This window comes from Bradyrhizobium sp. 482_C4_N1_8, assembly GCF_052075965.1.
Taxonomy (GTDB): domain Bacteria; phylum Pseudomonadota; class Alphaproteobacteria; order Rhizobiales; family Xanthobacteraceae; genus Bradyrhizobium; species Bradyrhizobium barranii.
Genome location: NZ_CP197231.1, coordinates 172069 through 284851 on the forward strand (window position 1 = coordinate 172069; position 112783 = coordinate 284851).

General features: G+C 64.7%; 106 protein-coding genes and 3 pseudogenes (2 of these 109 running past the window's edge). 52 read left to right on the forward strand and 57 right to left on the reverse strand.

Annotated elements, in window-relative coordinates; genetic code table 11:
• Both AB7Z56_RS00755 and AB7Z56_RS00760 read right to left on the reverse strand, forming a co-directional pair.
• Positions 1 to 951, reverse strand: partial view of an FAD-binding oxidoreductase gene (locus tag AB7Z56_RS00755; protein WP_063980218.1) — the 5' portion only. The gene continues 375 nt to the left of window position 1, outside the view; only the first 951 of its 1326 coding nucleotides appear in the window; it begins with the start codon at positions 949 to 951; the stop codon falls past the left edge of the window.
• Positions 952 to 1050: 99 nt separating this feature from the next.
• Entirely contained in the window at positions 1051 to 1857 is an 807-nt protein-coding gene (locus AB7Z56_RS00760; RefSeq protein WP_063980219.1) for an undecaprenyl-diphosphate phosphatase, read from the reverse strand.
• A gap of 169 nt (positions 1858 to 2026) precedes the next feature.
• Here AB7Z56_RS00760 and AB7Z56_RS00765 point away from each other — a divergent pair, with 169 nt between their 5' ends.
• The 3 genes from AB7Z56_RS00765 (at position 2027) to AB7Z56_RS00775 (ending at position 4842) form a co-directional block, all read left to right on the forward strand.
• On the forward strand, positions 2027 to 2719 hold the full coding sequence (locus tag AB7Z56_RS00765; protein WP_063980220.1) for a glutathione S-transferase family protein: 693 nt from the start codon (positions 2027 to 2029) through the stop codon (positions 2717 to 2719).
• Positions 2668 to 3843: a tRNA epoxyqueuosine(34) reductase QueG gene (gene queG, locus AB7Z56_RS00770; protein WP_063980221.1), complete on the forward strand. Its 1176-nt coding sequence runs from the start codon at positions 2668 to 2670 to the stop codon at positions 3841 to 3843. Before AB7Z56_RS00765 ends, queG begins: the two co-directional genes overlap by 52 nt.
• Positions 3844 to 4044: 201 nt before the next feature.
• Positions 4045 to 4842 (forward strand): acyl-CoA thioesterase domain-containing protein, encoded by a 798-nt coding sequence (locus tag AB7Z56_RS00775; RefSeq protein ID WP_028169709.1) that lies wholly within the window; start codon positions 4045 to 4047, stop codon positions 4840 to 4842.
• A 71-nt stretch (positions 4843 to 4913) separates the two neighbouring features.
• Here AB7Z56_RS00775 and AB7Z56_RS00780 read toward each other — a convergent pair whose 3' ends face one another.
• Together AB7Z56_RS00780 and AB7Z56_RS00785 are read right to left on the reverse strand one after the other, a co-directional pair.
• A complete protein-coding gene (locus tag AB7Z56_RS00780) occupies positions 4914 to 5381 on the reverse strand; it encodes a nuclear transport factor 2 family protein (RefSeq protein WP_014490871.1) in 468 nt (155 codons plus the stop codon).
• Between the two features lie 150 nt (positions 5382 to 5531).
• Positions 5532 to 6320 carry an alpha/beta hydrolase gene (locus tag AB7Z56_RS00785; protein WP_063980222.1) on the reverse strand — a complete coding sequence of 263 codons (789 nt, stop codon included), beginning with the start codon at positions 6318 to 6320 and terminating at the stop codon, positions 5532 to 5534.
• A gap of 248 nt (positions 6321 to 6568) precedes the next feature.
• Here AB7Z56_RS00785 and infC point away from each other — a divergent pair, with 248 nt between their 5' ends.
• A complete protein-coding gene (gene infC, locus AB7Z56_RS00790; RefSeq protein ID WP_071917037.1) occupies positions 6569 to 7108 on the forward strand; it encodes a translation initiation factor IF-3 in 540 nt (179 codons plus the stop codon).
• 63 nt (positions 7109 to 7171) lie between these two features.
• Here infC and AB7Z56_RS00795 read toward each other — a convergent pair whose 3' ends face one another.
• Positions 7172 to 7576, reverse strand: coding sequence for a hypothetical protein (locus AB7Z56_RS00795; protein ID WP_063980224.1), 405 nt, complete (start codon positions 7574 to 7576; stop codon positions 7172 to 7174).
• Positions 7577 to 7847: 271 nt separating this feature from the next.
• Between AB7Z56_RS00795 and rpmI the strand changes: the two genes are divergently transcribed.
• Complete coding sequence (gene rpmI, locus AB7Z56_RS00800) at positions 7848 to 8048, forward strand: 50S ribosomal protein L35 (RefSeq protein ID WP_008539890.1); 201 nt, start codon at positions 7848 to 7850, stop codon at positions 8046 to 8048.
• Positions 8049 to 8136: 88 nt separating this feature from the next.
• Positions 8137 to 8496 carry a 50S ribosomal protein L20 gene (gene rplT / locus AB7Z56_RS00805; RefSeq protein ID WP_014490867.1) on the forward strand — a complete coding sequence of 120 codons (360 nt, stop codon included), beginning with the start codon at positions 8137 to 8139 and terminating at the stop codon, positions 8494 to 8496.
• A gap of 26 nt (positions 8497 to 8522) precedes the next feature.
• Here the strand turns inward: rplT and AB7Z56_RS00810 are convergent, their stop codons facing one another.
• Complete coding sequence (locus AB7Z56_RS00810) at positions 8523 to 8930, reverse strand: hypothetical protein (protein WP_063985967.1); 408 nt, start codon at positions 8928 to 8930, stop codon at positions 8523 to 8525.
• 136 nt (positions 8931 to 9066) lie between these two features.
• Between AB7Z56_RS00810 and pheS the strand changes: the two genes are divergently transcribed.
• The 3 genes from pheS to AB7Z56_RS00825 are packed head-to-tail and all read left to right on the forward strand — an operon-like array spanning position 9067 to position 13321.
• Positions 9067 to 10149, forward strand: coding sequence for a phenylalanine--tRNA ligase subunit alpha (gene pheS / locus AB7Z56_RS00815; protein WP_063980225.1), 1083 nt, complete (start codon positions 9067 to 9069; stop codon positions 10147 to 10149).
• Complete coding sequence (gene pheT, locus AB7Z56_RS00820; protein ID WP_063980226.1) at positions 10146 to 12554, forward strand: phenylalanine--tRNA ligase subunit beta; 2409 nt, start codon at positions 10146 to 10148, stop codon at positions 12552 to 12554. Before pheS ends, pheT begins: the two co-directional genes overlap by 4 nt.
• Positions 12551 to 13321: a sulfite exporter TauE/SafE family protein gene (locus AB7Z56_RS00825; RefSeq protein WP_231143742.1), complete on the forward strand. Its 771-nt coding sequence runs from the start codon at positions 12551 to 12553 to the stop codon at positions 13319 to 13321. Before pheT ends, AB7Z56_RS00825 begins: the two co-directional genes overlap by 4 nt.
• Positions 13322 to 13500: 179 nt before the next feature.
• Here AB7Z56_RS00825 and AB7Z56_RS00830 read toward each other — a convergent pair whose 3' ends face one another.
• On the reverse strand, positions 13501 to 14889 hold the full coding sequence (locus AB7Z56_RS00830; protein ID WP_063980227.1) for a flavin monoamine oxidase family protein: 1389 nt from the start codon (positions 14887 to 14889) through the stop codon (positions 13501 to 13503).
• Positions 14890 to 15081: 192 nt separating this feature from the next.
• On the opposite strand from AB7Z56_RS00830, the gene AB7Z56_RS00835 reads away from it, so the two are divergent.
• Positions 15082 to 16053 carry a YiiX/YebB-like N1pC/P60 family cysteine hydrolase gene (locus AB7Z56_RS00835; RefSeq protein WP_063980228.1) on the forward strand — a complete coding sequence of 324 codons (972 nt, stop codon included), beginning with the start codon at positions 15082 to 15084 and terminating at the stop codon, positions 16051 to 16053.
• 157 nt (positions 16054 to 16210) lie between these two features.
• On the opposite strand, the gene AB7Z56_RS00840 is transcribed toward AB7Z56_RS00835, so the two are convergent.
• Positions 16211 to 16486, reverse strand: a complete 276-nt coding sequence (locus AB7Z56_RS00840) for a metal-sensitive transcriptional regulator (RefSeq protein WP_007598521.1) — start codon at positions 16484 to 16486, stop codon at positions 16211 to 16213.
• A gap of 50 nt (positions 16487 to 16536) precedes the next feature.
• Between AB7Z56_RS00840 and AB7Z56_RS00845 the strand changes: the two genes are divergently transcribed.
• Positions 16537 to 19014 (forward strand): heavy metal translocating P-type ATPase, encoded by a 2478-nt coding sequence (locus AB7Z56_RS00845; protein WP_063980229.1) that lies wholly within the window; start codon positions 16537 to 16539, stop codon positions 19012 to 19014.
• A 178-nt stretch (positions 19015 to 19192) separates the two neighbouring features.
• A complete protein-coding gene (gene nikR, locus AB7Z56_RS00850) occupies positions 19193 to 19639 on the forward strand; it encodes a nickel-responsive transcriptional regulator NikR (RefSeq protein ID WP_063980230.1) in 447 nt (148 codons plus the stop codon).
• A 160-nt stretch (positions 19640 to 19799) separates the two neighbouring features.
• Here nikR and AB7Z56_RS00855 read toward each other — a convergent pair whose 3' ends face one another.
• Positions 19800 to 21443 carry a S53 family peptidase gene (locus tag AB7Z56_RS00855; protein ID WP_283017899.1) on the reverse strand — a complete coding sequence of 548 codons (1644 nt, stop codon included), beginning with the start codon at positions 21441 to 21443 and terminating at the stop codon, positions 19800 to 19802.
• A gap of 287 nt (positions 21444 to 21730) precedes the next feature.
• On the opposite strand from AB7Z56_RS00855, the gene AB7Z56_RS00860 reads away from it, so the two are divergent.
• From AB7Z56_RS00860 to AB7Z56_RS00870, 3 genes are all read left to right on the forward strand, one after another.
• On the forward strand, positions 21731 to 22903 hold the full coding sequence (locus AB7Z56_RS00860) for a phosphorylase family protein (RefSeq protein ID WP_063980232.1): 1173 nt from the start codon (positions 21731 to 21733) through the stop codon (positions 22901 to 22903).
• 63 nt (positions 22904 to 22966) lie between these two features.
• Positions 22967 to 24994, forward strand: coding sequence for a S8 family serine peptidase (locus AB7Z56_RS00865; RefSeq protein WP_231143743.1), 2028 nt, complete (start codon positions 22967 to 22969; stop codon positions 24992 to 24994).
• A 191-nt stretch (positions 24995 to 25185) separates the two neighbouring features.
• On the forward strand, positions 25186 to 25926 hold the full coding sequence (locus AB7Z56_RS00870; RefSeq protein WP_063980234.1) for a sulfate transporter family protein: 741 nt from the start codon (positions 25186 to 25188) through the stop codon (positions 25924 to 25926).
• 6 nt (positions 25927 to 25932) lie between these two features.
• On the opposite strand, the gene AB7Z56_RS00875 is transcribed toward AB7Z56_RS00870, so the two are convergent.
• Genes AB7Z56_RS00875 through nth form a run of 3 tightly spaced genes read right to left on the reverse strand, consistent with a single transcriptional unit; the run spans position 25933 to position 29545 of the window.
• The gene (locus AB7Z56_RS00875; protein ID WP_063980235.1) at positions 25933 to 27561 is read right to left on the reverse strand and encodes an MFS transporter; all 1629 of its coding nucleotides are present in this window, start codon (positions 27559 to 27561) and stop codon (positions 25933 to 25935) included.
• The gene (locus tag AB7Z56_RS00880) at positions 27548 to 28720 is read right to left on the reverse strand and encodes an HlyD family secretion protein (RefSeq protein WP_441256137.1); all 1173 of its coding nucleotides are present in this window, start codon (positions 28718 to 28720) and stop codon (positions 27548 to 27550) included. The genes AB7Z56_RS00875 and AB7Z56_RS00880 overlap by 14 nt, the downstream gene beginning before the upstream one ends.
• A 57-nt stretch (positions 28721 to 28777) precedes the next feature.
• Positions 28778 to 29545, reverse strand: coding sequence for an endonuclease III (gene nth / locus AB7Z56_RS00885; RefSeq protein ID WP_063980237.1), 768 nt, complete (start codon positions 29543 to 29545; stop codon positions 28778 to 28780).
• A gap of 22 nt (positions 29546 to 29567) precedes the next feature.
• Between nth and AB7Z56_RS00890 the strand changes: the two genes are divergently transcribed.
• Positions 29568 to 30101, forward strand: coding sequence for a DUF2244 domain-containing protein (locus AB7Z56_RS00890; RefSeq protein WP_063980238.1), 534 nt, complete (start codon positions 29568 to 29570; stop codon positions 30099 to 30101).
• 55 nt (positions 30102 to 30156) lie between these two features.
• Positions 30157 to 31053, forward strand: a complete 897-nt coding sequence (locus tag AB7Z56_RS00895) for a methylated-DNA--[protein]-cysteine S-methyltransferase (protein WP_063980239.1) — start codon at positions 30157 to 30159, stop codon at positions 31051 to 31053.
• Between the two features lie 123 nt (positions 31054 to 31176).
• Here AB7Z56_RS00895 and AB7Z56_RS00900 read toward each other — a convergent pair whose 3' ends face one another.
• The 13 genes from AB7Z56_RS00900 to dnaK all read right to left on the reverse strand — a co-directional run bounded on the left by AB7Z56_RS00900 (position 31177) and on the right by dnaK (position 45716).
• Complete coding sequence (locus tag AB7Z56_RS00900; RefSeq protein WP_014490847.1) at positions 31177 to 31800, reverse strand: 2,3-bisphosphoglycerate-dependent phosphoglycerate mutase; 624 nt, start codon at positions 31798 to 31800, stop codon at positions 31177 to 31179.
• Between the two features lie 106 nt (positions 31801 to 31906).
• Positions 31907 to 32722 (reverse strand): 4-hydroxy-tetrahydrodipicolinate reductase, encoded by an 816-nt coding sequence (gene dapB, locus AB7Z56_RS00905; protein ID WP_028148808.1) that lies wholly within the window; start codon positions 32720 to 32722, stop codon positions 31907 to 31909.
• 103 nt (positions 32723 to 32825) lie between these two features.
• On the reverse strand, positions 32826 to 33824 hold the full coding sequence (locus AB7Z56_RS00910; RefSeq protein ID WP_283017901.1) for a M23 family metallopeptidase: 999 nt from the start codon (positions 33822 to 33824) through the stop codon (positions 32826 to 32828).
• Between the two features lie 29 nt (positions 33825 to 33853).
• Positions 33854 to 34936: a helix-turn-helix transcriptional regulator gene (locus AB7Z56_RS00915; RefSeq protein ID WP_283017902.1), complete on the reverse strand. Its 1083-nt coding sequence runs from the start codon at positions 34934 to 34936 to the stop codon at positions 33854 to 33856.
• 178 nt (positions 34937 to 35114) lie between these two features.
• Positions 35115 to 36476, reverse strand: a complete 1362-nt coding sequence (locus tag AB7Z56_RS00920) for an HlyD family type I secretion periplasmic adaptor subunit (protein WP_354124757.1) — start codon at positions 36474 to 36476, stop codon at positions 35115 to 35117.
• Complete coding sequence (locus AB7Z56_RS00925; protein ID WP_231145447.1) at positions 36473 to 38188, reverse strand: type I secretion system permease/ATPase; 1716 nt, start codon at positions 38186 to 38188, stop codon at positions 36473 to 36475. Before AB7Z56_RS00925 ends, AB7Z56_RS00920 begins: the two co-directional genes overlap by 4 nt.
• 122 nt (positions 38189 to 38310) lie before the next feature.
• The gene (locus AB7Z56_RS00930) at positions 38311 to 39612 is read right to left on the reverse strand and encodes a calcium-binding protein (RefSeq protein ID WP_231143746.1); all 1302 of its coding nucleotides are present in this window, start codon (positions 39610 to 39612) and stop codon (positions 38311 to 38313) included.
• Positions 39613 to 40021: 409 nt separating this feature from the next.
• Positions 40022 to 40324 carry a DUF1330 domain-containing protein gene (locus AB7Z56_RS00935; protein ID WP_063980243.1) on the reverse strand — a complete coding sequence of 101 codons (303 nt, stop codon included), beginning with the start codon at positions 40322 to 40324 and terminating at the stop codon, positions 40022 to 40024.
• A gap of 73 nt (positions 40325 to 40397) precedes the next feature.
• Positions 40398 to 41111: an orotidine-5'-phosphate decarboxylase gene (pyrF, locus tag AB7Z56_RS00940; RefSeq protein WP_063980244.1), complete on the reverse strand. Its 714-nt coding sequence runs from the start codon at positions 41109 to 41111 to the stop codon at positions 40398 to 40400.
• A 6-nt stretch (positions 41112 to 41117) separates the two neighbouring features.
• Entirely contained in the window at positions 41118 to 41696 is a 579-nt protein-coding gene (locus tag AB7Z56_RS00945; protein ID WP_063985970.1) for an NADPH-dependent FMN reductase, read from the reverse strand.
• Between the two features lie 57 nt (positions 41697 to 41753).
• The gene (locus tag AB7Z56_RS00950; RefSeq protein ID WP_028148799.1) at positions 41754 to 42353 is read right to left on the reverse strand and encodes a class I SAM-dependent methyltransferase; all 600 of its coding nucleotides are present in this window, start codon (positions 42351 to 42353) and stop codon (positions 41754 to 41756) included.
• Positions 42354 to 42441: 88 nt separating this feature from the next.
• A complete protein-coding gene (gene dnaJ / locus AB7Z56_RS00955; protein ID WP_063980245.1) occupies positions 42442 to 43569 on the reverse strand; it encodes a molecular chaperone DnaJ in 1128 nt (375 codons plus the stop codon).
• A gap of 245 nt (positions 43570 to 43814) precedes the next feature.
• Complete coding sequence (gene dnaK / locus AB7Z56_RS00960; protein ID WP_028148797.1) at positions 43815 to 45716, reverse strand: molecular chaperone DnaK; 1902 nt, start codon at positions 45714 to 45716, stop codon at positions 43815 to 43817.
• Between the two features lie 394 nt (positions 45717 to 46110).
• Between dnaK and AB7Z56_RS00965 the strand changes: the two genes are divergently transcribed.
• Positions 46111 to 47052, forward strand: coding sequence for a hypothetical protein (locus tag AB7Z56_RS00965; protein ID WP_063980246.1), 942 nt, complete (start codon positions 46111 to 46113; stop codon positions 47050 to 47052).
• A 125-nt stretch (positions 47053 to 47177) separates the two neighbouring features.
• Positions 47178 to 47900, forward strand: coding sequence for a bifunctional nicotinamidase/pyrazinamidase (gene pncA, locus AB7Z56_RS00970; RefSeq protein WP_028155509.1), 723 nt, complete (start codon positions 47178 to 47180; stop codon positions 47898 to 47900).
• A 152-nt stretch (positions 47901 to 48052) separates the two neighbouring features.
• Here pncA and grpE read toward each other — a convergent pair whose 3' ends face one another.
• Entirely contained in the window at positions 48053 to 48658 is a 606-nt protein-coding gene (gene grpE, locus AB7Z56_RS00975) for a nucleotide exchange factor GrpE (RefSeq protein WP_063980247.1), read from the reverse strand.
• A gap of 96 nt (positions 48659 to 48754) precedes the next feature.
• Complete coding sequence (gene hrcA, locus AB7Z56_RS00980; protein WP_063980248.1) at positions 48755 to 49843, reverse strand: heat-inducible transcriptional repressor HrcA; 1089 nt, start codon at positions 49841 to 49843, stop codon at positions 48755 to 48757.
• Positions 49844 to 50011: 168 nt separating this feature from the next.
• Between hrcA and rph the strand changes: the two genes are divergently transcribed.
• The 3 genes from rph to hemW are packed head-to-tail and all read left to right on the forward strand — an operon-like array spanning position 50012 to position 52513.
• Entirely contained in the window at positions 50012 to 50725 is a 714-nt protein-coding gene (gene rph, locus AB7Z56_RS00985; protein ID WP_014490830.1) for a ribonuclease PH, read from the forward strand.
• 11 nt (positions 50726 to 50736) lie between these two features.
• Positions 50737 to 51372, forward strand: a complete 636-nt coding sequence (rdgB, locus tag AB7Z56_RS00990; RefSeq protein ID WP_063980249.1) for an RdgB/HAM1 family non-canonical purine NTP pyrophosphatase — start codon at positions 50737 to 50739, stop codon at positions 51370 to 51372.
• Positions 51359 to 52513 carry a radical SAM family heme chaperone HemW gene (gene hemW, locus AB7Z56_RS00995; RefSeq protein ID WP_063980250.1) on the forward strand — a complete coding sequence of 385 codons (1155 nt, stop codon included), beginning with the start codon at positions 51359 to 51361 and terminating at the stop codon, positions 52511 to 52513. Before rdgB ends, hemW begins: the two co-directional genes overlap by 14 nt.
• A gap of 101 nt (positions 52514 to 52614) precedes the next feature.
• Here hemW and AB7Z56_RS01000 read toward each other — a convergent pair whose 3' ends face one another.
• Positions 52615 to 53850 carry a penicillin-binding protein activator gene (locus AB7Z56_RS01000; protein ID WP_063980251.1) on the reverse strand — a complete coding sequence of 412 codons (1236 nt, stop codon included), beginning with the start codon at positions 53848 to 53850 and terminating at the stop codon, positions 52615 to 52617.
• A gap of 339 nt (positions 53851 to 54189) precedes the next feature.
• On the opposite strand from AB7Z56_RS01000, the gene rsmI reads away from it, so the two are divergent.
• The 7 genes from rsmI (at position 54190) to AB7Z56_RS01035 (ending at position 61318) form a co-directional block, all read left to right on the forward strand.
• Entirely contained in the window at positions 54190 to 55140 is a 951-nt protein-coding gene (rsmI, locus tag AB7Z56_RS01005) for a 16S rRNA (cytidine(1402)-2'-O)-methyltransferase (protein ID WP_063980252.1), read from the forward strand.
• Entirely contained in the window at positions 55127 to 55525 is a 399-nt protein-coding gene (locus tag AB7Z56_RS01010; RefSeq protein WP_063980253.1) for a YraN family protein, read from the forward strand. The genes rsmI and AB7Z56_RS01010 overlap by 14 nt, the downstream gene beginning before the upstream one ends.
• A gap of 10 nt (positions 55526 to 55535) precedes the next feature.
• Positions 55536 to 56480: a glutathione synthase gene (gshB, locus tag AB7Z56_RS01015; protein ID WP_063980254.1), complete on the forward strand. Its 945-nt coding sequence runs from the start codon at positions 55536 to 55538 to the stop codon at positions 56478 to 56480.
• A 415-nt stretch (positions 56481 to 56895) separates the two neighbouring features.
• Positions 56896 to 57711, forward strand: a complete 816-nt coding sequence (gene cpaB / locus AB7Z56_RS01020) for a Flp pilus assembly protein CpaB (RefSeq protein ID WP_063980255.1) — start codon at positions 56896 to 56898, stop codon at positions 57709 to 57711.
• A gap of 13 nt (positions 57712 to 57724) precedes the next feature.
• Positions 57725 to 59242, forward strand: coding sequence for a type II and III secretion system protein family protein (locus AB7Z56_RS01025; protein ID WP_063980256.1), 1518 nt, complete (start codon positions 57725 to 57727; stop codon positions 59240 to 59242).
• 52 nt (positions 59243 to 59294) lie between these two features.
• The gene (locus AB7Z56_RS01030; RefSeq protein WP_063980257.1) at positions 59295 to 60029 is read left to right on the forward strand and encodes a CpaD family pilus assembly protein; all 735 of its coding nucleotides are present in this window, start codon (positions 59295 to 59297) and stop codon (positions 60027 to 60029) included.
• Positions 60026 to 61318 carry an AAA family ATPase gene (locus AB7Z56_RS01035; RefSeq protein WP_063980258.1) on the forward strand — a complete coding sequence of 431 codons (1293 nt, stop codon included), beginning with the start codon at positions 60026 to 60028 and terminating at the stop codon, positions 61316 to 61318. The genes AB7Z56_RS01030 and AB7Z56_RS01035 overlap by 4 nt, the downstream gene beginning before the upstream one ends.
• A gap of 30 nt (positions 61319 to 61348) precedes the next feature.
• Here the strand turns inward: AB7Z56_RS01035 and AB7Z56_RS01040 are convergent, their stop codons facing one another.
• A complete protein-coding gene (locus AB7Z56_RS01040) occupies positions 61349 to 62122 on the reverse strand; it encodes a tetratricopeptide repeat protein (protein ID WP_063980259.1) in 774 nt (257 codons plus the stop codon).
• A gap of 79 nt (positions 62123 to 62201) precedes the next feature.
• Positions 62202 to 62447: a PilZ domain-containing protein gene (locus AB7Z56_RS01045; RefSeq protein ID WP_027534981.1), complete on the reverse strand. Its 246-nt coding sequence runs from the start codon at positions 62445 to 62447 to the stop codon at positions 62202 to 62204.
• A 226-nt stretch (positions 62448 to 62673) separates the two neighbouring features.
• Here AB7Z56_RS01045 and AB7Z56_RS01050 point away from each other — a divergent pair.
• Positions 62674 to 62772: pseudogene (locus AB7Z56_RS01050) on the forward strand (ATP-binding protein); the annotation flags it as partial.
• A gap of 61 nt (positions 62773 to 62833) precedes the next feature.
• On the opposite strand, the gene AB7Z56_RS01055 reads toward AB7Z56_RS01050, so the two are convergent.
• The gene (locus tag AB7Z56_RS01055; RefSeq protein WP_354266075.1) at positions 62834 to 64207 is read right to left on the reverse strand and encodes an IS30 family transposase; all 1374 of its coding nucleotides are present in this window, start codon (positions 64205 to 64207) and stop codon (positions 62834 to 62836) included.
• 77 nt (positions 64208 to 64284) lie between these two features.
• Here AB7Z56_RS01055 and AB7Z56_RS01060 point away from each other — a divergent pair, with 77 nt between their 5' ends.
• The 5 genes and pseudogenes from AB7Z56_RS01060 to AB7Z56_RS01080 all read left to right on the forward strand — a co-directional run bounded on the left by AB7Z56_RS01060 (position 64285) and on the right by AB7Z56_RS01080 (position 68985).
• Entirely contained in the window at positions 64285 to 64479 is a 195-nt protein-coding gene (locus AB7Z56_RS01060; RefSeq protein WP_283017904.1) for a hypothetical protein, read from the forward strand.
• 169 nt (positions 64480 to 64648) lie between these two features.
• Positions 64649 to 65125: a hypothetical protein gene (locus AB7Z56_RS01065; RefSeq protein ID WP_346283396.1), complete on the forward strand. Its 477-nt coding sequence runs from the start codon at positions 64649 to 64651 to the stop codon at positions 65123 to 65125.
• A gap of 25 nt (positions 65126 to 65150) precedes the next feature.
• Positions 65151 to 66047: pseudogene (locus AB7Z56_RS01070) on the forward strand (YifB family Mg chelatase-like AAA ATPase); the annotation flags it as partial.
• 110 nt (positions 66048 to 66157) lie between these two features.
• Positions 66158 to 66631, forward strand: coding sequence for a hypothetical protein (locus tag AB7Z56_RS01075; protein ID WP_063980265.1), 474 nt, complete (start codon positions 66158 to 66160; stop codon positions 66629 to 66631).
• 119 nt (positions 66632 to 66750) lie between these two features.
• Positions 66751 to 68985, forward strand: a complete 2235-nt coding sequence (locus tag AB7Z56_RS01080) for an ATP-binding protein (RefSeq protein WP_084794914.1) — start codon at positions 66751 to 66753, stop codon at positions 68983 to 68985.
• 273 nt (positions 68986 to 69258) lie between these two features.
• On the opposite strand, the gene coaA is transcribed toward AB7Z56_RS01080, so the two are convergent.
• From coaA to hisB, 7 genes are all read right to left on the reverse strand, one after another.
• Positions 69259 to 70215, reverse strand: coding sequence for a type I pantothenate kinase (gene coaA / locus AB7Z56_RS01085; protein WP_441256138.1), 957 nt, complete (start codon positions 70213 to 70215; stop codon positions 69259 to 69261).
• Between the two features lie 25 nt (positions 70216 to 70240).
• Positions 70241 to 70561 (reverse strand): phosphoribosyl-ATP diphosphatase, encoded by a 321-nt coding sequence (locus tag AB7Z56_RS01090; protein WP_028150153.1) that lies wholly within the window; start codon positions 70559 to 70561, stop codon positions 70241 to 70243.
• Between the two features lie 79 nt (positions 70562 to 70640).
• Positions 70641 to 71414: an imidazole glycerol phosphate synthase subunit HisF gene (hisF, locus tag AB7Z56_RS01095; RefSeq protein WP_063980266.1), complete on the reverse strand. Its 774-nt coding sequence runs from the start codon at positions 71412 to 71414 to the stop codon at positions 70641 to 70643.
• A gap of 10 nt (positions 71415 to 71424) precedes the next feature.
• Positions 71425 to 72162, reverse strand: a complete 738-nt coding sequence (gene hisA, locus AB7Z56_RS01100) for a 1-(5-phosphoribosyl)-5-[(5-phosphoribosylamino)methylideneamino]imidazole-4-carboxamide isomerase (RefSeq protein WP_063985972.1) — start codon at positions 72160 to 72162, stop codon at positions 71425 to 71427.
• Complete coding sequence (gene hisH, locus AB7Z56_RS01105; RefSeq protein WP_063980267.1) at positions 72159 to 72809, reverse strand: imidazole glycerol phosphate synthase subunit HisH; 651 nt, start codon at positions 72807 to 72809, stop codon at positions 72159 to 72161. The genes hisA and hisH overlap by 4 nt, the downstream gene beginning before the upstream one ends.
• Positions 72806 to 73336, reverse strand: a complete 531-nt coding sequence (locus tag AB7Z56_RS01110) for a DUF2628 domain-containing protein (RefSeq protein WP_063980268.1) — start codon at positions 73334 to 73336, stop codon at positions 72806 to 72808. The genes hisH and AB7Z56_RS01110 overlap by 4 nt, the downstream gene beginning before the upstream one ends.
• Positions 73337 to 73401: 65 nt before the next feature.
• Entirely contained in the window at positions 73402 to 73995 is a 594-nt protein-coding gene (gene hisB, locus AB7Z56_RS01115) for an imidazoleglycerol-phosphate dehydratase HisB (protein WP_028150158.1), read from the reverse strand.
• 190 nt (positions 73996 to 74185) lie between these two features.
• Between hisB and hslV the strand changes: the two genes are divergently transcribed.
• From hslV to AB7Z56_RS01140, 5 genes are all read left to right on the forward strand, one after another.
• Positions 74186 to 74746, forward strand: coding sequence for an ATP-dependent protease subunit HslV (gene hslV, locus AB7Z56_RS01120; RefSeq protein ID WP_028150159.1), 561 nt, complete (start codon positions 74186 to 74188; stop codon positions 74744 to 74746).
• Positions 74747 to 74763: 17 nt separating this feature from the next.
• Positions 74764 to 75249 (forward strand): GNAT family N-acetyltransferase, encoded by a 486-nt coding sequence (locus tag AB7Z56_RS01125; RefSeq protein ID WP_063980269.1) that lies wholly within the window; start codon positions 74764 to 74766, stop codon positions 75247 to 75249.
• The gene (locus AB7Z56_RS01130; RefSeq protein ID WP_063980270.1) at positions 75246 to 75863 is read left to right on the forward strand and encodes a DUF2585 domain-containing protein; all 618 of its coding nucleotides are present in this window, start codon (positions 75246 to 75248) and stop codon (positions 75861 to 75863) included. The genes AB7Z56_RS01125 and AB7Z56_RS01130 overlap by 4 nt, the downstream gene beginning before the upstream one ends.
• 49 nt (positions 75864 to 75912) lie before the next feature.
• Positions 75913 to 77217, forward strand: coding sequence for an ATP-dependent protease ATPase subunit HslU (gene hslU / locus AB7Z56_RS01135; RefSeq protein ID WP_063980271.1), 1305 nt, complete (start codon positions 75913 to 75915; stop codon positions 77215 to 77217).
• Between the two features lie 203 nt (positions 77218 to 77420).
• On the forward strand, positions 77421 to 78545 hold the full coding sequence (locus AB7Z56_RS01140; protein ID WP_063980272.1) for a hypothetical protein: 1125 nt from the start codon (positions 77421 to 77423) through the stop codon (positions 78543 to 78545).
• Here AB7Z56_RS01140 and AB7Z56_RS01145 read toward each other — a convergent pair.
• The 3 genes from AB7Z56_RS01145 to AB7Z56_RS01155 are packed head-to-tail and all read right to left on the reverse strand — an operon-like array spanning position 78542 to position 81367.
• On the reverse strand, positions 78542 to 79132 hold the full coding sequence (locus AB7Z56_RS01145; RefSeq protein WP_063980273.1) for a Smr/MutS family protein: 591 nt from the start codon (positions 79130 to 79132) through the stop codon (positions 78542 to 78544). The genes AB7Z56_RS01140 and AB7Z56_RS01145 overlap by 4 nt on opposite strands.
• Positions 79129 to 80682 (reverse strand): murein transglycosylase A, encoded by a 1554-nt coding sequence (gene mltA / locus AB7Z56_RS01150; protein ID WP_063980274.1) that lies wholly within the window; start codon positions 80680 to 80682, stop codon positions 79129 to 79131. The genes AB7Z56_RS01145 and mltA overlap by 4 nt, the downstream gene beginning before the upstream one ends.
• Positions 80660 to 81367 (reverse strand): Tim44/TimA family putative adaptor protein, encoded by a 708-nt coding sequence (locus AB7Z56_RS01155; protein WP_063980275.1) that lies wholly within the window; start codon positions 81365 to 81367, stop codon positions 80660 to 80662. Before AB7Z56_RS01155 ends, mltA begins: the two co-directional genes overlap by 23 nt.
• Positions 81368 to 81780: 413 nt before the next feature.
• Between AB7Z56_RS01155 and secB the strand changes: the two genes are divergently transcribed.
• Positions 81781 to 82266: a protein-export chaperone SecB gene (gene secB, locus AB7Z56_RS01160; protein ID WP_028150166.1), complete on the forward strand. Its 486-nt coding sequence runs from the start codon at positions 81781 to 81783 to the stop codon at positions 82264 to 82266.
• Here the strand turns inward: secB and dnaQ are convergent.
• The 4 genes from dnaQ to AB7Z56_RS01180 are packed head-to-tail and all read right to left on the reverse strand — an operon-like array spanning position 82263 to position 85086.
• Positions 82263 to 82979 (reverse strand): DNA polymerase III subunit epsilon, encoded by a 717-nt coding sequence (gene dnaQ, locus AB7Z56_RS01165; RefSeq protein ID WP_063985973.1) that lies wholly within the window; start codon positions 82977 to 82979, stop codon positions 82263 to 82265. The genes secB and dnaQ overlap by 4 nt on opposite strands.
• A gap of 27 nt (positions 82980 to 83006) precedes the next feature.
• Entirely contained in the window at positions 83007 to 83606 is a 600-nt protein-coding gene (coaE, locus tag AB7Z56_RS01170; RefSeq protein ID WP_063985974.1) for a dephospho-CoA kinase, read from the reverse strand.
• Between the two features lie 23 nt (positions 83607 to 83629).
• Entirely contained in the window at positions 83630 to 84238 is a 609-nt protein-coding gene (locus AB7Z56_RS01175; protein WP_063980276.1) for a Maf family protein, read from the reverse strand.
• An 8-nt stretch (positions 84239 to 84246) separates the two neighbouring features.
• Positions 84247 to 85086, reverse strand: coding sequence for a pyruvate, water dikinase regulatory protein (locus AB7Z56_RS01180; protein ID WP_028150170.1), 840 nt, complete (start codon positions 85084 to 85086; stop codon positions 84247 to 84249).
• A gap of 459 nt (positions 85087 to 85545) precedes the next feature.
• On the opposite strand from AB7Z56_RS01180, the gene hemJ reads away from it, so the two are divergent.
• From hemJ to AB7Z56_RS01215, 7 genes are all read left to right on the forward strand, one after another.
• Complete coding sequence (gene hemJ, locus AB7Z56_RS01185; protein WP_028150172.1) at positions 85546 to 85980, forward strand: protoporphyrinogen oxidase HemJ; 435 nt, start codon at positions 85546 to 85548, stop codon at positions 85978 to 85980.
• A gap of 247 nt (positions 85981 to 86227) precedes the next feature.
• Entirely contained in the window at positions 86228 to 87493 is a 1266-nt protein-coding gene (rho, locus tag AB7Z56_RS01190) for a transcription termination factor Rho (RefSeq protein WP_045004625.1), read from the forward strand.
• A gap of 318 nt (positions 87494 to 87811) precedes the next feature.
• The gene (gene mnmE, locus AB7Z56_RS01195; RefSeq protein WP_063980279.1) at positions 87812 to 89170 is read left to right on the forward strand and encodes a tRNA uridine-5-carboxymethylaminomethyl(34) synthesis GTPase MnmE; all 1359 of its coding nucleotides are present in this window, start codon (positions 87812 to 87814) and stop codon (positions 89168 to 89170) included.
• Positions 89171 to 89873: 703 nt separating this feature from the next.
• Positions 89874 to 91754: a tRNA uridine-5-carboxymethylaminomethyl(34) synthesis enzyme MnmG gene (gene mnmG / locus AB7Z56_RS01200; protein ID WP_063980280.1), complete on the forward strand. Its 1881-nt coding sequence runs from the start codon at positions 89874 to 89876 to the stop codon at positions 91752 to 91754.
• A gap of 9 nt (positions 91755 to 91763) precedes the next feature.
• Positions 91764 to 92534 (forward strand): 16S rRNA (guanine(527)-N(7))-methyltransferase RsmG, encoded by a 771-nt coding sequence (gene rsmG, locus AB7Z56_RS01205; protein ID WP_063980281.1) that lies wholly within the window; start codon positions 91764 to 91766, stop codon positions 92532 to 92534.
• A 30-nt stretch (positions 92535 to 92564) separates the two neighbouring features.
• Positions 92565 to 93419 carry a ParA family protein gene (locus AB7Z56_RS01210; RefSeq protein WP_063980282.1) on the forward strand — a complete coding sequence of 285 codons (855 nt, stop codon included), beginning with the start codon at positions 92565 to 92567 and terminating at the stop codon, positions 93417 to 93419.
• Positions 93420 to 93556: 137 nt separating this feature from the next.
• Positions 93557 to 94444 (forward strand): ParB/RepB/Spo0J family partition protein, encoded by an 888-nt coding sequence (locus tag AB7Z56_RS01215; RefSeq protein WP_063980283.1) that lies wholly within the window; start codon positions 93557 to 93559, stop codon positions 94442 to 94444.
• A gap of 265 nt (positions 94445 to 94709) precedes the next feature.
• On the opposite strand, the gene holA is transcribed toward AB7Z56_RS01215, so the two are convergent.
• The 3 genes from holA to leuS all read right to left on the reverse strand — a co-directional run bounded on the left by holA (position 94710) and on the right by leuS (position 99031).
• Positions 94710 to 95738, reverse strand: a complete 1029-nt coding sequence (gene holA, locus AB7Z56_RS01220; RefSeq protein ID WP_063980284.1) for a DNA polymerase III subunit delta — start codon at positions 95736 to 95738, stop codon at positions 94710 to 94712.
• Between the two features lie 130 nt (positions 95739 to 95868).
• On the reverse strand, positions 95869 to 96420 hold the full coding sequence (gene lptE / locus AB7Z56_RS01225) for an LPS assembly lipoprotein LptE (RefSeq protein ID WP_028150179.1): 552 nt from the start codon (positions 96418 to 96420) through the stop codon (positions 95869 to 95871).
• Positions 96407 to 99031, reverse strand: a complete 2625-nt coding sequence (gene leuS, locus AB7Z56_RS01230; protein WP_063980285.1) for a leucine--tRNA ligase — start codon at positions 99029 to 99031, stop codon at positions 96407 to 96409. Before leuS ends, lptE begins: the two co-directional genes overlap by 14 nt.
• Before the next feature lie 191 nt (positions 99032 to 99222).
• Here leuS and AB7Z56_RS01235 point away from each other — a divergent pair.
• Positions 99223 to 100270: pseudogene (locus AB7Z56_RS01235) on the forward strand (GGDEF domain-containing protein).
• Here AB7Z56_RS01235 and AB7Z56_RS01240 read toward each other — a convergent pair.
• Positions 100267 to 101970 carry a diguanylate cyclase domain-containing protein gene (locus AB7Z56_RS01240; protein WP_063980286.1) on the reverse strand — a complete coding sequence of 568 codons (1704 nt, stop codon included), beginning with the start codon at positions 101968 to 101970 and terminating at the stop codon, positions 100267 to 100269. The pseudogene AB7Z56_RS01235 and the gene AB7Z56_RS01240 overlap by 4 nt on opposite strands.
• Positions 101971 to 102079: 109 nt before the next feature.
• Here AB7Z56_RS01240 and AB7Z56_RS01245 point away from each other — a divergent pair, with 109 nt between their 5' ends.
• Entirely contained in the window at positions 102080 to 102769 is a 690-nt protein-coding gene (locus AB7Z56_RS01245) for a YggS family pyridoxal phosphate-dependent enzyme (RefSeq protein ID WP_063980287.1), read from the forward strand.
• 182 nt (positions 102770 to 102951) lie between these two features.
• Here the strand turns inward: AB7Z56_RS01245 and AB7Z56_RS01250 are convergent, their stop codons facing one another.
• Positions 102952 to 103737, reverse strand: coding sequence for a 2-keto-4-pentenoate hydratase (locus AB7Z56_RS01250; protein WP_063980288.1), 786 nt, complete (start codon positions 103735 to 103737; stop codon positions 102952 to 102954).
• Positions 103738 to 103743: 6 nt separating this feature from the next.
• A complete protein-coding gene (locus tag AB7Z56_RS01255; RefSeq protein WP_063985976.1) occupies positions 103744 to 104313 on the reverse strand; it encodes a L,D-transpeptidase family protein in 570 nt (189 codons plus the stop codon).
• A 204-nt stretch (positions 104314 to 104517) separates the two neighbouring features.
• On the opposite strand from AB7Z56_RS01255, the gene AB7Z56_RS01260 reads away from it, so the two are divergent.
• Both AB7Z56_RS01260 and AB7Z56_RS01265 read left to right on the forward strand, forming a co-directional pair.
• Positions 104518 to 105204 (forward strand): response regulator transcription factor, encoded by a 687-nt coding sequence (locus tag AB7Z56_RS01260; protein WP_007598630.1) that lies wholly within the window; start codon positions 104518 to 104520, stop codon positions 105202 to 105204.
• Between the two features lie 59 nt (positions 105205 to 105263).
• A complete protein-coding gene (locus AB7Z56_RS01265; RefSeq protein WP_063980289.1) occupies positions 105264 to 105710 on the forward strand; it encodes a cyclic nucleotide-binding domain-containing protein in 447 nt (148 codons plus the stop codon).
• Between the two features lie 14 nt (positions 105711 to 105724).
• On the opposite strand, the gene xth is transcribed toward AB7Z56_RS01265, so the two are convergent.
• From xth to AB7Z56_RS01295, 6 genes are all read right to left on the reverse strand, one after another.
• A complete protein-coding gene (gene xth / locus AB7Z56_RS01270; protein ID WP_014490778.1) occupies positions 105725 to 106540 on the reverse strand; it encodes an exodeoxyribonuclease III in 816 nt (271 codons plus the stop codon).
• 202 nt (positions 106541 to 106742) lie between these two features.
• Entirely contained in the window at positions 106743 to 107495 is a 753-nt protein-coding gene (locus tag AB7Z56_RS01275; RefSeq protein ID WP_063980290.1) for an outer membrane lipoprotein carrier protein LolA, read from the reverse strand.
• A gap of 150 nt (positions 107496 to 107645) precedes the next feature.
• Positions 107646 to 110126, reverse strand: coding sequence for a DNA translocase FtsK (locus AB7Z56_RS01280; RefSeq protein ID WP_063980291.1), 2481 nt, complete (start codon positions 110124 to 110126; stop codon positions 107646 to 107648).
• A gap of 9 nt (positions 110127 to 110135) precedes the next feature.
• Positions 110136 to 111350 carry an aminotransferase class I/II-fold pyridoxal phosphate-dependent enzyme gene (locus tag AB7Z56_RS01285; protein ID WP_441256139.1) on the reverse strand — a complete coding sequence of 405 codons (1215 nt, stop codon included), beginning with the start codon at positions 111348 to 111350 and terminating at the stop codon, positions 110136 to 110138.
• Positions 111351 to 111712: 362 nt separating this feature from the next.
• Positions 111713 to 112117, reverse strand: a complete 405-nt coding sequence (locus tag AB7Z56_RS01290) for a GFA family protein (protein ID WP_063980293.1) — start codon at positions 112115 to 112117, stop codon at positions 111713 to 111715.
• 216 nt (positions 112118 to 112333) lie between these two features.
• Positions 112334 to 112783, reverse strand: partial view of an ammonium transporter gene (locus tag AB7Z56_RS01295; protein ID WP_063980294.1) — the 3' portion only. The gene runs 999 nt beyond the window's last position; only the last 450 of its 1449 coding nucleotides appear in the window; its start codon lies beyond the right edge, outside the window; the stop codon is at positions 112334 to 112336.

Genomic DNA, 112783 nt, shown 5'->3' on the forward strand with positions numbered 1-112783 from the left:
CACGCATTGATGCTGGAGAAAACCGCGCCGGCCGTAGATGCGGTTCCAGTCACTGATGCTGTCGAGCGGGAAGAAATACGGATAGAGCGAGACCACATGGCTGGCGCCGGCGCGCCGCGCGCCCATGCGGTAGTAGAGCTCGTTGAAGGCGCGGATGCTGTAGCGGTTCAGCGTCATCGACGGCAGGTCGACGGGCACCGCGAGGCCGGGATTTTTGCCGGCGGGAAATGCACCGGCGCCGTCGGCAATCTCGCCCGTCCTTGCGTGCTCGCCGAGATAGATCAGCGAGCGGCCGAGATCGCTGCCGCGTGCGGCACAATCGATCCAGGCCACCGAATAGGTCGCGGAATCGCCCGCATCGAGCGCGCGCATCGCGGCATCGAGATCGGATGCGGAGATCACCCGCTCGCGGATCCACCCCGTTTCGACCGGTCGTAGCCGCATCGTCGCCTCGAGGATCACCCCGGTGAGGCCCATTCCGCCGACGGTCGCGAAGAAGGCATCGGAATTCTGTTCGCGCGAGGCCTCGATGGTCTCGCCCTGCCCGGTGCGCAGCAGGATGCTGTCGACATAGCGGCCGAAACCACCCTCACAATGATGGTTCTTGCCGTGGACATCGGCGGCAATGGCGCCGCCAACCGAGACGAAGCGCGTACCCGGCACGACGAAGGGCAGGAAGCCGCGCGGGCCAAAAGTGTCGATCAGGTCCGACAGCAGCACGCCGGCTTCGAGCCGGATGCGTCCGGTCACGGGATCGAACGACCGGACCCGGTCGAACCCCGTCATCGCGATGGTCCTTGCGGCGCCGATCGCGGCATCGCCATAGGCGCGGCCGTTGCCCCTGGCCACGGAGCCCGTCACCACGGCTTCGCCCACGGCCTCGAACGACCGCGGCCGCAGCAGCTCGCTATCGACGACCGGGAAACGCCCCCAGCCGCTGACGAGGGTCATAGTTCAGCTCCTGTGCCGGGCGCGCCGCCCTGCTCTGGAAACTGCCTACCGATCAAAAGCTTATATTGCGTTGAGGCGCGTCAGTGAGTTTTCGAGAGGTTAACGGCCGAGCGCCAGCGCGATCAGGCCGAGCGTGCCGACGATCACGCGCCACCAGGCAAACACCGCGAAGCCGTGGCGGGTGACGTAGCTCAAGAAAGTCTTCACGACGATGATCGCGGTGATGAACGACACCACGAAACCGATCGCGACGATGCCCATGTGGTCCATCGTCATCTCGGAGCGGTTCTTGTAGAAATCGTAGGCGAACGCGCCGATCATGGTGGGGATGGCGAGGAAGAACGAGAACTCCGCCGCCGCGCGCTTGTCGGCGCCCAGAAACATCGCGGCGACGATGCTGGCGCCGGAGCGCGACACGCCCGGGATCATCGCGATGCACTGCGCGATGCCGATATAGAGATACATCAGCAGCGGAAAGCGGGTGGCGTCATGCTCGCGCGCCTTGAGATCGAGCCGATCGACCCACAGCAGGATGGCGCCGCCGACGATCAGCGAGAAGCACACGACCCACGGATTGAACAGCAGGCTCTTGATGTATTTGCCGGCGACGAGACCGACGATGACCGCGGGCAGGAACGCCACCAGCACGCCGATCACGAAGCGGCGCGCATAGGCGTCGCCGGTGAACATACCGATCGCGACGTCCCACAATTTCTTGAAGTACAGCACGACGATCGCGAGGATCGCACCAAGCTGGATCAGAACGGTAAACGAATCCCAGAAGGCGCCTTCGCCGAGATGGAAGAAGCGCTCCGCGAGCAGAAGGTGGCCGGTCGAGGACACGGGAAGGAACTCGGTCACACCCTCGATGATGCCGAGGATCACTGCCCGTATTGCGTCTGACATATTTACGGTCCATTTCCGCTGGAAAAGCGGGGCTCTTCTCGCCTATTCGTCCTGCTCTCGCAATCGCAAAATGCGACGTCACGCCCTTGCCTCGCGGTTTTGAAGGACTAGTGTGGCGCCGCACAAACATTGATGGATTCTTAATCACCATCAAATAGTCAAAGGCTTCATGTTTACGCTGTTTCATCATCCGTTCTGCCCGCATTCGCGTTTCATCCGCCTGATCGCGGGAGAATACGGGCTCGAATTGCGGCTGGTCGAAGAACGCAGCTGGGAGCGGCGCGAGGCATTTCTGCTGCTCAATGCGGCCGGCACCACGCCCGTCCTGGTGGACAAGGAACAATCGCCCATACCGGGCGCCGCGATCATCGCCGAATATGTCGATGAGGCCTACGGCGCCGACATGGGACCGAAGCGCCTGATGCCGGAAACGGTCGCCGAGCGCGTCGAGGTGCGCCGGCTGATGGCCTGGTTCAACGAAAAATTCTTCGAGGAGGTCTCGCATCCTCTGGTCACCGAGCGCATCTACAAGCGCTTCATGAGCGAGGAGAACGGCGGCGGCGCACCCTCGGCCGACGTGATGCGAGCCGCCAAGGCCAACGTGCGCTATCATCTGGCCTATATCGGCTGGCTGGCGCAGACGCGGAACTTCCTCGCCGGCGACCGGCTCACCTACGCGGACCTCGCCGCCGCGGCGCATCTCTCGGCGATCGACTATCTGGGCGACGTGCCATGGAGCGAGGACGACGCAGCAAAGGCGTGGTACGCACGGGTGAAATCCCGCCCGTCGTTCCGTCCGCTGCTGAGCGAATGGCTGGCGGGCGTGCCGGCATCGCGGACCTACGTGGACCTCGACTTCTGAACTCGGATCCGACCGAATTGAAGGCGGCGCTTGCAAACGAGGCACGCGCGCTCGGCTTCGACTGCATCGGCATCACCGCATCCGGCACGATCGAAAACGCCGGAAAGCATTTTCTCGAATTCATCGCCTCGGGCGGCCATGGCGACATGGACTGGCTTGCAGCACACCCCGAGCGCCGCGTCGATCCACGCGGGCTATGGCAGGACGTGCGCAGCGTCATCATGCTCGGCGTCAATTACGGGCCCGACCAGGATCCGCTCGCGATCCTGCAGCAGCGCACGCGCGCGGCGATCTCGGTCTATGCGCAGGGCGACGACTACCACGATCTCATCAAGAAGCGCCTGAAGGCGCTGGCGCGCTGGCTGGTCGCGACCGCGCCATCGGACGTAAAGGTGTTCGTCGACACCGCGGCGGTGATGGAGAAGCCGTTGGCGCAAGCCGCGCATCTGGGCTGGCAGGGCAAGCACACCAATCTCGTCTCGCGCGAGTTCGGCTCCTGGCTATTCCTCGGCGCGATCTACACGACGCTCGAGCTGCCGCGCGACGACGCCGAGATCGATCATTGCGGCTCATGCCAGGCGTGCCTCGACATCTGCCCGACGTCGGCGTTTCCGGCGCCCTACAAGCTCGATGCGCGGCGCTGCATCTCGTATCTGACCATCGAGAACAAGGGACCGATCCCGCGCGAGTTTCGCAAGGCCATCGGCAACCGCATCTATGGCTGCGACGATTGCCTTGCAGCGTGTCCCTGGAACAAGTTCGCGCAGGAGGGACGCGAGGCAAAGCTCGCCGCGCGCGACGAATTGCGCGCGCCGTCGCTCGCCGAACTCGCACGGCTCGACGATGCATCGTTTCGCGCGCTGTTCACGAAGTCGCCGGTGAAGCGCATCGGCCGCGACCGGTTTTTGCGGAACGTGCTGATCGCGATTGGTAACTCCGGTGAGGCGATGCTGGCGGAGGAGGCGCGGCGATTGCTCGGCGATGAGAGCGCTTTGGTGCGTGGCGCTGCGGTGTGGGCGCTGGAGCAGCTGGTGTCGCGCGGAGAGTTTGAGGCGATGAGGTTTGCCACGGCGAGCAACGAGCACGACGACAGCGTGCGTGAAGAGTGGCAGGCCGCTTCCTAATTCTCGGTGTCATGCCCCGGCTTGACCGGGGCATCCAGTACGCCGCGGCCTCTCGATTGAACCACAATCGTCTCGGAGTACTGGATCGCCCGGTCAAGCCGGGCGATGACACCGTTGTTGTGATGAGAGCGCTTCGCGCCTCCTCACCCTGAGGATTGGGGGACCTTGATTTCCTCACGCGTTTCCTCAAAGTCGCGCGTCATGACAAACATGCCTTTCTTCACCCGCGACGGCGATACATTCCATCCGACGGAAGTGGCCAACGGTCCCTGGGATCCGAAATCGCTGCACGGACGCGTCATCGTCGGCCTGCTCGGCTTCGCCATCGAGGAGCGCCATTCCGGCCCGGAATTCGTCCCGGCGCGGCTCACGGTCGACATGTTTCGGCTGCCGACCATCGACAAGCCGATCGAGGTGACGACGCGGCTGGTGCGCGACGGACTACGCATTCGCGTGGTCGAGGCCGAATTTGTCTCCGGCGGCGTCAGCATGGCGCGTGCCTCGTGCCAGCTGCTGCGCAAAACGCAGAATCCGGACGGCAACGTCTGGTCGCCGCCGAACTGGGACGTGCCGAAGCCGGACGACATTCCCAAGCCCACCGATCCCAGGCTCGGCATGAACGGCAAATGGACGACGCGGCCGATCGTCGGCCATATGGGCTCGCTCGGTCCGCGCCGGCTCTGGATGAGCGAGGTGCGCGAGCTCGTGGCCGGCGTGCCGATGACGCCGTTCGTCCATGTCGCTGTCGGCGCCGATTTCGCCAGCCCCTTTGCCAACGCCGGCGACAAGGGGCTCGGCTACATCAACAGCGACGTCACGATCTATCTGCATCGGCTGCCAGTGACGAACTGGATCGGCTTCGACGTGGTCAATCACCAGGCGACCGATGGTGTCGCGATCGGCGAATGCTGGCTCTACGACGAGCAAGGCCCGATCGGCACCGCCACGGTCGCAGCACTGGCGCAGCGCAAGCCGATGGCGAATCCGTCGAAGCGGTAGTCGTTACTGTCATTCCGGGGCGCGCGCCAAGTGGCACGCCCCGGAATGACAAGAGGAGAGGGGCCGCGCGGCTACGCCAGATGCCGCTTCATCTCCGGCCGCGCTTTCAGCTCAGCACCCTGCTTGCCGACGATCTTCGCAATCCGTTCCGGCGCAAACTTCAGATCGACGAACGCCGGCGCGGTGTTGGCGACCTCGTGATAGCTCACGATCCTGCCGTCGCGCAGCGTCATGATCGCGACGCCCTCGAACATCGCCCGCGCGCCGTTCGCTTCGGCCAAGGTCGAGCGATAGCTGAAGGTGTAGCGCGCATAGAGCGTGGTGCCGTCGGTGACGGGATCATGCATGTCCCAGCGGAAATCGGTCGCCGTGCGATAGAACCAGTCGTCGACCATCGCTGCGATCTTTTCGCGGCCTTCGAAGGCGCCGTAGAAGACGTCGTGATAGACGCCGTCCTCGGTGAAGAGATCCGCGAAGGCTTTTCCGTTACGCTGTTCGACGGCGTCGCAAAAGGTGCGCAGCATGGCAGTGGCGGTCATTGGCATTTCTCCCATTCTCGCTCTTCGTCATGCCCCGGCTTGACCGGGGCATCCAGTACGCCGCGGCTTCTCGGCTAAAGCACGATGGCCTCTGGAATACTGGATCGCCCGATCAAGTCGGGCGATGACACCGAATGTTGGGCGGCAGTCTCACCCGATCTCGGCCACCGCGGCAAGAATGCGGGCGATATCTTGCGGACGGGAGAGGCGGTGATCGCCGTCCTGGATCATGGTGAGCACGACGTCGTCGGCCGGCAGGCGATGCGTCAGCGCGAATGCGTGCTGCCAGGGCACATCCGGATCCTGCGCGCCCTGGAGGATGCGGACGGGACAGCCGAGATCGATGGCGCTGCCGAGCAGCAAATGATTGCGGCCCTCCTCGATCAGATTCCGCGTGATCGGATAGGGCGAGCCATCGCCATAGTCCGACGGCCGCAGCCAGAAGCCCTTGGTCTCGATTTCTTTCTTCACCGCAGGCGAAAAATTCTTCCACATCAGCTCCTCGGTGAAGTCGGGCGCCGGCGCGATCAGCACCAGGCCCGCAAGCGACGCTTTACTGGCCCGCTTCCTGATCTCGCGCGCGAGCAGCAGCGCCATCCAGCCGCCCATGGAGGAACCGATCAGAACCTGCGGGCCGTCGCAGAACCGCTCGAACACCGCCACGCTGTCCTCGAGCCAGCTTCCGATGGTTCCATCGGCGAACTCGCCGCCGGATTCGCCATGGCCGGAGTAGTCGAACCGGACCGCGGCGCGGCCGTGGTCCGCGGCCCAGGCATCCAGCGCCACGGCCTTGCTGCCCTGCATGTCCGACTTGAACCCGCCGAGCCAGACCAGTCCGGGTCCGCGACCGGCGCGGCTGCGCACCGCGATCCTGCGTGCGGACGGTCCCTCGCCCACATCGATGAAGCCGAGCACGGCTTCGGGAATTGCATTGCTCATGGAACGTTTACTCTGGTTGTTCGGTTTGAGCTGTCTGGATGCGTTCCGAGGCCCAGCCCAGCATCGCTATTGCCCTTTGGGACGCTTGCGGAACAGAAGCAAGGTGTCTATGTCCTGCAGCGTGCCCATGGGCGTGACCAAAATGCCTCGCATTTGAGGCTTTTTCGCCTCCCGCACGCGACTTGCTTGCCGGCAAACGCATCTTCCTTCAGACTAGCCGCCTCTTTCACAATTTTGGAGAACCACCCATTCGCCGTCCCAATAAAGCCCCGCCCGTTGCCAGCAAAGACGGGCCGCGCATCAATGATGATATTCGCAATGCGCAAATCCAGCTGATCGATCAGACCGGTGACAACAAGGGCACGGTCGAAACCGTCATGGCCATCCGTATGGCCCAGGAAGCTGGCATGGATCTGGTCGAGATTTCGCCGAATGTCAGCCCTCCCGTCTGCAAGATCATGGACTACGGGAAGTACAAGTATTCCGCCCAGAAAAAGGCCGCCGAAGCCCGCAAGCGGCAGAAGATCGTCGAGATCAAGGAGATCAAGCTCCGCCCGATGATCGACGACCACGATTACGACGTGAAGATGCGCGCGATGCAGCGGTTCTTCGAAGAAGGCGACAAGGTCAAGATCACGCTGCGCTATCGCGGCCGCGAAATGGCGCACCAGGAGATCGGCACCAAGCTTCTGGACAAGATCAAGAACGACGTCGCCGAGCTCGCCAAGGTCGAGCAGGATGCCAGGTTCGAGGGCCGTCAGGTCGTCATGGTGCTGGCGCCGCGCTGACGTCCGTTTTTCAGGACTGAGAGTTCAACGGCCCGTCCGGATTTCCGGCGGGCCGTTTGTGTATCAGGACCGGGTCGCATGCCAGATGCCGCTGCACCGGTCGCCGGAAATGATGCCGTTCCAGGAGCCTGCACCGGCCACCCCGCCGAGCCGGCCGCCTCCACTGGCGTGGGACGCGCCGACCGAGACCTGGACCGCGACGGCGCCGCCGCGACGAACCGTGCCGGAGACCCGGCCGCCGCCGGCGGATGACACCCGGCCGCCGGTGACGGTGAAGGGGACGCTGTAACCGGAACTGCAATTGCCCCGCGTGGTGGCGAAAGTGACATTCCAGATGCCGTCATAGCTGCCGATACGGGCGTCGGCGGTCGAGGGCAGCACGGCCGTGGCCAGCACGGCAAGCAGCGCCAGGCGGCGCGGGCGGGCGAGGTCCGTCAAGGACGAAAGCGATCGGGGAAAATGGGCCATTTTGGTCTTGCTCCAGGCGACATGGCTTGGACATATGGGTGGTAACTTCGAATAGTCGCCGGGCAGGTTTCGGCGGTTCAGCGTTGCCATTTGGCTTGTCCTCTGTCATAAGCCCAGCCTTCATCGCCCGGCTGATTAAGGGCTGCCGTGGCGGTGTCCGTGCGGGTTTCGCGCTTGTTCGTAAAACCTGAGCACAATCAACGCTCTAACGAGCATTTTTGACGGCCAGCCGCCTTCGCGGGCGGGTTTCTGTGGCCATTAGGAGAGCCAAATGCCCAAGCTGAAGACCAAATCGGGCGCTAAAAAGCGCTTCAAGGTGACTGCCACCGGCAAAGTGATGCACGCCCAGCGCGGCAAGCGTCACGGCATGATCAAGCGGACGAAGAAGCAGATCCGTCAGCTGCGCGGCACTCGCGTGCTGTTCAAGACCGACGGCGACAACGTCAAGAAGTACTTCTTGCCGAACGCCTGATCGCGTCCAAGATCGTCGAAGATCATTGCCACCTCCGCCGCGCTCGCGCGGCGATCCGAAAACCAAGTCATCTCTGAAGGATTTTGTCATGTCTCGCGTCAAACGCGGTGTGACCGCCCACGCCAAGCACAAGAAAGTCTACAAGGCCGCCAAGGGTTTCTATGGCCGCCGCAAGAACACCATCCGCGCCGCCAAGCCGGCCGTAGAAAAGGCCCAGCAGTACGCGTTCCGTGATCGCAAGCGCAAGAAGCGGACTTTCCGCGCGCTCTGGATCCAGCGTCTCAACGCCGCTGTGCGTCCGTTCGGCCTGACCTACAGCCGATTTATCGACGGTCTCGCCAAGTCGGGCATCACCGTGGACCGCAAGGTGCTGTCGGATCTCGCGATCCACGAGCCTGCGTCGTTCCAGGCGATCGCCGAGAAGGCCAAGGCTGCGCTGGCCGCCTAAGCGGCTGCTTCAGAGCAAGCCCAGCACTAATGGCCGGCTCCGCCGGCCTTCAGCGCACGTCGCGAGTAACGCTGGGCGACCTCCGCCCGGCAGAAGGCCGTGGCCGAGATATACATGGTGCCGGACTTGTTCCGGTACTTCCGGTCGCAGACCCGCAACTCGCGCTGATAGCTGAGCTTCTGCGGCGTTCTCAGCCGGCCGACAAAATCGGCCTCGCACTTCTTCTCGACCGCTTCGCCGAATTGCACGTCGCCGCTGGCGCCGTATGCGCAAGCATCGAACAGCGTCATGGCACGGTCGCAGCTCGGCGCCGCGTTCAGGACCGCGATGATGTCATCCATCGACGTCGATTTGGCCGGGCATTCCTCCGCGGCGTGAGCCGCGCTCCCCAAAAGAACCAAGCTCAAGCCGACCACCCAGGATCGTAAACGCATCGTCTTCTCCCTCGACTTCAGGTTGGTGCCAGCCATGCCTATAGGGTTCAAATGCCCTGCATTTACGACGGCTATACGGCTTGACGTTCCGGCCCGGCTGCGGCCACAACCGGCAGCGTTTTGAAAGGATCCGACCGTGTCCGACCTCGCCAGTCTCGTCCAATCCATCCTCGCGCAGATCAGTGCTGCCGGGGACGAAGCCGCCCTCGAAGCCGTCCGCGTCGCGTCCCTCGGCAAGAAGGGCTCGATCTCCGCCTTGCTTGCGACGCTCGGCAAGATGTCGCCGGACGAGCGCAAGACGCAAGGCGCCGCGATCAACCAGGCCAAGGACGAGGTCACCCAGGCCCTCGCCGCGCGGCGCGACGTGCTGAAGTCGGCGGCGCTCGATGCGCGGCTCGCATCCGAGACCATCGACGTCACCCTGCCGCTGCGCGATGCGCCGACTGAAGCCGGCCGCATCCATCCGCTGAGCCAGGTCTGGGACGAGTTGACGACGATCTTCGCCGACATGGGATTCTCGGTCGCGGAAGGCCCCGACATCGAGACCGACGACTACAACTTCACCAAGCTGAATTTCCCGGAAGGCCATCCCGCCCGCGAGATGCACGACACCTTCTTCTTCCATCCGAAGGAGGACGGCTCGCGCATGCTGCTGCGAACCCACACCTCGCCGGTGCAGGTGCGCACCATGCTGAGCCAGAAGCCGCCGATCCGCGTGATCTGCCCGGGCCGCACCTACCGCATCGATTCGGACGCGACCCACACGCCGCAATTCCACCAGGTCGAAGGCCTCGTCATCGACAAGCACTCGCATCTCGGCCACCTCAAATGGATCCTGCACGAGTTCTGCAAGGCGTTCTTCGAGGTCGATCACATCAACATGCGCTTCCGGCCGTCGTTCTTCCCGTTCACCGAGCCGTCGCTGGAAGTCGACATCCAGTGCCGCCGCGACAAGGGCGAGATCCGCTTCGGCGAGGGCGAGGACTGGCTCGAGATTCTCGGCTGCGGCATGGTGCATCCGAACGTGCTACGCGCCTGCGGCATCGATCCCGACGAGTACCAGGGCTTTGCCTGGGGCATGGGTATCGACCGCATCGCCATGCTGAAATACGGCATCGCCGATTTGCGCCAGCTGTTCGACAGCGACGTCCGCTGGCTGTCCCATTACGGCTTCAAGCCGCTCGAACTGCCGACGCTTGCGGGAGGACTGAGCTCGTGAAATTCACCCTCTCCTGGCTGAAGGATCATCTCGACACCGACGAGCCCCTGGAAAAGCTCGCCGACAAGCTCACTATGATCGGGCTCGAGGTCGAGAACATCGAGGACAAGGCGAAGGCGCTGAAGCCGTTCACCATCGCGAAGGTGATCTCGGCCGAGCAGCATCCGAATGCAGATCGCCTGCGCGTCTGCATGGTCGACACCGGCGATGGTGGCGCACCGGTGCAGGTCGTGTGCGGCGCGCCGAATGCGCGCACGGGCCTGGTCAGCGTGTTCTCGCCTCCGGGCACCTACATTCCCGGCAAGGACATCACGCTCGGTGTCGGCACCATCCGCGGCGTCGAGAGCCGCGGCATGCTGTGCTCGGCGGCCGAACTCCAGATCTCCAACGACCATGACGGCATCATGGAGCTGCCGGCGGATGCGCCGATCGGCGCGGCATACGCCGCATGGGCGGGCCTCGGCGATCCCGTGGTCGAGATCAATCTGACGCCGAACCGACAGGACTGCACCGGCGTGCACGGCATCGCCCGCGATCTTGCCGCGGCCGACATGGGCAAGTTCAAGGACCCCACGATCAAGCCGATCAAGGGTGAATTCCCGTGCCCCGTGAAGGTCGCGGTCGAGGACGCCACGCTGTGTCCGGGCTTCGCGTTGCGCCTGGTGCGCGGGGTGAAGAACGGGCCGTCGCCGGAATGGCTGCAGAAGCGGCTGACCGCGATCGGGCTGCGTCCGATCAATGCGCTGGTCGACATCACCAACTTCATGACCTACGACCGCGCGCGCCCGCTGCACGTGTTCGACGCCAAGAAGGTGAAGGGCAATCTCGTGGTGCGCCGCGCCCGCGACGGCGAGACGCTGCTGGCGCTCGACGGCCGCACCTACAATCTCGATCCCGCCATCTGCGTGATCGCGGACGAGCACGGCGTCGAATCGCTCGCCGGCATCATGGGCGGCGAAGCCTCGGGCTGCGACGAGAACACCACCGACGTGCTGATCGAATCGGCGCTGTGGAACGAGATCAACATCGCCCAGACCGGGCGCAAGCTCGGCATCAATTCGGACGCGCGCTACCGCTTCGAGCGCGGCGTCGATCCGGCCTTCATGGTGCCGGGACTGGAGCTCGCCACCAAGCTCGTGATGGAAATATGCGGCGGCGCGCCGTCCGAGAACGTCGTGGTCGGAAAGGCCTTCGGCGACGACCGGGTGATCGATTTTCCTGTTACCGAGGTCAAGCGGCTCTCCGGCATCGAGGTGCCGCAGCCGGAGATGAAGCGCATCCTGACCCATCTCGGCTTCATGATGGCCGGCCCGGGTCCGGTGGTGAAGATCGCGGTGCCCTCGTGGCGCACCGATGTGCATGGCAAGGCCGACATCGTCGAAGAGATCGTGCGCATCTACGGCGTCGACAAGGTGCCGATGACGCCGTTCGAGCGCGGCGAGGACGCGCGCAAGCCGGTGCTGACGCCGCTGCAGCTCCGCACCCGTCGCGCCAGGCGCGCACTCGCGAGCCGCGGCATCATCGAAGCGGTGACCTGGTCCTTCATCACGAAGTCTGCGGCAACCCTGTTCGGCGGCGGCCAGCGCGAGCTCGAAGTGGCCAACCCGATCGCCTCGGATCTCTCCGACATGCGGCCGACCCTGTTGGCGGGCCTGATCGCGGCGGCGCAGGCCAACGCCGATCGCGGCTTCGGCGATGTCGCGCTGTTCGAGGTCGGCCAGCTGTTCAAGGGCGACCGCCCGCAGGATCAGTTCATGGCGGCCAGCGGCGTTCGGCGCGGCTTTGCTTCGTCCGAAGGTCTGGGACGGCACTGGTCGGGTTCGGCGCAGGCCGAATTGTTCGACGCCAAGGCCGACGCGCTCGCGGTGCTTGCCGTTGCCGGTGCACCGATGCAGGCGCTGCAGATCGTCGCGGGCGGACCAGCCTGGTTGCATCCGGGGCGTTCCGGCACGATCCAGATCGGCCCGCAGAACGTGCTCGGCTATTTCGGCGAGATGCATCCGAGCGCGCTCGAGGCGCTCGGCGCCGACGGCCCGCTGATGGTGTTCGAGGTGATCCTCGACCGCATCCCCGAGGCGAAGAAGAAGCCGACCCGCGCCAAGCCCGTGATCGAGCTGTCGGCCTTCCAGCCGGTGTCGCGCGATTTCGCCTTCATCGTCGACCGCACCATCAAGGCCGGCGACATCGTTCGCGCCGCGCAAGGCGTCGACAAGAAGCTGATCACCGGCGTGAATGTCTTCGACGTCTACGAGGGCAAGGGCATCGATGACGGCAAGAAGTCGATCGCGATCGCCGTGACGATCCAGCCGCGCGAGAAGACGCTGACCGATCAGGAGATCGAGGCCGTCGCCGGGAAGATCGTGGCGGAAGTCACGAAGAAGACCGGCGGCGTCTTGCGCGGATGACCCTTGCGGATGTTCTTCCGAAGGACGTCAGCCTCACCGTTGCGATGGCGCTCTGCGCCGTCGCTTTCGTTTCGGGCACCGCGCGCGGCTTCTCCGGCTTCGGCTCGGCGCTGATCTTCATGCCGCTGGCGAGCAGCATCGCGGCGCCGCGTCTCGTTGCCGCGCTGCTCCTGGTGATCGATTTCGTCGCGGCCCTGCCGCTGCTGCCCGACGCGTGGCGGAAGGCGGACCGCAAGGCCACCGCGGTAATCGTGCTGGGCGCGCTGGTCGGCGTGCCGGTGGGCACCTATTTCCTCAGCGTGCTCGAGCCCGTCACCACGCGCTGGATCATCTCCTGCTTCGTCGCTGCGCTGTTGCTGCTGCTGCTGTCCGGCTGGCGCTATCGCGGCAAGGACCACGCCTGGCTCTCGGTCGGCATCGGCGGCCTCTCGGGCTTCTGTAGCGGTCTGGCGCAGACCGGCGGCCCGCCGATCGTCGGCTACTGGCTCGGCCGCCCCATCGCGCCGATCGTCGCGCGCGCCAATATCGTGCTGTTCTTCGGCGCGTCGGATTTCTTCTCGATGGTCAGCTACGCGACGACCGGCCTGATCTCACGCGAATCGCTGGTGCTGTCGCTGATCGTCGGCCCGGTCTATGCGATCGGCGTCGCGTTCGGTGCGTCGCTGTTCGGCCGCGCCAGCGAAAAAGTGTTTCGCGCGATTTGCTACGGTCTGATCGCGATGGCGGTGATCGCGGGGCTGCCGGTGCTGGACGGGATTTTGCGGTAACAATCTCCGCGGTCGTCCCTGCGAAAGCAGGGACCCATACCGTGTGATTTGTCGATAAGCGCAGGTGGCAGTACCGACCAAGGACCCCTAACTGCTAGCTTTCGCCAAACCACTCCCTGTGGTTATGGGTCCCCTGCGTTCGCAGGGACGACAGCGGAGTGTTTGGCGACTTAATTGTCCTACTGTCGAGGCGCGCGGCGCTTCTTCGTCGACTGCGTCGGCACGTCGGCCGACTCGTCCTTGAGCGCGCCGATCTTGCGCAAGGCCGCATCGGCTGCGCGCTCACCGCTTTCCCAGGCGCCGTCGACGGTGCCCCACAGCGTCTCGTGCGTGGCTTCGCCGGCGAGAAACATGTTGCCGATCGGCTCGGTCAGGATTTTTCGCGAGAGCTGCCCGCCGGGCGAGGCCGCCGACATCGCGCCCATCACGAAGGGCGAGGCGTTCCAGCGCGTCGCGGTGGTCTTCTGCACGGCGGCCGCCGCCTCGCTGCCGAACAGCTTCGTGATCCATTCCCTGGCGAAGGCGACCATCGCCTTCTCGCCCTGCTCGGAGAGATCGCGGCCGAACGAGCCGCCGACATCGATCGAACACAGTGAAGAGCCGCCGATATTGGCGAGCATCAGCGCCGTGCGCGTCGAATTGCTCTGCTCGATGAGGATGTCGTCGCGCGAGAGCCCCAGCGGATTACCCGGCAGTTGCAGCACAATGCGATCGTAGCTGCCGAGCGTGAGCTTCGACGCCGCATCGAGCGTGCGCTTGGGAATATCAGGCCCGAACTTGATCGCGCCCGACGTCAGCACGTTGGTCGAGACCGTGACGATGGCGGCGCGTGCGGCGATCCTGCCGGATGGCGTCTCCACGCTGACATCGCGATTGCTCCAGACAATCCTGCTCACCGGCGTCGCCAGCGCCACCGGCGCCTGTTCGCCGAGCCTGGTGATCAGGGTCCCCAGGCCCTGGCGGCAGGCGATCGCGGTGTTGCGGTCCTGCGCACGCGCCTTGTCGATCGCCGACAGCTCCTTGAGGTCTTTGCCCGCAAAGCTCGCACCGAGCACGAATTCGGCCGCACCGGCCCAGTCACCGAGATCCTTCGGCAGCACCGAGGCGCAGGCCGTATCGAGCTTGCCGCGTCCGGCCTCGTCGATGGCGCGGTTGGCGCGCACCAGCGCCGCCAGGAACTGTTCGGTCTCGCCCGCGCGCGCATTGCGGCGGCCGATACGCATCTTCTGGCCAGTCGGTGCCGGCAGGACGTCGAGCCCGGCACTGCGCGCCAGCCGGATCATCGGATTGGTCTCGGGATTGTGCATCCAGCGCGCGCCGCGATCGAACGGCACGTCGAAGGTCGTGCTGTCCGTGACGCAGCGGCCGCCGATCTGGGATGCCGCTTCCACGACCACGACCTTGCGGTTGGCCGCCATGATGCGCCGCGCCGCGGCAATTCCGGCCGCTCCCGCACCGATCACGACGATGTCGGCCTCGCGCGGCAGGGGTGCGGCAGTCGCGCGCAGGACCGGCATCGCGGCAAGAGCCGCCGACGCCGATAGGAAGCTGCGGCGCGTGATTGTCATGTCATGGTTTCCGGGAACTTGCGGCGAACGGGAACAGCCCGCGAACCTTGCTGCATCTGGTGTCGCACGGCAACCATCATGGTGAATCAATCGTGCTTGATCTCACAGAGTGATGAACCGAATTGCAACACGTTTCGACCATGATAGAGAAGGGAAAAAGACGGCCGGAAAAGGCCGTGGGGGGAGTTTGAAATGGGGACGGTTCTGGACTCAGTCGGCAAGTTGATTGCCGCGTACCTCTCGAAGGAGGTGCCGGGCTACGAGCCGTTCACGCCGAGCGACCCGGAGCACCTGCGCGGCGTCATCGAGCCCGGCGACGTGCTGCTAGTCGAGGGCAACAACCGCATCTCCGGCATCATCAAATATCTGACGCAATCGACCTGGTCCCATGCCGCGCTCTATGTTGGTCCGGTCGAGGGCGCCACGGAGCCCAATGGCGAGCCGCATGTGCTGATCGAGGCCAATATCGGCGAGGGCGTCACCTCGGCGCCGCTGTCGAAATATTTCCCGTATCACACCCGTGTCTGCCGCCCGGTCGGGCTGTCCTATGAGGACCGCACCACGGTCTGCCGCTATGCGATCAACCGCATCGGCTTCGGCTACGACACCAAGAACATCGTCGACCTGATGCGCTTCCTGTTCCCGCTGCCGATCCCGCAACGCTGGCGGCGGCGCATGATCTCGATCGGCTCGGGCGATCCGACAAAAATCATCTGCTCGGCGCTGATCGCGCAGGCCTTCGATGCCGTGCGCTATCCGATCCTGCCGAAGATCACCAAGGCCGGCAGCCGCGCCGCCCGCCGCGAGATCCTGCACATCCGCGATTCCTCGCTCTACATGCCCCGCGACTTCGACATCTCGCCCTATTTCGAAGTCGTCAAACCCACCATCGTGCACGGCTTCGACTACACCGCGCTGCACTGGGCCGACAAGCAGAAGCCGCTCGAGGAGGTAGCGGGCACATTCAGTGTGTTTCCAGAAACGCTCAGTGCGCCGCCGCTCGTTCCTGAGACGGTTGACGAAGAAGCGCCGACTGAAGTTCCGGCTGAAGAAGTGAGCGCGCAGCCCGCGGAGATGGGCGCCATCTGCTCCGAGCATTTTGTGCTGCTGAACGAACTGGCGATGTACCGCGCGCGGGGACGCGCGCAGGAGATGGCGGCGTAAGCATCGCGCCTGCCGTCGTTCCGGCAAAGGCCAGGAGAGACGTTGCACCGCTCTTTCCACCGTCATTGCGAGCGTAGCGAAGCAATCCAGAGTCCCTCGGCGGAGGCAATCTGGATTGCTTCGTCGCTGCGCTCCTCGCAATGACGATGGTGAGAGCCTACCGTTCCGCCCGCCCGATCACCGCCATCAGCTCCGCGATCTTCTCGCGCTGATCGGCCTTGTCGCCGCTCGCGATCGCGTGCTCGACGCAATGGGCGACGTGATCCTTCAGAACCTCTTCCTCGACCCGGCGCAGCGCGGCACGCACGGCCGAAATCTGCGTCACGATGTCGATGCAATAGCGGTCCTCCTCGACCATCTTCGAGAGGCCGCGAACCTGACCCTCGATCCGGCCAAGACGTTTTCCGACGGATGCCTTGATGTCCTTGCGCATGCGCTCTATATACCCCCCTAGGGTATATGTTGCAAGGCCGGAGCATGGCAATGAACGACGCCGAAAACGGGCACCATCACACGTCGGAAACATCGTCCGGATGCGGCTGTTCCGCCAAGGCTGCTCCCGAGGCCGCCCCCACGGGTGCTCCGCCAGCCGACAAGCCCGCGGCGTCCTCCTGCTGCGGCGGGCACGGCGATCATGCCCAGCACCACGCGCATGACCATGGCGCCGCCGCGACCACAGTCCTCGACCCCGTCTGCGGCATGACGGTCGATCCCGCCACCTCGAAGCATCACCACACACATCACGGCGAGACCTTCCATTTCTGCTCGGCCGGCTGCCGCACCAAATTCGCCGCCGATCCCGCAAAGTATCTCGTCAGAGAGAAGGCGCCCGAACCCGAGATGCCCGCGGGCACGATCTACACCTGCCCGATGCATCCGGAGATCCGCCAGGTCGGACCCGGCAGCTGCCCGATCTGCGGCATGGCGCTGGAGCCGGAGGTCGCGAGCCTGGAGACGGGACCCAATCCCGAGCTTGCCGACATGACGCGGCGGTTCTGGATCGGTGGCGCGCTGGCGCTGCCGGCGGTGGTGCTGGAGATGGGCGGCCATCTCGCCGGACCACACGACTGGATCGATCCGGCGCTGTCGAACTGGATCCAGCTCGTCGTCACCACGCCCGCCGTGCTGTGGGCCGGCTGGCCGTTCTTCGTCCGCGGCTGGCAGTCTCTGGTCACCCGCAACCTCAACATGTTCACGCTGATCGCGATGGGCACGGGCGTCGCCTATCTCTACAGCATCGTCGCGACTGTCGTGCCGCAGATCTTCCCGGCGGCCTTCCGCAGTCATGATGGTGCCGTTGCCGTCTATTTCGAGCCCGCCGCTGTGATCACCGTGCTGGTGCTGCTCGGCCAGGTGCTGGAGCTGCGCGCCCGTGACGCGACGTCGGGTGCGATCAAGGCGCTGTTGCAGCTTGCGCCAAAAACCGCGCGCCGCGTCGATGCCGATGGCGGCGAGCACGAGGTCGAGATCGATGCGCTCCACGCCGGCGACCATTTGCGCGTCCGCCCAGGCGAGAAGGTGCCGGTCGACGGAATTATCCTCGAGGGACGCTCCGCGCTCGACGAATCCCTCGTCACCGGCGAATCCATGCCGGTCACCAAGGAGCCAGGTGCAAAAGTGATCGCCGGGACGCTCAACCAATCGGGCGGCTTCATCATGCGCGCCGACAAGGTCGGGCGCGAGACGCTGCTGTCGCAGATCGTGCAGATGGTCGCCGACGCGCAGCGCTCGCGCGCGCCGATCCAGCGGCTGGCCGACCAGGTCGCTGGCTGGTTCGTGCCGACCGTGATCGCCGTCGCCATCGCCGCCTTTGCCGCCTGGGCCTGGTTCGGACCGGAGCCGCGGCTGGCGTTCGGCCTCGTTGCCGCCGTCAGCGTGCTGATCATCGCCTGCCCCTGTGCGCTCGGCCTGGCGACCCCGATGTCGATCATGGTCGGCGTCGGCCGCGGCGCGCAGGCGGGCGTGCTGATCAAGAACGCCGAGGCGCTGGAGCGGATGGAGAAGATCGACACGCTGGTGGTCGACAAGACCGGCACGCTGACCGAGGGCAAGCCCAAGGTGGTCGCGATCGTCCCGGCTGCCGGCTTTGCGGAGGACGACATCCTCCGCATTGCGGCCAGCGTCGAGCGCGCCAGCGAGCATCCTTTGGCCGACGCCATCATGCGCGCCGCGAAAGAGAAGCAACTCACCCTCGCTCAGGTCGAACAGTTCGACTCGCCGACGGGCAAGGGCGCGACCGGAATAATCGACGGCAGGAGCATCGTGCTCGGCAACGCAAGATATCTGGTGTCGATCGGCATCGACACCAGGGCGCTCGATGCCGAGGCCGAACGCATGCGCCAGGACGGCGCCACCGTGATCAACATGGCCGTCGACGGCAAGCTGGCCGGCCTGTTCGCGATCGCCGATCCGGTCAAGGCCTCGACCCCGGAAGCGCTGAAAGCGCTGGCCGATGAAGGCATCAAGGTCATCATGCTGACCGGCGACAATCGCACGACGGCGGAAGCGGTGGCGCGCCGGCTCGGTATCGCCGAGGTCGAGGCCGAGGTTCTGCCCGACCAGAAGAGCGCGGTGGTGACGAAGCTGCAAAAGGCCGGGCGCAGCGTCGCGATGGCGGGCGACGGCGTCAACGACGCGCCCGCACTGGCCGCCGCCGAGGTCGGCATCGCCATGGGCACCGGCACGGACGTGGCGATGGAGAGCGCCGGCGTCACCCTGCTGGGCGGTGATCTCACCGGCATCGTGCGTGCGCGAAGACTGTCGCAGGCAACCATGAGCAACATCCGGCAAAACCTGTTCTTCGCCTTCATCTACAACGCCGCCGGCATTCCGATCGCGGCCGGCATCCTCTATCCCGCGTTCGGCATCCTGCTGTCCCCGATCATCGCCGCGGCGGCGATGGCGCTGTCCTCGGTGAGCGTGGTCGGGAATGCGCTGCGGCTGCGCGGGACCCGGCTGTGAGGATGACGGTGCGCTCCCTCGCCCCGTTCTTACGGGGTGAGGGGCCGCTTCCGCGACCACGGTGACAATTGGACTCGTGGAGAGTCCCCCTCACCCGGAATTCAAGCTACGCTTGAACTCCGACCTCTCCCCGCAAGCGGGGCGAGGTAACAAGAGCGGTACGCGCGGAGAGGACCTGATGCAGCGGATTACGATCACGATCGAGGACGATTTGTTGGCGGAGATCGACGCGGCAGCGGAAGCGCGCGGCTACCAGAACCGCTCCGAGATCATCCGCGATCTCGCGCGTGCCGGCCTGCAACAGAGCGCCGAGGACACCGCGCAGACCGGCCCCTGCGTCGCCGGCCTCGTCTACGTCTACGACCACGCCGCGCGCGATCTCTCGAAACGCCTGGTGCAGGAATTCCACGGCCACCACGACCTCGCGCTGGCCACCCTGCATGTCCATCTCGACGATAACAATTGCATGGAGATGACGGCGCTGCGCGGCGACGCCTCCGAGGTCAAGCATTTCGCCGACCACATCATCGCCGAGCGCGGCGTCCGCTACGGCCGCGTGGTGATGATCCCGACGGGTGAAGGGAAGCAGGCGAAGGCGCGCAAGCACGGGCACCGGCACGAGTAGTTCTTCTCCCTCGCCCCGCTTGCGGGGAGAGGGTCGGGGTGAGGGGGAGCCTCCGCGGGGGCGGTACCAGTTGGACTCGCGGAGACTCCCCCTCACCCGGATCGCATCTTTCGATGCGATCCGGCCTCTCCCCGCACGCGGGGAGAGGCGACGACAAACCTCACGCCGAGAGTAAATTCTGCAGCGCTTCGCCGTTGGGGACGCCGAGGCCTGAGCAGGCGTCCCAGCCGGGGCCGGCCTTGTACATGCCGTGCAAATCGCCGGTGATGTCATTGTTGCCGACCGTGATGTCGCGGAACACGCCTTGCGTGTGCGCGGCGTAGATCAGCGGGTTGATGAAGCCGACGGTCTTGCCGAATTTCTTCGTCGTCGCCTCGTTGATGCGGGCGATCAACCCCGCCATCAGCGGCGCCACGGCACTTGTGCCGCCGATGGTGGTGCCGACGCCGTTGAGGAAGATCTGGTAGCCGGTCGCGGGATCGGCATCGCCGGCAACATCGGGCACCCCGCGGCCGTTGTGATGCGTCGGTGATTTCGGCACATGGGCCTGGGCCTGGTATTGCGGCCGCGGGAACACGACGCTGACACCGCCGCCGCCTGCGCCGCCCTGCGGCCCGCCGTTCCAGACCACTTCGTTGATATCGCCGTTCGGCGCCTTCAGATTGGTGCCGCCGCAGGCGAGTGCAAACGGGCTCGAGGCCGGGAAATCTGCATGTGGCTTGCCGTCCCAGTCCGCGCCCATGTCAGCCGAACCATTGTCGCCGGAGGCAACGCAGACGGTGACGCCCATCGCGGCGGCGTCGCGGATCGCCTCGTTCAGGCCGTCGACGAATTGCTGCGAGCCTTCCTGGTCTTCCGGCCCGCCCCAGCTGATCGAGATCACCGAAGGTTTTCGCGCGGTGTCGTGGACGGCGGCCTTGACCGCATCGATGAAGCCGTTGGTGGTGTTGGGCGCGAAATAGACCACGATCCTGGCGCCGGGCGCGATCGCACTGGCCACCTCGATGTCGAGCACGACCTCGCCGTCGGCGTCCGAATGGCCGGGCTTGTTGGCGCCGCCGTCGACGCTCGCGGGTGCGATCTTCGGCATCGGGATGCCCGCCTTCTTGAAGAAGGTGCGCAGGTCTGACGTTTTGTAGCCGGCGCCCGTGGGATGGCCCTTCTGGTCGATGTCGTTGAGCTCGATGATGGCGATGCACTGGCCGGCGCCGGTCTCGCCGCCGGGGAAATTGTAGAGCTGGGCGATCTGATCGACCGAGAAGCTGCCGCCCTGCGCGGCGCGTGCGGCTGCGCCCTTCTGCGGCAGCTTGCGGCGGAAGTGGGGTTGCGCCACCGGCCGGTTGTCCAGGCCGTGCACGCCGACCACGATACCTGCGAGCTCGGCCGGGATCTGCACGCTGCCTTTACGCATGCGATGGGTCGCGCCCTCGTATCTGACCTTGTTGAGCTTGACGCCGAAGGCTGCGCTCATGGCCTTCACCGTCCCGGTCAGCTTCACGGTGCGGGACGCCAGATGCACGCTCTTGACGTTGAGATCGTGGTGATGCGCGAAATCGTCGATCTTGGCGACGTCGGCGGTATCCGCGCCCATCTCTGCGCCGAACTCGGCACGCGAGAGATACTGCCGCTCGCGCGGCGGTTGCGCGCCGAGCGTCATCACCTGCTCATCGTCGGCACGCTTCGCGCGCAGGCGAACGCTGATCTCGATTTCCTGCTTGGGATCGGCCGCGCCGACGAGCTTGGCCCCCTTCGGCAATTTCCGTGCGCTGTTCGCCAGCGTCACGCGCGTGGTCGAGCTTGCCATGACTTCCTCCGTTTGTGATTGGAAGGCAGATTGTCGCACCTCAACTATAGGTGTAATCTCAAACCCAAATTGGTTCAGGCATTTGAACGATATTTTTTCAGAAAACCTCTTGTTTGGCAGGGGCAACATCCGACTGGCTCAGATCGGCACGGAATCGGTCAATATTCACGACCATTCGACGACAAGGATTTCGATTTAAAATTGCAACCGTTGGCTTGTCTGGCCGACCAACGGAAGACGTTTGTCGAAATCAGACGTCTGGAAATCAATTTGGCGGAGACAATGCGATGCGTGCTGACCGCAAATGGGTTGAGAGAAATCTCGGTTTCGATCCGATCACGACGCCGCCCCCGCCCGACACCTTCGCGGTGAAACGCGTGGCCAAGGGCGCGGTGAAGAAATCCGCGAAGGTCACGACCGAAGACTTTCGGCGCGAGATCATCGATTTCGATTCCGAGTCGAGCGAGGGCCGCGAGTTCATGGCCTTCTCGACCTCGACCGGGCTGTCGCGCTTCACCGACATTGCCTGGCCGAAGGGGCTGGCGCCGCAAACCGGGCCGAAGCCGAAGGGCAACGGCAAGGGACCGCTACCGCGCGCCGACGTGCTGGTCGTGACCTGGACCGTCGACGAGGGCCACGCCCTCAGCCGCGTGCTGACGCCGGGCAAGGACTCCCGCAACGATTACGTACCCTATACGCATAATTACGCGGCCATCTCCAAGAAGATGCGCAACGGCTGTCCGGCCAAGGAGCTGAAACGGCTCGGCACCTACTGGACCACCACGATCGGCAAGAAGAAGGTCGTCATCTTCAAATCCGATTCGCACATGTCGCAGGACGGCCCGCAGCTGCCGAACATCGACGTCTGGCGCCAGATCATCACCGAGGTGCAGCCGAGTCTCGTGATCACCACCGGTACGGCGGGCGGCATCGGCAAGGAATTCGAGGTCGGCGACGTCGTCGTCAGTCCGATCGTTCGCTTCGACTGCCTATCGAAGTTCAAGAAGCAGCCATTCGCGCAGGAGCATTTTTCCAGCCGATCCGCCGTGACGAAGAAGTTCGCGCAGGCCAAGACGCTGTTCAAGGCCAATGCCGGGCAATTGCCGAAGGACAATACAAGGGCGCCGAAGATCTTCGTCGTGAAGCCGAGCGGCCTGTCCTCCTCCGTGGTCACCACCGACTTCTTCGGCTTCGACACCTCGGACGACCACTTCCATCTCCAGGGGCTCGGCGACGTCTCCGAGATGGGCGATGCCATCCTTGGCCTAGTCGCGCAGGAGATGGGCGAGAAGGCACCGCGCTGGCTCGCGATCCGCAACGTCTCCGATCCGCAGATCAAGGCCGAAGGCACCCTGCAGCAGCAGGAGCAGATCGCGGCCCAGATCTACAAGGGGTTCGGCCGCTGGAGCACGGTCTGTAGCGCCATCACCTGCTGGGCCAGCATCGCGGCGGAGCCGTAGCGAGCGATCCGGCCAGCACAGACGACAAAGGACGGGCGATCAATCAGGGAAAGTGGAACGGCCATGGCGCAGATCACGATCAACGGCATCACGATCGATCCTTCGGCTCCGCACGCGGAACGCGCCGCGCTGTCGCTGGATCATGCGAATGCGAAGGAATCCGACTACATCATCGTGCAGACCAACCAGCCGCTCAACGCCGAGCGCAGAGGGCAGCTCGCCAAGGCCGGCGCCGAGATCCTGGAAGCCGTCCCGGGCAGCGCCGTCATCTGTCACTTTCCGGCGGCCGGGCTCGACAAGGTGCGGAAACTTCCGTTCGTGACATGGGCAGACCTCTACCCGGGCATCGTGAAGATCGCGCCGGCGCTGCGCAACCTGGACACCCAACCCGGAGGCGTCGCCGCGGCGCGCGCGCTTGCGGCAAAGCCGGCGGCGCTCGACCGCACCAGCGTGACCGTCGACGTCATGCTCCACCGCAATGTCGGCGTGAAGGCCGCCGCAAAGAAGATTGCGGAAGCGGCGCATGTGCAGCTCGACGACGTCGTCCCGGGCACGGCCAAGGTGCGTGTGACGCTGAAGATGCGCCGTCTTGCCGACGTCGCGGCGCTCGACGAGGTGCGCAGCGTCGAGAAGGTCTTTCCCCGCAAGCTGCTCAACAACATCGCGCGGGGCATTCTTCGCGTTCCCGCGGCGACGCCGAGCAATGGCGGCGAAGGCGCGGGCGAGATCATCGCGATCGCCGATACCGGTTTCGACAAGGGATCGACCACGAACACGCACCCGGCTTTCAAGGGGCGCGTCAAGAAGCTCTACGCGCTCGGCCGGCCCGGGCGCAAAGACGATCCTGATGGTCACGGCACCCATGTCGCGGGTTCCGCTCTCGGCGACGGCGTATCGAAAAGCGACGGCCCGATCCGCGGCACGGCTCCCGGTGCCAAGCTGGTTCTGCAATCCGTGCTCGACAGCGACGGCAATCTCGGCGGCCTGCCCGACAGCCTCGATGCGCTGTTCGGCCCGCCCTACAAGACGGACAAGGCGCGAATCCATTCCAACTCCTGGGGCAGCGTCGGAAATTTCGGCGTGTATGACTCCCAGGCCAACGAGCTCGACACGTTCGTCTACGCGCACCGCGACATGCTGATCTGCTTCGCCGCCGGAAATGAGGGTAGCGACAAGGATGGCAATGGCCAGGTCGACCCCAACTCCGTGACGCCGCCGGGTACGGCCAAGAACTGCCTCACCATCGGCGCCTGCGAGAACAATCGTCCCAGCGAGGCCATGACCTACGGCAGGGCATGGCCAGACGATTTTCCGGCCACGCCGATCAGCTCCGATCGTGTGGCCAACAATCCCGAAGGGATGGTGGCGTTCAGCAGCCGCGGACCCACCAACGACGAACGCATCAAGCCCGACGTCGTGGCGCCGGGATCCTTCATTCTGTCAACCCGATCCCGCGCCACGAAATCGAAGGGATGGAAGCTCTCGCAAGATCCGCTCTACATGTTCGAAGGCGGCACCAGCATGGCGACGCCGCTGGTGGCCGGGTCCGTCGCGGTGATCCGGGCGTTCCTGAGGAAAAGCCAGGGACTGAAGTCTCCGAGCGCCGCACTGCTCAAGGCGCTCATCATCAACGGAGCGCGCAGTCTCGCCGGACAATACCATCCGTCGGAGGCGGGGTCCGTCGCGAGCAACAGCCAGGGCTTCGGCCGGGTCGACGTTCAAGCGGTGGTCGGCCCCCATGCCACGAGCGAAGAGCTGCAGTTCTTCGACGAGAAGAAGAAGCTGGACGCCGGCGACCGCGAAGACCGCACGGTCACGATACCGGCGGGAAGCAGCCGCCTGAAGGTCACGCTGGTCTGGACCGATCCGCCCGGCGAAGGCCTGCAAAGCGACCTCGATCTCGTCGTGGTGGCCAACAAGCAGGAACGCCATGGCAACATGCCGGCCGGCTCGAAGGACTTCGACCGCCGGAACAATGTGGAGCAGGTCATCTTCGAAAATCTGCCGGCCGGCGAAGCGGTGATATCGGTCATCGCTCATTCCATCGCCGTCGCGCCGCAGAACTATGCCCTCGTCATCAGGGTGAGCTAGAGCGTCTTCAAGCGAAGTGGCTGCCGGTTCGCGCGAAGAAAACGCGTCAAAACAAGCGCCTTGAGCTTCCGTTCTGATTCACTCAGAACCCAAGCTCCAGGCGCGGCAATCTGTCCCGGAAAGCTCGACCTCTTGTCGAACCTTCCGCGCATGTCTACCTCTCGCGGGTGGTTTTGCTGAGAGGTACTCCGATGCTGGATGCCGCCGTAAAGGCGCTGTCGCAATTGATCTCGCCGCCGATGCGCTCGATCCTGTGGCGATCGATCGGGCTTGCACTGGTCCTGATCATCGTGCTGGCGATCGGCTTGCAGCGGCTGCTGAGCTGGTTTGCGACCTATGGTGAGGTCTGGCTGGAAGGCCTGCTCGGGCCGAGCTGGCATTCCTCGCTCGAGGTCCTCGCCTGGATCGTCTCGATCACGGCGGGCCTCGGCGTCGTGTTCGGCGGTGTGTTCCTGATGCCTGCGATCACCTCGCTGGTGGCGAGCCTGTTCGTCGACGACGTCGCCGACATCGTCGAGCGCGAGCACTATCCCGCCGAGCGGCCGGGCGCTGCGCTGCCGTTCAGCCAGGCGATCTACGAGGGCGTCAAGACCGCGCTGCTGACGATCGTGGTCTATCTGGTGGCGTTGCCGCTGGTCCTGTTCGCTGGTGCCGGATTCCTGATCTTCTTCGTCGCCGCCGCCTGGCTGCTCGGGCGCGAATATTTCGAGCTCGCCGCGATGCGCTTCCGTTCGCCGGAGGAGGCCAGGGCGATGCGGCGCGACAACGCCGCGACCATCTTCACCGCCGGCCTTTTCATTGCGGCCTTCGTCTCGATCCCGATCGTCAATCTGGCGACGCCGATCTTCGGCATGGCGTTCATGGTCCACATGCACAAGCGCCTGTCGGGGCCGCGGCCCGAGCTGATCGAGCCGGCGCGGCAGATGCGGTGAGGCCTCTCAGTTCACTTGCACCCCGCATTTGCGCAGCAGCATCTTGGCGAAACCGAACGGCGCCGGCGTGAACGGGCCCGGTGGCGCCCGGGTGATCAGCGCGACGACGCCGAGCGCGACCATCGCTAGCCAGAAGCACAGCCAGAAGCCGTCGATATAGGCGAGCACATTGGCCTCGCGCTGCACCAGGCCCGCGAGCGTGCCGACCGCGCGCGCCTGCGCCATTCCGGTGCCATGGGCCGCGAAGTAATCGGCGAGCTGCTTGAGCCTACCCACCACGTCGGCATTGCCGACCACAAGGTCCTGGCCGAGATAGAAGGAATGGACCTGCTCGCGCACGCGCAGCCACGTTCCCATCAGCGCGATGCCGATCTCCGCGCCGCCGAGCCGCATGATCTGGATGTAGGCGGCAAAGGAGGTGGCGCGGCTCGGATCGGCGTTCGACAGCAGCGTGATGATGATCGGCAGCAGGAGCAGCGACTGCCCGATCGCCTGGAGCAGCACGATGCCGACAAAATCCTCGCGCGCCCAGACATGGCTGAGCTGCGTGCCCCAGAGATTGGCCGCGGCAAAGCAGGCAAAGCCCAGCACCACGACAAGCCGCGTATCGAAATGCCGCAGCAGCCAGATCGAGATCGGCACCAGCACGAACATCGGCAGCGCGCCATAGGTGAGCAGCAACATCCCGCTCTGCTCCGGCCTGAGCAGAACGACATTGCCGAGGAAGTTCGGCACCAGCGACGAGTTGGAGAGGCTGGTCAGCGTGTAGAGCAGGATCAAGATCAGCCCCAACCCGACATTGCGCGAGAACAGCACGTTGACATGCGCCCAGGGCTGTCGCACCAGCGACTCGTTGACGAGGAAGCCTGCGAACAGCACCACACCGCTGACGAGCAGCGCCATCACCGTCCCCGAGCCGAGCCAGTCCAGGCGATTGCCCTGGTCGAGGCCGGCATAGATCATCGAGACCGCGGCGCCGAGCAGCAGCATGCCGCCCCAATCGGCCTCGCGCAGCAGCGTGCGGTTCACCGGCTCGCTCGGCGTGCCCAGATAAACCATCAGGCCCATCAAGGGCGCGATCACGACGCTCTGCCAGTACATCCATTGCCAGCCGAGATGGTCGACATAGAAGCCGACCAGGGAGCTCGACGTATCCAGCGCAAAGCCGACCCGGATCGAATAGAGCGAGATCGCCGGCACCCACCATCGGATCGGCAGGTTTCGTAACACGATCATGAGCGTCGCAGGCACGAAGGTGCCGAGCAGCAGGCCATGAACGACGCTGAGCGCGAGCAGCGTCGGATAATCGTGCACGAAGGGAATGATCAGCGACACCGCGGCGTAGACGAGGCTCGGGATGCCGAGCACGCGGCGCAGGCCGAACACCGTCGCGAGCCACGCCACCGCCGGCGCAATCAGGATCTGCGAGCCGATGCCAGCGGTCGAAAGCCAGGCGCCCTCGTCAAACGAGAGCGAGAACGCACCGCGCAGGTCCGGCAGACCGACCGTGGTCAGCCGGCTGTCGAAATTGGCGAGGAACGAGCCGAGCAGCACCGCCGCCACGGCAAACAACGGCTGTGGCGCGATGCCGCCGCGCGAGAGAGGCCCGCGGCCGGCATCGTCATTTTCCGCCATTCGCGGCCTTCGTGTCGATGCTGGTGACGACCGACATGCCCGGCACCAGCCGCGCCAGCAGCGGCTGGTTGTCGTCGAACTGGATGCGCACGGGAATGCGCTGCACGACTTTGGTGAAATTGCCGGTCGCATTGTCCGGCGGCAGCAGGGCCACCTGCGCGCCGGTCGCGGGGGCAATGCGCTCGACCTTGCCGCGCAGCTTCTCGCGCGGGAAGCCATCGACGGTGATCTCGACCGGCTGGCCCGGCGCGACATGCGTGAGCTGGGTCTCCTTGTAATTCGCGATCACGTAGACCTTCGGCAGCGGCACCACATTGATGAGGTTGGTGCCGATGTTGACGTAGTCGCCGGGCTGCACCTGGCGCTCGCCGACGACGCCGTCGAACGGCGCGGTGATCCTGGTATAGCCGAGCTTCAGCTTCGCGCTCGCCAGCGTCGCCTTGGCCGCCGCGACATCGGCGGCGCGCTGCTTCTTGGTGCCCTGCAGAACTTCGAGTTGATGCTGCTGCGCGGCGATGACGGCGCGACTGGCACGCACGTCGGCCTGCGCCTTCGCGTAGCCCGCGACGGCCTGTTCCAGCCGCTGCCGCGTGCCGGCTTCCGTCTGCGTCAGGGATTTCTGGCGATCCTGCTCCTGCCGGGCCTCGACCTCCAACGCTTCCGCTGACAGCTGCGCGGCCTGCGCCTGCGCGATGGTCGCATATTGCAGCTCGACCTGGTTGCTCAGATTGTCGAGCACGGCCTGCGCGGCGGCGACAGCGGCCTCGGACTGCGCGACCTGGGCCTGGTAGTCGGCGGGATCGATCTGGATCAGGAGATCGCCGGCCTTGACGCGCTGGAAGTCGGAGACCCCGACGGTCAGCACTTCGCCGGAGACGCGGCTTGCAAGCCGCGTCAGATCGGCGCGCACATAGGCGTCGTTGGTGGTCTGGACCACGGCGTTGCCGACCCATTCGTCGAAGCGCAGCGTCGCCAGTGCCACGAAGGCGAGCGCGACGATCACGGCGAACAGGGGGATCGCGAGCCGGCCCCAGAGCGAGCTCGCCGGCCGCTGCGTCGGCTTCGGCGGCGGAGCCGGTGCCGCGGCCGGCGGTGGCGGTGGCGATGGCGATGGCAATGGCGATGGCAATGGCGATGAGATTTGTTCTTGCTGACTCACGACATGCCCCCAAAACCGGCTTGCTTCACATCGCCCCCCCGAAACGACGGCGCCACCTCAGACCGTCTTCTCCGGCCATCGGCAGAGATCGTTGATCAGACACACCTCACAGCGCGGCTTGCGGGCGAGGCAAGTATAGCGGCCATGCAGGATCAGCCAATGATGGGCGTGCAACATGAACTCGGCCGGGATCACCTTTTCGAGACCAAGCTCGACTTCGAGCGGCGTCTTGCCGGGCGCCATCCCGGTGCGGTTGCCGACGCGAAACACATGCGTGTCCACCGCCATGGTGTGCTCGCCGAAGGCCATGTTGAGCACCACGTTGGCGGTCTTGCGCCCGGCGCCTGGCAGGGATTCGATCCCGGCGCGCGTGCGCGGCACCTCGCCGCCGAATTCGCTGAGCACCTTTGCCGATAGCGCAATCACGTTCCTGGCCTTGGTGCGATAGAGGCCGATGGTCTTGATGTATTCGCGCAAGCGTTCCTCGCCGACGTCGAGCATCTTCTGCGGCGTGTCGGCGATCTCGAACAAGGCGCGCGTCGCCTTGTTGACCCCGGCATCGGTGGCCTGCGCCGACAGCACCACGGCGACCAGCAGCGTGAAGGGATTGACGTGCTCGAGCTCGCCTTTCGGCTCCGAATTGGCCTTGCGGAAACGGCTGAAGACCTCGTGGATCTCGGCCGGCGTCCAAGGTTTGGTAGAATTGGGTCTTGCGGCCTTGAGCGATTTCCTGGCGGGAGCCCTCGGCTTCGCAACTATCGCCTTTGCCTTTTTCTTCGGCACGGACGCTTTGCGCGGGGCCGGCTTGCGGGTGATTTTCGCCATGATCCGGATATACTGAGGGACGATGAGCACAGGCAACGAAATTGAGCGCGGGCGATCTGAAAGCGAGACGGACCCTCAGATCTTCTCCGCGCTCCTGACGCCGCACCGCTCGCTGAACCGCACCGGCTTCCTCGCCGTGATGCTGTTCCTGAGCGTGGTGAGCTTTGCCACCGGCCTCGCCTTCCTGATGATGGGTGCGTGGCCGGTGTTCGGCTTCTTCGGCCTCGACGTGCTGGTGATCTGGTGGGCCTTCAAGGCCAATTTCCGCAGCGCGCGGGCGCGCGAGGAGATTTCGGTCACGGCGTCCGAACTGCGGGTGCGGCGCGTCAGTCATCGCGGCCAGGTCGCCGAATGGACGTTCAATCCGCTCTGGGTCCGCCTCGATATGGAGGTCGACGAGGATTTTGGCATCGAGCATCTCTATTTGATCTCGCGCGGCCATCAGATCCAGATCGCCCGCTTCCTCGGCCCGGACGAAAAGGCAAGTTTTTACAAAGGCTTGGTTGAGGCCCTGAACGCCGCCAAGCGCGGCCCGACCTACAACCCGGTCTCCTGACTCCGAATCGGAAATCGGGTGGTTTCGGCCCGGCGCCACGCCTACATTTCCAGTCATGATGACACTCGCCATAAATGACCAGCGCCTGGCCAAGCCGGGCTCCCAGAACGCCGCGTTGCGCGATTACGACTCCGTGCGCCGGGCGATCGCGTTCATCTCGGAGAACTGGCGCACCCAGCCGGCCATCGAAGCGATGGCCGATGCGGCGGGCGTCACGCCGGATGAGCTGCACCATCTGTTCCGCCGCTGGGCCTCGATCACGCCGAAGGCGTTCATGCAGGCGCTGACGCTCGATCACGCCAAGGGACTGTTGCGGGACTCCGCGAGCATCCTCGATGCCGCGCTCGATTCAGGTCTTTCAGGACCGGGCCGGCTGCACGATCTCTTCGTCACCCATGAAGCGATGTCGCCCGGCGAATGGAAGAACGGCGGCGCGGGCCTGACGCTGCGCTACGGCTTCCATCCCTCGCCGTTCGGCACGGCGATCGTGATCGCCACCGACCGCGGCCTGTCAGGCCTTGCGTTCGCCGATCCCGGTGAGGAGAAGGTCGCGCTCGCCGACATGACGCGGCGATGGCGCAACGCAACTTACGTCGAGGATCACGAAGGCACCGCACCGCTCGCACAGCGCATCTTCGACACCAGGCTGTGGCGGCCGGACCAGCCGTTGCGCGTGGTGATGATCGGCACCGATTTCGAGGTACGGGTGTGGGAGACGCTGCTGAAGATCCCGATGGGTCGCGCGGTGTCCTATTCCGACATCGCCTGCAACATCAACAGCCCGAAGGCCTCACGCGCCGTCGGCGCTGCGGTCGGCAAGAACCCGGTCTCGTTCGTTGTGCCCTGCCACCGCGCGCTCGGCAAGAGCGGCACGCTCACCGGCTATCACTGGGGCATCACCCGCAAGCAGGCGATGCTGGGCTGGGAGGCCGGGCAGCTGGGGATGCAGTAGGCCCCGCTTCCGTAGGGTGGGCAAAGGCGCATAGCGCCGTGCCCACCATTCTTCCGCGATCGCTGACACATGGTGGGCACGCTACGCTTTGCCCACCCTACGACTCCGCGCTTGTGGCGAAGCTCAGCCCGCCAGATCCAGCTTCGAGGCCACCGTCGAATCCGCGTTGAGCCGGTAGATGATCGGCACACCGGTCGCGAGCTCGCGCTTCAAAATGCCTTCGGGCGAGAGCTTTTCCAGCACCATGATCAGCGCGCGCAGCGAGTTGCCGTGGGCGGCGACCAGCGTGCGCTTGCCGTTGAGCACGCCGGGCAGGATCTCCTGCACGTAGTAGGGCAGCGCGCGCGCCAGCGTATCCTTCAGGCTTTCGCCGCCGGGCGGCGGCACATCGTATGAGCGGCGCCAGATCAGCACCTGGTCCTCGCCCCATTTCTTGCGGGCGTCGTCCTTGTTGAGGCCGGAGAGATCGCCATAGTCGCGCTCGTTCAGCGCGAGGTCTTTGGAGGTCGGCAGGCCCTTCTGGTCGAGCTCGCCGAGAATGAGATCGAGCGTGTGCTGCGCGCGCGTCAAGACCGAGGTGTAGGCGACGTCGAACACGAGGCCCTGCGCCTTCAGCTTGCGGCCGGCTTCCGTGGCTTCCTTCACGCCGAGCTCGGTGAGATCAGGATCCTTCCAGCCCGTGAACAGGTTCTTCAGATTCCACTCGCTCTGACCGTGGCGCACGAGCACGAGGAGACGTTCGCTCATTGACTGCTTTCCATTCAGGTTATTGTTGAGGAATGATCTTGGCGGAAAGCCGCTTCACGTCTTGCGCTAACGCGGCCCTTCGGGTCCGGTTCATGCTCCGGCTCGCTCAGATGTCTGCGAGACCGAGCACGTCGGCCATGGAGTAGTGCCCCGGCTTCTTGCCATGCGCCCACAGCGCCGCCTTGAGCGCGCCGTGTGCGAACAGCATGCGGTCTTCGGCGAGATGCGACAGCGTCAGGCGTTCGAACGGACCAAGAAAGGTCACGCTGTGCTCGCCGGCAACGGTGCCGCCGCGCAAGGAGGCAAAGCCGATGTCGCCCGGCTTGCGCGCGCCGGTGATGCCGTCGCGGCCGCGATCCGAATGCTCATCGAGCGAGATGCCGCGGCCGGCGGCGGCGGCCTGGCCCAGCATCAGCGCAGTGCCCGAGGGCGCATCGATCTTCATGCGGTGGTGGGTTTCCACGACCTCGATGTCGAAGCTCTCGTCGAGTGCCTTGGCGACGCGCTTGACCACCGCGGCGAGCAGATTGACGCCCAGGCTCATATTGCCCGACTGCACCACGACCGCACGGTTGGTGACGCTCTTGATCACGGCGTTGTCGGAGGCCGACAGTCCGGTGGTGCCGATGACGTGCACGATGCCGCGCTCGGCAGCGATCGCGACATTGGCGATGGTCGCGGCCGGCACGGTGAAATCCAGGATGCCGTCGGCATCTTTCGACATCGCCCAGAGGTCGGCCGAGAGTTTGACGCCGTTGGCAGGCAGGCCCGCGAGTACGCCGGCATCCTTGCCGAGCAGCTCCGAGCCGGGCGCCTCCAGGGCTCCCGCCAGCACCGCGCCTTCAGTGTCGGCAATGGCTCGTGCCAGCGCCCGGCCCATCCGGCCGCCTGCCCCGGCAACAATCAAACGCATATCGGACATAGTTCACCCTCTCCACGCCCTATAGCGGGAGCGGGCCGTTCCGGCAACCGATCAGGCCTTCAAAAGGCCCGTGGCGCGGGTCTCCCCAAGCACAGATGCAACGCTAGAGCATGAGCTCCAGGTCTTTCCTGAGCACGACCTGGCCATCGCGCTCTACAACATAAGTGGCCTTGTAGGAGCCGCGTTCCCACCCCCCGGGAGGTCGCTTCTTCCCCGCAAAGAGCATGAATTGCGCCTTGTTGGCCTGAAGTGGTGCAGACCGATTTTCCGCGATGACGTTGTCGAGGGGATCCTTGATGAGCAGCCATTGCGCGTCGCCCGCCTTCAGCCCGATAGCCCGCACGAACGCGACGATCGCCATCGAACCGACGGACGGCTTTTGGCTCTCGGCACTGCCGTCCTCGATGAGTTCCATCGTGACCGGCCCCGTCGTAAAGCCCGCATTGAGGATGGCTCGTTCCTGGTACTCGAGTTTCGGGCGGAGGGCAGCAAGCCAGAGCGATTGACCGCCCTCGCAAGACTCGGGGCGAACGCCGTACGCAAAGGGATCGACCACCGCGCCATTGTGCCTCACGGTGAAATGCAGGTGAGGATACTCCGTGAGGCCGGAGAGACCGACACGGCCGAGCGGCTGTCCTAGGTCGACCTTGTCTCCAGGCTTGACCGACACACTGCCGGCGGCGAGGTGGCAGTACTGGGTTTCCCACTGCTCCGGATGTTCGATGACGACGCCATTGCCACATTCGGCCTCGCGCACCGCTTCGCGTCCCGATTTTGTGAAAGCGCCGTCCGGCGCGTCATTGCGTGTACGAAGAATACGGCCGCCTGCCGCCGCGCGCACGTCCACGCCGGCCCTTTGCACCGGCAGTGAGGGCAAACGAAAATCGGTGCCGTTGTGGTCGTCATAAGTCAGCGTGCCGCATTTGTAATCTCGCGCCGACCGCGACGGATCGAGATCCGTGTAATTCTGGATGTAGCAGGTGCGGCCAGGCTCGCAGGCAATCGGCAGCGCCAATTGAATGCTCTGGGCATGGGCAGGGAAGCCGGCCCCGGCCAATGCCAGGGCAGCGAACATCCGGTAGAGGAAACCTGCGCTGCCCATGCGCCTCGACATCGCGGAGAACCCCGTACTCATTCAGGCGAATGCTTGCCGGCCGTCCGCAATCTCATCGGACCCTCTTCGTCCAATCGACAATCGGAGGCCGACCGGCTCACCCAGTTCTCGCGCCTGCCAGCGCCAAAAGGCGATTGGGTGAGATGATACAGAAGAAAGAACTCCGACTGTCGGTTGATCCCCAGTTTGAGCATGATCCTCTTGGTGTAGGTTCGCACCGTTGCCTCGGTCAGCCCAAGCTCGGCTCCAATATCGCGAGGGCACTGGAATTGAAGAATCCGGGCGACGATTCTTTCCTCAGCCCAGTTCAAGCCAAAGGCAGATGCGATGCAGTGCGCGCCCTGCACGTCATCGAATTGCGGCACGACGATGAGGGCCTGTCCCAGCTTGTCATGCGTTGGAACAGCGCCGATCTTGGCGAAGGCGAACTGCTGACGATCCGTCGAAAGCGGTACCGTAGTGTTGAACCATCCATGAGTCCCGCTCTCGATGAGCACTTTCCCGATTGCCCCCCGCAAGCTCTCGGTCACGGAAGCGCATGAGCCAGCAAGCCTGCCTCCTTCCATCCTGAGCAACTCGCGCTTGGCAAGCAGCACGCGTCCACCACGATTGACTGCGTAAATGTGCAGGCCCTGGTCCACGACGATGGCGGGAAAGGTCAGCTCTTCGAGCCAGAGTTGCGCATCGACCTGCCCCGGCGCTTGCCGGGCAAGTGAATGAGCAGCCTTCCATAACGGGCGCACGGTATGCGCCAAGCCCGGAATCTCCGATGCCGCAAGCGCGGCCGGTCGCCATCCGGCCACGAACACGACCGTGGTTCGCTCATCGGAAGCAAACCTGCCAATGACTGAATGACTCTTTACCGGGGGTTCCGCGCCGATCAACTTGCGGACGAAGGAGGTCCGGGAATTGATCGGCTCGAGCGAGGCGACGTCCTCGGCTGTACCCTTGCGCGCAAATCGCTCAACCATCGCCGCGCATGACGGATCGGCAGGAGCATCTCCGATCCTGGCTTCTTCCAGCCCGGAGGCGGATAGCATGGCTACGTAGCAGCTCCGGCAGCCGAGCAATTCCGCCATGGCCTTTGCGAAATATTCCATTGCGGCCTGTTGCGGGCGTGGCTCCGGACAAGACCCAGACGGACCGCATCCGTCATTGCCTTGCTTCGAGGCGCGCTCGACGCAATCGGAACGAAAATCATCCTGTGCGGAAGGTAGTGCCTTACTGCACTCATGCACGGTCGCCTCCCTCATAGGCCGGCCCACCCCTTACCAGCGCTTAATTCTCCCTGAACGCACGGTTGATCCGTAACGTCATCGGCTGCAAAAGATATTCCGCAAAGGTTCGTTCCCCCGTCTCGACAAATATCTCGACAGGCATTCCAGGCATCAATGTGGAGATGTAGGAGGCCGTCGGCGCGTTGGGGTCCAGCTCAACCTCGGCCAAATAGGAGCTGTCGCCGGAATGGGTGTCGGTCAGTGCGTCTGCCGCAACGCCGACGACCCTTGCCTCGAGCATCGGCCGGCGGCGAATGTTCAGCGCGTGAACTCGCACACGCGCCATCTGTCCGACATAGACCTCTTCCCGATCGGCAGGCTTCAATGTCGCCTCGATGACAAGCCGATCTTGCATCGGAACGATTTCCAAAAGGGTTTCCCGAGGTCCAAGCACGGCATTAAGGTCCCTGCTGTTGAGGCCGACGATCCTTCCACTTTCCGGGGCACGCAATTCAGACCGGACAAGCTGGGCACGCAACGCGGCAATTCGATGTCTGAGGTCGCCGATCTCCTCGCTCGTCGCATGCCGCTGCTTGGCGATATCCTGATTTTGGTTGAACCCCAGTTGCCTGCGTCTGTCCTGCAACTCCGCGATCTTGCCCTGCATCTCCGAGATTGACGCGGCATTGCGATCGACCTGTCCGGTGGCCTCGGCTTCGGCCCGTTGCAAGGCCAGCAAACGTGGTTTCCGGGCGAGGCCCTTTGCGAGGAGATAACTCGTGTCGGCGATCTCTTCCCGCAACAGCTTGAGTTGCTGTTCAAGTCCTTGGGTGTTGCTCTGCAGGCCGCGGATGGTGTCCGCGTTTTGCAGCATCTGCTGATCGATCACCTTGCGCTCGTTCTCAATCGCGGCCAGTCGCGCGGCAAATTCGGCCTCCTGGGTTTGAATGGCGATACGTGCGGAGAGACGCGTTGCACTTTCCCGCAATTCGTCCGGAAACCGGATTGACTTCGCACCGTCTTGCTCCGCCGCCAGCCGGGCCTCCATCGCCAGATCAGCAAAGAACTTGGTTTCGAGGGAACCAAGGCTCCCTTCGATCTGCGCGGTGTCGAGCCGTGCAATGAGTTGACCGGCTTCGACGTGATCGTTCTCCCGGACATAGATCGATTTGATGATTCCGCCTTCCAGATGTTGCACCGCCTTGCGCTTCGAATGGACCTTGATGAATCCTGGTGCCACGACGGCGCCGCGGAGCGGAACCGTGGTTGCCCACAAGCCGAAGCCGCAAAATTGCAGGACGAGCAATACACAGCCCCATGCGATGATCCGTCGCATGTCGGATCGCGGTTGCTCCGTCGGCCAGGTCTTCGACGGACCTGCAACAGGCGCGGACATCGCGGAGGCATGACCGGTCTGCGTCATGGAATGACCCTCCTGCCTGGCAACCTCTGAGGTTCGACATTGCGCGGGAGCCCTGCCGAACCCGGTACCGGTGCCGGCCGCTGGGCGCGAAGTACGTCATATGGCGGTCCGAAGGCGACCTGGTTGCCGTCCCTCAACAGCAGCACGGCATCGGCGATGGTCAACAGCCGCGGCCGGTGGGTGACGATCACCGACGCCGCGCCGCGCGCTTTGGCCGATTGAATGGCGGAGCACAACGCTTCTTCGCCGTCCGGGTCGAGATTGGCATTGGGCTCATCCAGCAGGATCAATTTGCGATCGCCGAAGAAGGCGCGGGCAAGACCAATGCGCTGACGCTGGCCACCGGATAGCCTGCAGCCGTCGCGGCCGATCTCGGTCTGGTAGCCGGCCGGAAGGGACAGGATCATCTCATGCGCCTGCGCGAGCATGGCCGCGGCGACGATGGCCTCGTCCCGTGCGTATTCATCAAACCCGGCAATGGCTTCGGCCACCGTTCCTTCCAGGAGCTGCACGTCCTGGGGGAGATAGCCGACGAATTGCCCAAGCTGGTCGGGATCCCAGGTATGGAGTGCTGCGTGGTCCAACCGGATCGTACCGCTGGTCGGCCGATCGAGGCCTGCCATCAAGCGCAGCAATGTGGATTTTCCGGCGCCGGTCGGCCCGATCACGACGACAAGCTCGGACGGCCGGCATTGAAAGGATATGCCCGCGAGAATGGGACGCTGCGTCCCGCCAATCCGGAATGTCACCCGCTCTACCTTGAGCATGCCGGCTGGCGGCGGAAGCAACGTCTTCCGCGGACGCGCAAGCACCGGCATCGCGGCGTTGCAGACTTGCGTCCACGCGTCCTGCGCAGATGCCAACGCGCGCCAGGCCGAGACCAACCCTTCCATGGGCTGCAACGTGCGCGCTATCAGGATCGAGCTCGCGATCAGACTGCCGGACAGCACCTCGTTCTGGAGCACGAGCCAGGCACCGCAGCCGATCGCGGCAATCTGCAGGATGGTCCTGACCATTCGCGCGGCGGCGCTAATCGTGTAGATGCGTTCGCTGGCCCGCACCACCGGAGACAGGGCTTCGTCATTGAGGCTCATGAACGCGCGGATGGCGCCCCGGGTCCAGCCCATCGCCCGCACCACGCTGGAGTGCCGGACGATTCCATCGAGCAACGCCTGCGTCTTCAACGCCGCTTGCGAAGCCTGCGCAATTTCCCCGCGCGCGATCCAGTGGCTTGCAACACCCATCGCCAGCAGGACCCCCACCCCGATCAGGGCTATGACGCCATACCAGGGGTGCAGGAAGAACAGGATGAGAATAAACACCGGGAGGAACGGAGCATCTATCAGCGATGTGACCGTTCCGCTCGACAGGAAAGTTCTCAACTCGCGAAGCTTGACCAGATCGTGCTGCCGGCCGTCGCCCGGCGCCGCGCCGGTGATGCTGCCTTCAAGGATGATCGGAGCGAGGCAGTGCTCGAACCCGACCGCGAACCGGCTCAACAGGCGGTTACGAAACGTGTCGAAGGCGGCGCTGAAGGCGAGAGCGCCGACGGCGATGACGGTGAGGCCGACAAGCGTCTCGACGCTTCCGCTGCTGAGCACGCGGTCGAACACTTCGATTGAATAGAAAGGTACGACCAGCAGCAGCAGGTTTACGGACACGCTGAAACAAACGATCCACACCAATGCGAATCGTCCCGGAATCAAGGCCACCAGCAATCTCTGACCAGATGCTGGGATCACACCACGGTTACGCGAATACATAACTTGCCGGCACTATCACTGACTGAAATGAGGGCGGGGCGGCCTGACAGCCGCCCCGCTACTAGTCGGCGCTAGACAACGTCAACGGCCGTATAACCGGCGGCAGTGTTGATTTCGGCGATCGACTCGAACGGTGTCGCGCCGCCCGTGATGCCATCGAGCTGAATGGCGCCGAAGCCGAAATCCAGCACGGTGTTGGTGCCGTCGTCGTCCACTACCACTGTAGCCGGGTCAAAGCCTGGCGGAGCGTCGACAACAACGGCATCGCCATCGGCAAAGCTGAGATCGGTGACTTCATCGTTGCCGAAGTTCGTAGCTGTGTTGTCGCCGAAATTGTGCGTATCGGTACCAGCACCGCCCGTCAGCACATCATCGCCGAGTCCACCGTTGAGGACGTCGGCGCCATTGCCGCCGGACAACTCGTCATCGCCGTTACCGCCGTTCAGGGTGTCATTGCCGGCGCCGCCCGACAGGATGTCAGCCCCAGCCCCGCCGTTCAGGACATCGGTGCCGTCGCCGCCATCGAGCGTGTCATCTCCGGCGTCGCCGTCGAGCGTGTCGTTGCCGGTTCCGCCGCTCATTTCGTCATCACCGGCGCCGCCGCTCATGGCATCGTTGCCCGCGCCGCCGGCCATCTCGTCGTCTCCGGCATCGCCGAACATCGTATCGTTACCGGCGCCGCCGTCCATGATGTCGTCGCCCGCGTCGCCGTGCATGGTGTCGTTGCCATCGCCACCGTTGAGCGTATCGGCGCCCAAACCGCCGTTCAGGATGTCGTCACCGGTACCGCCGTTCAGCAGGTCATTGCCAAGTCCGCCGTTCAGCGTGTCGTTGCCGGCATCGCCATTCAGAGTGTCATCTCCGAATCCACCGTTGAGTAGGTCGTTACCGTCGCCGCCATTCAAGACGTCATTGCCGGCGTCGCCGCTCAACGTATCGTCGCCGGCGTCGCCCCACAGGGTGTCGGCACCCGCGCCGCCATGAATGTCATCATTGCCGTCGCCGCCGTGGATGCCGTCGTCGCCGGCGTCACCAAAGAGCTGATCAGCGCCGGTTCCGCCATCGATGGTGTCGTTGCCCTGGTCGCCGTGGATGATGTCGGCGCCGGCATTTCCGTTCAGCGTGTCGTCGCCCGCGCCGCCGTTGATCGTGTCGTCGCCGGCGCCACCGGTGATCGTATCGATACCGGCATTTCCATCAAGGATGTCGTTGCCGGCACCACCATCGATGGAATCATTGCCCGCGCCGCCGCTTACGTCATCATTGCCGTCCAGGCCAGTAATGGTGTCGTTGCCTTGAAGGCCAAAGATCTGATCGTCTACATTCGTGCCAGGCAACACATCGTCGCCTGCTGTTCCGATGATCAGTGCCATGATCTTCACTCCCTTTGCATGGAAATGCGCGATGCGGGTCGCCTTGCGGCCCGTCACGGACGTCGCAGATTTCGGGTTGGCTTGATGCCCATCACCGATCGATGTGGGCTCCGATCAAGCAACCTTGGATGAAACGAGAGCGATCCAGCAATCCCCATTTGGGGACAAAAGAATACGGCAAGCTGGTGGACCCAATGACGGCCACGGTCTTCGTCTCAGGCGCGAACGACCCTCAGGCGTTCAAGCGAATGAGTCCGTCAAGGTGATGCAAGATGATGTCGACGTGAGTGCGAGCGGAGATGTCCGCGACGCTCTCCTGATCGCGTGCGATGATCGCACGCGCGTGCTGTCCGCGAGAGCCGGATGATGCTCGCGTCAATCCAGGATAGGTTCTCGCGACGATCCGTCTTCAGGGCTGCGGGCCGTCATAGCCCTCGATGATGATGAGGTCGGCGATGGAGTGCGGCTGGCGCACCTTGATGTTGGCCTGGTATTCCGGCGAGTTGTAGCAGGCGATCGCGGTCTCGTAGTCGGGAAATTCAATCACGACGTTGCGCGAGCGGCTGGCGCCTTCGACGGTGGTGAACTTGCCGGCCCGAACGACGAAGCGGCCACCCCATTTCTTGAAGATCGGACCGTTGGCGACGGCATAGGGCTTGTAGCCCTCGTCGCTGCTCACATCCACGCGCCCGATCCAGTAGCCCTTTGCCATTGTTCTTCTCCCTGTTTGTCGGTCTCTATCTAAGCATGATCCGACCGGAAAACCGCTGCGCGGTTTTTCCGAATCATGCGCCGAGCGCCTGCGCGATCTCGGCCTGGATGGCTTCAGCGATCGCCTTGGGGTCGGCGGCTTCCACCACCGGCCGTCCGACGACGAGATAATCGGCGCCCGCGGCAATTGCGCGGCCGGGCGTCATGATGCGTTTCTGGTCGCCGCTCGCAGAACCCGCCGGCCGGATGCCGGGGGTGACGAGGCTCATCTGGTGGCCGACGATCTTGCGCAAGGCGCCGACCTCCTCGGGCGAGGACACCAGCCCGTCGACGCCGAGCACCTGCGCCTGCTGCGCGCGCGCTTCGACCAGCTCGGAGACGCTGAGCCGATAGCCGGCCGCATGCAGATCGTCGTCGTTGTAGGACGTCAGCACCGTGACGGCGAGAATCTTCAGGCTCGCGCTACCGCGGCCTTCGACCGCGCCCTTCATGGTCTGCGGATAGGCGTGCACGGTGACGAAGGTAGCACCCAGCTTGGCCACGCTCTCCACACCACGCGTGACGGTGTTGCCGATGTCGTGCATCTTGAGGTCGGCGAACACCTTCTTGCCCTTGTCGGCGAGCTTGCCGATCAGCGGCAGGCCGCCGGCATAAGCGAGCTGATAGCCGATCTTGTAGAAGGTGACGCTGTCGCCGAGCCTTGCGATCATCGCCTCCGCGGCGTCAACGCTGGGAAGGTCGAGCGCAACGATCAGGCGGTCCTTCGGGGCGATCTCGGCTGGCGTCATGTCACCTCACATCATGCGTTGGGAAATGTCGATCAATTGCCGCGCCAGCTCCTTCAACGCGGCGATGTCGCCCTCGTTCTTGAGCCTGTCCATATCGTCATAGGCCTGGTCGGCAAAGGCGAGCGTGAGCTGGCTGGCAATCACGTTGGCGTGGCAGGAGGTCAGGATCAGCCGCAACGCCTGGAGCGCACGGGCCGCACCGAGCCGGCTCTGCGAGGCGCCGGCGAGCGCGAAGGCGCGGTTGCGAAACACGTCGCCGCGCGTCTCGTGCAGCTCATGTACGCGGCTGACCCAGTCGATCGCGTTCTTCAGCAGCGGCGGCACCGAGGCGTTGTATTCGGGCGAAACGATCAGCACGCCATGATGCGCGCCGATCATGCGCTTGAGATTGATCGCGTGCTTGGGCACGCCGGACTTGGCCTGGAGATCGCCGTCGTAGATCGGCAGCGGAAAATCGGCGAGCGAGATACGGGTGACGTCGACGCCGGCCTGGGCGAATTCATAGGCGGCGACCGCCGCCAGCTTCGCATTGTGCGAGCCGGTGCGCAGCGAGCCGGGAATGACCAGGATTTTGGGTGCGGACATCCACTTCCATGCGTTCGGCGAAACGAGTCCGCCGCGCAAAAGGGAATGCCGACGGAATTAGTCCTTGCGATACACCCAGACGCGGGCCGGCGGAAGGTTCATCCAGATCCGTTCCGAGGCCTCTGTGGACACGCCGGGCAGCGATTTCGGGATCGGCGGCACCACCGCATAGGTGAACTGCACGAAGGGCGCGCCCGGGGTCAGCGCCGCGAAGGCGTCGCGGACCAGCCGGAGCCGCGTCAGCATCGGTTTTGTCACGAGCGGCAGGCCGGAGACGACGGCGGAGGCCGGCGCGCTGAGCACGTTCCAGAGCGTGTCGCGCAGGCGATAGGCATCGCCCTGCACCACCTTGGCTTGCGGATAGCGGTCGCGCAGCAAGGCGCAGAAGCCGGGATTGTATTCGACGAGGACGAGGCGCTTCTGGTCGACGCCGCGCTCGACCAGGGCCGAGGTGATGGCGCCGGTGCCGGGCCCGAGCTCGACCACGGGTGCGTCTGAGTTGACGTCGACGTAATGCGCCATGGTCCGGGCGAGCAGCTTGCCCGAAGGCATCACTGCACCCATGTGCAGCGGCTTTTCGATCCACGACCTTAGAAAGCGCACCTCGTCGTCGAGACGGGGCTTCTTCAACGCACGCGCGGACGATGGCAATGGCATGTCGGGACCGGACGGGACCGCGGGACCGCGGCGTGTCAGAAAATGGTCATAAACAGGTATAGGCCGAAGGCGATACGGTCAAGACGAGTCAGGTCGCCCGATTACTGAATAGATCCTTGACCTTGGCGAAGAAGCCGACGGATTCAGGCTGGGTATTGCCAGAGGAGAGCTTTTCGAATTCCGCCAGCAATTCCTGCTGCTTCTTGGTGAGATTCTGCGGGGTCTCGACGGCAACCTGAACGTACATGTCGCCCATCTGGCGCGAGCGCAGCACCGGCATGCCTTTTGATGCAATGCGGAATCGGCGGCCCGACTGGGTTCCGGCCGGCACCTTCACCTTGGTTTTGCCGCTGTCGATGGTCGGCACCTCGAATTCGCCGCCGAGGGCGGCCGTCACCATCGAGATCGGCACCCGGCAGTGCAAATCGGCGCCGTCGCGCTGGAAGAGCTGGTGCTGGGCCAGCGACAGGAAGATGTAGAGGTCGCCGGGCGGGCCGCCGCGAACCCCGGCCTCGCCTTCGCCGGCGAGCCTGATCCGGGTGCCGTCCTCGACCCCCGGGGGAATGTTGACCGACAGCGTCCGCTCGCGGGTGACCCGGCCCTGGCCGGAACAGGACGGGCAGGCATCCTCGATCATCTGGCCGCGGCCCTGGCAGCTCGGACAGGTGCGCTCCAGCGTGAAGAAGCCCTGCGACTGCCGCACACGGCCGGCGCCGCCGCAGCTCGAGCAGGTCTTCGGCTTGGTGCCGGCCTTGGCGCCGATGCCCGAGCAGGCCTCGCAGGTGACCGAGACCGGAATCTCGATCTGCGCGGTCTTGCCGCCAAAGGCTTCCTCGAGCGTGATTTCCATGTTGTAGCGCAGGTCGGCGCCACGCTCGCGGCCGCCGCGGCCGCGCTGCCCGGCCATGCCGAACAGGTCTTCGAAGATGTCGGAGAAGGAGGAGGCGAAGCCCGCACCGAAACCGGCGCCGCCGCCGCCCTGCTCGAAGGCCGCATGGCCGAAGCGATCATAGGCCGCGCGCTTGTCCTTGTCCTTGAGGACCTCGTAGGCCTCGTTGATTTCCTTGAACTTGACTTCGCTGGTGTCGTCCCCGGGGTTGCGGTCCGGGTGGAATTTCATCGCAAGCTTGCGGAAGGACGATTTCAGGACGGAATCGTCGGCAGTGCGTTCGACTTCGAGCGTTTCGTAATAGCAGCGCTTGGTGGACGTGGACATGTTGAACTCGGTCTATCCAATCGCGATTCAAGTCGGAGCGGAACAACGTCGCCAGGAGACGATATAGGCAGCCCTTTGCTTCGCGGCAGAGGGCGGCACGGCGACGTTCATCATAACGGCCGGGAATTGATCGATCGTAACGGGGACACACCCCGCCGAGCCCGACACGACGGCCTCCCCCGTGAGGGGGGAGGCCGGTAGCGCGTGTGGGGTCCAAGCCGTCCGCATCATCACCCTCTTGGGGATCAGGCGGACTTCTTGTTGTTCTTGTCGTCGTCGACTTCGGTGAATTCCGCGTCGACGACGTCGTCCTTGGCCGCATCCTTCTTGGCGTCGGCCTCGGCCTGCTGCTTGTACATGGCCTCGCCGAGCTTCATCGAAGCCTGGGCCAGCGTCTGGGTCTTGGCCTTGATCGCCTCGGCATCGTCGCCCTTCAGCGCTTCCTTGAGGTCGCTGACGGCATCCTCGATGGCGCGGCGCTCGGGCTCGGCGACCTTCGAACCGTGCTCGGCGAGAGCCTTTTCGGTCGAGTGCACCAGGCCATCCGCCTCGTTCTTGGCGGTGACGGCCTCGCGGCGCTTCTTGTCCGCCTCGGCGTTGGCCTCGGCGTCCTTGACCATCTTCTCGATGTCGGCTTCCGACAGGCCGCCGGAGGCCTGGATGCGGATCTGCTGCTCCTTGGCCGTGGCCTTGTCCTTGGCCGAGACGTTGACGATGCCGTTGGCGTCGATGTCGAAGGTCACCTCGATCTGCGGCATGCCGCGCGGAGCCGGCGGAATGCCCATCAGGTCGAACTGGCCGAGCATCTTGTTGTCGGCCGCCATTTCACGCTCGCCCTGGAAGACGCGGATGGTGACCGCGTTCTGGTTGTCCTCGGCAGTCGAGAACACCTGGCTCTTCTTGGTCGGGATCGTGGTGTTGCGGTCGATGATGCGGGTGAACACGCCGCCCAGCGTCTCGATGCCCAGCGACAGCGGGGTCACGTCGAGCAGCAGCACGTCCTTGACGTCGCCCTGGAGCACGCCGGCCTGGATCGCGGCACCGATCGCCACGACTTCGTCCGGGTTGACGCCCTTGTGCGGCTCCTTGCCGAACAGCTGCTTCACGACTTCCTGGACCTTCGGCATGCGCGACATGCCGCCGACCAGAACGACTTCGCCGATCTCACCGGCGGTGACGCCGGCATCCTTCAGCGCCTTGCGGCAGGGCTCGACCGTCTTCTGGACGAGGTCGTCGACCAGCGCCTCGAACTTGGCGCGGGTGAGCTTCATCGTCAGATGCTTGGGGCCGGTCTGGTCCGCGGTGATGAAGGGCAGGTTGATCTCGGTCTGCGTCGTCGACGACAGCTCGATCTTGGCCTTTTCAGCGGCTTCCTTCAGGCGCTGCAACGCGAGCTTGTCGTTGCGCAGGTTGATGCCCTGCTCCTTCTGGAACTCGTCGGCCAGATAACCCACGAGGCGCATGTCGAAGTCTTCGCCGCCGAGGAAGGTGTCGCCGTTGGTCGACTTCACCTCGAACACGCCGTCGCCGATTTCGAGAATGGAGATATCGAACGTGCCGCCGCCGAGATCGTACACGGCGATCGTGCCGGTCTTGGTCTTGTCCAGACCATAGGCGAGCGCGGCCGCGGTCGGCTCGTTGATGATGCGCAGCACTTCAAGGCCCGCGATCTTGCCGGCGTCCTTGGTCGCCTGGCGCTGGGCGTCGTTGAAGTAAGCGGGAACGGTGATGACGGCCTGGTCGACCTTCTGGCCGAGATGGGCTTCCGCGGTCTCCTTCATCTTCTGCAGGATGAACGCAGACACCTGCGAGGGCGAGTAGGTCTGGCCGTCGGCCTCGACCCAGGCGTCGCCGTTGGAAGCCTTCACGATCTTGTACGGAACGAGCTTCTTGTCCTTCTCGACCATCGGGTCGTCGTAGCGGCGGCCGATGAGGCGCTTCACTGCGAAGAACGTACGCTCGGGATTGGTAACGGCCTGGCGCTTGGCAGGCTGGCCGACGAGGCGCTCACCGTCGTCCGTCACGGCGACGATCGAAGGCGTCGTGCGCATGCCTTCAGAATTCTCGATGACTTTGGCGTTCTTGCCATCCATCACGGCGACGCACGAATTCGTGGTGCCGAGGTCGATCCCAATGACCTTTCCCATGGTCCTGATATCCTTGTTTTTGCGGCAGGTTGGCTGGGCCCAAGAGGCACCCGCTCCAAACCCCCTAAGATCAAACATCCGCGATATTGCGATGGTTGACGCTCATATAGGAGGGGGGGAGGGGCCCGCAAGGACCGAACGCAAGTTTCGGCCATGAAAACATTGGGTTTTGGAAGATCATATCCGGGCTCAACCGCCCTTGCGGGTGATGAATTATTAACAGGTTCAGGCGTCAGCCGGCCCCCGCCACCGTGATCTGCCCGCCCTGTTACCGGCGGGCCAAACCCGTTAAAAGGCGGGCGGCCGGACCGCCGCCATCAAGGCGGCTTTGCGCGACAAAGCGGCCCAATGGCCGACCATCGAACGGCCTCAATGTGAACCAATCAGAGTGCCCATGAAGCTCATTCGCCCCCTCGCCGCGCTCGCCGTCCTCGTCGCCACAGCGCTTCCGGCCTTTGCGGCCGATGCCGTTTTCCCGCCCGGCCTGCGCCTCGGCATGGTGCCGCTGGTCGGCCTGAGCACGGCCAAGACGTTTCCGGGCTTCGAGAGCGAGGACGGCAGCGTCAAGGTGCTGATCACCGAGCTGCCGCCGGCGGCCTATGGGGAGGTCGTGAGCGCCTTCAATTCCAATCCCGGCGGCACCGCCGGCGTCAAGCAGGACAAGATCGAGACCCCCGCGGGTCTTGCCTATTTCACCATGGAAAGCGGCAAGGCCGGCGAGACGCCGGTGAAGCGCTACTCGATGATCGTGCCGGGCGCCGGTTTCTCCGGCTATGTCGCGGTGCAGATCCCGGAGAACGCAACCAAGATCTACACCGACGAGGCGGTGCGGCAGATGTTTGCGAGCGCCGTCACCCGCAAGCAGGTCTCGGCCGAAGAGCAGATCGGGCTGATGCCGTTCAAGATCACCGATCTCGCCGATTTCAAGGACATCCGCACCCTGGCGCCGGGCTCCAGCATCATCCTGGCCGACGGCAATGAGAGTTCGGGCTATGAATCCAAGCCGTTCATGATCCTCGGCCTGATCGGCGCCACCCCGCAGCAGGCCGACGACCGCGCCCGCTTTGCCCAGGAGGCCGCGCTCCAGATCCCCGGCGTGCGCGAATCCCGCGTCACCATGTCGGAGCCGATCCGCATCAACGGCCAGCAGGGTTTCGAGACCCGGATCGACGGCGTCAGCGGCAAGGACAAGACGCCCGTGACCGTGGTGCAGTGGATCCGCTTCTCGAGCGGCGGCGCCTCGCTGCGCATCATCGCCAGCGCCCCGCGCGACCAGTGGTCGGCCGCCTTCACCCGCTTCCGCGCTGTGCGCGACGGCATCCAGCCCAAGGGTTAGTCTCAAGGGTTAGTCCAAGGGTTAGCCCAAGCGCTGGACAGAGCCGGCTGCATTTTCGGGCTTCTGTTCGTATACGAACGGAACTAGGCTTCCTTCCATTGGATCATCCTGGAGGGAGGCGAACGATGCTTGATCGACGACAAATCCTCGCGGCGCTTGGGACAAGCGCTCTCGTAGCCCTTGCTCCAACCGCGCTCCTTGCGGCCGCATCGATCAAGCCGGACGATGCCTCCGCGCTGCTCGTGATCGACGTGCAAAACTGCTTCCTGCCCGGCGGCAGCCTCGCCGTGAAGGAAGGCGAGCAGGTCGTTCCCGTCATCAACAAGATGGCGAAAGCCTTTGCGAACGTGGTGATGACCCAGGACTGGCACACGCCAGGCCACATTTCATTTGCGTCGGTGCACTCCGGCAAGAAGCCGTTCGAGACCGTCGATCTCCCCTACGGCAAGCAGGTGCTGTGGCCCGACCATTGCGTGCAGGGCACCGACGGCGCCGCGCTGTCGAAGGATCTTGCGATTCCGCATGCCGAGCTCATCATCCGCAAGGGTTTTCACAAGGACGTCGACAGCTATTCGGCCTTCCTCGAAGCCGACGGCAAGACCTCGACGGGCCTCGCCGGTTACCTGAAGGGCCGCAAGATCAAGCGCGTCTTCGTCGCCGGCCTCGCGACAGACTTCTGCGTCGCCTGGACCGCGCTCGATGCGCGCAAGGCGGGCTTCGAGGTCTATGTGGTGGAGGACGCCTGCCGCGGCATCGACACGCAGGGTTCGCTCGCAAAAGCCTGGGCCGACATGGCCAAGGCCGGCGTGAAGCGGATTCAGTCCGCGGATATCGCGGTGAGCGCGTAAGCGGCGCGAAAAGCTGCCAAACCCTCATCCTGAGGAGCGTGCTCCTTAGCACGCGTCTCGAAGGATGAAGGCCGAGCTGCAACAGCCGGGCCTGCATGGTTCGAGACGGCGCTGACGCGCCTCCTCACCATGAGGATCAACCAGTGCGCCGCTCAGTTCACTTCGTTGCTGTTCGCAGCCGGTGCAGCCTTCGTGCCGCCCTTGGCGACACCGACCAGCGCCGGGCGCAGCACGCGCTCGCCGATGGTGTAGCCGGCCTGCATGACCTGCACGACGGTGCCCGCAGGCACCGACGCATCCGGCACCTCGTACATCGCCTGCTGGAAGTTCGGGTCGAACTTCTGGCCCTGCGGATCGAACTTCTTGACGCCGTGCTTTTCCAGCGCATTGAGCAGCGAGCGCTCGGTGAGCTCGACGCCCTCGATCAGCGAGGTCAGGCCGGGATCGGCCGCGGCACGGGCCTCGGCCGGAACGGCATCGAGCGCACGCTGGAGATTGTCGGCGATGTCGAGCACGTCGCGGGCAAAGCCGGTGATGCCGTAGAGGCGGGCGTCGGCGACCTCCTTGGTGGTGCGCTTGCGCAGATTTTCCATCTCGGCCAGCGTCCGCAGCATGCGGTCACGCGCCTCGGCGGCTTCCTTCTGCAACAGCTCGACCGAGCCGGGCTCCGGATCGTCGGGCATGATGTAGGGTTTTGACACCACGGGCTCGTCGGTCGGTGGGGTAGTGTCGTCGGGCTGCCGGTCTCGATCGGTCATCGGCTCTCTTCTCGAACTCGTCTCAAGGGATTGTTGGCCCGGATATCGTGCCTAAGCTCACGAAAATCAAGCGCCCGTGATCGGAGGAAACGCCGGTCAGCCCCCCAGGAGGCGGCTGACGATGCGCGCGGCGTAGTCCACGGTCGGGATTACGCGGGCATAATTCAGCCGCGTCGGCCCGATCACGCCCAAAACGCCGACGATGTGGCCGGCGGCATCCCGATAGGGTGAGATGATGGTGGAGGAGCCTGACAAGGAAAACAGTTTGTTCTCCGAGCCGATGAAGATCCGCACGCCCTCGGCGGTCTCGGCGCGTCCCAGAAGGTCGATCACGCCGCGCTTGGTCTCGAGATCGTCGAACAGCAGGCGAACGCGCTCCAGATCCTCCAGCGCGTGCAGATCCTCGAGCAGGTTGGCGTGGCCGCGAACGATCAGCTGGCGGTCCTCGTTCTCGCCGCCGGACCAGCTCGCAATACCGGCCGAAATCACCTTCTGCGTCAGTTGGTCGAGTTCGGCGCGGGCTTCGCCGAGCGCGGTTTCGAGCTCGAGCCGCGCCTCGGCCAGCGTGCGGCCGCGAATCCGCGCATTGAGGAAATTACCGGCTTCCGTGAGCGCCGAGGAGGGAACTCCCGGCGGCAGCGACAACACGCGGTTTTCGACCTGACCGTCCTCGCCGACCAGGATCACCAGCGCCTTTTCGGGTTCCAGCCGGACGAATTCGATGTGTTTCAGCCGCGCATTGGATTTCGGGGTCAACACGACCGCTGCGGCGCGGGTGAGACCGGACAGCCGCGTCAGCGCCTCCGACAGCGCCGCCTCGACCGATTGGGCGTGACCCACCGACGTCAACTGGCTCTGGATCGACTGCCGCTCGGCGTCATTGAGGTCGCCGACCTGCATCAGGGCGTCGACGAAGAAGCGTAAGCCCAGTTCCGTCGGCAATCGGCCGGCGGAGGTGTGGGGCGCATAGATCAGGCCGAGCTGTTCCAGGTCGGCCATGACGTTGCGGACCGAGGCCGGCGACAGCGGCATCGCGATCAGCCGCGAAATATTGCGCGACCCGACCGGCTCGCCGGTCGCGAGATAGCTTTCGACAATTTGACGAAAGATGTCGCGGGAACGCTCGTTGAGCTGGGCGAGGCCTGCGCGCGGCGCGATCAGATGGATCGGATCGTGATGGGCCACGGACGGTAACTCCTCTCAGACGCTTATAATTTGTCCATCCCGGAGGGTTCTGACAAGCGTGGCGTTTGCGGGGTGGAAAACTGGGGGTGAAAAAGCCTTGCCGCCCACCCTCACCCCACCTACAAGCACCGCGAATAGCCCTTTTCCGAGAGTTTTGGAGGATTTCCCATGCGGCCAAGCCGCCGTGCGCCCGACGAATTGCGCCCCGTGACGCTGGAGCGCGGCGTGGTCAAATATGCGGAAGGCTCCTGCCTGGTGAAATTCGGCGACACCCATGTGCTGGTCACCGCCACGCTGGAAGACCGCCTGCCGCCGTGGCTGAAGGGCCAAGGCCGCGGCTGGGTCACCGCCGAATACGGCATGCTACCACGCGCGACCTCCGAACGCACCCGCCGCGAGGCCTCCGCGGGTAAACAAAGCGGCCGTACCGTCGAGATTCAGCGCCTGATCGGCCGCTCGCTTCGTACCATCGTCGATCTCGAAGCGCTCGGTGAGCGCCAGATCACGGTCGATTGCGACGTGCTCCAGGCCGACGGCGGCACGCGCACGGCCTCGATCACCGGTGCCTGGGTCGCGCTCGCCGATTGCATCAACTGGATGAAGGCGCGCAACATGATCAAGGCCAAGGTGCTGCGCGACAACGTCGCCGCGATCTCCTGCGGCATCTACAACGGCACGCCCGTGCTCGACCTCGACTATGCCGAGGATTCGGAAGCCCAGACCGACGCCAATTTCGTCCTGACCGGCGATGGCCGCATCATCGAGGTGCAGGGCACCGCGGAACGCGAACCGTTCACACAAGACGAATTCCTCGCGCTGATGGCGCTGGCCCAGAAGGGCATTGCCCGTCTCGTGGACTTGCAGAAACTGGCCGTCGCGTAGTCAATAGGCCCATGCACCGCCGAATCACCGAAAAGCTCGTCATCGCGACCCACAATCCCGGCAAGCTCGCCGAGATGAAGGAGCTGCTCGCGCCTCACGGCATCGAGGCGGTGTCGGCCGGTGAGCTCGGCCTGCCCGAGCCCGACGAGACCGGCAACGATTTCCGCAGCAATGCCGCGATCAAGGCGATCGCGGCGGCGCAGGCGACCAAGCTTCCCTCCTTCGCCGACGATTCCGGCATAGTGGTCGACGCGCTCGATGGCGCGCCCGGCATCTACAGCGCGCGCTGGGCCGGTCCAGCAAAGGATTTTACCGCCGCGATGGCGCAGATCGAGCGCCTGTTGCAGGAGCGCGGCGCCACCACGCCCGACAAGCGCACCGCGCATTTCGTATCCGCGCTCTGCGTCGCCTGGCCCGACGATCATCTCGAAGAGGTCGAGGCGCGCGTCGACGGCACCTTGGCCTGGCCGCCGCGCGGCACCGCCGGCTTCGGCTATGATCCGATGTTCCTGCCCAATGGCCACGATCGCACGTTCGGCGAGATGACCAGTATCGAGAAGCACGGCCTGCCGCCGCTTGGCCTCGGCCTGTCGCATCGCGCCCGCGCCTTCGTGAAACTGGCGGAGATCTGCCTTGAGCCGCGCTAAGCAAGCTTTCGGCGTCTATGTACACTGGCCGTTCTGCCTGTCGAAGTGCCCCTATTGCGACTTCAACAGCCACGTCCGCCACGCCGCGATCGACGAGACGCGCTTCGCTTCAGCTTTCGCGCGCGAAATCGAAACGACCGCACAGCGTGCGCCCGGGCGTGAAGTCACCTCGATCTTCCTCGGCGGCGGCACGCCTTCACTGATGCAGCCCGCGACCGTCGGCGCGGTGCTCGATGCCATCGGCAAGCACTGGCACGTCGCCAGCGATGTCGAGGTCACGCTCGAGGCAAACCCGACCAGCGTCGAAGCCACGCGTTTTGCCGGCTATCGCGCCGCCGGCGTCAACCGCGTCTCGCTCGGCGTGCAGGCACTCGACGATGCCTCGCTGAAAGCGCTGGGCCGGATGCACAGCGCCCGCGAAGCGCTCGACGCTGTCGCCATCGCGCGCCGCTCGTTCGACCGCTACTCCTTCGACCTGATCTACGCACGCCCCGACCAGACACCGGCGATGTGGGCCGACGAGCTGCGTCTCGCGATCGATGAAGCCGCGGAGCATCTGTCGCTCTATCAATTGACGATCGAGGAAGGCACGCCGTTCTTCGGCCTGCACCAGGCCGGCAAATTGAAGACGCCGGACGAAGCCGTCGCGCGCGCGCTCTATGACGTCACGCAGGAGACCTGCGACAAGCTCGGCCTGCCCGCTTACGAGATTTCAAATCACGCGCGGCGCGGCGCCGAGTGCCGGCACAATCTGGTGTATTGGCGCGGCGATGAATATGCCGGCATCGGCCCCGGTGCCCATGGCCGCCTCGACATCGACGGGATCAGGCACGCCACCGCCACCGAGAAGCGCCCCGAAGCCTGGCTGATGCGGGTCGAAACCAACGGCCACGGCAACGTCACCGACGATCTCCTCAACAGCGAGGAGCGCGCCGACGAATTTCTGCTGATGGGGCTCCGCCTCGCCGAGGGCATCGACCCCGAGCGCTACAGCGCGCTGTCGGGCCGCCCGCTTGATCCCAAGCGCATCGCGCTGTTGCGCGAGGAGGGCGCGATCATCGTGGATGCGACGGGGCGCTTGCGGGTCACGAGCAGCGGATTTCCGGTGCTTGATGCAGTGGTCGCGGATCTGGCGGCATAGCGAGCTGCCGTAGCCCGGATGGAGCGCAGCGTAATCCGGGACGCTTTCGCCACTCGGATAGAACCCGGATTGCGCTGCGCTCCATCCGGACTACGAAGCCATCAAGCCCCAAAACTCTTCGGCGAGCCCGCGACCGCCACGCCACCACCTGTCGTCACCTTCATCACCGCTAACCCACGCTCATTCGTGCCATCGGCGCGGAAGCGGAACAGGCCGTCGATGCCGGCGAAGCCGGAAGGGTTGGTGAGCACATCCGGCGAGAAGCGCGTCGGGCCCTGCGTGCGCGCGAGCGCGGCGACGAGGGCGACCGCGTCATAGGCGAGCGTCGCGGTGCGGATCGGCTCGGCACCGTATTTGGTGCGATAGCGGCCGGAGAAGGCGCGGAAGCCGGCCGGGTCCGGCGCGGCGTAGAGACCGCCTTGCAAGTTTGCATTGGCATAGACGCGCGGATTGTCCCACAGGCCGGTGCCGAGCAGCTGGATGTTGCGCAAATTCGCGCCTGCGGCCGTCATCGCATCGGCCACCGCGACGACGGCATCGCCGTCATCGGCGATGAACAGCGCATCCGCGCTGCCGAGCTGCTGCGCCACGGTGCGTGCCGGCGTCGCGCGATCGGCGCCGTATTTCTCGAAGGCGACAATGCGGCCGCCGCGCCGCGGCACCGCCGCCTTCACCGCGGCCTCGACGACATTGCCATAGGCATTGTCGGGCACGAGCACGGCGACGGAACGTTTTCCGATGCTGGCGGAATATTCGACTATGCGGTTGACGTCGGACTCCGGCAGGAAGCTCAGCAGAAAGACGCCGCGGCCGGCGATGCTGGAATCGGTCGAGAACGCGATCACCGAGATGCCGCGCGTACGCGCGACCTGCGCCACCGCCGGCACCGACTGCGCGAACAGCGGGCCCAGGATGATCTCGGCGCCCTCGTCGACCGCCTGCTGCGCGCCCGCCTGGGCGCCTTGCGGGCTGCCGTTGTCGTCCTTGATCAGGAGCTGGATGTTGGGATTCTGGAACTCGGCCAGCGCCATCTCGGCGGCGTTGCGCATCGACTGCGCGGCAAGGCCGGCATTGCCGGCGGCCGAGAGCGGCAGGATCACGGCAACCTTCACCCCGCCGCTGCCGGCGGTGGTGGCCTGTTGCGGCGGTCCGGCCGGCTGAGCCGGGGCCGGGGAGGAGCTGCTGAACGGGTTGGAGAACTGGCTGAGACTCTGCTGCACGCCGGCGCAGGCCGACAGCAAGGGGGCGCCGAGTAACAGGCCGAGTGCGCTCCGCCGGGTCGCCCCCGATAATCGGGAGCCCTGAACGGGAGATTTAGGATCGCGCGGGCCCAGCATCACAACTTCTCTTCTGACCGACCGTCGGCCGGCCGGTCACAACATTCTTTCCACGACACAAGCCGCGGATTCAGGCATATTGTCGGCAAATAGTTAACTAAAACAAAAGGATAATGACCACTTAACGCGGCCACACCTCAAGCCCTGGCTAGCTGTCCACCATCCGTCACCCGCATCAAGGCGGCGTTTCCGCCGCGAATGTGGCGCCGACGCTTCATTCCCTCTGCAATGTGATGCCGGATGGATCACATTCCAGTCCTTCCTCACCCCTGACCTGGCGCGATCTTTTTCCGAGGACCGGTTCCCAGCCCCCGGGATCATGCCTAAGTTCGATTCATTATGCGCGTAAAGCCGAGCCCGATAAATACACCTGAAGCGACGGATCCCGCCTCGCGCGGTTTCTCCATCGACGCCCATCGGCTGACGGCGCCGAAGGCGGCGCCGGGCCTCCATCTGGTCGCCACCCCCATCGGCAATCTCGGCGACATCACGCTGCGCGCGCTTCAGACGCTCGCCGGCGTCGACGTCATCGCCTGCGAGGACACCCGCATCACGCGGCGCCTGACCGAGCGCTACGCGATCACGGCGCAGCTCAAGCAATATCACGAGCACAACGCGGAAGCGGCGCGTCCGAGGATCCTGGAGGCGCTGGGGCAGGGCGGCTCGATCGCGCTGGTGTCGGATGCCGGCACGCCGCTGATCTCCGACCCCGGTTTCAAGCTGGTGCGCGAGGTCTGCGCAGCCGGCCATGCGGTCTACGCGCTGCCCGGCCCGTCCTCGGTGCTGGCCGCGCTGTCGGTCGCCGCATTGCCGACCGACCGCTTCTTCTTCGAGGGCTTTCTGCCGGCGAAATCCGCCGCGCGAAAGTCGCGCCTTGCAGAGCTCGCCCGCATCGATGCGACGCTCGTGATGTTCGACTCCGGCAACCGCGTCCAGGACACGCTCGCCGAGCTTGCCGAGATCATGGGGACGCGCGAAGCCGCGATCTGCCGCGAATTGACGAAACTGCACGAGGAAATTTCGCGCGCCCCGCTGCAGGAGCTGGCACGCGGAGCGGACACGCTGGAGACGCGCGGCGAATTCGTGCTGGTGATCGCGCCGCCTGCGGCGGACGCGGAGCTGCTGACCTCGGATGCGCTCGACGGCCTGCTGCGCGAGCAGCTCGCCGCGCACAGCGTCAAGGATGCCGTCGCGCATGCGGTCGCGCTCTCGGGCCGACCGCGCCGCGAGGTCTATGCCCGCGCGCTCGAGCTCGCAAAGGACCTGAGGGACGGCGATGGCGAAGACTAAGGGCGCGGAACCGAAGGTCGCCTCGCCCGAGCGCGTCGCCGCGTTCCGCACCGGCATCTCCGCGGAGAGCCGCGCCGCCGCCTATCTCATGGCCAAGGGCTACCGCATCCTCGCCAGGCGCTACCGCACCCCACATGGCGAGATCGACATCGTGGCGCGCCGCCGCAACCTGATCGCCTTCGTCGAGGTCAAGGCCCGCGCGACGCTAGATGACGCCGCCTTCGCCGTGACCCCGCGCCAACAGCAGCGCATCATCGACGCCGCGCAAGGCTGGCTCGTGGCGCATCCCGAGCATGCCGAATTCGAACTGCGATTCGACGCCATGCTGATTGCGCCGCGCTCACTTCCGCGCCATGTGTTGGCGGCATTCGACGCCTCGACCTGAAAGGCAGACCATGAAACTGAACGTCGCCGTCCAGATGGACCCCATCGCCCGTATCAACATCAAGGGCGATTCCACCTTTGCACTGCTCCTGGAGGCGCAGAAGCGCGGCCACGGCCTGTCCTATTACACGCCCGACAAGCTCTCGATGGTCGGCGAGGAGATCGTCGCGCCCATCCAGCTCCTGACCGTGCGCGACGAGCCCGGCAATCACTTCACGCTGGGCGAGCCCAGGCGCGAAGCGCTCAACGGCTTCGACGTCGTGCTGCTGCGCCAGGATCCGCCGTTCGATCTCGCCTACATCACCTCGACGCATTTCCTGGAGCGCATCCATCCGAAGACGCTGGTCGTCAACAACCCCGCCTCAGTGCGCAACGCGCCGGAAAAACTGTTCGTGATGAACTTTCCGCAGCTGATGCCGCCGACGCTGATCTCGCGCGACCTCGACGAGATCAACGCGTTCCGGGATAAGCACGGCGCCGTCGTCATGAAGCCGCTGCACGGCCATGGCGGCGCGGCGGTGTTCCGCGTGATGCCGCAGGACATGAATTTCGGCTCGCTGTTCGACATGTTCTCGGTGACCTTCAAGGAGCCGTGGGTGATCCAGCAGTTCATCCCCGAGGTGAAGCACGGCGACAAGCGCATCATCCTGGTCAACGGCGAGTTCGCCGGCGCGGTCAACCGCGTGCCGGCCGCCGACGACCTCCGCTCCAACATGGTGCGTGGCGGCGCCGCGCAGGAGACCGAGCTCACGCCACGCGAGCGCGAGATCTGCGCCACCGTCGGCCCGGCGCTGCGCGAGCGCGGCCTGCTGTTCGTCGGCATCGACGTCATCAACGGCAACCTCACCGAGATCAACGTGACATCGCCGACGGGCATCCGCGCCATCGCGCGGCTCGGCGGCCCGGACGTCGCGGCGAAGGTCTGGGACACGATCGAGCAGAAGCGGGCGAAGTAGGGCGCTCACTCGTAGCCCGGATGGAGCGCAGCGAAATCCGGGATCTCACAACGCGCTGCACGAGCCCGGATTGCGCTTCGCTCCATCCGGGCTACGGACATCAATTGAAACACGAGGAAGTACGCTCCTCACCCAGAGGAGCGACGACCGCGCACGCTGCGCGAAGCGCCCATGGCTAAACCACCCATTCACCATGACGCCGCGCGCATCGTTCGAACGAACGTCCCGCCCTGCGTGAATCTACGGGGCCATTGGCCGAGCGGATAACGCGACGTTCACCATCTGCCCAGAACGCGCATCGTCACGGGCCATCACACTCGGCCTCGCAACACCCCTTATACCTTTACTCCCTACTCATCGACGCAGGGGAACCCGCCACGTGCGGTTCGAGTGCCCCGCGTAAGAGTAGAAGCGCATGAACACCGCACGCATTGTCGTTCTCGTCATCGCGCTGGGCGCCGGCGGCGTCGCTGCGTATCTGGCGAGCGGCTTTGACAACAAGCCAGCACCCGCCCTTCCCGTCGCCGAGAAGCTGCCGACGGTCGAGGTGCTGATCGCGAAGAACGACATCCAGCTCGGCCAGGCCGTGAAGCCCGAGGATCTGCAATGGCAGTCCTGGCCGGCGGCGACCGCGAGCAGCGCCTTCATCCGCCGCGACAGCAGGCCCGACGCCCAGACCCAGATCGCAGGCTCGATCGCGCGCGTGCCGTTGATGCAGGGCGAGCCGATCCGCGAGCAGAAGCTGGTGCGGGCCGAGGGCTCGGGCTTCATGGCCGCGATCCTGCCCTCCGGCATGCGGGCCGTCTCTACCGAGATTTCAGCCGAGACCGGCGCCGGCGGCTTCATCCTGCCGAACGACCGCGTCGACATCGTTCTAACGCGGCGCCTGAAGAACCCCGATGGCGCCAACGGCGCGACCGGCGGCAACGACCTGATCCTGTCGGAGGTCATCCTGAGCAACATCCGCGTGCTCGCGATCGACCAGGCGCCGAAAGAAAAAGACGGCCAGAACGCCGTACTCGGCAAGACCGTCACGCTCGAGCTCAAGCCGGACCAGGTCGCGACGCTGTCGGCCTCGCGCCAGGGCGGCACGCTGACGCTCGCGTTGCGAAGCATCGCCGATGCCAACGCGTCGGAGATTTCGATCGAAGACCTGACGGCCAAGCGGCCCGGCGGCGTGAACGTGATCCGCTACGGGGTGCAGGCACGGCAACTGACGTCACAGAAGTGATGATGGGGACACCATGAACTACGGGGATGATCGGACGGGCCTGCGCATTCGGGGGAAGCGCGCACGCTCGTTCTGGACGGGGGCGGTGCTGATGCTGGGGCTGATCGCAGCCCCCGACTTCGTCAGCGCGGCGGATGCGCCGGTCGGCGACCAGGCGCCGATGCAGGCGCCGGATCTCGGCGTGTCGCCGGTTTCGACCATCGCGCCTACACGCACGCGCTCGCTGTCGCTCGGCGTCGGCAAGTCCGTCGTCATCGATCTGCCGCGCGAGGTCAAGGACGTGCTGGTGGCCGATCCCAAGATCGCCAATGCAGTGATCCGCTCGTCGCAGCGCGCCTATATCATCGGCGGCCAGGTCGGCCAGACCAACGTCGTGTTCTTCACCGCCGACGGCCAGCAGGTTGCCTCTTACGACATCGCGGTAAAGCGCGATCTCAACGGCATGCGCACGGCGCTGCGCCAGTCGCTGCCGGGCGTGCAGATCGAAGGCGTAGGCGACAGCGTGATGCTGACCGGCTCGGTGTCGAGCCCGATCGAGGCCCAGCAGGCCGGCGACGTCGCCGCAAAACTCGTTGGCGGCGCTGACAAGGTCGTCAACAACATCGTCGTGCGCGGCCGCGACCAGGTGATGCTCAAGGTCGTCGTCGGCGAAGTCCGCCGCGACATCGTCAAGCAGCTGGGCGTCGACCTCAGCGCCAGCCTGAATGCCGGCACGGCGGTCGTGAACTTCAACAATTCCAACCCGTTCTCGGTCTCTGGCGGACCGATCGTCGGCAGCAACGGGCTCGGCGTGGCCGGCCTCGCCAAGGGTGTCGCCACCGTCAGCGCCACGATGCGCGCGATGGAAAGCGCCGGCGTCATGCGCACGCTCGCCGAACCGAGCCTGACCGCGATCTCGGGCGAATCCGCCACCTTCATCGCCGGCGGTGAATTCCCGATCCCTGCAGGCTATTCCTGCGATCCGGTCACCCACGTCTGTACCACCCAGGTCACCTACAAGAAGTTCGGCATCTCCCTGAACTTCACCCCGCTCGTGCTCAGCGAAGGCCGTATCAGCCTGCGCGTGATGACCGAGGTCTCGGAGCTGTCGAACACGAACGCGATCACGCTGACGCAGGCGGTGTCCTCGACCTCGAGCAACTCGATCACCATCCCCTCGGTCCAGACCCGCCGCGCCGAGACCACGCTGGAGATTCCTTCCGGTGGCTCGATGGCGATGGCCGGCCTGATCCAGCAGAAGACCAAGCAGGCGATCAACGGCCTGCCCGGCGTCGACCAGGTGCCGATCATCGGCGCGCTCTTCCGCAGCCAGGACTTCGTCAACAACGAGACCGAGCTGATGGTGATCGTGACGCCCTATGTGGTGCGGGCGGTCGCCCAGAAGGAATTGTCGCGGCCCGACGACGGCTTTGCGCCGGCCTCGGACGCGCAGACGGCGCTGCTCGGCCGCATGAACCGGCTCTATGGCATCGCGCGCAGCGTCGATCCGATCGAAGGCACCCGCGGCGATTTCGGCTTCATCATCGACTGAGACGGACGGTTTGGGGACCGGGGCAAGAAATGGGGCAAGAGGGGACAAAGCGATGACGAAGACGATCGCCGATCGACGTCGCAACCTGCGGATCGCGCTGGCGCTGACGGGGCTTTCCGTCATGCTCGGCGCCTGCAACACCACCGGTGACATCGTCACCCAGACGGTGCCGACCGACTATCGCCAGCGCCACCCGATCGCGGTGCAGGAAGCCAAGAAGTCGATCGTGATCTTCGTCGGCAAGGCGCGCGGCGGCCTCTCCACCGCGCAGCACGCGGACGTCGCGGGCATTGCCAGGGACTGGGTGCGCGAAGGCACCGGTTCCGTCGTCGTCGACGTGCCGAGCGACGCTGCGAATTCACGCGCCGCGGCGGCGACCTATCACGAAATCCGGTCGGTGCTCGCATCCGGCGGCGTGCCGTCGCGCGCCATCGTCCAGCATCCCTATCGCCCCGAGGATCCCGGACTGCTGCCGACCATCCGCCTGAGCTATTCGAAGATCGCCGCGGTCGCCGGCCCCTGCGGGCTGTGGCCGGAAGACGTCGGTCCGAACATCCTCGACCCCGGCTACAACGAGAACCGGCCGTACTTCAATCTGGGCTGCGCCAGCCAGCGCAACCTCGCGGCCATGATCGACAACCCCGCCGACCTCGAGCAGCCGAGGGCGGAGACGCCTGCCTACACTGCACGGCGCGAGATCGCCTTCGAGCGCTACCGCAAAGGCATGGCGACCACGACCATGTATCCCGAGGCCGAAAAGGCCAAACTCAGCGACACCGGCAAATGACAAGTTTTCACGACGACGAGGAAGCGGACGACCCGCGGCACCCCGAGGACCACATTGCGCCGGTTCCTCGCATCTCGGTGCAGGCCTTTTGCGAGACCGAGCAGACGCTCGCCGCGATCACCGCGGCCGGGCAGGATCGCCGTCTCGCCAAGGCGCATCTCACCGCCAAGGGCGGCGGCCTTGCCGCGGCCATCGAAGTCTATGACACGATGCCGACGCCGAACGTCATCGTGATCGAATCCGACGGCACACGCGATATCCTCGAGGGCCTCGACGATCTCGCCGGCGTCTGCGATCCCGGCACACGCGTGGTCGTGATCGGCAACCCCAACGACACCGCGCCCTATCGCGAGCTGGTCCGCCGCGGCGTCAACGACTACGTGGTGGGACCGGTCGAAACCCTCGACGTCGTCCGCTCCATCTGCAGCCTGTTCTCGGCGTCGGAAGCCATCATCACCGGCCGCGTCATCGCGGTGGTCGGCGCCAAGGGCGGCGTCGGTGCGTCCACGGTCGCGCACAACGTGGCCTGGACCATCGCGCGCGACCTCGCACTTGATTCCGTCGTGATCGATCTCGACCTCGCCTTCGGCACCGCCGGCCTCGACTACAACCAGGACCCGGCGCAGGGCATCGCCAACGCGGTGCTCTCGCAGGACCGGCCGGACACGGCGCTGATGGAGCGCCTGCTCGCCAAATGCACCGAGCGCCTCAGTCTCCTCGCGGCGCCCGCAACGCTCGACCGCGTCTACGATTTCGGCGCCGAAGCTTTTGATGCGATCTTCGACACGCTGCGCATGACCACACCCTGCATCGTGCTCGACGTTCCCCACCAATGGTCGGGCTGGACGCGCCGCGCGCTCGTCAATGCCGACGATATCGTGATCGTGGCCGAACCCGATCTGGCCAATTTGCGCAACACCAGGAACATGCTGAGCGTGCTCAAGGCGGCACGGCCCAACGACCGTCCGCCGCTGTACTGCATCAACCAGGTCGGCATGCACAAGCGCGCGGAGATCGACGTCAAGGCGTTCGCCAAGACCATGGAGAGCCAGCCGATCGCGGCGATCCCGTTCGACTCGAAACTGTTCTCGACCGCGGCCAATAACGGCCAGATGATCGCGGAAGTCTCCAAGAACCACCGCACCACCCTTCTGTTCCAGAACATGGCGAACCGCCTCGCCGGGCGTGGCGAGGTGAAGAAGCCGAAGCGCTCGCTGCTCGGGCCGCTCCTGAAGAGGCTCAAGGGCAGGGCGGGTCGCGGGTCAGCCCCGCATCGCAAGGTGTCGTAAGCACCAACGCGAACGAGAAACGAGGGCGGGCTACTTGTCCGCCCGCTGCTGCTTCTTCGCCAGCAACTGCCGTAGCGCCGTGACCTTTGCCGCGGCCTGATCCGGCGGCAGGTCGGCCTTCACGATGGTCTCGGCCTCGGCCTGCTTTCCCTGCAGTCCCACGACGAGCGCCAGATTGGCGCGCACGCGGGAATCGGCGCGATTGTGCTCATAGGCGCGGCGCAGCGTTTCCTCGGCCCGCGGCAGATTGTTCTGGAGCATGTAGGACAGGCCGAGATTGGACAGAACCTGCGGCTCCTCGGGCACGATCTTCAGCGCTGCCGAATAATATTGCTGCGCCTCTTCGTTGCGGCCGAGCTGATCGAGCGCCGCGCCTTGCGCCGACAGGATGCGCCAGTCGGGATCCTCAGGCGTATGCGCGCGGCTGAGCACATCGAAAGCCTGCTGGAAATTGCCGCTGTCGGCGAGCGCGCGGCCGTAGCCGGCGAGCAGCGCCTTGTTGCTGGGATGGGCGAGCACGGCCTGCTCCATCACCGCAACGGCCTGGGCGCGCTGGCCGGTCTCGCGCAGCGCCATGCCATATTCGAGCGCGACGTTGGGATCGGAAGGCTTGGCGCGATAGCGCTCGCGAAGCGCGTCCATGTCCGGCTTCGGGTCGGCCCTGCCAGCGGTTTCCGACTTGCCACCGAGCGCGCCGGTGATGTCCTCCAGACTCGTGGTCTGGCAGCCGCCGAGGGCAAGCATCACGAGCGCGGAAAGCAGGAATCTCGCCGGCGGAGAGGCAAGGGACGAACGCTTGGGCATACTCTGATCACTCGGCGACTGATCAGCGATGCTTACCGATTAACCCTAAAGTCCAGTTAAGGAACCTGGCCCGTCCGGCTCAATCGGTGAACTCGGCGCCGAATTCGCAGCCGATGCGCCAGCGCAGGCGGCATTGGCGGGAATAATCGGGCGCGAAGATGATGGTGAATTGCGGCGGCACTTCCAGAAACTCCGCCACCACTTTCACGCCCCCATCCGAGATATCCGTGATCGTGCAATCCCTCGGCAGCGAGCCCGCGCCAAAGTGAATCTTGGCGAGCCGAGTGCACACCCGTCGTTCGCTTCTGCGGCGATTTGCAAGCATTTGAATTGTTCACCCGTTAGATCACGGCCCATCCCGCAGCTCTAGGAGTAGCGAACATTCGTTGGGATGTGCTGATGAGAGCCGCTCGCATTCGAGGCGTAGTGTCTGCGTGATGTTTACGACCGGTTAGGGTTTTCCGGGCCCTCGGGCTGTTCTCGTATTGTTCTTGCAAGAAAGATCGGGCTCTGCTACCCCTAATTGTACGAGAGGGCAGGCTGGTTCGGGCATGGTTCAGCGGGTTTCTACCGTCGCCTTTGAGGGGATTGAGGCCCGCGCGGTCGACGTGCAGGTGCAGGTCGCGCCCGGGCTGCCGGCTTTCGCCATTGCAGAGTGTGAATGCCAACACGGCGGATTCAATCGGTCGTCGCAACACCAATTAATTTCACTCATGACAGCAGTTCGTCAAGCGCCTCCGCTGGCGTTTTCCAGCCTAGTGTCTTTCTCGGTCGGGCATTGAGGGCCGCTGCCACAGCGGATATTTCGTCGGCGCTGTGGATGCTCAGGTCTGTGCCTTTCGGAAAGTACTGCCGCAGCAATCCGTTGGTGTTCTCGTTAGTGCCGCGCTGCCAAGGGCTTTGCGGGTCGCAGAAGTAGACCTGGATACCCGCATCGATCTTGAGACGATCGTGCTGAGCCATTTCGGCTCCCTGATCCCAAGTCAGCGATCGACGCAGTTCTTCGGGTAAGGTGATGACGGTGCGCGTGATCGCATCGCGCACGGCTTCGGCCCCGTGTCCCGCGAGCGCAGGTCCGTTCTTCACGCGCGGAGCTTCGCCATGCCCCGCCAACCGGGGAAGGTGCAATAGCATCGTGAAGCGCGTCGTGCGCTCGACCAGCGTGCCGATTGCCGAGCTGCCAAGACCGAGGATGAGGTCTCCCTCCCAATGTCCCGGCACTGCTCGATCGGCAGCTTCAGCAGGGCGCTCACTGATCATGATCTCCGGGGAGACAAAACCCTTGCCTCGCCTGCGTACGCGCGCTCTGGGCATCCGTAATACACGCCCTGTTCGCAAGCAGGCCGTCAGCTCGCGGCGTAGCGCCCCACGGCCCTGGACGAAGAGAGCTTGATAGATAGCTTCGTGGCTGATGCGCATCGTCTTGTCGTCCGGGAAGTCGATCGGCAAGCGTCGGGCAATCTGCTCGGGGCTCCAGGCTTTGGCCCATCGCCGATCCTTGCGCGGGCCATGCCGGCGCCCCTTCCACGGAACGACGGGACCAAGAACGGGAGCGCCGCTCGGGGCTACGACGTCGCCAGCAAGTCTCTCCTGCACATAAGTGCGCAAGGTTGCATTGAGCGCAAGCTTGGTCGGCTTGGGCCGGCGGGCGGATCGATCCGCATGCCATTGGGCAGTTGTTGCCCGATACTCCAACCCGCCGCCGCGGGTGGCCGCGTTGCGCCGCAGTTCACGGGAGACTGTCGAAGCAGCCCGCCCCAGGCGACGTCCAATCTCCTGTATGGAATGGCCCTGCACCTTGAGCAGTGCGATCTCCTCGCGCTCAACCAACGAGAGGTACCGCCCGGAGAGCGCATTTGCCGAAGATCTGAACATCGCTGGTGGCATGCCGCCCGCCTTTCGGAATAATCTGCCTCCGACAGGTTGTGACAATCCGGCTTCCAGCGCAGCATCTTCGCTACTTAGCCCCGCGGCAATCGCCCGCCAAAATTTATTCTGTTCATTGCGTCCTGCAACAGACGGCCGTCCTGGCGATGGCAATGGGGCTCGTCCTGATTGCGCCGATCGGCGCCTTACAATGTTCATCGCAACCTCAAACCTCCGAGTGTTGCGACGACCGATTGAATCCGCCCACTATACGGCGTCAACACATGGAGATTGCAATGGAATTGTGGAACTCGGCCGCCATCCTCGCCCTTAGGAGTGCCGTTCGGTTCGCTTCGGGCATAGCACACACTGCGAGAGCACTGGGAGACCTTGGCGAGCGTCTTGAGCTGGCTGCGGAGCGACAGGCTCACGTGTGGTGGTTGATCATCGAGAAGGTGCTGGAGCCCCTGATCGCCAACGCCAAAGCCTGAGGCGGCCCCAATGAATGCCCCTGTCCGCACCGAGGCCCAAGCACGGGCCTACTCCTACGTTCGGTTCTCAACGCCCTCGCAAGCCGCTGGAGCAAGTCTACAGCGACAGACGGAGAAGGCGGCCAAGTATGCCCTTGAGCACGGGCTAACGCTCGACACCGAGCTAAACATGACGGACCTCGGTGTGTCGGCCTACCGGGGAAAGAACGCGCACACAGGGGCACTCGGTGGATTTCTCAAGGCCGTCGAGGCGGGATACAACGCGCATTCGATGGCAGCGCATTGGCCGCAGATGCTGGAGGACGCGCAGTATCAGACAGTCTCGCTTGTAACGACACCCCGAGAGCGCATCAGGTATGGGGACGAGGAACCCGTCTACGACCAGAAAAAGAAGAAAATTAAGCTGCCTCGCACATGCCATGACTGCGGTGCTCTCCAAGGGCAACTTCACGTGAGCGGATGCGACATGGAAGAATGCCCGGCCTGTGGCGGCCAAGCCATTTCCTGCGGCTGCGTACAGGTTCCCATGACGTCCGAACAGTTAGAGGCTTGGACGGAGCGAGATGACACAGTCGACGACGACCATTTGGAGCCTGACAGCAAAACCGATGAGCTGAAACCGCAAGGCCCACCGCCTGATCCATAAATTGTCATTGACGTAATCACCTGCCATGATCGGCGCGCCCGGCGCCGGCAAGTCGATGCTGGCGGCGCGCCTGCCCTCGATCCTGCCACCGCTGTCGCCGGGCGAATTGCTCGAAGTCTCCATGATCGCCTCCGTCGCCGGCGAGATCGAGGGCGGCGCGTTGACCGCGCGGCGGCCGTTCCGTTCGCCGCATCATTCCGCCAGCATGGCCGCACTCACCGGCGGCGGCATCCGCGCAAAACCCGGCGAGATCTCGCTTGCGCATCAGGGCGTGCTGTTCCTCGACGAGCTGCCCGAGTTCGATCCTCGGGTGCTGGATTCGCTGCGCCAGCCGCTGGAGAACGGCGAGGTCTCCGTCTCCCGCGCCAATCATCGCGTGACTTATCCTGCGCGCTTCATGCTGGTCGCGGCGATGAATCCGTGCCGCTGCGGCCATGCGTTCGAGCCCGGCTATGCCTGCAAGCGCGGCCGCATCGATCGCTGCACCGGCGACTACCAGGCGCGCATCTCCGGTCCGCTGATGGACCGCATCGATTTGCGCATCGAGGTTCCCGCGGTGACCGCAGCCGATCTGATCCTGCCGCCGGCGGCGGAGGGCTCGGCGGAAGTCGCCGCGCGCGTGGCAGCCGCGCGCGACATCCAGCTCGCGCGTTACGCGGATGCGGGCCTGCCGCATGTTCGCACCAATGCCGAGGCGCCGGCCTCGGTGTTGGAGGACGTCGCCAAGCCGGATGCGCAAGGCGCCAAATTACTGCGCGACGCCGCCGAGACCATGCGGCTGTCGGCTCGCGGCTATCACCGCGTCCTGCGGGTGGCGCGCACGCTCGCCGATCTCGACGGCGCCGACAAGATCGGCCGGCTGCATCTCGCCGAGGCGCTGTCCTACCGCGCACTCGCGGAGGATGTGCGGCAGATGGCCTGATCCTTCCGCGCATCAACCCGGCGGTAACGAGTTTCCTTTACGCTCTGCAAACCATAAGGCCCAAGCGTTCCCCTATGAGTTCCACACAGGGCCCGGGCGAGTAGAGTGTCATGTTGCGTTTCAAGATCCTGGCCTCGGTTGTTCCCCTGCTGGCGGCCGCGGTGTTCGCCCGCGGCGAGATCGGATCGGTCTCGCATCCCTGCATCGCGCTGGGCGAGACTTCAGTCGAGCTGACATCCCTGTTCTGGACGGCCGGCGTCCATGTCGCCTTCACCGACGATCTGTCGCGGGCCACGGTGCGGGTTCAGATCACCGACGATCCGGACGCGGCGGACTTCGCGGTCGTGGACGACGGTCTCGGCTCCGAAACGGATTCCTGTCAGGCCAATCCGGCGACGCGCCTCATCACGATTGCCGCGGAGCCGGTCGACGGCGGTCCGGTGATTTACCTGTCCACCGACGGGCCGGCCGATTACCGCATCTATGTGCGCTCGAAGACCTTTTCGCAGCGCGAGGCCGCGGCGCTGATCGTCGGTGCCAATGGCGGCCACCGCCCGCTCCCGCTCCAGGCCGCCTCGCTCTGAAGCGTTAACACCTCGTCAACCCTGTTTGGAGGCCGAACCAAAGCCTCAAGCTGTTCGCAAGGTCGGCGAGACATCGTCGCAATTGGCGACGCGGGGTTTCGGAGCAAGAGTCGGGGTCGATGGCGATGGATCGGACGTTCCGGATCAAGGTGCGCATGCGCCGCTTCAGGCGACAGCATCCCCGCATCGCGTTCGCGATCCGCTCCTTCATGATTTTCTCGGCGACGTTCGGCGGCGCCTATGGCTTCGTCTCCGGCAGCCGCTCCGAGAACTCCGGCTACGATCCCAATACGTTTGCGGTCGGCGCGAGCTTCCTGTTCGCGCTCGCCTGCCTCGGCCTCGCCACGCTCAGCATGCGGCTGCGCTTCGTCAACAAGCGGATGCGTAAGCTCGCCGCCCACAACGAGACGCTGATCGACCGCAATTGGGAACTGAAGGAAGCGGAGGAGCGCGCGCGCAGCCTGTTCGAACAGCAGGGCGATCTGATCGTGCTGCGCGACCACCAGGGCCGCATCTCCTTCGCCAACGACGCCTATTGCGCACTCGCAGGACAGGGGCGCAACGCGCTGGTCGGCACGCGTTTCGATTTCGACGTCCTCGAGCAGGGCGACAGCGCCCGCGAAAGCAACGGCACGCGCATTCACGACCAGAGGATCACCACCCCGCACGGCGCGCGCTGGATCGCCTGGCGCGAGGGCTATGTCCGTCTCGATGCCGGCCAGCCCGCCGAATTGCAGAGCGTCGGACGCGACGTCACCGACCGCACCGAGACCGAGCGCGCGCTGTCGGACGCGCGCGACCAGGCCGATGCCGCCAACCGCGCCAAGTCGCGCTTCCTGGCGATGGCCTCGCATGAGATCCGCACGCCGCTCAACGGCATGATCGGCATGGGCGGCCTGTTGCTCGACACCACGCTGACGCCGGAGCAGACGACCTATGCCAGGGCGGTGAAAACCTCCGGCGAAGCGCTGATGGCGCTGATCGAGGAGCTGCTCGACTATTCCAAGATCGAGGCCGGCAAGCTCGATCTCGACCAACGCCCGTTCGCGCTCTCGACCATGATCGAGGAGATCACCGAGCTGCTCGCGCCGCGCGCGCAGGCAAAGACGCTCGAGATCGCCGCCTATGTCGACGAGCGCCTGCCGCTCGAGGTCGTCGGCGATGCCGCGCGGTTGCGCCAGGTGCTGCTCAACCTCGCCGGCAACGCCATCAAGTTCACCGCGACCGGCGGCGTCGCGCTGATCGTCGAACCCGGCATCTGGCCGAACGAGATCAGCTTTCTGGTGCGCGACACCGGCATCGGCATCGCGCCCGAGGCGCGAACGCGCATCTTCCGCGAGTTCGAGCAGGCCGACGAGCGCGTCGCCCGCACCTATGGCGGCACCGGGCTCGGCCTTGCCATCAGCGAACGCATCGTCAAGCGCATGGGCGGCCGCATCACCCTGGAGAGCGAGCCGGGCAAGGGCTCGACCTTCGACGTCGCGATCCCGCTTGCGCCATCGCAATCCGGCGCGGGGCAGACGGCGTTCCCGAGCCCTGATCTCACCGGCAAGTCGATCCTCCTGATCGCCGACGGCATCGAGGCCTCGCTGATCGCGCGGCGGCTGGAGCGCTGGGGCGGACAGATCTGCCTCGTCTCGGATGGAGCCGTCGCAGAGGCGCTGCTGCCGGAGCGCTCATGGCATGCGGTGCTGGTCGATCGTGCGATCGGCGCCGCCATCGCCGACCATCTCGGCGAGGTCGCGCGCAAGCATGCGACGCAGCGGCTGGTGCTGCTGACGTCGAGCTCGCGTCACGAGAAATTTTCAGCTTCCTTCACCGGCTTTCTGATCAAGCCGCTGCGCGCAGCTTCGCTCGCGGCACGTCTCGCGCTGACGCCGGAGGTCGCCTCGCCCGAACTGGCGCCGGAGCCGCCGGCCGCCTCCCCCGCCGGCGTCGTAACGGCAAAGGGTCTGTCGATCCTCGTCGCCGAGGACAACGAGATCAACGCGCTGCTGATGCGCTCGCTGCTGACCAAGCTCGGCCACCGCGTCGTCATCGCGGTTCATGGCGAGGCGGCGCTGGAATCCTGGCTCGCCGCGTCATCCGCCGGCACGCCCTACGATCTCGTGCTGATGGACATCCAGATGCCGCAGCTCGACGGCATCGAGGCGACGAAACGCATCCGCACGCATGAGGCGGCCAAAGGCGGCCACCACACGCCGATCCTCGCGCTCACCGCCAATACGCTGGTGGAGGATCGCTATGCCTGTTTCGAGGCGGGCATGAACGGATTTCTGATCAAGCCGCTCGACCGCGACAAGCTGGACGAGGCGCTGGCCGGGCTGGCGGCGGCGCGGCATCTGGCGGTGTAGGAAGGTCTCTCCTCCGTCATTGCGAGGAGCCCTTGCGACGAAGCAATCCAGAATCCCTCCGCGGAAAGATTCTGGATTGCTTCGCTGCGCTCGCAATGACGATGTGGCTGCAGGCGTGCGCCAATCACCGATGCCGTAGGGTGGGCAAAGCCAACGGGTCGCGCGAATGCGCGCCCAATGACAGGCTCCGCGTGCCCACTATTCACATTCGACAATGCAGATAGACGGTGGGCACGGCGCTTCGCGCCTTTGCCCACCCTACGATACCGCGGCCTATAGCCGTCGCAGCGCCACGCTTGCCACGGTGTGGTCGGCGCCCTTCTTCAGGATCAGCGTCGCGCGGGGGCGGGTCGGCAGGATGTTATCCTCGAGATTGGCGAGGTTGGTGCGTTCCCAGATCGCGATCGCGGTGGCGGTGGCTTCCTCGTCCGACAACAGCGCGTAGCGATTGAAGTAGGATTTCGGATTGGTGAACGCGGTGTCACGCAGCGCCAGGAAGCGCTTGATGTACCATTGCCGCAGCGCCGCCTCGTCGGCGTCGATATAGACCGAAAAGTCGAAGAAGTCGGAGACGACGGGCACCGCCTTGCCGTCGCGCGGCAGCTTGCCGGTTTGCAGCACGTTGACGCCCTCGACGATCAGGATGTCCGGCTGGTCGATCTCGGCCCACTGGTTCGGCACGATGTTGTAGGTCAGATGCGAATAGACCGGCGCGCGCACGTGGCGGCGGCCTGCCTTGATGTCGGAGAGGAAGCTGAGCAGCAGCGGCAGGTCGTAGCTCTCCGGAAAACCCTTCTTCTGCATGATGCCCTGCCGCTCCAGCACGGCGTTGGGATACAGAAATCCGTCGGTGGTGATCAGTTCGACCTTCGGACGCGGCGACCAGCGCGCCAGCAGTGCCTGAAGCACGCGGGCCGTGGTGGATTTTCCGACCGCGACCGAACCAGCGACGCCGATGATGTAGGGCATCTTGCGGTCGCGGATGTTGAGAAACTGGCGCTCTGCGTAGTACAGGCGCTGCATCGCATCGACATAGATCGACAAGAGGCGCGACAGCGGCAGGTAGATGTCCTCGACCTCCTGCAAGTCCAGGCGATCGTGCAGCGAGCGCAGCCGGTCGAACTCGCCGGGCTCCAGCGTCATCGGCGTGTCGTCGCGCAGTCGCGACCACTGCTCGCGCGTATAGACGCGGTACGGATTATACTGCTGCTCGGGTGCGCGGATATCCATGACGCGACCTTTCCGTTGGGATCTACTAACCCTTGCGGGACGCCTTTTCTTCCAATCCGGACATATTCGTCCGCTTGTCCAGCGCGGCCTCGACCTCCTCCAGCTTTACGCCGCGGGCCTTGAGCAGCACAAGGAAGTGATAGAGCAGGTCGGCACTTTCAGCGATCAGATGCGCGCGATCGTTTTCGACTGCTGCGATTACGGTTTCGACTGCCTCCTCGCCGAACTTCTTGGCGCAATGCTCGGCGCCCTTGTCCAGGAGCTTACGGGTATAGGACGCCTCGCCGCCGGCCGCCGCGCGGGCGTCGATGGTGTCGGCCAGATCGTGGATCGTGAAACGCGACATCGGAATTACTCGAACAACACACAAGGCCACGGAGGCCATTCCCCGTAGGCCTATGTAGCATTTTTATGATCGGGAGTCGTCAGGCATCGAGGCGCATGGCCAGTCCGCGCCGGGCCATGTGCTCCTTGGCTTCGCGAATGGTGAATTCCCCGAAATGGAAGATCGAGGCGGCCAGCACAGCTGTGGCGTGGCCGTTGCGGATACCGTCGACGAGATGATCGAGATTGCCGACGCCGCCCGAGGCTATCACGGGAACGGGAACGCTGTCGGCGATCGCCCGGGTCAGCGGGATGTCGAAGCCCTGCCGGGTGCCGTCGCGGTCCATGGAGGTGAGCAGGATTTCACCAGCACCGAGCGAGACCACTTCCTGGGCATATTCGATGGCATCGATGCCGGTCGAGTTGCGGCCACCATGGGTGAAGATCTCCCAGCGGTCGCCGCCCGGACGCTTGACCCGCTTGGCGTCGATCGCGACCACCACGCATTGTTCGCCGAATTTCTCGGCAGCTTCCTTGACGAACTCGCGCCGCGACACCGCGGCGCTGTTGATCGAGACCTTGTCGGCGCCGGCGCGCAGAAGCGTCTTGATGTCGTCAACCTTGCGCACGCCGCCACCGACGGTCACGGGCATGAAGCAGGCCTCCGCCGTACGCCGGACCACGTCCAGCATGATGCCGCGGTTCTCGTGGGTCGCGGTGATGTCGAGGAAGGTGAGCTCGTCGGCACCGGCGGCGTCATAGGCGATCGCGGCTTCGACGGGATCGCCGGCATCGCGCAGGTCGACGAAGTTGACGCCCTTGACGACCCGGCCGTCCTTGACGTCGAGGCAGGGGATCACGCGCACCTTGAACATGTGTCGGCTCCTAGGCGGTGCGCGCGTTGCGGATCAAGGTGAGGGCGGCGGCGGGATCGAGCCGGCCGTCGTAAAGCGCACGGCCGGCGATCGCGCCGGCGAGCTTCCTGGCGCGCGGCGTCAGCATCGCCTTGACGTCCTCGATCGAGGCGAGGCCGCCGGAGGCGATCACGGGAATCGAGATCGCATCTGCCAGCGCAATGGTCGCATCGTGGTTGAGGCCCTTGAGCAGGCCATCGCGCGCGATGTCGGTGAAGATGATGGCGGCGACGCCGGCATCCTCGAAACGCTGCGCGATTTCCAGCACCGTCACCTGCGAGGTCTCGGCCCAGCCTTCGACGGCGACCTTGCCGTCACGGGCATCGAGCCCGACCGCAACGCGGCCGGGGAATTTCCTTGCAGCCGCCTTCACCAGTTCAGGGTCGCGCACCGCGGCGGTGCCGATGATGACGCGGGTGATGCCCTTGTCGAGCCAGGCTTCGACGGTCGCGAGATCGCGAATGCCGCCGCCGAGCTGCACCGGGATCTTGATCGTCTTGAGCATCGCCTCTACCGCCTGCGCATTCACCGGCTTGCCGGCAAAGGCGCCGTCGAGATCGACGACGTGGAGATACTCGAAGCCCTGTTCGACAAAGCTCTGCGCCTGGGCCGCGGGATTGAGGTTGAACACGGTCGCGCGCGCCATGTCGCCTTGCTCGAGGCGCACGCACTGGCCGTTCTTGAGGTCGATCGCGGGAAAGAGAATCACGGTTTCCATCGCAAAAAGTTCGAGATCAGGGCCAGGCCGAAACGCTGGCTCTTCTCGGGGTGGAATTGGGTGCCGATGGCGGTGTCCTTCGCGACGATCGCGGTGACCGGTCCACCGTAATCGGCGCGCGCGAGCACGTCCGCCTCGTTGGCGGCGTTGAGGTGGTAGGAGTGCACGAAATAGGCGTGCTGGCCCTTGGGGCCGAGCGGCAGCCTGTCCAGCACCGGATGCTCCTGCAGCAGGTCGAGCGTGTTCCAGCCCATGTGCGGGATCTTCAGGCTCTCGTCGCGCGGCATGATCTTCTCGACGTCGCCGCCGACCCAGTTCAGGCCCTCGGTGATGACGTGTTCCTTGCCGCGGCTCGCCATCAGCTGCATGCCGACGCAAATACCAAAGAAGGGCCGCGCCTTGACGCGGACCGCTTCGGTGATCGCCTCGACCATGCCGTTGACGGCATCGAGCCCGCGCCGGCAATCGGCGAAGGCGCCGACGCCCGGCAGCACCAGACGGTCGGCGCCGTAGGCCTGATCCGGATCGCTGGTGACGAAGACCTTTTGCGGAATCTCCAGGCTGCGCGCGGCGCGCTCGAACGCCTTGGCGGCGGAATGCAGATTGCCTGAACCGTAATCGATGATCGCGACGCTCATCTTGACCCTCCCGGTTCCGGAAACAATCCAATGATGCCGCCCGACGGCAGCGGTGGCGGATTTGAGAATTGCTGACCCGGCACGTTGCGGGTTGGCGGCGGGCCGCCGCGATCGACGGCCCATTGATCGTTGACGATGCCGCGCTGCTTCAGGCTCCAGCGCTCGAAGAAACGCCGCTCGGCGGTGTCCTCGTCGTCGGAGATGACGACGTCAAGCTGGCGCCACTTGCCGCGCGACAGTGTCCAGCGGCGCAGGCTCGAGGCCTCGAAACCCATCAGCACCGCGATGATCATATTGGCCAGGAAGATCGAGCTGCGGCCAACGCCGAGGCTATGCAGCCCTGCATCGAATGCAGCCAGGAAAATCACCCAGCCGATCAGCGCCAGCCAGAGCCTGTTCCAGAGCAGCCAGAACGGACCCAAAACCATCGCCCAGAAATGAAAACCGTCGCGCACGAAGACGAACTTGTCGGTCGCGCGCAGATCGGCTCCGGCAGGGGAGGGAGCATGAACTGTGTAGACAGGCATGGTGATGCCCCGTTCCTAGGAATTCAGTGATACCGCAAGCGGCGCGTGCCGCGGGCCGAAAGACGTCAGCCGCCGAGCGAACCCTTGGTGGACGGGATTTCGCCCACGGCCTTCGGATCGATCGCGACGGCAGTGCGCAGCGCCCGCGCCAGGCCCTTGAAGCAGGACTCGGCGATATGGTGGCTGTTATCGCCATATAGGGTCTCGACGTGGAGAGTCACGCCGGCGTTCATGGCGAAGGCCTGGAACCACTCGCGCACCAGCTCGGTATCGAACTCGCCGATCTTGTCGCGGGGGAAGTCGGCCTTGAACACCAGGAACGGACGGCCCGAGATGTCGATGACCACGCGCGACAGCGTCTCGTCCATGGGCATGTGCACGCCGGCATAGCGGGTGATGCCCGCCATGTTGCCGAGCGCCTGCTTGACCGCCTGGCCCAGCGCGATGCCGGTGTCCTCGGTGGTATGGTGATGATCAATGTGCAAATCGCCAACCGCCTTGACCGTGAGGTCGATGCGGGAATGGCGGGCGAGGAGATCGAGCATATGGTCGAAAAAGCCGATGCCGGTCGCGATATTGGACACGCCGGTGCCATCGAGGTTCACGGTGACCTCGATGTCGGTTTCCTTGGTCTTGCGCTTGATCGTCGCGGTGCGCATTGAAAAGCGGTTTCCATTCTGGTTTTGGACCGAAAACGGCGGTCTTTTAACAGTCAAATGACGCCTTCGCTACTGCGGGAACGGCTGGCCGGGCCTCTACTTCTGCCTATGGTGAGCGAAATGGGCCCGGAGCGGCCCGTTGTACGGTCGGTCCCGACCGCCTAAATCAGGTCCGACAACGAGGTATTTGATGCAGGATTCCCAGAACAGCGCACCGGGCTGGCACGGCACCACGATTTTGACGGTCCGCAAGGGCGGCAAGGTGGTGATCGGCGGCGACGGCCAGGTCTCGATCGGCCAGACCGTGATCAAGTCCAACGCCAAGAAGGTGCGAAAACTCGGCAAGGGCGACGTCATCGGCGGCTTTGCCGGCGCCACGGCTGACGCCTTCACGCTCTTCGAGCGGCTCGAATCCAAGCTCGAGCAGTATCCGGGGCAGCTGACCCGGGCTGCGGTGGAGCTCGCCAAGGACTGGCGGACAGACCGCTATCTGCGCCGCCTGGAGGCTATGATGATCGTGGCCGACAAGGACGTCTCCCTGGTCCTGACGGGCACCGGCGACGTGCTGGAGCCCGAGGCCGGGGTCATGGCGATCGGCTCTGGCGGCAATTACGCCCTGGCCGCTGCGCGGGCCTTGATCGACACCGACAAGGATGCCGAGACCATCGTCCGCCGCTCCCTCGATATCGCCGCCGACATCTGCGTCTACACCAACCGCAATCTGACCATCGAAAGCCTGGCGACCGGCTAGGCCAGACCGAACAGGACATGGCGCCCGCCTACACCTTCCGCCCGATGAGCCCGGCCGATTTGCCGCTGATCCGGCGGTGGCTGGGCGAGGTGCATGTGCGGGAGTGGTGGGGCGATCCGGACGAGCAGTTCTTGCTGGTGAGCGGCGATCTCGATGAGCCGGCGATGGACCAGTTCATCGTGTTGGCTGGCACCCACCCGTTCGGCTATCTTCAATGCTATCGCCTGACAGCCTGGAATACCGGCTTCGGGCCGCAACCGGAGGGCACCCGTGGGATCGACCAGTTCATCGGCGAAAGCGACATGATCGCGCGCGGCCACGGCTCCGCGTTCATCCGCCAGTTCGTCGACGGCCAGTTGCGGCAGGGCCTGCCACGCATTGTCACCGATCCCGATCCGCTCAACGCACGCGCCGTGCGCGCTTATGAGAAGGCCGGCTTCGTCCGCGACCGCATGGTCGAGACGCCGGACGGGACGGCGCTGCTGATGGTGCGCGAGCCGTGACGCTGACGAGCACGCACGAGAGCAAGGTCGCCGTACCGCCATTGGCCTGGGTCGGCATCGCACTGCTGCTGCTGGCGCTGCAGGCCTCGATCTTGTTCGCGATGGGGCGGGTGCCGATCTGCACCTGCGGCTATGTAAAGCTCTGGCATGGCGTGGTGAACAGCTCCGAGAATTCGCAGCACATCGCCGACTGGTACACCTTCTCTCACATCCTGCATGGCTTCCTGTTCTACGGCTTGACCTGGCTGCTGTTCGCGCGCCTGCCCTTCCTACAACTGTCCTGGCCGGCACGGCTGATCGTCGCCATGCTGATCGAAGGCGCCTGGGAGATCGTCGAGAACTCGCCCTTCATCATCGAACGCTACCGTGCCGGCACGATCTCGCTGGATTATTTCGGCGACAGCATCGTCAATTCGATTTCTGACAATCTGGCCATGATGATGGGGTTCCTCGCCGCGCGCGTGCTGCCAGTCTCGGTGACCGTCCTGCTCGGGCTCGCCTTCGAGATCATGCTCGCGCTTCACATTCGCGACAATCTGACGCTCAATATCCTGATGCTGATCCATCCGATCGACGCCGTGAAACAGTGGCAATCGGGCCCGCCCATCATCTGACGTAAAATGCGGCTTGTCCCGACCCGCATCTGATCCTAGCTAAGGTCCCATGACAGACTTCTCTCCCCGCGAAATCGTCTCCGAACTCGACCGTTTCATCGTCGGCCAGGCCGATGCCAAGCGCGCGGTCTCGATCGCGCTGCGCAACCGCTGGCGCCGGCAGCAGCTCTCCGGCTCCTTGCGCGAAGAGGTACTCCCGAAGAACATCTTGATGATCGGCCCCACCGGCGTCGGCAAGACGGAGATCGCGCGACGGCTCGCCAAGCTCGCGAACGCGCCGTTCCTGAAGGTGGAAGCGACGAAATTCACCGAGGTCGGCTATGTCGGCCGCGACGTCGAGCAGATCGTGCGCGATCTCGTCGAGGTCGCGATCGCCCAGGTGCGTGAGCGCAAGCGCAAGGACGTGCAGGCACGCGCGCAGCTCGCCGCCGAGGAGCGCGTGCTCGACGCGCTGGTCGGCGCCAATTCCAGCCAGGCAACGCGCGAATCGTTCCGCAAGAAGCTGCGCGCTGGCGAGCTCAACGACAAGGAAATCGAGATCGAGACGCAGTCCTCGGGCGGCGGCATGCCGATGTTCGAGATCCCGGGCATGCCCGGCGCGCAGATGGGCGCGGTGTCGCTCGGCGACATCTTCGGCAAGCTGGGCGGGCGCAGCAAGACGCGGCGACTGACGGTGGAGAACTCGCACGAGATCCTCGTCAATGAGGAATCCGACAAGCTGCTGGATACCGACCAGCTCACGCTGGAGGCGATCAGCGCGGTCGAGAACAACGGCATCGTGTTCCTGGACGAGATCGACAAGATCTGCGCACGCGACGGCCGGGTCGGCGGCGACGTCTCGCGCGAGGGCGTGCAGCGTGACCTGTTGCCGCTGATCGAAGGCACCACGGTCTCGACCAAGCACGGCGCGGTGAAGACCGATCACATCCTGTTCATCGCGTCCGGCGCCTTCCACGTCGCGAAACCGTCCGACCTGTTGCCGGAATTGCAGGGCCGCCTGCCGATCCGCGTCGAACTGCAGGCACTGACCCGCGACGACATGCGGCGCATCCTGACCGAGCCCGAGGCCTCGCTGATCAAGCAATATATCGCGTTGCTGCAGACCGAGGGCGTGACGCTCGACATCACCGCCGACGCCATCGACGCCCTGGCCGACGTCGCGGTCGCCGTCAATTCCACCGTCGAGAACATCGGCGCGCGGCGGCTCCAGACGGTGATGGAACGGGTGCTGGACGAAATCTCCTTCACCGCCCCCGACCGCAGCGGCGAGACCGTCAAGGTCGATGCGGATTTCGTGCAGAAGCACGTCGGCGACCTCGCCAAGAACGCCGATCTGAGCCGGTTCATTTTGTAATTCGGCTGCGGCCACGCTATGGATGCCGCTGTCGTCCCTGCGAAAGCAGGGACCCATAACCACCAGCGGCTCTTGTTGAAACAGATGGCGACCACGATCCCGGCTCGAACGACTTCCTGTGGTTATGGGTCCCGGATCTGCGCTCGCTGTGCTCGCTTGTCGGGGACGACGGCGGAGGTAGATCGCGTCAGTTCGGGTGCGGCGTGATCGCCCAGATTCAGAAAAATCCCTGGCGTCTCCTGCTCGCGATCAACGCCGCGGTCATCGTCGGCGTGTTCGTCCACAAGATCCAGCTGCCGCCTTACGTCCCCTACATCCACCTCCTCGTCGACTATCATTTCGGCTTCATCAAGCGCGCGCTGATCGGGGCCATCGTCGCGCTGTTCACGGACAAGGTGCCGGTTTGGCTGGTGTTCGCGCTCGGCGGAGCGACGTGGCTGGTGACGCTGGGGCTGTACGCAAGGCTATTCCAGAAAACGTTCGGCTTCACCGCGAGAACGCTGCCGCTGTTCGTCTTCATCGCGGGCTCGCCGTTCTTTCTCAAGAACTTCATGCACACGCTCGGCCATTTCGACATCTATGGCTGCGCGCTGGCGATCATCCTGCTGCTGATGCCGGCGGGCTCGCTGCTGTTCGTCGCAATGGCCGCGCTGTTCTCGATCGTCCTCGTGCTGATCCACCACATTCATCTGCTGATGTATGTGCCGACGATCATCGCCATCGTCGTGATCAGGCACTACCTCGCCTACAGCGTCACCAAGACGAATGTCGCGTTTGGTTTGGTGGCATTGCTTGGCGTGAGCGCGCTGTTCTTCGCGGCGCAATTCCTGGGAACGATGCCGATCCCGGAAGCGGATTTCGTTGCCTACCTGAAGACCCGGATGGCTGATCCGGCGCGGACCGACCTGCTGCAATTCGCCTACATCTGGTACCAGCCGCTGGCGAAGGAGGTTTCGGATACCTGGGGCCGCCTGCCGCACAACATCCTCGGCGTGCCGGTGTTTGCCCTGCTGATCTGGCTGCACACGCCACTCTGGCGCTATTTTGCCGGCGTGATCGGCGCGCTCGCGAACGACCTGCACCGGCGCCTCGTCATCGCGGCGCTGATCGGCATCAGTCTCGCCTATCTCGTGATGTTCGCGATGGTGTTCGACTATTCGCGCTGGATCTCGAACTGGGCGGTCTGCCTGTTCCTGATCCTGCACGCGGTGAAGATGCTGCCGGCCAAGTACAATGCACCGCTGATCGCGTCGGAGGATCGGAAGACAAATATCTTCGGCCTGATCCTCACGCTGATCCCGCGCGTCGGAATCGTCCGGCCGTTCTAATACCTCGCCCGGCGTATCCGCACATAGAGCGCGCCCTCGCCGCCATGGCCGATATGCGCCTCCTCGAAGCCGACGACGAAGGCGCGGAATTCCGGCAGGCTCAGCCATTCCGGCACCTGGCGGCGGAGCACGCCGCTTTCGCCGCCGCTCCGTCCCTTGCCAGTGATGACGAGCACGAAGGTCAGGCCGTCATCATGGGCGCGGTGCAGGAAGCCGGTCAAGGCCCGGTGGGCGCGTATCTGGGTCATGCCGTGCAGATCGAGCCGCGCCTCGATCTCGCTGCGGCCGCGCGACAATTTTGTGCGCTCGCGCTTGCCCAGCGGTGCCAGCGGCGGCATGGCCGGCTTTGCCATGCGCACCGCCGGCGCGGCAGCGATCGGCCGTGGCGATGGCGCAGATCGCGTAGCCGGCGCTGCCGGTGAAGGCTCAGTGCGCGGCGGGGCGTGTGTCTTTGCCACGCGATGCTTCCGCAGCGGCTTGACCTGTTTTGCGACCGCATCCCACAGCGCGCGCTCCTCCTCGCTCAGCGCACGGCGGCGCGGCGAGGTACGAGGCTCCAGCACGGGCGGACGGGACGATCGCTTCATTGCTGCCGATGGGGACGATTCTTGACTGGCCGCCGCGGCTCCTGAACGGGCTCTATCACGGGACGCGGCACCGGCAACGGGACCGGATTGGCAACGGCGACGGTCTCACCCTTACCTTGCGCCACGGCTGCGGCCGGAGCCGCGGGCTTGGTCTGATCCTTGGGCGAATCCTTGGCAGGATCGGTCTGCGGAAACAGCCTTGCGATCTTCTCCGAGGGACGCGGGTCCGGCACCGGCAACTTCGCGGCGCGTACTGCGGGATCGAGGCCCTTCGGTACCAACATGACGAAGTGCATGGGATGGCGCAGCCGTCCCGAGACACGGCCGGCATCCGCGCCGGCGCCGAAATAGAGATCGGCGCGCGCGGGGCCGATGATGGCCGAGCCGGTGTCCTGCGCGATCATCAGCCGGTGGAACGGCGTCTTGGAGCGTTCGGAATCGATCGGCAGCTCGCCCTCGATGAAGAACGGCGTGCCGTAGACGTGCAGTGCCTTGTCGACCGCGATCGAACGGCCGGCGGTCAGCGGAATGCCCTGCGCACCCACCGCTTCTTCCTTGTCGGACAGATTGACCTCGCGGAAGAAGATGTAGGATCGGTTCTGGCGGCGCAGATCCTTGGCGCCATCGGGGTTCTGCGCCATCCACTCCCTGATCTTCTGCATCGACATCTCCTCCTTCGGAATGATGCCGCGCTCGATCAGGACACGGCCGACGGCCGTGTAGGGATAGCCGTTATAGGCGTCGTAATTCAGCCGGACCGTGCCGCCGTCGTCGAACTTGATCCGCGCCGAGCCCTGGATCTGGGCGAACAGCAGATCGGTCGGGTCCTTCAGCCAGGCGATCTCCAGCCCGCGGCCGGCGATCTTGCCGTCCTCGATCTCGCCGCGATCGTAATAGGGCACCAGCTTGCGGCGGCCGATCTTGCGGTAGACCGGGCCCTTGTTGGGCAAGCTGACCGAGTCCTGCTTGTAGCCGCGCACGAACAGGTTCGACGGGCGACGATAGACCGGCACGTTGAAGACGTCGGTCTGCGTCCGCGATCCCTCCAGCACCGGTTCGTAATAGCCGGTGACGAAACCGTCGGGCTCGCCGAGGCGCGAGATCCGCAGCGGTGCAAAATTCTCCTCGAAGAAGGTCCTGGCTTTGCCGTCGTCGGTGAGCTCGAGCGACTTGGCGGCCCTGCAGGGCTCGCTCAGCGAGCCGCCAAGCGCCTTCGGTTCGGCCGCACCGGTCTGCGCGTTGATCGTCCGGCAGCTCGCGCGGAACGTCTTGTAGGCGGCGAGATGGTCGTCGTCGCTCCAGCCTTTCACGTCCGTCCAGGTCAGCGGCAGATATTGCGCACCGGGGATTTCGAACGGCAAAGGGAGCTGCGGATAGGGCAAGGCGCGCGGCGGGGCGGCGGCAAGTGCCGGGAGATGATGGTGATGGCTGCGATAGTGACGCCGCGCCGCCTCGGCGCCGAGCGAAAACGACGACAGCACGACGGCACCTGCGCAAAGCGCCGTCGCGCTGTTCTTCAGGAAATTCTTAATTCGCGCTTCCGGTGCCAACCAGCTTCCAGTTTGGATCGCGAGAGGTGATATCGCGGGCGAAGGTCCAGATGTCGGTGATGTCGGCGACCGTGTCCGCACTACCGTCGACGATATTGCCGCTCTTGTCGCGGGTGGCCGAGATCATCTGCGAGACGAATCGTATGGTGAGCTGAGCCGTGCGGTCGCGCAGCTCGGCGCCGACGAGCTCGGCCTTGTCGATCGAGACGAAACGCGTCTCGGTCTTCTGCTCATACTTCTCGCGTTCCTTGATGGCGGCGTCGAAGCTATCATAGACCTCCGACGACAGCAGGTCGCGCAACGCGCGGCGGTCGCCATTGGCAAAGGCCAGCACGATCATCTCATAAGCGCCGCGGGCGCCCGAGATGAAATGGCGCGGGTCGAAGGTGGAATCCTTGTCGACGATGGCATCGAGACCCTGGGCGAGCGCGGTGCCCGGCTCGGTCAGGCCCTTCCAGCGGTCGGAGGGCGGAGCCGGCTCGGCGGTCGGCGCCAGCGGGGCCTGGTCGATCACCTTGCCCGGCATGGTCACGACGTTCTTGTCCTGGGCACCCCCCAGCGCATTGCGGGCGGCGGTGCGGTCGAACGGCGGCCGCTCGTTACCCGTCCGCTGTCCCAGCACGCTGCGCAGCCTCAGAAAGATGAAGACCGCCAGCGCCAGGAAGATGATGGTGTAGATGTCCACGTCGTATTCGCTTTCTGGTCTTCGCTGAAAGGGGCCGTCTCGGGTCGTCGCCGGGAAAATCAATCCGGCCAGTAGACCGTTCCATACGGGAACGGCAAGTCTACATCACCATTTTAGGTCCGCGCGTCTGGTCCTCGGGATGTAGGCACGAAATCTTGCCCGGCCAATGGCGCCTTTTGGCACAGCGCCGAGTGTAGCGCGTTTTATGCTTAAGGGGAAACCCGATCCTGCCCGGAAATCGCGCATCTTCAATCGTTTAACGCGCGATTTCGTCAGGAGGGCCGGGTGAACGTCACAATTGCGGGGGCGGCGCGGATACCCGATCCGGGGCCGTTCGTCCTTGTGGAGTGAGGCGGCCCTATGTTAGCCAACCGCCGCGAAATTCAGCCCAAATCGGGTAAGGAGAGACTCTCATGACCAACGGCAACGGCACCCCTCCCGAGGCGGCCCAGGCTGCCCAGCTCAACGTTCTGGCGCAGTATATCAAGGACCTTTCGTTCGAGAATCCGAACGCGCCGACCTCGCTCCAGCAGCAGGGCCAGCCGCCCCAGATCAACATCCAGATCAATGTCAGCGCCATCAATCTCAGCGAAACCGAGTTCGAGGTGACGCTGTCGGTCGAGGGCAAGGCCGAGACCGCCGGTAAGATCATGTTCTCGTTCGAGCTCGCCTATGCCGGCGTGTTCCGCATCACCAACGTGCCGAAGGAGAATTTGCATCCGCTGGTCATGATCGAGTGCCCGCGTCTGCTGTTCCCGTTCGCCCGCGAGATCATCGCGACCGCCGTGCGCGACGGCGGGTTCCCGCCCCTGATGCTGGATCCGGTCGACTTCGTCGGTCTCTATCGTCAGAACATGGAGCGGCAAATGGCCGCTCAGCAGACGAGCGGTCAGGCCTAAACAGCCGGAGGGGCGGCTGGAGCGGGCAGGAACTCGTTCCAGATCGCCTTGTCGCCGAGCGTTGCGATAAAGGCCCGATGGGCCTCGCGCTCGGCATCGGAAATCCGCGGCGCGAGCGGCACGGTCCGCTGCCGCCGCGGCACATCGCCAGCCGCATTGGCGCGAATGTCCTCGCCTTCCGAAGCGAGGAGCAATTGCGATTGCCGCGCCCCGACCAGATCGACATAAACTTCGGCCAAGAGTTCGGCGTCGAGCAGCGCGCCGTGCTTGGTGCGGTGTGAATTGTCGATCGAATAGCGCGAGCAGAGATCGTCGAGCCGGTTCGACACGCCCGGATGCTTGCGCCGCGCCAACAGCAGCGTATCGACCAGCCGCTCGCGCGGGATCGCGACGCGCTTGACCTTGTCGAGCTCGGCGTTGATGAAGCCGATGTCGAACGAAGCGTTGTGGATCACCAGCGGCGCATCGCCGATGAACTCCAGAAACGGGTCGACGACCTCGTGGAACAGCGGCTTGGTCGACAGGAACTCGGCCGACAGCCCGTGTACCGCAAAGGCTTCCGCCGGCATGTCCCGTTCGGGATTGATATAGACGTGATACGTCTGGCCCGTCGGCATACGGTTGAAAATCTCGACGCAGCCGATTTCGACCAACCGATCGCCGCGGAGCGGATCGAGGCCAGTGGTTTCGGTGTCGAGAACGATTTCACGCATGATCAAGAGGCCGTGTGAGGCAGCGAATCAGGCTCGCCGCTGCGGCATCTTAACGACCTCGGCCAGAATGTGCGTGATTTGGGCGCGCACGGGTTCAAGTCCGTGTGACGTATCCACTACGAAATCGGCCCGCTTGCGCTTCTCGGCATCCGGCGTCTGCTTGGCGATGATCGCGTCGAGCTTGGCCTCGTCCATCGTGCCGCGCTCCAGCACACGCTTGCGCTGGAGTTCCGGCGAGGTCGACACCACGACGACGGCGTCGACCCGCTTCTCGCCGCCGGTTTCGAACAGCAGCGGGATATCCAGGACCACGACGGGCGCCTTGGCTGCTTCCGCATCGGCGAAGAATTTTTGCCGGGAGGCGCCGAGCATCGGATGAACGATCTGTTCGAGCTGCTTGATCGCGGCCGGATCATGCACGACGCGCGCGGACAGTTTTGGGCGATCAACCTTGCCGTTCGAGGTGGTGCCGGGAAAGGCGGCCTCGATCGCGGGCGCGGCCTCGCCCTCGTAGAGCTGATGGACAGCGGCATCGGCGTCATAGACGGGAACGCCGGCCTCCGCGAACAATTTCGCGGTGGTGGATTTTCCCATCCCGATCGAGCCGGTCAGTCCAAGGATCCGCATCAGCAGGCAGCCGTTCCTGTCGTTCACACTGCAACTAGCCGTTCGCGCCGCAGGAACGCAAGCAACGGCAGCAGCGGCAGCCCGAGAATGGTGAAATGGTCACCCTCGATGCGCTCGAACAGATGGCTGCCGAGACCTTCGAGCTGATAGGCGCCGACACTGGTCGTCACCGCATCGCCGGCGGCGTCGAGATAGGCGGAAAGCTCCGTCTCGGTCATCGGCCGCATGGTCATGCGGGCCACCGAAACATCCTCGAAAACGATCTTGCCATCTCGCGCCACGGCCACCGCGGAATTCAGCGCGTGGCTTTTGCCGGCGAGGTCGAGCAATTGCGCCATCGCCTCTGCGCGGCCTGCAGGCTTGTTGAAGAGACGCTCGCCGAGAGCCAGGGTCTGGTCGGCACCGATCACATAGCTCCCCGGATGACCGGCCGAGACCGCCTTGGCCTTCTCACGCGCCAGCAGCAGGGCGATGTCATGCGGGCCTGAAAGTTTCGAGGCGGCCTGAATGCCGCGCTCGTCGATATCGGCCGCAATCGCCTTGAACTCCAGTCCGGCACTAGCCAGCAGCATCTTTCGCGCGCTGCTCTGCGAGGCCAGTATCAACGGAGTTTCGCCGCGCCAGAGAGACATCGCCGAAACTATCCCGTAGGCCGGTTGCGCTGGCGGTCACTGTAGAGCTTCATGATCGCCGCGGCGGTTTCCTCGATCGATCGCCGCGTGACGTCGAGCAGCGGCCAGTCGTGCTTGGCGCTCAGCTTGCGCGCGAACGCGACCTCGTCGGCGACCGCCTGCCTGTCGGTATAGGTGTCGCCGCTGGTATCGGCACCCATCGAGAGCAGGCGGTTCTGGCGCACCTGGATCAGGCGTTCCGGCGTCGCATGCAGGCTCACCACCAGCGGCCGCGTCAGGGTCTCCAATTGTGCCGGCACCGGAATGCCCGGAACCAATGGCACGTTGGCGGTGCGGATGCCGCGATTGGCTAGATAGATCGACGTCGGTGTCTTGGAGGTGCGTGAGACGCCGACGAGCACCACGTCGGCATCGTCGAGGCCTTCGACATGCTGGCCGTCGTCGTGGATCATCGTGTAGTTCAGCGCGTCGATGCGCTTGAAATATTCCGCATTGAGGACGTGCTGGGCGCCGACGCGGCCCGTGGTCGCGGCGCCGAGATAGGCTTCGAACAACTGCATCACCGGCCCGATGATCGACAGGCTCGGAACGTTGATCTGCTTGCACTTGTCCTCGAGCCGAGAGACCAGATCCTTCTCCAGCAGCGTGAACAGCACGATCCCCGGCGCCTCCTCGATCTCGTCGAGCACGCGATCGAGCTGCTTCTGGCTGCGCACCAGGGGATAGACATGCTCGACCGGGGTGACGTTGGCGTACTGCGCCGCGACGGCGCGCGCGACGGTGATCAGCGTCTCTCCGGTGGAGTCGGAGACCAGGTGGAGATGGAAATAATTGTTCGAGGTCGGCACAAAAGCCCTTTGTATGGAGGCGGTGTGGTTTGTGGATTTCTGTGGACCTTAACCCCTCGGAAAGGGTTGCGCGACACCAGGGGCGGGACAAGTGCCAATTTTCTTCACACCACTGCCCATCGGAACAAGTCCGGCGACCTGTTGAGAGGAAAACGGGATTGCGCGGACAACCCCCTTGATAAGCTGCCGACAGAAACGCGCAAGCCTTTGAAGCTGGCCGACTTATCGAAGGCCGCAGGAAGCATCAGGGATATGTTGATGGATGTGAACAAGCGCACGTGAACGTGCGGACGGAATTGTGTGAGTCCTATTCACGGTCACATAGACTCAAACCTTAAGAATCTAAGATTCTAGATTAGAGGAAGGCGCTACGGACGGATAAGTGTGTAGGGTGAGACCTTAACGAGTTCTTACTATCCCCAGCGTTCCCTGCGCTGGACAGAAAGCCGGGCGCAGAAAATGTTCGAAGACGTCTATCTCTGGATCAAGGCGCTGCACGTGATCGCCGTCATCTCCTGGATGGCGGGCATGCTGTATCTGCCGCGGCTGTTCGTTTATCACTCCGAGGCCGAGATCGGCTCGAAGCAGTCGGAAACGTTCAAAGTGATGGAACGCCGGCTGCTCAAGGCGATCATCAACCCCGCCATGATCGTCACATGGCTTGCCGGGCTCTATCTCGCCTGGTCCGGCCACTGGTTCTCTTTCGGCTGGCTGCACGTAAAACTGGCACTGGTCCTGGCGATGTCTGGGGTCCACGGCTTTTTTTCACGCTGGTGCAAGGATTTCGCCGCCGACCGGCGTCCGCGTAGCCAGAAATTCTATCGAATTATCAATGAGGTGCCGACTGCTCTGATGATTTTGATCGTCATCATGGTGATCGTGAAGCCGTTCTAGGCAAGGCTTGCGATGAATCGCTCAGCGCTTCGGCTTGCGGAGTGGAAAGCGATTTTCTATATTGGCGACATCCCACCCAACGCAGGCGGATGTGGTTTTGTCTGAGCTTTCCAGAGGCCGGACACCGCATCAGGTTTGAAGCCTCACCGGCGCTCTCCTTGCCAGACCTGCGGACCTTACCTTCTCGCGTCCGCATTTCAGAGCCTCCTCGCACCCCCTCCCAAGGTTACCCCACAGGACCACCCCAATGCGGGAAATTAAACTCCAGGACCTCAAGTCGAAGACGCCGGCCGAGCTTGTCTCGTTCGCGGAAGAGAATGGGGTCGAGAATGCCAGCACCATGCGCAAGCAGGAGCTGCTGTTCGCCATCCTCAAGCAGCTCGCGATTGCTGAAACCGACATCGTTGGCGAGGGCGTCGTCGAGGTGCTCTCCGACGGCTTCGGATTCCTCCGCTCGCCGGACGCCAATTATCTGCCGGGACCGGACGACATCTACGTTTCGCCCTCGCAGATCCGCCGCTTCGGTCTGCGCACCGGCGACACCATCGAAGGCCACATTCGCAGCCCGAAAGAGGGCGAGCGCTATTTCGCGCTGCTGAAGGTCAACACACTCAATTTCGAGGACCCGGAAAAGGCCAAGCACAAGGTCAATTTCGACAACCTCACGCCGCTGTTTCCGAATCAGCGCTTCCGCATGGAAATCGACGATCCGACGCGGAAAGACCTTTCTGCAAGGGTGATCGACATCGTCGCGCCGATCGGCAAGGGCCAGCGCGCGCTGATCGTCGCGCCGCCGCGCACGGGTAAAACCGTGCTGATGCAGAACATCGCGCATTCGATCGCGCACAATCACCCCGAATGCTATCTGATCGTGCTGCTGATCGACGAACGTCCGGAAGAAGTCACGGACATGCAGCGCTCGGTGAAGGGCGAGGTCGTTTCGTCGACCTTCGACGAGCCGGCGGTTCGTCACGTCCAGGTCGCCGAGATGGTGATCGAAAAAGCAAAACGTCTGGTCGAGCATGGCCGCGACGTCGTCATCCTGCTCGATTCGATCACGCGCCTGGGCCGCGCCTACAACACCGTGGTGCCGTCATCCGGCAAGGTCTTGACCGGTGGTGTCGACGCCAACGCGCTCCAGCGCCCGAAGCGCTTCTTTGGTGCCGCCCGCAATATCGAGGAGGGTGGTTCGCTGACGATCATTGCAACCGCGCTGGTCGATACTGGCAGCCGCATGGACGAAGTCATCTTCGAAGAGTTCAAGGGCACCGGTAACTCCGAACTGATCCTGGACCGCAAGGTCTCGGACAAGCGCACCTTCCCGGCGATCGACATCTCGCGCTCCGGCACCCGCAAGGAGGAGCTCATCACCGATCCGCAGGTGCTCAAGAAAATGTACGTGCTCCGCCGCATCCTGAACCCGATGGGCACCATGGATGGGATCGACTTCCTGCTCGACAAGCTGCGCTCGACCAAGAGCAATTCAGAGTTCTTCGACTCGATGAACACCTGAGTGCGATGCAGCATGAGATCAGAGGGCGCCTCCGGGCGCCCTTTTTCGTTTGTGCGGCTTTGCTGCGGAAGAAATGCAGCATGGCGATGGGACGAAAGGAAAATCGGATCTTCCGTAAGTTATTGATATATTTACATAATACTTGACGCTGCCTGACCATTTGGTGCTTGGGCGAGGCTGCCTCTGCAGCAAAATGCTGCGCTTTATGTTGCATCGCAATAGAGCCGTTGCTGCGGGCCAGAGCGCAGCAAAAGGGGGGGCGTCGGCATCGCGAGAACGGGCCGTTTGCCTTTTCCCCGCCAGCCGGACAAATAGGCCATGCATCCGCGAGACCAGACCATCTTTGCGCTGTCGTCCGGCCGTGCGCCCAGCGCGATCGCCGTGGTGCGCGTCTCGGGCCCGCAGGCCGGCCTCGCACTCACGACGCTGGCGGGGAAGCAGCCGGCGCCGAGACAGGCCAGCCGCCGGCTGCTCCGCGATGGCGCGGGCCAGGCGATCGACGACGCGGTCGTGCTCTGGTTTCCGGGGCCGGCCAGCGCGACCGGCGAGGACGTCGCCGAATTTCACGTCCATGGCGGCCGCGCGGTGCTCGCGGCGCTCCTCTCCGCGGTTTCCCTTATTCCGAATACGCGCGCGGCCGAGCCCGGCGAATTCACGCGGCGCGCCTTCGAGAACGGCAAGCTCGATCTCACGGAGGCCGAGGGTCTCGACGATCTCATCCATGCCGATACCGATCGTCAGCGCCGCCAGGCGCTGCGCCAGTTGCAGGGCCTGCTCGGCGATCGCGCGCGCGACTGGCGCGAGCGCATCATCGAGGCGTCGGCGCTGATCGAGGCCGGCATCGATTTTTCCGACGAGGGCGATGTGCCAGCCGAGTTGAGGGCGCCAGCGGTGAAAGCGATCAAAGCGCTGTATGACGAAATCACAGAAGTCCTTGCGGCACAGGGACATTCTGAACGCCTGCGCGACGGCCTGGTGGTCGCGATCGCCGGCGAGCCGAATGTCGGCAAGTCGACGCTGATCAATCAGCTCGCGCGCCGCGAGGTCGCGATCGTCTCGCCCTACGCCGGCACCACGCGCGACGTGATCGAGGTGCAGCTCGATCTCGACGGCTACCCGGTCACGGTGATCGACACGGCTGGCATCCGGGAGACCGACGATCCCGTGGAGCAGGAAGGCGTGCGCCGAGCGCGAGCCCGAGCCGAAGACGCCGACCTCGTGCTGTGGCTAGTCGAGGGTGGCCACGCCGTCGATCCGGGCGCGATGCAATCGCTGGTGAAGTCCGGCCCCGGGCGTGATCAATCGAGCGGCGCGGTCTGGATCGTCCGCAACAAGATCGATCTGGGCGAGGCGGGGGAGGTCGGGCCGCGCGGCGAGTTCGGGATCTCGGCGAGCCGGGGGGACGGCGTTCCCGACCTGATCGACGCTCTCGTGAAATTCGCCGCCGAGTTTTTCGGGACCACCGAGGGCGCATTGGTGACCCGGGCCCGCCAGCGAGATCTGTTGCGCCGGGCCTCAGACAGCTTGCGCCGGAGCCTGGAGCTTGTAGAAGACGGCGAAGAGCTTGCCGCCGAAGAGCTGCGCGCTGCGGCCTATGCCTTGGGTCGGCTGTTGGGCCGGGTCGACGTCGAGGACGTCCTCGGGGCCATCTTCCAGAAATTCTGCATCGGAAAATAGGACTAGTTCTTCATTGTAGAACTAGAGCTTGTTCCAGTCCTTGCGTTTCCCGTGAAACGGGGGCTCGTTTCGTAGCCCGGATGAAGCGAAGCGCAATCCGGGGACGGCTCCGCAGCCGGAACACCTTTCCCGGATTTCGCTGCGCTCCATCCAGGCTACAAGCTTGTCACGCTCCTTGCGTTTCACGTGAAACAGCGGCGGGGTCGGTTCCGGTCCGTTTCACGTGGACCACGTGCCTTGCAGGCTCCGGCCTGTTTCACGTGAAACCGCGGGACGATTGGACCGCCCTGGTCGCAGTGTTCGTACGCACGGTCTGATCGCCTGACGGGCAGTGAGGGTCTTGGCCGCCGGTCGTCCCCGAAGCCCGTCATTGCGGGGAGCCCTTGCGACGAAGCAATCCAGACTGCCTCCAAGGAGGGATTCTGGATTGCTTCGCTCCGCTCGCAATGACGGAGCAGACCCATCGCTTGTGCCCTCTCTACCCCCGTCCAGAACCGTGCGAGATCTCGCCAGGAGTTCTCTCCCGGTCAGACCCATCCTGTTTCACGTGAAACAGCAGTCCTCTCAATGTCCCTTCTACTGTGCATGGGGTTGTTTTCGCGAAAATGCGCATCGCCTACTTGGCCGCACCGTTTCACGTGAAACAACCGCCTCACCCAGTTTCTACTTCCGGCTTCTCCACCTCTGAGATAGAAGTCCGCCCATGCGAACAGAGCGAGAGAGTTTCGACGTCATCGTGATTGGCGGCGGCCATGCCGGCTGTGAAGCCGCGGCTGCTTCCGCCCGGATGGGTGCGACGACCGCTCTGGTGACGCACCGTTTCTCCACGGTCGGCGCGATGTCCTGCAACCCCGCCATCGGCGGCCTCGGCAAGGGCCATCTGGTCCGCGAGGTCGACGCGCTGGATGGTCTGATGGGCCGGGTCGGCGATGCCGGCGGCATCCAGTTCCGCGTCCTCAATCGCCGCAAGGGACCGGCTGTCCGAGGCCCCCGGGCTCAGGCCGACCGGAAGCTCTATGCCGCAGCCATGCAGGCTGCGATCCGGGACACCGAAGGTCTTTCCGTCATCGAGGGCGAGGCAGACGAGCTGATCGTGGCCGAGGGCCGGGTGACCGGCCTACGCCTGGCAGACGGCCGCGAGCTTCGGGCAGGGGCCGTCGTCGTCACCACCGGCACCTTCCTCCGCGGTCTGATCCATCTCGGCGAGAAGAACTGGCCGGCTGGGCGGGTCGGAGAGGCCCCGGCGATGGGTCTCTCCGCCTCCTTTGAGCGGGCAGGCTTCACCCTTGGACGGCTTAAGACCGGAACTCCGCCGCGTCTGGACGGCACCACGATCGACTGGTCAGCGGTCGAGATGCAGCCCGGAGATGAGCCGCCGGAGCCGTTCTCGGTGATGACCGAGCGGATCACGACCCCGCAGATCCAGTGCGGGATCACCCGAACGACCTCCGCGACCCATGAGGTGATTCGCGCGAACGTCCATCGCTCTCCGATGTACTCCGGCCAGATTAAGAGTTCCGGACCGCGCTACTGTCCCTCGATCGAGGACAAGATCGTCCGCTTTGGCGACCGCGACGGGCATCAGATCTTCCTGGAGCCGGAAGGGCTCGACGATAGCACTGTCTATCCCAACGGCATCTCGACCTCGCTGCCGGAGGAGGTCCAGCTCGCGATCCTCGCCAGCATTCCTGGCCTGGAGCAGGTGAAGATGGTTCGCCCGGGCTACGCCATCGAATACGACCACATCGATCCCCGCGAGCTCGATCCGACCCTCCAGACCAAGCGTCTGCGTGGCCTCTTCCTGGCGGGTCAGATCAACGGCACCACCGGATATGAGGAAGCTGCCGGGCAGGGCATCGTGGCCGGCCTGAACGCAGCTTTGGCCGCGAGCGGCGCCGCCCTGACAGTGTTCGACCGTGCCGATGGCTATCTCGGTGTGATGATCGATGACCTCGTCACCCGCGGGATCAGCGAACCCTATCGGATGTTCACCTCCAGGGCCGAGTACCGGCTGACCCTGCGCGCCGACAACGCCGATCAGCGTCTCACCGAGAAGGGGATTGAGCTCGGATGCGTCGGGAGCGCCCGGACGCAGCATCACCGCGCCAAGATGGACGCTCTGAATGCGGCCAGGGCGCTGTCGAAGTCCCTGACCATCACGCCGAACGAGGCGATCAAGCACGGCCTGTCCCTGAACCGGGACGGCCAGCGCCGTTCGGCGTTCGAGTTGATGGCCTATCCCGACATCGGCTGGAGCCAGGTCCGGACCATCTGGCCGGAGCTGTCGGCGATCGACCCGGTCATCGCCACCCATCTGGAGATCGACGCGAAGTACGACGTCTATCTCGAGCGCCAGAGCGCCGACGTCGAAGCTTTCAGGCGAGACGAGGGGATGGTGCTGTCGGACGTCGATTACCAGCAGGTCCCTGGTCTTTCCAATGAAGTGCGGGCCAAGCTTGAGAAGGCGCGGCCGTTCACCGTTGGCCAGGCTGGCCGGATCGACGGCATGACGCCGGCGGCTCTCGGTATCCTCGCGGCCTACCTCCGGCGCGAGGCACGGAAGACCTCAAAGGCGATCGCATAGGCGTTTCACGTGAAACAGCGCGGGCCGGGCGGCAGATCGTCATCAGGGAAACCATCGGCGGGCGAGGGCGCGAGTCGCCGATCCGAGTCGACGCCGATCAAGCCGAAGATCGACAAGGCCAGCGCCAACGATCGGTCGCTGGACGCGATCATCGCCGCGGACAAGCTCGCGGCCCTCAGGCTCGCCCCCGTTTCACGTGAAACCGAGGAACGACTCGATCGCTACATCGCGCTGCTCCGGGAGTGGCAGGCCAAGACCAATCTGGTCGCGCCCTCGACCCTGCCGCAGCTCTGGACCCGGCACATCGCCGACTCGCTCCAGCTCGTCGATCTCGCCCCTTTGGCCAAACGCTGGGCCGACCTCGGTAGCGGCGGCGGCTTCCCCGGAATCGTCCTCGCCTGTGCCATGGCCGGGACGCCTGGCGCCAGCGTCCACCTCGTCGAGCGAATCGCCAAGAAGGCGGCCTTTCTGCGCGAAGCAGTTCGCGTCACCGCATCTCCGGGGCTCGTACATCTCGCGGAGATCGGGGATAATGTGGATAGAATCACCGGCCCCGTGGATTGCGTCACCGCGCGTGCGCTGGCTCCGCTACATCAACTCATCGGCTTTGCGGAGCCGCTGATGCGCCAGGGTGCAAAAGCGCTGTTTCCGAAGGGGCAAGATGTAGAGGCTGAATTGACCGAAGCCGCTAAATATTGGAATATTCAACCGCAGCTTCACCAAAGCCGTACCGGCGACGGTTGGATCGTCGAGCTGACGTCCGTCGAGCAGCGCGGCTGAGGCGTTCAGGGGTCGAGTGGGGAATTTGCGATGAGCGTGATTGACGAACCGCAGCAGCAACAGACCGGCGAAGTCCCGCAGGGCCACCCGCGCATCCTGGCGCTGGCGAATCAGAAGGGCGGCGTGGGAAAAACAACCACGGCGATCAATCTTGGCACGGCACTCGCTGCGATCGGCGAGCGCGTCCTGATCGTCGATCTCGATCCGCAGGGCAACGCCTCGACCGGCCTCGGCATCGATCGCCGCAACCGCTCCTGCTCGACCTATGACGTGTTGATCGGCGAATCGAGCTTGCGCGAGGCGGTGGTCTCGACCGCGGTGCCGCGGCTGCACATCGCACCCTCGACCATGGATCTCTCCGGCCTCGAGCTCGAGCTCGGCACCACGCCCGGCCGCGCGTTCAAGCTGCGCGACGCCATCGGCGCGCTCAACAACAACGTCTCGCCGGACGCCGATTACACCTATGTGCTGATCGACTGCCCGCCCTCGCTCAACCTGCTCACGGTGAATGCGATGGCGGCCTCCGATGCGATCCTGGTGCCGCTCCAGTGCGAGTTCTTCGCGCTCGAGGGTCTGTCGCAATTGCTGCAGACGGTGGAGCAGGTGCGCTCGACGCTCAATCCGAACCTGTCGATCCACGGCATCGTGCTGACCATGTTCGACTCGCGCAACAACCTCTCGAACCAAGTCGTCGCCGACGTCCGTCAGTTCATGGGCGAGAAGGTCTACAAGACCATGATCCCGCGCAATGTGCGCATCTCGGAGGCGCCGTCCTACGGAAAGCCGGTCCTGGTCTACGATCTCAAATGCGTCGGCAGCGAAGCGTATCTGCGGCTCGCCACGGAAGTGATCCAGCGCGAGCGCGAGCTGCGCACCACGCATTGACGCTGCCGTAGGGTGGGCAAAGGCGTCTTCGCCGTGCCCACCATCTTCTGCACACAACTGGTGGGCACGCTTCGCTTTGCCCACCCTACGATAATTCAGTTCTGGAGTGTTGCACCGTGAATCCAAGGGAGCTGGCGATGGCCGACGAAGCGCGTTCGCGACTGGGCCGGGGTCTTGCGAGTCTGATCGGTGATGTCGGCGGCGAGGCTCAGCATGTCGATCGTCCGCGCGCGCAGCGCAAGGTGCCGATCGAATTCATCAAGCCCAATCCGCGCAACCCGCGCCGCGCCTTTTCGGAAACAGAGCTCAAGGAGCTCTCTGATTCGATCAGACAGCACGGCGTGATCCAGCCGATCGTCGTGCGTCCGGTGAAGGGCGCGCAGGATCGCTTCGAGATCATCGCCGGCGAACGGCGCTGGCGCGCGTCGCAGATGGCCGGCCTGCACGAGGTGCCGATCGTGCCGGTCGACATCAGCGACAGCGATGCGCTGGAGTTCGCGATCGTCGAGAACGTGCAGCGCGAAGACCTCAACCCGATGGAAGAGGCGCTCGGCTATCACGCGCTCGCCAACGAGTTCAAACGCAGCCAGGACGACATCGCAAAGGTCGTTGGCAAGAGCCGCAGCCACATCGCCAACATGATGCGGCTGACGAAACTGCCGGCCGAAGTGCAGGCCTTGATCACGAGCGGCGAGCTGACCGCCGGCCACGCCCGCGCGCTGATCGGCGTGCCCGATCCGCTCGCATCAGCCAGGCGCATCGTCGCGGAAGGCCTTAACGTCCGCCAGGCCGAGGCGCTCGCGCATGAAGAGGGTGTGCCGGAGCGCAAGCCGCAGAAGGCGCGCAGCACCGGCGGTAAGGAAAAGGACCCTGATACGGTCGATCTCGAAAGGCGCGTCAGCGATGCGCTCGGCCTCAAGGTCACGGTCAATCACCGCGACCCCGGCGGCTCCGTCCAGATCAACTACCGCAACCTCGATCAGCTCGACGAGGTGATGAGGCGGCTGGCGAAGGGCGCGCTGTAGACGTCATTCACAGTCTGTCTCCCTCACCCTGAGGAGCCGCAAAGCGGCGTCTCGAAGGGCGAGGGCCCGGGCCTTCATCCTTCGAGACGCGCGCAAGGCGCGCTCCTCAGGATGAGGAGTAGGCGCTTCGTTCCGTCTTTGCGGGCGCATCTGTTTCCACATCGTCATTGCGAGCGAAGCGAAGCAATCCAGATTCTTTCCGCGGAGGGACTCTGGATTGCTTCGTCGCTTGCGCTCCTCGCAATGACGTGGAGAGAGCGGTGCCTCAGCTGCGCCGCTTCGCATTCACGGCGATGGCCATCAACGTGCGCTGGGCGATGGCGGCGGCTAGCGTCGATTGCTTGCGGGTGTCGAGCGCGGCGGTCGCGAGCTGCTCGATGATTGCGGCGAGCCGCGCCACGCTGAAATTGCGCAGCGCCGTTTCCACCGCCGGCTTTCGCGAAAAATGCAGGCGCGGATAGCCGCCCTCGAGCACCGCGGAGGCAGGCTGGCCGTCGGCGATCGCGAGCGCAGATTTGTGCAGCCACGCGGCCTGGCGCTGCGCGGCGGAGATGATCACGCCGGGATAGGTGCCGGCGATCATGGCCTTTGCAAATTCGGTCTCGACGATGTCGGGCCGGCCGGCGAAGGCGCCGTCGACGATGGGATCGAGTTTCAGCTCGGACGCATCGGCAACGACGGACATCACATCATCCAGCGTGATCTCGCCTTTGCCATGCGCATAGAGCGTCAGCTTGCGCAGCTCATTGCGCGAGGCCTGGCGGTCGCCGCCGAGGAATGACATCAGCGCCGCGCGGGCATCCTGCGCGATGCGCAGATTGGCGATGCGGAGCTCGTCGTCCATCAGCTTGGCAAGGTCGCGCTCGGTGTCGGGATAGCAGCCGATCGCCACGGCCGTCTTGGCGCGCTCGCAGGCTTTGCGCAGCGGCGATTCCGGGCGCAGCTCGCCGGCCTCGATCACGATGCGGCAATCCTTCACGCCCATCTCCGCCAGCGTATCGATGCCGCTGGCAAAGCTGCGCGAGCCGGCGCGGACGCGGATGGCGCGGCGGCCGCCGAACAACGGCACCGTCATGGCCTCATCGACGAGCCGCGACGGCTCGGCGGAGAGTTCGTCGCCGTCGAGCTTGACGAGGGAGAAGGGATCGTTGGGGTCGTCGACGGCCGAGGCTATCAGTGCATCGGCGCGCTCGCGCACGAGGCCGGCATCGGGACCGTAGAGCAGGATGATCGGTCGGCCCCCGTCGGGACGGGCGAGGAAGGCGTCGATCTCTTTTCCGCGCAGCGCGACCATCGGACCTGACTGTCATTCCAGGGCGCACGAAGCGCGAACTACGGCGCGCAATTGCGCGCCTGAGAATCTCGATCAATAATCTCTGGATTCCGGATCCGCCCTGCGGGCGCTCCGGAATGACGGGGATGACTTAAGTGCCGGCGATGAAGAACGAGGCGAGGCGCGTGTTGATGTTCTCGGCGATCTCGTTGGCGGCACGATCCTCGGCATCGCGAAGGGCCCGGTTGCGGGCAAAGCGCTGGTAGGAGCCGGGCATGTCATAGGACACGCGCGCGAACGTCGTGCCGGTCATGACCGACTTGCCGCTGACGACCTCGATCAAATTGTACTGGGCGTCGATGCCGTAGTTTTCACTGTTCGGCAGGCCGGTATTGGGATCGACGATCAGCGACGTTTTGCTGCTCGCGAAGCGAATTTCCAGGCGATGGGTCGGCGGCATGCCGGTGGCCGTGCCGTAGAGCTTGAAGGCCAAGGCGTTGCGGACCTCGACGCCGACACGGGCCTCGCGGGAGGCATTGGCCTTGTTGATCGGCGGAAGGTCGACCCCCATCAGCTTTTCGCGCAGGCCGGGTGTCCCGTCGCCACGCTCGGCGTACATCGGCTGGAAGCAGCCAGCCGTCAGGGCCGCCAATGCGGCGACCGCCAGCAAGCGGGCTGCGATGCGGATCCTAGCCGACAACATTCACGATCCTCTTGGGGACGATGATCACCTTGCGGACGGGCTTGCCGTCCAGGGCCAGTTTTACCGCATCGAGTGCCAAAACGGCAGCCTCGATTTCCGGATTCTGGGCCGCTGTTGCAACTGTGACCTCACCCCGCTTCTTGCCATTGACCTGGACCACCAGGGTCACGGCGTCTTCAACCAGCAAATCGCGTTCGATTTGGGGCCAATCGGCCTCGGAAACCAGCCCGCTATTGCCCAGAACCTGCCAACACTCCTCGGCCAGATGCGGCATCATCGGGGAGAACAGCTGGACCAGGATCTGGCTGGCCTCCCGGACCGCCCAGGCGAGGTCAGCTGTGGGCTGGCCGGGGCGCTGGAGCACCTCCGAAAACGCATTGGCGAATTCGCGGATATGGGCAAGGCAGACATTGAAGTGCAGCCGCTCGATGCCGGTGGTGACCTTGTCCAGCGCGCCATGGGCGGCCTTGCGCAAGGCGGTCGCATCCGGGCCGAACGAGCCCGGACGATCTGCCGGCGCGGCCTGGCCGAGCTCCACTGCATCGTTCACCAGCCGCCACAGCCGCTGCACGAAGCGCGAGGCACCCTGGACGCGCTCGTCGCTCCAGATCACGTCGCGGTCGGGCGGGGAGTCCGACAGCATGAACCAGCGGGCGACATCGGCGCCGTAGGTCTCGATGATGTCGTCGGGGTCGACCGTGTTCTTCTTCGACTTCGACATCTTCTCGATCGGACCGATCTGGATGTCTTCGCCTGACGTCAGCAGCGTCGCGCGCCGGCCGTTGCCGCCGACCTCGATCTTCACCTCGGCCGGCTGCACATAGGTGCCGTCGGCCTTCTGGTAGGTCTCGTGCACCACCATGCCCTGGGTGAACATGCCGGCGAACGGCTCGTCCAGCGCAATGTGCCCGGTCGCCTTCATCGCGCGGGTGAAGAAGCGGCTGTAGAGCAGATGCAGGATCGCGTGCTCGACGCCGCCGATATACTGGTCGACCGGCAGCATCCGGTTGGCGACGGCTGGCGTCGTCGGCGCGTTCTCGTTCCAGGGATCGGTGAACCGCGCAAAATACCAGGACGAATCCACGAAGGTGTCCATGGTGTCGGTTTCACGCTGGGCCTTGCCGCCGCATTTGGGGCAGGTGACGTGCTTCCAGGTCGGGTGATGATCGAGCGCGTTGCCCGGTCTGTCGAAGGTCGCGTCATCAGGCAGCGTCACCGGCAGGTCGGCGTCCGGCACCGGCACCACATCGCACTTCGGACAGTGGATGACCGGAATCGGGCAGCCCCAATAGCGCTGGCGCGAAATGCCCCAGTCGCGCAGGCGGAAATTGACCTGACGCTCGCCGACCGGCGCATTGCCGCGCAGTTCGCCTTCCAGCCGCTTTGCGACCTCGTCCTTGGCCTGCTCGATGGTCATGCCGTCGAGGAAGCGCGAATTGATCATGCGGCCGTCACCGTCATAGGCGGTGTCGGTGATGACGAACGTCTTCGGGTCCTGACCCTCGGGGCACACCACCGGAATGTTGCCGAGATTGTACTTGTTGACGAAGTCGAGGTCGCGCTGGTCGTGCGCGGGGCAGCCGAAGATCGCGCCGGTGCCGTATTCCATCAGCACGAAGTTCGCGACATAGACCGGCAGCTTCCAGCTCGGGTCGAACGGGTGCACCGCGCGGATGCCGGTGTCAAAACCCTGCTTTTCCGCGGTGTCGATGATCTCTTGCGCGGTGCCGATCTTCTTGATGTCGGCGATGAACTGGGCAAGCTTCGGGTTCTTCGCGGCTGCTGCTTGAGCCAGCGGATGATCCGACGAGATCGCCATGAATTTGGCGCCGAACAGGGTGTCCGGGCGCGTCGTAAAGATCTTCAGCTCGCTCTCGCCGGCGGGCGTCGTCGCCTGATCCAGCGCGAAGCGGACCAGCAGGCCCTCGGAGCGGCCGATCCAGTTGCGCTGCATCAGCCGCACCTTGTCGGGCCAGCGGTCGAGCCCATCCAGCGCGGACAGCAGTTCCTGCGAGTACTTCGTGATCTTGAAGACCCACTGGCTCATTTCCCGTTGTTCGACAACGGCACCCGAGCGCCAGCCGCGGCCGTCGATCACCTGCTCGTTGGCGAGCACGGTCATGTCGACCGGATCCCAGTTGAGCTTGCGCTTCTCACGCTCGGCCAGGCCGGCGGCGAGCATGTCCAAAAACATCTTCTGCTGATGCTTGTAGTAGCTGGGGTCGCAGGTCGCGAATTCGCGCGACCAGTCCAGCGACAGCCCGATCGAGCGGAGCTGCTTCTTCATCGCGGCGATGTTGTCGTAGGTCCAGGCCTTCGGCGCGACCTTGCGCTCGATGGCGGCGTTCTCGGCCGGAAGGCCGAAGGCGTCCCAGCCCATCGGGTGCAGCACGTTGAACCCCTTGGCGCGCATGAAGCGGGCCAGCACGTCGCCGAGCGTGTAATTGCGGACATGGCCGATATGGATGCGCCCGGACGGGTAGGGGAACATCTCCAGCACGTAGTATTTGGGCCGCGAATCGTCGTTCTTGGAGACGAAGATCGCCTGCTGGTCCCAGGCGGCTTGCCAGCGCGGTTCGGCGTCGCGGGCGTTGTAGCGTTCGGAGGTCATGGAATCGTTGGGTTTTCGTGGATTCGGCCGTCTAAAGACGGCGGACTAGGCCATAGAAGTCCTTAGGGGGTCAATGGGTTGCCGCTGGCGGCGGCCCCCCGCAAGGCTGCTCCGCTAAAGTACGGACGGCCCATTGGGATCGGATTAAGGGGTCGGTGCGAGGTTGGCCGCCGACAGCACCCCGCCAGGCGATGGAATCAGGCTTCGACGATCTCGATTACGACTATGCCGCGTCCGTCGCCGGACGGGCGGTGCGGAGCATGGCCGAGCAGCGGATTCCGCCGACGCCGACCAATTTTGCCGTCTGGTTCCACTATTTCGCAGGCAGCCATGACGACCTGCGCAATGCCATCGATCTCCTGATCGACCACAACCGTCCCTTCGACGCCAGGACCAACCAGGATCTGTTCGAGACCTATGTCGCGCCCCGGGCGGGCGCCGTCGCCTCCGAGACGTCCGATCGGCTGCATGCCCTCATGGGGGCGGCGAAGGAGTTTCTGGCGACGGCCATGGCCGACAATCGTTCCCAGATGCAGGCGATCAGCGAAGTCGCTGATCAGGGCAGGGCCGGCGTCGATCCGAAGGCGCTGGTCGCCCAGCTCATGAATGAGTTGGCCCGGGCCGCCACGAGGGCGACCCCGGCTCGAGGCCGGCTTTGCGGAAAAGACCCGCGAGCTCGACGTGATCCGCGACTCGCTCTCCAAGTCCGAAGAGCGCGCCCGGACCGATACGCTGACGGGGCTGGCAAACCGGCGGGCGCTCGATGAATTCCTGCGCAAGGCACAGACGACCGCGGATTGGGGCGAGCCGCTCGGCGTGCTGATGCTCGACATCGACCACTTCAAGACCTTCAACGACAATTTCGGCCATGGCGTCGGCGACCAGGTGCTGCGCCTGATTGCGAAAGTGCTGCGCGAAAAAGTTCGCGAGCAGGATCTGTCGGCCCGCTATGGCGGCGAGGAGCTGATTGCCGTGCTGCCGGATGCCGATCTCGCCACTTGCGCCGAGATCGCCGAGCGTATCAGGCGCGCGATCGCCGAATGCACGATCACGCGCCGCTCGACCGGCGAGACCCTGCCCGGCATCAGCGTGTCGATCGGCGTAGCGCAGTATCGTGCGGGCGAGGCGATCACCGATCTGATCGAGCGTTGCGACCGCGCGCTCTATCTCGCCAAGGGCGGCGGCCGCAATCGCGTAGTGACGGAGGTCGAGCTCGATCGCGCCGCGGCTGCGGGCTAGGCGCTCGCCGCCAGCATCATGGCGGCCGCGCTGTTCTCGATCACCTGGATGCCGTGCTCCATGACATTGTTGCGGCCGCGGTGTTTTGCGGCGTAGAGCGCGGCGTCGGCGGCTTCGATGAGATCGCCGGGGCGCAGCGTCTCGTTCGGCTTCGTTGCGGCAACGCCGATCGAGACGGTGACGATCATGTGGGCGGAGGTGATGTGCGGCAGGCACAGCTTCAGCACGGCCGCGCGCACCTGCTCGCCGATCTCGACGGCGCGGTTCACATCGGTGTTCGGCAGCAGCAGGCAGAACTCCTCGCCGCCATAGCGGGCCGCAAAGCCCATCGTGTCGGCGGCGATGCCGGACAAGGATTCGCCGAGCCGGGTCAGGCAGGAATCGCCTTCGAGATGGCCGTAGGTGTCGTTGAACAGCTTGAAGTGGTCGACGTCGATCATCAGGAGCGCAAGCTCGCTGTCATACTGCTGCGCGCGCATCCATTCGAAGTCGAGCCGGCTCTGGAAGCCGCGGCGATTGGCCAGCCCCGACAGCATGTCGATCGAGGCCATCACGGTCAGGCGGTCGTTGCTCGCGATCAGCTCGCGCTCGCGCTGGCTGAGCTGCGCGGCCATCGCGTTGAAGGCGCGGGCCAGCGGCACGAACTCGGCCGGCAGACGGTTGCGCGCGGCGCGGGCCGAGAGGTCGCCTTCGCCGAGGCGCTTGGCCATGTCGGCCAGCATCTCGATCGGCTTGATCACGAGCTTCTCGGCGGCGATCAGCGCGCCGAGTAGGACGAACAGGACGACGAACGCGAGCTGGAGATAGGCGGTGCGGATGTCGCGGCTGACCGCCGCGGACACCTTGTCCTCGTCGATGCTGGCAATCAGGCGGGCGTTGGTGCCGGCGATGCGGATATAGCTCACCGCGCGGCGGGAGCCGTCAGCGGCGAGGAAAGAGAGTGAGCCCTCGTCCTGGTCCGAACGCAGCGCCCTGTCGGCGATCGCCGACATCAGCGGCATGTTGTCGAGCGGACGGCCGATTGCGCTGTGCTGATCAGCCGGCGCGGCGAGCACGGTGCCGGCGCTGTCGACCAGCACGGCGGTGATGCCGGCGCGGCCGCCGAGATTGCTCATGACCTTCGACATCCAGTCGAGGTTGACGGTGGCGAGCACGACGGCATCCGCCACGCCGCTGAAGGCCGACACCGGATAAACCGCCATGACGGTCGGCGACGGCACAGGCCGCGACAGGATGAAGTCGCTCAGCACGAAGCGGCCGGTTTCCTGCGCCTGCTGGAAGTATGGCCGGTCGCTGAGGTCGAGGCCGACATACATGTTGTTGGTGGCGCACTGGATGCGTCCGTCCTGGCCGGCGATCAACAGCGTGCGGATCCAGGGAAGGTTCGACGGCAGGCTCGCGCGCAGCACGTCGCAGCTCTTGCTGATGCCGCCGGCGGAGGCGCGGATGAAGGCTTCAGATTTCAGGATGGTTTCGACCGACGAGATCACTTCGCGCTGCGCATCGGCGCTGTGTCTTGCAACGGTGGTGAATTCGGTCGCGGCCTGCGCGATCTGCCGCGCGCGCGTGTCCTCGAGCGAACGGATGCGCTCGAACATCAAAGGCGTCACCAGAATCACCGCGAGCAACGCAAGCCGTGCCCGGATTCCGAGAACCTGCTTGAGTTTCACTCGTTTGCGGTTGAAACTGACGTTTGCCATCTTCGCTGCCCACCCCATCGGCCAAGGTAAAGCGAAGGGTTCAAAAACTCTTTCTTGAACTCGGTAAAATTAGAACTAGCTCCGCAACAATCCAGTCCGAACCGACGTCATGACCGAAACCAACGCCGCGCCGGTAACCGGCCATTCACCAAACGCGCTCGCCGCGGTCGAAGCCGAAATTGCCCGCGCCTGCAAGGAAGCGCGGCGCAGTCGCGCCTCCGTGACGCTGATCGCGGTGTCCAAGACGTTCGCCGCGGATGCAATTATCCCGGTCATCGACGGCGGACAGCGCGTATTCGGCGAAAATCGGGTGCAGGAGGCCAAAGGCAAGTGGCCGGCGTTAACGTCCGCTTATTCCGGCATCGCGCTGCATCTGATCGGGCCGCTGCAGTCCAACAAGGCGAAGGAGGCGGTGGCGCTGTTCGATGCCATCCATTCGGTTGACCGCCCGAGCATTTGCCAGGCGTTAGCCAAGGAAATCGAATCCCAGAACAGGCACCCGGAGCTGTTCGTCCAGATCAACATCGGCGAGGAGCCGCAGAAGGCCGGCATCGCTCCCGGCGAGGCCGATGCCTTCATCGCGAGCTGCCGCGACAGCTATGGGCTGACGATCTCCGGCCTGATGTGCATCCCGCCGGTCGACGAGCCGCCGGCGGCGCATTTCGCGCTGACCGCCAAGATCGCGGCGCGCAATGGCTTGAAGAATCTCTCGATGGGCATGAGCGCGGACTTCGCCACCGCGATCATGCTCGGCGCCACCCATGTGCGCGTTGGGAGCGCGATCTTCGGGCACCGGTAGTTGCTGTCGTCCCTGCCTAGTGCGCAATTGCGCACGGGGCGCAGGGACCCATACCGCGTGATCTCTGATTGGTGGGTGGTCTTCGTACCGGCGAAAGTGAGGTAACTGCCAGTCTTCGCCAAACTTCTCCCTGCGGTTATGGGTCCCTGCGTCCGCAGGGACGACGGCGGTGTGTGCGGTGGTTACGCAAACCCCACCGACACCTGCCCCAGCACACCAAAATCCACCGCGAAATGATCGCCGGCCTGGATCGGCAGCGGCGGATGGCACGTGCCTGTCGTCACCACCTCCCCTGCCCGCAAGGTGATGCCGAGCCCGCGCAGCTCGTTGGCAAGCCAGGCCAAGGCAACACGGGGATCGCCGAGCACGTTCTTGCCGTGGCCGAGATAGCGCTGGCCGCGCAGCGTGATCTGCGGCCGCTCCTCGACGAGATCCATGGCGCGCCAGTTCGCAGTCGTCGCGGCGCCCAGCACGAACAGATGCGCGCAGGCATTGTCGGCGATGAGCTGTGCCTCGCCGGCGCCGGCGAAATCGCCAAAGCGCGAGTCGGGAATCTCGATCGCGGGATGCAAGGTGTCGACGGCGGCGAGCACGTCGTCGACACTGTACGGCGTCGCGCGCGGCGGCAGATCGCGGCCCATGCGGAAGGCGAACTCCGGCTCGCCGACGCGCATCTCGTTGCCCTTCATCGACGCCGTGCCGCCGTCGGCGATCACGGTGTCGCTCATGATGCGGCCGGCCAGCGGTCCCGCGACGTTGATGTGCTTTTGTCCGGCCTCGCTTGTCGCCGCGATCTTCCAACCGAACAGTGTTCCAAGTGATTGGTTTTCGAGGGCGGCCTGGATGGCATAGCCATCAGCGCGGCTCTGCGGCCGCAACCGCGGCTCCAGCGCGTCAAACTTGGTGCCGTCGCGCCAATGTTTGACCAGGACCTGCGATGCGGCGGCGATCTGATCCTTGTCGAGCATGTGCCCTCACCCGATGATGATTCTGGTTCTTGGTCCCAGGCGCCGCAGCAATTGCAGCATCGCCGCTTTGGTCATCGAGACGCAGCCTGCGGTCGGCCCGAAATTGTCGCGCGCCAGATGCAAAAACACCGCACTGCCGCGGCCGGCGACGCGCGGTCTGGTGTTGTGGTCGATTTCGATGATGAAGTCATAGAGATGGTCGGTCCGCTTGAGACGGTCACCGCCCTGCTCCGGTCCGAGCCGGATCGCCTGATTGTAGTGGCGATCTCCGGCGTCCTCGCACCAGGCGTCCGTGTCGCCGATGGTCCGGGCCGGAAGAAAGGTCCGCGGACGGCTGTGACGGTCGCCCCGCCACCACAATTGCCTGGGACGGAAGCTGCCCCGCGGGGTGCCGCCATCGCCCTCGCGCTTGTTTGCCAGGATTCCGCCCCGCCCCAGCGCCACCGGGATCGTCAGCGCGCCGGCCGTCAGCCAGCCACGGCGCGGATTCCCGGCAGCAGGTTTAACGCGGATCGCTTGAAGCGGTCCGGAGCTTCGATTCTTTGGGTAACTAGCTGAATCCGCTTTGCTTTTCATGTGAACGTGCGATGTCGAATTCATTACAGGACATTCATCAAAACGGCCTGAGATTTTGAGTTAGAGTGCTTCTGGCTTGTGAATCGGTAACAGCCCACTACTTCAACACGAACAACAATAATAACGGCGACCCCCCTAACTTTCCCTCGCGGCTGGGTGCAGCATGCATGCGCGCCGAGCCGGACTCCAAAAGGATGACCCCCTATGGCCAATGCCCGCAAGATCCTCATCGTGGATGACGATACCGATCTGCGCGATACGTTGGTGGAGCAATTATCGCTGCACGAAGAATTTGAGGCCTCCGCCGTCGATACCGGGGCCAAGGGCGCGAGCGCCGCGAAGGCCAATGCCCCCGATCTCGTCCTGATGGATGTCGGCCTGCCCGACACCGATGGCCGCGAGGTGGTTCGTTCCTTGCGCAAGGGCGGCTTCAAGGCCCCGATCATCATGCTCACCGGGCATGACACCGATTCCGACACGATTTTGGGGCTGGAATCCGGCGCCAACGACTACGTCGCAAAACCCTTCCGTTTCGCCGTGCTGCTGGCCCGCATCCGCGCCCAGCTTCGCCAGCACGAGGCGAGCGAGGACGCGGTGTTCTCGGTCGGCCCCTACTCCTTCCGCCCGGGCTCGAAGATGCTGACCGCGGCCAATGCCCGCAAGGTCCGGCTCACCGAGAAGGAAACCGCCATCCTCCGCTTCCTCTACCGGGCCGGCCAGATGCCGGTCTCGCGCGAGACCCTGCTCCAGGAGGTCTGGGGCTATAATTCCGGCGTCACCACCCACACGCTGGAAACGCACATCTACCGCCTCCGCCAGAAGATCGAGAAGGACGCCGCCAATCCGGAGATCCTGGTCACGGAAGCCGGTGGCTACAAGCTGGTGCCGTGATACGCTTTAGGGGCGTGCGAATCGTTTTAGATCGCATGCCCTTTGAGCCCCGGACCTGAATGTCAATCGACGACGACGTAGCGCTTCTCGAGCGTGTCCCGACACTGCGCTTGTTGGGAGACGCGTCGTTGCGCATGCTGGCGATCGGCTCCGAGCAGCGTAATTTCGTTCGCGGCGACGTCCTCTTCAATCTCGGCGACGACGCCGATGCCGGATACGTGGTTCAACGCGGCGCCTTTCGGGTCGACGACGGCGCCGGCGCGGAGATGATCGCAGGTCCCGGTGCGCTGATCGGCGAGCTCGCGCTGGTGGTGCCGATGAAGCGGCCATCGAGCGCGGTCGCGCTGGAGCACGCCTCCGTCATCCGCGTCGCGCGCAGCCTGTTTCAACGTGTGCTCGAGAGTGACCCCGCGGCTGCGGTGCGCCTGCGTGACGAATTCGCGGTGCGCTCCAGCCAGATCGCGAGCGATATCCTGATGGCGGGCGCGAAGCTGACGTCGTCGTAGCCCGGACGGCGCCGCTACACCTCCAGCGTCACCGTCACCGGCACGTGGTCCGACGGGCGCTCCCAGCTCCGCGCGTCGCGCAGGATCTTGAAATCGCTGACCGCGTCCTTCAATGCGCGCGAGACCCAGATGTGGTCGAGCCTGCGGCCGCGATCACCGACGGTCCAGTCCGCGGAACGATAGCTCCACCACGTATAGACCTTCTCCGACATCGGAAAACGCTCGCGCGCGACGTCGACCCACTCACCGGCTGCCAGCGCGGCTTGCAACTTCTCTGTCTCCACAGGTGTATGCGAAACCACTTTCAGAAGCTGCTTGTGCGACCAGACGTCGTTCTCGTGCGGCGCGACGTTGAGATCGCCGACCAGGATGTGGCGATCCTCCCCGCGCGGATGCAGCGGCTCGCAGGCCTTCATCTCGTCGAGGAAGCGAAGCTTGTGGTCGAATTTCTCGTTCAGCGCGGGATCGGGAATGTCGCCGCCGGCGGGCACGTAGAAATTATGCAGCACCAGCGGCTTTGCGATGCTGGCCTTCTCGCCGAACGAGACCGAGATGTGGCGCGAATCCACCTTGTCGCAGAAGGTGCGGATGTCTTTCGATTCGAACGGGATCTTCGAGACGATGGCGACGCCGTGATAACCCTTCTGCCCGTTCAGCGCGACATGCTCATAGCCGAGCCGCTTGAAACGCTTCAGGGGAAAGGCATCGTCGATGCACTTGGTCTCCTGGAGGCACAGCACGTCCGGCCGCGCGCTCTTGAGAAACTTCGCGACCAAGTCGATGCGCAGCCGCACCGAGTTGATGTTCCAGGTTGTCAGGGAAAGACGCATGAGGCCTGCGTCTTAGCAAGCTCTCGTAGGGTGGGCAAAGGCGCAAAGCGCCGTGCCCACGTCTTTTCGGGGGTGGGTGCAAGGTTCGTTGCGAGCCCTCGTAGGGTGGGCAAAGCGAAGCGTGCCCACCAATGCCTGCCGCAAGGAGAGATGGTGGGCACGGCGCTAATGCGCCTTTGCCCACCCTACGGCAGTAGAGCTTTCAACCCGGCGATGGGCCGTAATTGGTGAAATCGATCTTGAACATGGCAGGATCAAGCTTCTTGCCCGCATCGAGATTGTAGACCGCGATCGTGGTGTCGTAGCCCTGCGGGTCGGTGACGGTCCACTGCTTCAACTGGCCGTCCTTGGCGCCGAACATCAGCAGGAGGCGGCTGGTGCCGACCAGCGCCTGCTTCTCCTCGATCGTGACGCTGACGAAGACGTCGTCGGCCGAGACGTTGACGACGTTGGTGTCCTTCATCAGGTCGATGCGATCGGACAGCAGGAAGCGCAGCGGCGTCTGCGACAGCGGATAGACGTCCTGGGTCGCGAGCTTGCGGTCGCGCACCACCAGCGAGGATCCGTCGGCGACGATGTCGATCGGGCTCGGCGCGTCATATTCGAAGCGCACCTTGCCGGGCTTCTGGATGTAGAAGTCGCCCTGCGTCTTGCTGCCGTCGGGGCCGACCTGGACGAAATTTCCAACCAGCGTCGACAACGAGGACAGATAGGCGCTGACCTTGGCCGCCTGCGCCTTCTGGTTGGCGTCAAACGTCTGGAAGATGCTGGTCGGCACGTTGCGGCGCGGATCCGGGATGACCGGGTTCGGCGGCGTCTGGGTCGCGCCGGTGACGGCGGGCCCACCGGCCGAACCGCCATCGCGGCCCTTCGGCGCGGGCTTCGGCACAGGCACGGTCTGCGCGAACGACGCCGCGGTCACCATCGCGGCGGTGACGAGAAGCACACCGGCCATGCGCGCGCTTCGCGCAGCGATGGTGGCAGCGAATCGAATGTCCGGATGTCTGATCAACGCGTCGTCCTGTGTGGCTGGGCGCCCTTTTAGCGTGATTTCGCTACTGCAGATATCGATTTTGCGTGAAATTATGTTCAGAGGCGGCTCGCCTCACATATGGCTATCTTCTTCCTCGACCAGAATCTCGCGCTTTCCGGCGTGGTTGGCGGGTCCGACGATGCCCTCGAGTTCCATGCGCTCCATCAGCGAAGCGGCGCGGTTATAGCCGATCTGGAGCCGGCGCTGGATGTAGCTGGTCGAGGCCTTGCGGTCGCGTTTGACGATGGCCACGGCCTGTTGGAAGAGATCGCCGCCGCCATCCGCTCCCATGCCGCTGGCGTCGAACACGGCGCCACCGTCCTCGTCCTCGGTCGGCTCTTCGGCCGTGACGGCCTCGAGGTATTCGGGCTGGCCCTGCGTCTTGAGGTGACGCACCACCTTCTCGACTTCCTCGTCCGACGCGAAAGGTCCGTGCACGCGGCTGATGCGGCCGCCGCCCGCCATGTAGAGCATGTCGCCCTGCCCGAGCAGCTGCTCGGCGCCCATCTCGCCCAAAATGGTGCGGCTGTCGATCTTGGACGTCACCTGGAAGGCGATGCGGGTCGGGAAGTTCGCTTTGATGGTGCCGGTGATGACGTCGACCGACGGACGCTGCGTCGCGAGGATCACGTGCAGGCCGGCGGCGCGCGCCATCTGCGCGAGGCGCTGCACCGCCCCTTCGATGTCCTTGCCGGCGACCATCATCAGGTCGGCCATTTCGTCGACGATGATGACGATGTAGGGCAGCGGGTCGAGCGAGAGCTTCTCTTCCTCGTAGATCGCCTTGCCGGTTTCCTTGTCGAAGCCGGTGTGCACCGTGCGCGTCGGTTCCTCGCCCTTGGCCTTCAATTCGAGCAGGCGCGTATTGTAGCCGTCGATGTTGCGCACACCGAGCTTGGCCATGTTCTTGTAGCGCTCTTCCATCTCGCGCACGGCCCATTTCAGCGCGACCACCGCCTTCTTCGGGTCGGTCACAACAGGCGTGAGCAGATGGGGAATGCCGTCATAGACGGAGAGTTCGAGCATTTTCGGATCGACCATGATCAGGCGGCACTGGTCCGGGCGCAGCCGGTAGACCAGGCTGAGGATCATGGTGTTGATGGCGACCGACTTGCCGGAGCCGGTGGTGCCGGCGATCAGCATGTGCGGCGTGCGCGCGAGGTCGATGATCACGGGGTCGCCGCCGATGGTCTTGCCGAGGCAGAGCGGCAGCTTCGCAACCGAATCGACAGTCTCCTTGGCGACCAGCAGCTCGCGCAGATAGACCTTTTCGCGATGCGCATTCGGTAGCTCGATGCCGATGGCGTTACGGCCGGGCACGACGGCGACGCGTGCCGACAGCGCGCTCATCGAACGGGCGATATCGTCGGCGAGACCGATCACGCGCGATGACTTGATGCCGGGCGCCGGCTCCAGCTCGTACAGTGTGACCACGGGACCCGGATTGGCTTTCACGATCTCGCCGCGCACGCCGAAATCCTGCAGCACGCCTTCGAGCGAACGCGAATTGGCTTCCAGCTCAGCCTTGCTGAGCGGCTGGCGATCGCCCGCCTTGGGCGCGGCCAGCACGGACACGGACGGAAGCTCGAACTTGTCGGAGGATTTCTTGGAGGCGGCCTTTGGTGCAGCCTTCTTGCGCGGCGCGCGCGCGGCCGGCTCCTCCTCTTCCTCCTCCTCGTCTTCCTCTTCTTCGTGCTCGTCCTCGTCAATTTCGTCTTCGGACTGCGGCGAGATCGACGGCGCGGCGCGGCCGCCGCCGAGATTCGGCTCCTGGCGGCTGAACGCAACGGCTTTGGTCTTCGGTCCGCTCGAGACCAGCGAGCGGTAAGCGGTGCCGAGCAGCCAGATCAGCCGCGCCTTCGTGCTCATCAATGCGTGGAACAGCCACCCCAGCGACACCGAGCCGCGATCGCTCTCCTCGTCTTCGTCGAGCGGCTTGTCGTCGTCCTCGATCTCCGCGAACTCGTCGTCATGCGCGCGCGCGCCGAGGCCGCAGGCGATCAGGAAGGTCGCGCCGATCGCGGCGAACAGGATCGTGCCCAGCACCATGCGATAGATCGTGCCCGCCGGTCCGAAAATCACCGCGGGCGCGCGCACCAGCGCATCGCCGACCACGCCGCCGAGGCCGGTCGGCAGCGGCCAGGCGCCGCCATGCGGCCAGCAGCTGGCAAAGCCCGCAGCGATCACGGTGCAGAGAGTCCAGGAACCGAGCCGCAGCGCCTCGCGGTCGAACGGGCGATGGGTCATCATGCGCCAGCCCCAGACCGCGACCGTCAGGACCAGCATAATCGCGCCGAGCCCGAGGATCTGCATCGCAAGGTCGGCGCCGATCGCGCCGGCATAGCCGAGAATGTTGCGGATCGGCCGTGAGGTCGCGTGGCTGAGGCTTGGATCCTGCACCGACCAGGTCATCAGCGCGGCCGAGGCGACGCCGGACAATGCAATCAGGCCGAAACCGGTGAGCTCGCGCATACGCCGCGCCAGCCCCTCGCGGATCGACGGTGGCAGATGGCCGACCAGTGGAATGACACGTTCGATTGCCGACATGCTCATGGGCCCCGCCTAACCCAGAGTCTCGACCAGGCGGTGCAGCGCCTGCGCCGTGGTCTCGCCATCCTGCACCAGCGCAAGGCGAATGAAACCTGCGCCCGGATTGAAGCCGTCGGGCTGGAGCCGCGCCAGATAGCTGCCGGGCACCACGCGTACGCCTGCTTCCTTGAAGAGCCTGAGCGTGATCGACACGTCGTCGCCGAGCGCGGACGTGTTGAGCCAGACGCAGAAGCCTGCGTCAGGTCGGCGATAGCCGTAACGATCGCCGATGATCTGGTCGGCGAGATCGAACTTGATCTGGTAGAGCCTGCGGTTCTCCTCGACATGCGCCTCGTCGCCATAGGCAACGGTCGCGACATGCTGGAGCGGCACCGGCACCTGCGGCGCCGCGATGTTGCGCAGCTCGAGGAACATGCCGATGAATCGCTTGTCGCCGGCGGCGAAACCGACGCGCAGGCCCGGCAGGTTGGAGCGCTTCGACAGCGACTGGAACGCAACCACGCGGGTGAAATCAGGGCCGGCGCATTCGAGCGCGCTGCCCGGGGCCTCGCGGGTGTAGATCTCGGAATAGCACTCGTCGCTGAGGATCACGAAGCCGTAGCGGTCGGCGAGCTGCTTCAACCGCCTGAAATAGTCGGGTTTGGCGACCGAGCCCTGCGGATTGGCGGGCGAGGCCAGATAGAACGCCACCGTGCGCGCCAGCGTCGCTTCGTCGATGGCATCGAGATCGGGCAGAAAGCCGTTTTCGACGGTGGTCGGCAGGTAGACCGGCTCGCAGGCCGCGGCGCGGGCGCCGGCGCCATAGACCGGATAGAACGGGTTCGGCATCAGGATGGCGGGCTTGCCGGGGCGCGGGCCGACATAGCGCGCGGCCGCGATCGCGGCGAGGAACAGCCCCTCGCGGCTGCCATTGAGGACGAGAATCTCGTTCTCGGGGTCGAGCGGCCGCGGCAGCTTGAAGCGCGACGACAGCCAGGCGCCCGCTGCCGTGCGGAACGGGTCGGTGCCCTTGTTCGCGGGGTAACGGCCGAAATCGGCGATGTGCTTGGCCAGCACCGGGCCGACGAAGTCAGGCACGGGATGCTGGGGCTCGCCGACTGCAAGCGTAATCAATGGCTTACCCGGCTGATGGGGTGCCAGCAGCTCGTTCAGCCGGACGAAGGGCGAGCGTTCGCTATCGGAGCTTCCACTGTCCTGCGGCGCACGGGATGAAGCGGTTATAGCCATTCTGGACGCCAGTACTCTTGGAACAGCCGGTCGCACCAAGGCGCCGGCGGGAAGCGGTTCACTTCACCATAGATAGGGCGAGGTTAAGACGCGATTAACCATCGGCTTTCCGCGCCATCAAGAGTCATTTCCGTGACCTGGATTTGAGGTCCGGTCCGTCCGGAGCGGGAATAATGAGGCCGGATAGAGCGGACGCATGGCGGGCCCGGGTCCCGTCATGGCCGGGCCTGTCCCGGCCATCCCCCGGCCCATTCTACCGTACCCAAGAACGTTCATGCCCGGGCCTTCGCCTCGCCGAAGCGGGCTTCGGCCGCGCAGGCGGGGCAAGCCCGGGCATGGCGAGTTTCCGGATATGGGCGCGCCTAGTGCCCCGGCAGCTTCTCGAATGTCTTCATGCCCACCGGGATCGCGTGGAACTCCTGCATGTCGCAGGTGTAGATCGCCATCTGCGGATGGAACTGCGCGGGCTCGTCTAAGGTGCCGACCTTCAGGATCGCCGCCGGCAGGCCCGGAACCTTGGTCACCAGATGGGTGCCGCATTCGGCGCAGAATTCGCGCGTGACGGCGCGTTCGAGGTCCTTGCGCGTGAATTGCTTGGGCTGCCCGGTGATGTAGCTGAAGCCGGCCGCCGGCATCGCGATGAAGGTGTTGGGCGCGCCGCCCGAGATGTACTGGCACTCGCGGCAATGACACTGGGCCTGCATCATCGGATCACCTTCGGCCACGTAGCGCACTTCGCCGCAATAGCATCCGCCTTCCAAACGCATGACGACCTCCCGGTTTGTTTTTCGTTGTGGTCGATATTTCTGCGCCGGCAATCTGAAATGGCAATCGCTTTCTTTGTCGCGCAGGACAAAAGAAGGCAAAAAGAAAGGGGCTCCAGCTTGCGCTGGAGCCCCTCAACGGTCGGGACATTGCCGGGTATGTGCCCCAAACCGTAGTTGTGGGCACGGCCCCCGCGGAGGCCGCGCCCGGGAGGAGAGTTACATGTTGTAGGCGCGCTCGGTGTGCTCGGTGATATCGAGGCCTTCACGCTCGGTCTCGACATTGGCGCGGAGGCCAACGATCACATCGACGACCTTGTAGAGGATCGCCGAACCGATGCCCGACCACACCAGCGTGGTGCAGACGCCCCAGAGCTGGGAGACCATCTGCGCCGCGAAGTCGTAATCGGCAACCTTCGGCGGGATCGCGGTGTAGTCGATGATGCCCGCACCACCCAGCGCCGGATTGACGAGGATGCCGGTGCCGAGGGCGCCGACGATGCCGCCGACGCAGTGCACGCCGAACACATCGAGGCTGTCGTCGTAGCCGAGCGCGTTCTTCACGACGGTGCAGAAGAACAGGCAGACCACGCCGACCACGAGGCCGAGGACGATCGCACCCATCACGCCGGCGAAGCCGGCGGCAGGCGTGACGGCCACGAGGCCCGC

Coding starts and splice junctions, on each gene's coding strand:
- AB7Z56_RS00760 (WP_063980219.1), bottom strand. CDS start 1,857: ATGTCAGACGCAATACGGGCAGTGATCCTCGGCATCATCGAGGGTGTG.
- AB7Z56_RS00765 (WP_063980220.1), top strand. CDS start 2,027: ATGTTTACGCTGTTTCATCATCCGTTCTGCCCGCATTCGCGTTTCATC.
- queG (WP_063980221.1), top strand. CDS start 2,668: ATGGCTGGCGGGCGTGCCGGCATCGCGGACCTACGTGGACCTCGACTT.
- AB7Z56_RS00775 (WP_028169709.1), top strand. CDS start 4,045: ATGACAAACATGCCTTTCTTCACCCGCGACGGCGATACATTCCATCCG.
- AB7Z56_RS00780 (WP_014490871.1), bottom strand. CDS start 5,381: ATGACCGCCACTGCCATGCTGCGCACCTTTTGCGACGCCGTCGAACAG.
- AB7Z56_RS00785 (WP_063980222.1), bottom strand. CDS start 6,320: ATGAGCAATGCAATTCCCGAAGCCGTGCTCGGCTTCATCGATGTGGGC.
- AB7Z56_RS00795 (WP_063980224.1), bottom strand. CDS start 7,576: ATGGCCCATTTTCCCCGATCGCTTTCGTCCTTGACGGACCTCGCCCGC.
- rpmI (WP_008539890.1), top strand. CDS start 7,848: ATGCCCAAGCTGAAGACCAAATCGGGCGCTAAAAAGCGCTTCAAGGTG.
- rplT (WP_014490867.1), top strand. CDS start 8,137: ATGTCTCGCGTCAAACGCGGTGTGACCGCCCACGCCAAGCACAAGAAA.
- AB7Z56_RS00810 (WP_063985967.1), bottom strand. CDS start 8,930: ATGCGTTTACGATCCTGGGTGGTCGGCTTGAGCTTGGTTCTTTTGGGG.
- AB7Z56_RS00825 (WP_231143742.1), top strand. CDS start 12,551: ATGACCCTTGCGGATGTTCTTCCGAAGGACGTCAGCCTCACCGTTGCG.
- AB7Z56_RS00830 (WP_063980227.1), bottom strand. CDS start 14,889: ATGACAATCACGCGCCGCAGCTTCCTATCGGCGTCGGCGGCTCTTGCC.
- AB7Z56_RS00835 (WP_063980228.1), top strand. CDS start 15,082: ATGGGGACGGTTCTGGACTCAGTCGGCAAGTTGATTGCCGCGTACCTC.
- AB7Z56_RS00840 (WP_007598521.1), bottom strand. CDS start 16,486: ATGCGCAAGGACATCAAGGCATCCGTCGGAAAACGTCTTGGCCGGATC.
- AB7Z56_RS00845 (WP_063980229.1), top strand. CDS start 16,537: ATGAACGACGCCGAAAACGGGCACCATCACACGTCGGAAACATCGTCC.
- nikR (WP_063980230.1), top strand. CDS start 19,193: ATGCAGCGGATTACGATCACGATCGAGGACGATTTGTTGGCGGAGATC.
- AB7Z56_RS00855 (WP_283017899.1), bottom strand. CDS start 21,443: ATGGCAAGCTCGACCACGCGCGTGACGCTGGCGAACAGCGCACGGAAA.
- AB7Z56_RS00860 (WP_063980232.1), top strand. CDS start 21,731: ATGCGTGCTGACCGCAAATGGGTTGAGAGAAATCTCGGTTTCGATCCG.
- AB7Z56_RS00865 (WP_231143743.1), top strand. CDS start 22,967: ATGGCGCAGATCACGATCAACGGCATCACGATCGATCCTTCGGCTCCG.
- AB7Z56_RS00870 (WP_063980234.1), top strand. CDS start 25,186: ATGCTGGATGCCGCCGTAAAGGCGCTGTCGCAATTGATCTCGCCGCCG.
- AB7Z56_RS00875 (WP_063980235.1), bottom strand. CDS start 27,561: ATGGCGGAAAATGACGATGCCGGCCGCGGGCCTCTCTCGCGCGGCGGC.
- nth (WP_063980237.1), bottom strand. CDS start 29,545: ATGGCGAAAATCACCCGCAAGCCGGCCCCGCGCAAAGCGTCCGTGCCG.
- AB7Z56_RS00890 (WP_063980238.1), top strand. CDS start 29,568: ATGAGCACAGGCAACGAAATTGAGCGCGGGCGATCTGAAAGCGAGACG.
- AB7Z56_RS00895 (WP_063980239.1), top strand. CDS start 30,157: ATGATGACACTCGCCATAAATGACCAGCGCCTGGCCAAGCCGGGCTCC.
- AB7Z56_RS00900 (WP_014490847.1), bottom strand. CDS start 31,800: ATGAGCGAACGTCTCCTCGTGCTCGTGCGCCACGGTCAGAGCGAGTGG.
- dapB (WP_028148808.1), bottom strand. CDS start 32,722: ATGTCCGATATGCGTTTGATTGTTGCCGGGGCAGGCGGCCGGATGGGC.
- AB7Z56_RS00910 (WP_283017901.1), bottom strand. CDS start 33,824: ATGGGCAGCGCAGGTTTCCTCTACCGGATGTTCGCTGCCCTGGCATTG.
- AB7Z56_RS00915 (WP_283017902.1), bottom strand. CDS start 34,936: ATGGAATATTTCGCAAAGGCCATGGCGGAATTGCTCGGCTGCCGGAGC.
- AB7Z56_RS00920 (WP_354124757.1), bottom strand. CDS start 36,476: ATGACGCAGACCGGTCATGCCTCCGCGATGTCCGCGCCTGTTGCAGGT.
- AB7Z56_RS00930 (WP_231143746.1), bottom strand. CDS start 39,612: ATGGCACTGATCATCGGAACAGCAGGCGACGATGTGTTGCCTGGCACG.
- AB7Z56_RS00935 (WP_063980243.1), bottom strand. CDS start 40,324: ATGGCAAAGGGCTACTGGATCGGGCGCGTGGATGTGAGCAGCGACGAG.
- pyrF (WP_063980244.1), bottom strand. CDS start 41,111: ATGACGCCAGCCGAGATCGCCCCGAAGGACCGCCTGATCGTTGCGCTC.
- AB7Z56_RS00945 (WP_063985970.1), bottom strand. CDS start 41,696: ATGTCCGCACCCAAAATCCTGGTCATTCCCGGCTCGCTGCGCACCGGC.
- AB7Z56_RS00950 (WP_028148799.1), bottom strand. CDS start 42,353: ATGCCATTGCCATCGTCCGCGCGTGCGTTGAAGAAGCCCCGTCTCGAC.
- dnaJ (WP_063980245.1), bottom strand. CDS start 43,569: ATGTCCACGTCCACCAAGCGCTGCTATTACGAAACGCTCGAAGTCGAA.
- dnaK (WP_028148797.1), bottom strand. CDS start 45,716: ATGGGAAAGGTCATTGGGATCGACCTCGGCACCACGAATTCGTGCGTC.
- AB7Z56_RS00965 (WP_063980246.1), top strand. CDS start 46,111: ATGAAGCTCATTCGCCCCCTCGCCGCGCTCGCCGTCCTCGTCGCCACA.
- pncA (WP_028155509.1), top strand. CDS start 47,178: ATGCTTGATCGACGACAAATCCTCGCGGCGCTTGGGACAAGCGCTCTC.
- grpE (WP_063980247.1), bottom strand. CDS start 48,658: ATGACCGATCGAGACCGGCAGCCCGACGACACTACCCCACCGACCGAC.
- rph (WP_014490830.1), top strand. CDS start 50,012: ATGCGGCCAAGCCGCCGTGCGCCCGACGAATTGCGCCCCGTGACGCTG.
- rdgB (WP_063980249.1), top strand. CDS start 50,737: ATGCACCGCCGAATCACCGAAAAGCTCGTCATCGCGACCCACAATCCC.
- AB7Z56_RS01000 (WP_063980251.1), bottom strand. CDS start 53,850: ATGCTGGGCCCGCGCGATCCTAAATCTCCCGTTCAGGGCTCCCGATTA.
- rsmI (WP_063980252.1), top strand. CDS start 54,190: ATGCGCGTAAAGCCGAGCCCGATAAATACACCTGAAGCGACGGATCCC.
- AB7Z56_RS01010 (WP_063980253.1), top strand. CDS start 55,127: ATGGCGAAGACTAAGGGCGCGGAACCGAAGGTCGCCTCGCCCGAGCGC.
- gshB (WP_063980254.1), top strand. CDS start 55,536: ATGAAACTGAACGTCGCCGTCCAGATGGACCCCATCGCCCGTATCAAC.
- cpaB (WP_063980255.1), top strand. CDS start 56,896: ATGAACACCGCACGCATTGTCGTTCTCGTCATCGCGCTGGGCGCCGGC.
- AB7Z56_RS01025 (WP_063980256.1), top strand. CDS start 57,725: ATGAACTACGGGGATGATCGGACGGGCCTGCGCATTCGGGGGAAGCGC.
- AB7Z56_RS01030 (WP_063980257.1), top strand. CDS start 59,295: ATGACGAAGACGATCGCCGATCGACGTCGCAACCTGCGGATCGCGCTG.
- AB7Z56_RS01035 (WP_063980258.1), top strand. CDS start 60,026: ATGACAAGTTTTCACGACGACGAGGAAGCGGACGACCCGCGGCACCCC.
- AB7Z56_RS01040 (WP_063980259.1), bottom strand. CDS start 62,122: ATGCCCAAGCGTTCGTCCCTTGCCTCTCCGCCGGCGAGATTCCTGCTT.
- AB7Z56_RS01045 (WP_027534981.1), bottom strand. CDS start 62,447: ATGCTTGCAAATCGCCGCAGAAGCGAACGACGGGTGTGCACTCGGCTC.
- AB7Z56_RS01055 (WP_354266075.1), bottom strand. CDS start 64,207: ATGAACATTGTAAGGCGCCGATCGGCGCAATCAGGACGAGCCCCATTG.
- AB7Z56_RS01060 (WP_283017904.1), top strand. CDS start 64,285: ATGGAATTGTGGAACTCGGCCGCCATCCTCGCCCTTAGGAGTGCCGTT.
- AB7Z56_RS01065 (WP_346283396.1), top strand. CDS start 64,649: ATGACGGACCTCGGTGTGTCGGCCTACCGGGGAAAGAACGCGCACACA.
- AB7Z56_RS01075 (WP_063980265.1), top strand. CDS start 66,158: ATGTTGCGTTTCAAGATCCTGGCCTCGGTTGTTCCCCTGCTGGCGGCC.
- AB7Z56_RS01080 (WP_084794914.1), top strand. CDS start 66,751: ATGGCGATGGATCGGACGTTCCGGATCAAGGTGCGCATGCGCCGCTTC.
- coaA (WP_441256138.1), bottom strand. CDS start 70,215: ATGGATATCCGCGCACCCGAGCAGCAGTATAATCCGTACCGCGTCTAT.
- AB7Z56_RS01090 (WP_028150153.1), bottom strand. CDS start 70,561: ATGTCGCGTTTCACGATCCACGATCTGGCCGACACCATCGACGCCCGC.
- hisF (WP_063980266.1), bottom strand. CDS start 71,414: ATGTTCAAGGTGCGCGTGATCCCCTGCCTCGACGTCAAGGACGGCCGG.
- hisH (WP_063980267.1), bottom strand. CDS start 72,809: ATGAGCGTCGCGATCATCGATTACGGTTCAGGCAATCTGCATTCCGCC.
- AB7Z56_RS01110 (WP_063980268.1), bottom strand. CDS start 73,336: ATGCCTGTCTACACAGTTCATGCTCCCTCCCCTGCCGGAGCCGATCTG.
- hisB (WP_028150158.1), bottom strand. CDS start 73,995: ATGCGCACCGCGACGATCAAGCGCAAGACCAAGGAAACCGACATCGAG.
- hslV (WP_028150159.1), top strand. CDS start 74,186: ATGCAGGATTCCCAGAACAGCGCACCGGGCTGGCACGGCACCACGATT.
- AB7Z56_RS01125 (WP_063980269.1), top strand. CDS start 74,764: ATGGCGCCCGCCTACACCTTCCGCCCGATGAGCCCGGCCGATTTGCCG.
- hslU (WP_063980271.1), top strand. CDS start 75,913: ATGACAGACTTCTCTCCCCGCGAAATCGTCTCCGAACTCGACCGTTTC.
- AB7Z56_RS01145 (WP_063980273.1), bottom strand. CDS start 79,132: ATGAAGCGATCGTCCCGTCCGCCCGTGCTGGAGCCTCGTACCTCGCCG.
- secB (WP_028150166.1), top strand. CDS start 81,781: ATGACCAACGGCAACGGCACCCCTCCCGAGGCGGCCCAGGCTGCCCAG.
- dnaQ (WP_063985973.1), bottom strand. CDS start 82,979: ATGCGTGAAATCGTTCTCGACACCGAAACCACTGGCCTCGATCCGCTC.
- coaE (WP_063985974.1), bottom strand. CDS start 83,606: ATGCGGATCCTTGGACTGACCGGCTCGATCGGGATGGGAAAATCCACC.
- AB7Z56_RS01175 (WP_063980276.1), bottom strand. CDS start 84,238: ATGTCTCTCTGGCGCGGCGAAACTCCGTTGATACTGGCCTCGCAGAGC.
- hemJ (WP_028150172.1), top strand. CDS start 85,546: ATGTTCGAAGACGTCTATCTCTGGATCAAGGCGCTGCACGTGATCGCC.
- rho (WP_045004625.1), top strand. CDS start 86,228: ATGCGGGAAATTAAACTCCAGGACCTCAAGTCGAAGACGCCGGCCGAG.
- mnmE (WP_063980279.1), top strand. CDS start 87,812: ATGCATCCGCGAGACCAGACCATCTTTGCGCTGTCGTCCGGCCGTGCG.
- mnmG (WP_063980280.1), top strand. CDS start 89,874: ATGCGAACAGAGCGAGAGAGTTTCGACGTCATCGTGATTGGCGGCGGC.
- AB7Z56_RS01210 (WP_063980282.1), top strand. CDS start 92,565: ATGAGCGTGATTGACGAACCGCAGCAGCAACAGACCGGCGAAGTCCCG.
- AB7Z56_RS01215 (WP_063980283.1), top strand. CDS start 93,557: ATGGCCGACGAAGCGCGTTCGCGACTGGGCCGGGGTCTTGCGAGTCTG.
- holA (WP_063980284.1), bottom strand. CDS start 95,738: ATGGTCGCGCTGCGCGGAAAAGAGATCGACGCCTTCCTCGCCCGTCCC.
- lptE (WP_028150179.1), bottom strand. CDS start 96,420: ATGTTGTCGGCTAGGATCCGCATCGCAGCCCGCTTGCTGGCGGTCGCC.
- leuS (WP_063980285.1), bottom strand. CDS start 99,031: ATGACCTCCGAACGCTACAACGCCCGCGACGCCGAACCGCGCTGGCAA.
- AB7Z56_RS01240 (WP_063980286.1), bottom strand. CDS start 101,970: ATGGCAAACGTCAGTTTCAACCGCAAACGAGTGAAACTCAAGCAGGTT.
- AB7Z56_RS01245 (WP_063980287.1), top strand. CDS start 102,080: ATGACCGAAACCAACGCCGCGCCGGTAACCGGCCATTCACCAAACGCG.
- AB7Z56_RS01250 (WP_063980288.1), bottom strand. CDS start 103,737: ATGCTCGACAAGGATCAGATCGCCGCCGCATCGCAGGTCCTGGTCAAA.
- AB7Z56_RS01255 (WP_063985976.1), bottom strand. CDS start 104,313: ATGAAAAGCAAAGCGGATTCAGCTAGTTACCCAAAGAATCGAAGCTCC.
- AB7Z56_RS01260 (WP_007598630.1), top strand. CDS start 104,518: ATGGCCAATGCCCGCAAGATCCTCATCGTGGATGACGATACCGATCTG.
- AB7Z56_RS01265 (WP_063980289.1), top strand. CDS start 105,264: ATGTCAATCGACGACGACGTAGCGCTTCTCGAGCGTGTCCCGACACTG.
- xth (WP_014490778.1), bottom strand. CDS start 106,540: ATGCGTCTTTCCCTGACAACCTGGAACATCAACTCGGTGCGGCTGCGC.
- AB7Z56_RS01275 (WP_063980290.1), bottom strand. CDS start 107,495: ATGGCCGGTGTGCTTCTCGTCACCGCCGCGATGGTGACCGCGGCGTCG.
- AB7Z56_RS01280 (WP_063980291.1), bottom strand. CDS start 110,126: ATGAGCATGTCGGCAATCGAACGTGTCATTCCACTGGTCGGCCATCTG.
- AB7Z56_RS01285 (WP_441256139.1), bottom strand. CDS start 111,350: ATGGCTATAACCGCTTCATCCCGTGCGCCGCAGGACAGTGGAAGCTCC.
- AB7Z56_RS01290 (WP_063980293.1), bottom strand. CDS start 112,117: ATGCGTTTGGAAGGCGGATGCTATTGCGGCGAAGTGCGCTACGTGGCC.